The organism is Candidatus Palauibacter sp., assembly GCF_965197445.1.
In the GTDB taxonomy this organism is placed as follows: Bacteria; Gemmatimonadota; Gemmatimonadetes; order Palauibacterales; family Palauibacteraceae; genus Palauibacter.
Genome location: NZ_CBDANE010000005.1, coordinates 918,302 through 1,033,644, shown reverse-complemented (window position 1 = coordinate 1,033,644; position 115,343 = coordinate 918,302). Strand labels below are relative to the sequence as shown.

Below are 115,343 nucleotides of genomic sequence, written 5' to 3'. Positions count from 1 at the left end.
CGCGGCTGCCACTGGCGCTTTTTTCCTACGTGGCGCTACGACGCAGTCTGATCGACGGCGGCGTCGAATCCCGCCTCATGGCCGACTACGTGACGTCGATCTTCCTGCACTTCGCCACTGAAGCCCGGGCACACCGGATCGCGGACTATGAGGACCGCGAGTACCGCTACGTCGTCGACCTCGTCGCGGAGATCGCCGAGGCGGACGGCCAGCGCGGTTTCCTGCTCAGCGCCCATCTCGGCAATTTCGCGCTCTGGCTCTCTGGCCTGTTTCCCGACTGGATCAGCCATCGGGTGCGGCGGAAGGGGGGACCCGACCTTGGGTACTACGAAAACATGGGCCAGACCGGGTTCTCGCTGGCCGCCGACGCCCCGTTCGCCCGCCGCCAACAGCTCGACGGCTGCTACCGCGACGCCGCGAAGACCTTCACCGCCCTCCGCGTCGCGCTCAACCGGTTCTCGGACCGGTTCCTCACCCCGGGGGCAACCTCTCCCGTCGATCGCGTGCTTCGGCAGGTGGTGGACGACTTCGAGGCCCACTGGTTGCAGGCATGACCAGCGGATCTATCTTCTCAGCGCATTGAGAACACGAGAACTCGAAGTGACGACCGACATCCTCACACCACGACCGCCTCTTGGCTGCGCCGCCGTGATGCTCGGACTGTTCCGGGCCGCACTCCGGGAGCAGCATCTGCCCGTTACGCAGCAGCGGGAGGCCATCGCGCGGGTGCTGTTCGAATCCGGGCAACGTCTCTCCGCGGACGACGTGACCGCGAGGCTCGGGGACGAAGGTGAGCGCGTGGGGAAAGCGACAGTCTACCGGACGCTGAGCCTTCTGGTCCGTGTCGGTCTCGCGACGGAACACGACTTCGACGAGGGATTCAAGCGCTACGAGGCACAGGTGGGACAGGCTCACGACCACCTCATCTGCACCGCGTGCGGGGTCGTGTCCCGGTTTCAGCGAGATGAACTGAACCAACTCCAGGCGGAAGTCGCCCGGCAATTCGATTTCCATGTCCTTCGCCGGCAGCTGAAGCTCTACGGGTTGTGTTCCCGCTGCGACGCGGAATCCGGCCGGGTGATGGGCCAGATCAACTAGGCTAGAGGGCAAACGAGGGGAGGGTCCGCTGATTTCCTCGCACACGAAACTTCTCAACCTGCTGTCCGAGCGGTCGTTCCGGCTCGGCGATTTCGTGCTCACGTCGGGCGCGCACAGCGACTACTACATCGACTGCCGGACCACGACGATGCACGCACACGGACAGGTGCTGATCGGCCACGTCGGGCTCGCGGCGATTCGAGACGCGGGGCTGCGACCCGACGCCATCGGCGGCCTCACCATGGGCGCAGATCCGCTGGCCTACGCGATCGCCGCCGCCAGCTGGCGCAAAGGGGATCCGATACACGCATTCTCCGTACGCAAGCGCGCCAAGCGGCATGGGAAGGGTCAGCTCATCGAGGGCTGTTTCGAACCGGGGGCGCGAGTCGTCGTCGTCGAGGACGTGATCACCACGGGCGGCTCCGCGTTCAAGGCGTGCGAGGCGGTGAATCAGGCCCGCGGCGACGTGCTCGGCGTGGTGGGCCTGGTGGATCGCGAAGAAGGGGGTCGGGCCGCGCTGGAACGTGCGGGGCTGCATACTATTGTACTTTATACGGCGAGCGATCTTCGGGCGGCGGTGGCCACCGCGGATTCAGCGCGAACATAAGCAGCCCCTGGCTGCCAGAGGAGAAGAAGAGTGTCCGAGCAGGAAATTCTTGTATTCACGGAAGCCGCCTCCGAGCGGATCAGGACGTTCATTGCCGAGGACCCCGCCGAAGGCCTGGTGGTTCGGGTCAGCATCCAGAACGCGAGCCCGATCGCCCCTGAATACGAGATGGCGCTGATCGAGCCGTTCGAACGGGAGTCCGAAGACGAGTCGTTCGACGCCGCCGGCTTCGAAGTGATCGTCGATTCCCGAAGCGCCGCCCTCCTCGCCGGCACCCGGGTCGACTGGGTCGAGTCGCTTCAGGGCTCCGGGTTTCACTTCAGGAATCCGAACATCCAGCCGCTCGGTTCGGGGTCGCTCGATGGACCGCTGGTCGACCGCGTCCGCCGTGTGATCGACGAGCAGATCAACCCGGGGGTCGCGTCTCACGGCGGCACCGTACACCTCGTCGAGATCCGCGACAACGTCGTCTACGTGACCATGGGGGGTGGCTGCCAGGGCTGCGGCATGGCCTCGGTGACGCTCACGCAGGGGATCAAGCAGATGATCAAGGACGCCGCGCCCGAGATTGTCGACGTCCAGGACGTCACGGACCACGCCGCCGGCAGCAGCCCCTACTACGCCTAGTTCTTGCGATTCTTCTTCCGGGGTTTCAGGAAGATGTGCAGCACCGTCGCGACGAAGGACATCACGAGGGCGCCGAGGATCGCGGTGACCAGGCCGGCGAGTTCGAACCCCGGAATCAGCGACGCGGCCAGGTAGAACATCAGGCCGTTGAGGACGAAGTAGAACAACCCCAGCGTCAGCACCGTGATCGGGAAGGTCACGACGCGCAGGATCGGCCGCACGATCGCGTTGATGAGACCGATCGCCAGCGCGCCTCCGATCAACGCCTCCGGACTGTCGACCCGGACCCCATCCAGAAGCCGCGTGGCCGCGTAGAGCGCCACCGCGTTGATCAGCCAGCTCCTGACCAGATTCATGCTTCCGTCAGAAACCGGGCGTCAGGCTGAACTGCCAGACCCAGCCCTTGCCGGGGCGGTCGAAGGGGCGGACGAAGTTGATCTCCGCGATCATGAGACCGAAGAGGTTGACGCGTGTCAGGAAGCCGGCGCTCGACACCCAGTCGCGGTCGGCGAACGCGCAGCTCTCCGATCGGCAGTTTACGGCCGTCTTGCTCATCCAGGCCTTGCCGATATCGTAGAACAGTCCCACCTCGACCGGAGGCGCGCCGGGGGCCCGGATGACGCCGATCCCGCCGAGCAGCGGAAGTCGCAGTTCGAGATTCCCCACCGCCATGCGGCTGCCGATGAGCTGATCGAACAAGGGACAGCCGCGCGAGCTGCTGACGACGGCGGTACATTCGCGGACCTCGATCGATCGGTTCGAGTAGCCCCGGACGAGGGATGGCATCCCGAGAAAGAGCTGACCCAGCCGCCAGTCGTCCGAACCGCTACCCCACCGGCCGAAATGAAGCGCCCGACCGGCGACCGTGACCGGACCCGCGCGGACGTATCGGCGCACGTCACCGGAGACGGTGAGGAAATTGAGCGTGCCCACCGCCGGCTCCACCGCCAGCCGGTAGCGCTGTCCGACGATCGGACTCGTTCCGCCGAAGATCGAGCTGTCGTACACCAGGGCGACGCTGCCGCCCGCTGTATACAGCGATCCTGGCGCGCATGGTTCGCCACCGAAGGCCGGGACGGCATCGTCCACGCAGTCCGCGAGATCCGACTCCTCGCTCGCGAGCAACTCGCCCGTGAACGCATCGATCCCGAGCTCCTCGATCTCGCCGGAAAAGTCGATCTGCCGTGCCCTGGCGGAGAACTCGATCCTCGAGTTCCGGTTGAATGGATAGGCCGCGATCCCGGTTAGCTCCCGGTTGATCTGGAACCAGCGAAAGTCGCGAAAGACATTGACGAGCCGGCCATTCACATCTACCTGGAAGAGCTGGGGATAGCGCGTCACGTACGGCACCTGCCCCGCGATCACGCCCCAGTTCCAGCGGTGAGAGAGGTTCTCGTATCCGGCGAGGAGCGCCGTCCCCTGAATCACGTTCCCGAACGTCGTGTTCACGGAGAGGAGGGTCTGCAGCGTCCGGTTTCCGAGCAGGTCCGAGAAGAAGAGGCTCGCTCCGCCCGCGAAGAAGACACCGAAGTCGCTGGCCCCGAAGGCGATCGTGGGCTGCGAGATGAAGTCGAGTGACAGCTGGGACCGGTACTCGTCCTCCTCGAATGTGAGCGGATCGGCCAGCCCCAGCCGCGCATTGCCGAGGAGCTCCGCGTGCGTGGTCGAGATGCGCTCTCGGGGGGGAATGATCGACGCGTCGACGCCGACCAGCATCTCGGGCGCCGGCTCGCCCTCCAGGACCTCCGGATCGTCGATCACGTAGATCTCGTAGCTGAACGGTCCACCCTTGTTGACGCTGAACGCGACATCGCCCGTGCCGCGCGCCACCGATACGGCCGGGCTGATGGCCGTGAGACCGCTCACGCCGGTCCACAGGTCCGTGATCAGGTAGCGCTCGCGTGTCTCCAGATCGAGCCGGTACAGATTGGCGATCCCGTCGTGGTCCGAGATGAAGTACAGGTTCCGTCCGTCAGGGGACCACTGCGGGTTGTAGTTCCGGAACTGGTCGTCGAAGCCCGGCAGCGCCTGGATGGCGCCGCTCTCCACGTCGAGGAGGGCGACCTGATAGGGGCCGGCGACGAGCAGCTCGAGATCGGTCGTGTAGCGATCAGTCGTAAACGCGAGCGACCGGCCGTCGGGCGACCATGCGGGCTGGAGATCCGCGAACGCGTCCGCGGTGAGCCGCGTCAGCCGCTCCGTCTCGATGTCGAGGATGTACAGATCGGTGAAGCCGCCGGACTGGCCGCTGAACGCGACGCGCGAGCCGTCGGGCGACCAGTTCGGGTTGAAGATTGCACCCAGCTGGGCCCCCTCGACCCTGATCTCCTGCAGGATGTCCCCGCTCGCGACTTCCATGATCGTGAGCAGCGGCTCGCCCGTCTTGATGCCGGCGAGCACGAAATGGCGGCCGTTCGGGTGCCAGTCTCCCGCCGAATGGATGAACTGGAGGCTCTCGAAATGCGGGTCGACCGCGTTGTTCGTCAGGCGACGCTTGATCACCCCGGTACGCGCATCGGCCAGAAACATCTCGACCGAAAAGAGGTCGCTCTGCGAGATGTAGACCATCTCATCGCCATCGGGGCTGATCGCCGGGCCGAGATTGAGCTTGCCCTCCTCGGGAGGTTCGTAGATCACGCGGCGACCGTAGGCGTCGGGAGAGGTCGTCTCCTGCCGCGCGTCCACGAAGTACGTCTCGAGTTCGCCCTTCCACCGGTCGGAGAGCTCGCTGATCGGGACTTCCAGCACGGCCTCGATCGCCGCGAGCGCGTTCCCCGTGCGCGCCGCGAGGTTGAGGATCCGGCCGATCCTGTCGTCTCCGAACGTGCCGCCGATGAAGGACCAGAAGGCGTGTCCGTAGCGGTAGGGAAAGAACCGCCCGTCGCGCAGATCCGGGATCGTCGGAAACCCGTCCGCCAGGTCCAGCCCGTCCCGCATCCACATCGTGGTGAAGGGATCGATGGGTCCGATCGAGAGGTACTCGGCCATGCCTTCGATGAACCAGAGCGGCAGCCGGATCGCGCCGGGGACATCAAGGCCCGGACCCCCCGTCCCCTGCCCTGTCATGTCGAACTGGAAGGCGTGCGCCAGCTCGTGGCCCAGCAGGTGATCCGTCTCGTGGAGGGACACCATCATCGGCATGACGAGGCGTCGCTTCAGGATTTCGGTAAAGCCCTGGGTGCCTTCGTCGATGAACTGTCCGGAGGTGTTCGTCTGCTCGAAATCGGGGTGGTCGGCGTAGAGGATGATCGGCTGCCGCTCGCGGAACTCGTGATTGAGTACCCGGGAGAGTCGCGCGTACCAGCGCTCGGCCTGACGTCCGACCATCTGCGCCCCTGCGGCGCTCTCTTCGTAGTAGTAGATGTCGAAGTGCTGTGTCTTCAGGACCTCGAAATCGAAAGACCGGTACACGACCTTGTTGCGCCCGAAGTACCGCCCTGCCTGCGCCTCGAGCGCGGACACGGCGGGCCCGGCGAGGGCCGTGAGAGCCGCCAGAACGGCGAGCGTGTGACTTCTCCGAAGCATACGTCCTCCACCAGGAGCCTACCGCCATCGACCGCCCCGGGTTCCTGGGCCCCGGGAGGGCGTGCCGCGCCGCGGGCGGCGAGCAGTCGGGGGGTGTCGAAAGCTACCCGCGGCGCCGGACCTCCGCTATGCGGTTCGGCGCGTCCGGGCGCTCGAATTCCCGACCCCACTTCGCTCCAGCACGTCTAGCACGACTGCAGAGCGCCCCGGGTCACCTCGACGCTCGATCAGGCTTCACCGCGTCTCGTCAGCAGCGTCGCAGAAACCCGCCCAGTCCCTCGGCCGCCCGCCGGGCCGCGGCCTCGTCCGCAAACGGGCCGGCCACGACGCGGTACACTTCTTCGAATGGCTCGATCGCGGCCTCGAACCCAGCCTGTTCGACCTCTCGCCGCTTCGCCTCGGCGCTTGCCCGCTCACCGTACGAGGCAACCTGGATCAGGACGCAGCCGCCCCGTGCGGACACCGCGTTGGCCGATTCGACAATCGTGATGCGGACACGCGCGGTCCCCGGCCCGATCATGCCGAGTTCCTGCGCGCCGGCGCGCGACACATCAAGGATTCGGCCGCGCACGAAGGGTCCCCGGTCGTTCACCACCAGTTCGACCGAGCGGCCGTTGTCGCGGTTGTCCACACGGATGCGCGTCCCGAACGGGATCGTCTGGTGCGCGGCCGTCATGGCATCCATGTCGTAGACACCGCCGGCCGCGGCGCGACGGCCGTGGAAGGGCTCGCCGTACCACGAGGCGACCCCGGTCTGCGTCCAGCCGACCACGTAGACTGCCGGGTCGGTGGAGGGGGTGGTGTTCGGGCGCGGGTACCACACGCAGCCCTGTGCCACGGGTCCGGCCGCGAGCGCGAGCGCGAACGCAGCCCTGCGGCGCACCCGTACGGACGAGCGGCTGCCCCGGGGCCCGCTCATAGCGGCCCGCGCTCCCATGGTCCCCAGATCGCAAACGTCTGACCGAGGTTCCCCGGTCCCATCGAAATCGTATCGCCCTGGAGGTTGATGAACAGCGTCCGTCCGTTCGGGCTGAAGCAGGCGCCCGCGAACTCGCGCTGGTTGAGGATGTTCCGGGCAAAGGGGAAGATCTCGCCCAAGGGAGTCAGCCCCCGGAGATGGGTCGCCCCGGAGTTGTCTTCACAGATGAGGATGCCGCCTCGGGGGCTGACCGTGACGTTGTCCGGGCCGTTGAGGACGTCCGCCGACGGCGACTCGAATACGAGGACCAGCGCCTCCTCCGCGGGCACGTAGCGCCACACCTGACCGAGCTGCGCCTCTCCGCCGTTCGTCGCGTGAAAATAGAGGCTCCGGTCGGCGTACCAGCAGCCCTCGAGCCGGGAAAACCGAGCTCCGCCCGCCTCGAACCCTTCCGCCCACACGGTGGTTGCACTCCGCTCCGCCTCGGGTGGATCCGGATGTTCGATCGGGACCCAATCGACCTCACGCCATACACCCGGTCGCTGGCCGGTCCGGAGATCAACCTGCGGTTCGCCTCGCACCGCGAGCATCTCCAGAGCACCCCCACCAGCCAGGAAGCCCGGAGTACGGGGTCGAAAGCGGTAGAAGCCCGAGCGTCGATTGTAGTCTTCGGTCTCGTAGACGAACCCTGTGTCCGGGTCCACGGCGATGGCCTCATGCGTAAAGCGCCCCATCTCCCGTATGGGTTCGGCCCGGACCGGCTCGTCGGCGTCCGCGGGGATCTCGAACACGTATCCGTGCGGGACGGACCACCCGCGCCCCCGGCCGAATGTCGTCTCTTCGCACGACAACCAGCTGCGCCACGGCGTCGTGCCGCCCGCGCAGTTGATCGTCGTGCCGCCCGAACTCGCGAAGTCTCGCAGCAGGGTCGGCCGCCCGTCCGACTCCAGCCGAACCTCGAGCGTCGTCGTACCGCCGCCCGCCAGCGGGTCGTATGCCAGTTCCCGGGGAACCAGTGGGACTGCGACACCTGGCGGATCCTGATCTTCGTGATTGCGCACGAGGCGCACGACGCCCTCGCTCACCGGGAAGAGCCCCATGCCGTCGTGAGCCCGCGGCGTGGGCCTTCCGTCCGACATGAGGTGCCCTTCCATACTGATGACGGCGTAGGAGAACCCCTCCGGCAGCGCCAGCTCCCGACCGGCGGGACGCAGTGGTCCATACCCCCGGGCGCCCGAAGCGGCGGCTGGAGCGGACGCGCGGGCGGCGCAGGCCGCGAGACCCGACAGCGAAGGGGCCAACGCGGCAGCCCCCGCCCAGCGTCCGGCCTGACGCACGAAGTCCCGGCGTGCGATTCTGTTCAGGGCTTCCTCCGTAGCGCGTTGGGTGGCACCCAAGGCAGGTTGTGGAGTATCAACTAGAGATATGTTGGTCCGTGCTCCGTTCTCCGTCGCGGCTCGACGGCCGAAGCGCCCCGGGCAACGCAGATCGGACCCGAGGTATCCTAAATTGTCGGCAGCCCGCTCGCACCGCGATATTCCATGGGGCCCGCGTGGCAGGTTCAGAGCGTTTCAATGAGGAGAGATGTGGACATGCGGAATTTGCGGTTGCGCCTTGTGGCGCCTGCCCTGTTTTTGGTCGTTGCGGACACGGCAGCGGCGCAGACGTTCGTCGACTTCTGCCCCAGCGGGAACGAGGAGATTGAAGCGGCCGTCGTGGGCTTCGTGACCGAGGCCGAGACCGTCGTCCCCGGCGTAACCGTCGCCGCGAGTTGGGTGCGGGACAACGCCCGGCAGCGCGTCGAGGCGCCGACGAACATGGAGGGTCTGTTCGTCCTGTGCGGATTGCCGAAGGACATGGAAGTCTCGCTGCGGGCCCTCCTCGGAGACCGGCGCGGAGAAGCGGTCTCCTACACCACGGCCGTCTCGCTCGCCCAGCAGGATCTGCTCATATCCCTGACCGCGGAGCCCGACTCGCGGGCCGAGGTCGGATCGCTCGCCGACGTCGGCGGCGGCAGAGGCCGGGCGTACAGTTCGGAAGTCATCCGTGCCGAGGATCTGCTGCACCTGCCCGAGATGAGCGTGTACGAGCTGCTGCGCCAGCACCAGCTCCTCAGCTTCAGCCGCAGGAGCACGGTGGGTGAAGTCATCCTCCTCAATTCGGTGTCGTCGAGCCTCAGGAGCGGCCGGTTTCAGTCCATGGAAGTAAGGATCAACGAGCGCCGGGAAGCCGACGGCGTCTCGGCGATCCGCGATCTGTCGATCGACGAAATCAGCCGAATCGAGATCCTGTCGCGTACCGAGGCTTCCGCGCGCTACGGTGGCGACGGTTTCATCGGCGCCATCATTATCACGATGCGAAATCGCTAGCGGCTAGGGGACGAGCCGCACGAGGTTCGCCCACGTCGTCCGTTCGATCTCGTCCACCGCCGCCGTCCGCTCCTCGATGCCCGCGGCGAGCCGCGCCAGCAGATCGAGTTGCCCCTGCGTGGGCGGGCCGTCCCCCATCGAGGCGAACCCCATGAGTCGCGCCAGTTTGCTGTCGATGGCCGTGGGGTTCGCGATCAGGTCCTGGCCGGCGCGGGCCCGGTACTGCACGAGCCGCTCTTCGACGGGGTACAGTTCGCCGTTCAGGTCTGCGAGGGCTGCCTGCAGACGGTCTCCACCCCCGGCGCGCTCCACGGCCTGCTCGGCCTGCGCGCGCATGTCCCGAATCCGGCCCACGAGTTCCATGGTCTCGGTCAGGCGGTCCCTCGCCTCAAGTAGAAACTCGAACTGGGTGCGGAGTTCCACGTCGGTGACGTCGACCCGCGGGTCGCGGACGACCGGGAACGGCTGCGCGAGTGTCCGGCCGCCCAGGTTCAGCTCGACCGTGTAGTCGCCCGGCGGGACCCGGGGACCGTTCGCGCTGCCCTGAAACACGGCGTCGTCGAGCACCATGGCGGGCTCCACGCGCAGGTCCCAGACGAAGGTGTGCGCGCCCGCTTCCGCCGAGAGTCCTCCGCTGCCTCCGCTCCGTCCGAAGAAATCCGCGTCCGGCCCCGCGGTGGCCGCCTCGCTCGAGAACTCCCGAATCAGGGCTCCGTCCTGGAGGATGCGGAGGGTAACGCCCGACGGTACCGGTTCGGGCAGATGGTACGGGATCACGACGCCATCCGGCGGATTCGCCCCCGCCGGATCGCCGGCTCCCGGCCGTCCCATGGCCGAGAACAACGCCGCGGGCGAGGCGCCTGTGTTGTACCGGATGGCGGCACGCGGGCGGAACAGCCTCGGTCCGGTCGCCGCCTCCCCGGGAGTGAGCTGGTGAAGCAGCGCGACGTTGTCCAGCACCCAGAACGAGCGGCCGTGCGTGGCCGCCGCGAGATCCCCGTCCCGGAGGACAAGGTCGTGGATGGGGACCACCGGAAGGTTCAGACTCAGCGACCTCCAGCTCTCCCCCGCATCGAACGAGACGTACACGCCGCGCTCGGTGCCGGCGTACAGGAGGCCGGGCCGGACCGGATCTTCGCGGACGACGCGGGTGAAATCGTTATCGGGAATCCCCGTCGTGATACGGGACCACGTCTCCCCGTAGTCGGTCGTCCGGTAAAGGTACGGCGCGTGATCGGAGAGCTTGTATCGCGTGGCGGCGACGTACGCCGTCGCGGGGTCGTGCGCGGACGGTTCGAGGACCGAGATGAGCGCGAACTCGGGCAGGTCCGGAATCGTCACATCTTCCCAGTTGGCTCCGCCGTCGCGTGACACGTGAATGAAGCCGTCGTCGGATCCCGTCCACAGGAGCCCGGGCTGCACCGGTGACTCGGCGAACGCGAAGATGGTGGCGTACCACTCGGGACCGTACGCCTCTCGGGTAATCGGCCCCCAGTATTCTCCCGTCTCCTCGCCCTCGTACGAGGGAGTCGGCTCCAGCGTGCGAGGATCGGCTCGGGTGAGATCCGGACTGATGACTTCCCAGCTGTGTCCTTCGTCCCGCGTGCGGTGTACATGCTGTGACGTGACGTAGAGCACGTTCGGGTCGTGTGGCGACGTCATCACCGGATACGTCCACCAGAACCGGTAGTTGATGTCGGCCGAACCCCAGCCGTAGTGCGTTTCGGGATTCGGAGAGATGTCCCTGACCTGCCGGTTGCGGTGATCGTACCGGTACACCCAGTGGTGATCCCCCGCGTAGACGATGTTCGGGTCTTCGATGTTGACGGCGATGTACCCGTCCTCGCCCCCGCCGACCGTGTACCAGTCCTCGAGCGAGATGCGGCCGAAGTCGGAGCGACCTGGCACGGAGATCGACGTGTTGTCCTGCTGAGACGCGTAGAGGCGATACGGCGTCTGATTGTCCGCGACCACATGGTAGAGCTGCGCGGTCGCCTGATTCAGGAGGCTCGACCAGGAGAGGCCTCCGTCGAAGCTTACCGTACCCCCTCCGTCGCTCCCGTTGATCATCCGGCGGGGATCGTCGGGATCGATCCACAGGTCGTGATGGTCCGGGTGCGGCGTGAAGACGCGCGAAAACGTCTCTCCGCCATCCGTCGACTTCCAAAGGAAGACGTTGAGGACGAACACGGTGTTCTCATCGCCGGGGTCCGCCACGATGTGATGGTAGTACCACGGACGCTGGAGCAGGTTGGCGTCCTCGTTGACGCGCGTCCACGTCTCCCCGGCATCGTCCGATCGGAAGATGCCCTTCACGCCGCGCGCCGCGTCGATGATCGCCCACAGACGTCCGGAGTTGCGCGGCGAGACGGTGATTCCGATCCGTCCCTTGAGACCCGAAGGAAGGCCCGGATTGTCGGTCAGTTCGGTCCAGGTGTCGCCGCCATCGGTGCTCTTGAAGAGCCCGGTCCCGGGCCCCGCGCTGCGGAAGCCCCAGGGGAAGCGCCGCAATTCCAGGAGTGAGGCGTAGAGGATGTCGGGGTTGGCCGGATCCAGCACGAGGTCGATCGCGCCCGTGTTCTCGTCACGGTACAGCACCTTTTCCCAGGTAGCCCCGCCGTCTCGGGTGCGATACACACCGCGTGCCTCGCTCGGGCCCCAGGCATCGCCGAGCGCGGCCACCCAGGCGACGTCCGGATTCCGGGGATGAACGCGGACGCGGGCGATCTGGAGCGTCTCGGCCAGGCCGAGGTGCCGCCACGTCGCCCCGCCGTCGTCTGAGCGGTAGACGCCGTCGCCGTGCGACGCATTGCCGCGAACGCACGTTTCGCCCATGCCGACGTAGACGACCTCGGGGCTCGAGCGGCTGACCTCGACGGCGCCGACGGAGCCGGTGCCGAAGAAGCCGTCCGAGACGTTGCGCCAATTCGCCCCGCCGTCTTCCGTCTTCCATATCCCCCCGCCGGCGCTCCCCTGATAGAACACGAGATCGTCCGTCGGGTGGCCCGCGACGCCGAGGACCCGGCCGCCGCGCGTGGGGCCGATCGAGCGCCATTCGAGAAGATTCAGGTAGCGGTCATCGACCTGCTGCGGTGCAGCGCTCTCCGGCGCCGCGGAGTCGGATACCGCCACAATGAGAAGGATCGTCGCGATCCGTGTCGTCGCTGGAGAGTCGCGGAATCCTGCCACTTTGGCACTGCCTCCTTCGAGAGTTCTCCGGGCGAAGTCCCGTCCCGAATCTTGCGCCTGGGTCGCGCCGCGTACAGCGTAGAGATCTCGGTCAGGGTCGATGTGACCCGAAGGCGGGTGAGATCGTCCTGTTATAGGGAGGGTGTGCCTGGGCCAGGGTGGCCGGCCGGAATCCGGATCCACGGAGTCTCGATGCGACGCACGACGCCTGCTGCGGCAAACCGCGTCTCGGACAGCGCCTCTCGGCGCCGGATCCGGGCCCGTGGGCGTGTCGTGATCTCGCTCGCCGCCTCGGCACTGGTTCACGCGGCCCTGCTTGCGTGGGTCACAGTGGACATGCCCCAGAGCCGTCACGCGGCCAAGGGCCTTCCCCGCCAGGGTCAGGCAGCCGAGTCCTCGACGGAACGCGTCATTGAAGTCGTTCGGATCCAGCCACCCGGAAAGCTGCCATCGGGCGGCTCGGCGGGGTCGGCCGCCGGGGCCATTGGGCAGAGCGCTGCTGTGGCGGCCGCGGCGCCCGTCCGGCTGCCTCCGGTATCGACGCCGGGGGCGGCGGGCACGAGCGTCGGTCTCCTCACTTTCGTGGCGGCGCCGGCTTCTCCGATGGCGCTGCCGGCGCTTGGCGAGACCCCGGGCAAGACGCAACCGGCGAATCGGGGCATCCTTCGGCGCAGGCCCGAGTCCGGAGCCTTCTCGGGCCAGGGAACCGGACGGACTTCGTCAGCCTCCGGGAAGGGGTTCGGCGGAGGGGGCGTGACCGCCATCGGCGTGTGGACCGACTGCATTACCGCGGGCCTCCAGGGCCCGCGCGACCGCATCGGGCTGGGCCTGCCCGGGAAAGGGTTCGGCCGCGGGCAGGGTCTGGGAGGAATCGGTGGCCGTCGCATGGGCTGGTCCGGCCGGTAGGCTCCGCCTTTCCGTCCACTTCTTCCAATTCGCATCCTGCGGTAGTCCGGCGAACTGTCCCTGCGTACGAGGGTAGGGCATCTTCACGGTCAATCGTGGAGAATGCCCCCGATGACGAAGTCCCTGATCTCAACCCTGAAGACACCCTTGCTCGGCGTCCCGAACCGGTTCCGGCGGTCGCTGTCCAGTCGCTGGTGCCGGCCGGCACGATGGACATCGGGGACGGCGAGTGGTCGTGCGCGCCCGGTGACGTCAACGGCGACGGACTCATGGACGTCTTCATCGGCACTCGCCGCTCCGACGAGGTGGTCACGCTCGCGTCGCGAGGTGACGGTACGTTCGACAGCGGCCACTTCGTGATCTTCGAGAACGTCGATGGACGCTTTCGGCGACGTCCGGAGGAACTCGCGGCCCGGACCGCGGCTTCGTGCGCCATCCTCCACGATCGGGACAACGACGGAGACCTCGACATCACGGGCATCGACGAGATCGACGATCTTCTCCTGCTGTTCGAGAACGTGCCGAACTGACGCAGGAAAGAGTCGAGCATGAGATACAAGCTCCCTTGCCTTGGAGTCCTGCTCCTGCTGGCGATGGCACCAACTGTCGTCGAAGGACAGGGGAGTATCGCCGGCCGCGTGATCGCGGACGACGGGCGGCCGCTAGCCGGTGCACAGGTCAGCGTGGTCGGCACCGACCTTGGGTTGCTGACCTCCCGGGCGGGCCGATACCGCATTGACAATGTGCCTGCGGGGACCCAGACGGTGCGCGTACAGAGCGTCGGGTTCGCCGCCGCCGAAGCGGAGGTGCGGGTGGAGGCGGGCCAGCAGTCCCGCCAGGACTTCACGATCGGGGCCGTTGCCATCTCTGTGAGGGACCTCACCGTGACCGTCGGGTCACGGGCCATGCACACGGCCGCGGACGAACTGGCGGTTCCGGTCGACATCTATCCCGCCGCACAGATCGTCGAGAGCGCCCAGATCGAGATGGCGGCGGTGCTGAACGAACTGTCGCCCTCGATCTACTTCCCGCGCCGGCAGATCTCGGATATGACCTCGGGTGTGCGGCCGTTCCAGCTCCGGGGGCTCGCGCCGGACCACGCCCTCGTCCTCATGAACGGAAAGCGGCGCCATTCGACCGCCGTCGTGAACGTTTTCGGGGGCGGCGCCTTCCCCGGCGGGAGCGGCGTGGACATGAACGCCTTTCCGATCCAGGCGATCGGGCGCATGGAGATTCTCCGTGACGGGGCAGCGGCACAGTACGGCTCCGATGCGATCGCGGGCGTGATCAACATGCAGCTCAAGAACACGGTGTCGGCGCCCCAGTTCCTCGCGGCCATCGGGAACTACTTCCCGGACGAGTGGGAGAACGACGGACTGCGCTACGACTTCTCGGGGAACTGGGGGATCGGAATCGGCAGTCGAGGCGTACTCAACCTCACGGGGGCCTTCAGCCAGCGGGACTCGACGAACCGCGCCGGAGCCGATGCCCGTGACCAGGTCATCCCCGGGGACGCCGATTTCGTCGACCGCGGGGTCGTCATCCGGAAGAACAACGCTGTGACGCAGCCGAACCACCTCTGGGGTGATGGGGAGGCGACGAGCTACATGCTCTTCGCGAACTTCGAATTGCCCCTGTCCGATGCGGAGAACGCGACGGAGTTCTACGCGTTCGGCGGCTACAGCCAGCGCCAGGATCTGCACTCGGGCTTTTATCGCCGTTCCCTGGAAAATCGGAACTGGCCGCAGATCTACCCGCTCGGATTTCTGCCCAAGTTCGATTCCGACACGCGGGACCTCTCGGCCGTCGCCGGGATCCGCGGAGGCCGCGACGGGGGCTGGGGCTGGGATCTGAGCACGCAGTACGGGTCGAATCGCGTGAACAACGACATCTTCGACACGCACAACGCTTCGCTCGGCCCATGCCTCGACACGCCTTGCGCACCCGGTCGCGACGGCGTCCTCGGGACGGCCGACGATCCGGGGATCCCCAACGCGATGCGTTTCTACGTCGGATCCCTGGAGAACAACCAGTTCCTGCTCAACGCGGACGTGTGGCGCAGGGTCGACCTGGGACTGGCGGGAGGCGAGGCGACCCTCGCGTTGGGGGCCTCGTTCCGGAATGACATCTACAAGGTGATCCAGGGTGAGCGGGGCTCGTACATCAACGGGTTCCACCCGAACCAGAGCGGTGGTATCGCCTCATCCGGCTCGCAGGTGTTCGCGGGCTATCGGCCCGGGCAGGCGGGAAGCTGGAACCGCTCCAACATCGGGGTCTACGGGGAACTCGAGGCGCCCCTGTGGTCGGGCGTCCTGGCGTCCGTGGCCACGCGCTACGAGAACTACAGCGACTTCGGCGGCACGCTGAACGGAAAGGTCGCGTTCCGATTCGAGCCGTCGGAGGACTTCATCTTCCGTACCGGCTTTTCGACGGGCTTCCGCGCACCGGCGCTGAGCCAGTCGCACTACGGCCACGTGTCGACCAACCCGATCGGCTTCGAGGTCGGCGAGTTTCCGGTCGACGCACCGGAGGCTCGGGCGGTGGGCGCGGTACCGCTCACCGAGGAGAAGGCGCGCTCGTTCAGCGCCGGGATCGCGGTGACTCCGACGGACAATCTCCACCTCACCATGGACGGGTATCTCACCGACGTCGATGACGCCATCGTGATGTCGAACTCGCTCTCCAGCGACTTCATCAAGAACCTGCTGAGCAATTTCGCGGCGGAGTCGATCCGCTTCTTCTCGAACGCGATCGACATCCGTTCCTACGGGCTGGACGCCGCGCTCAACTGGCGAAAGATGATCGGTGAAGCGTCGCTGTTCCAGTTCATTGCTTCGGCCAACTGGAGCCAGGTCAGGGGACGCTGTCCGGGCGACGACATCACGGCGTGCGTGAAGGAGAACCCGGTTCTGGCGGGAGAAGCCTTCGACATCTACGACGAGTTCGACGTGTTCTTCCTGGAGGAGGGGCGCCCGGACTGGCGCGGTGTGTTCAAGACGCGGCTGAGCACCGGAGCGTTCCGGTTCGGCCTCGGCGCGAACTACTACGGGGCGCAGCAGGAATTGATCGCACTCGGCGTCGGCGGCGAGGACGACGATTCCCGGCTGCTGGAGCCGAAGGTCACCTTCGATGCGGAAGTGACGTACAGAATCAACGAGAGGTGGCGGCTGACGGTCGGCGGCGAGAACATCTTCGACGCCTTCCCGACCCGCTTCGACACGTTCGGCGGGATCTTCACCTACCGCACGTCTTCCGGCATGGGCTTCAACGGCCGCTATCTGTACTCGCGGCTCCAGGCTTCGATCTTCTAGCGGCCCGAGGCTTCGGCGTCCAGGTGGCGGGCACTACCGTCCGCCGCCCGGCCACGGCGCACCCTGGTTCTCGGCCGACACCGGGCCCACGCCCATGTACACGAACTTCTGGATCCGCTTCCCCTCGTAGGTCTCGGTCGTGTAGACGTTGCCCTCCGAGTCGGTCGCGATGCTGTGCACGCCGATGAAGAGGCCGGGCTGACGGCCCCCGTCCCCGAAGCTGGTCAGGACCTCGAGCGAGACACGGTCCACTACGTAGACCCGATGATTCGACCCGTCGGCGACGTACATGTACTTCTGCTCGGGATCGCGGGAGAAGGCGACGTCCCAGGTCGATCCGGCGCCCAGCGTGCGCGGCGCGATCCGGACCTCATCCACATACGTCCCGTCCGTGCGAAAGACCTGAATCCGGTCGTTGGCGCGGTCGCACACGTAGACGTGACCGTCGAGCGAGGGGTCGGCGCAGTGCACGGGCGTCCGGAACTGCTGGAGGAGCGGCGCGTCCGGATCGTAGGGCCGCGTCGGCGTGTCGTCCGGCGCGTTGCCGTAGGCGCCCCAGTAGCGCTTGAAGGTCCCCGTCGACGCGTCGAGCACCGCCACGCGGCGGCCGCCGTAGCCATCGGCAACGTAGGCCTCGTTGGCTTCGGCGTCGAAGGCCACCTTGGCGACCCGGTTGAAGCGCGTCTCGCTGTGGCTGTCGGGTTCGGGCCCCGCTTCGGGCTGTCCGTACGACGCCAGAAACTGACCGTCACGCGAGAACTTCAGGATGTGCGTGTCGTTCGGCCCGTTGCCGCCGATCCACAGGTTGTCCATGTGGTCGACGGTGATCCCGTGGTTCGAGGCGGGCCACACGTAGTCATCGGAGGGGCCGCCCCAGGAGTCGACGAGGTTGCCCTCGGGATCGAACTCGAGCACCTCGGGTGCCGCCCGGCAGCACTCGCTCGTCGGCGGATCGGCATCGGCCCCGAGTTCGGTGCCCGCATTGATTGAGGCGCGCCGGTGGATGATGAACACGTGGTCGCGGGAGTCCACCCCGACGCCGATGGTCGATCCGAGCAGCCAGTGATTCGGCAACGGCTTCGGCCAGAACGGATCCACCTCGAACATCGGCGCCTCGGACCCCTGTGCAGCGCCGGCCGAAGCTTCGTCGTCCATCGCCGCCTGACCGCACGCCAACGCGATGACGACGCCCGCGATCACAACTCCGATGAGGGTTCGCCGATTGCCGTTCATGATTGTCCCTCCGGGCTGATCTGGACGTTACCGCACCCCCCCACCGTACTCGGCATGTCCCCGCGCCGTCCAGAGATCGGGCGCGGGCAACCGTCGCTCCCTCAGTCCGAGGGGGCGGCAATAAAACGGGGCGCCTCCTGCGAGGCGCCCCCGTCCGGTGCTGACGTGGTGACAGGAAACTGGTCCTATGGCTCACCCCGCGGCCAGGGCGGACCCTGGTTCTCCGCGGACACCTGGCCCATACCCATGTACACGAACTTCTGGACCCGCTTCCCCTCGTATGTCTCGGTCGTGTAGATGTTGCCCTGCGAATCCGTCGCGATGCTGTGAACCGCGAAGAACTGGCCCGGCTGGCGCCCTCCGTCTCCAAAGCTGGTCAGGATCTCGAGCGAAGCACGGTCCATGACGTAGACCCGCATGTTCTTCCCGTCGGCCACGTACATGTACTTCTGGTCGGCGTCGCGGGAGAAGGCGATGTCCCAGGTGGATCCGTCGCCCAGCGTGCGCGGCGCGATCCGCACCTCATCCACGAACGTCCCGTCCTTCTGGAAGACCTGGATCCGGTCGTTGGGACGGTCGCACACGTACACGAAGCCGTCGGGCGTGGGTTCGGCGCAGTGCACCGGCGTCCGGAACTGCTGGATGAGCGGCGCGTCCGGATCGTAGGGAGGCGTCCGCGTGTCGTCCGGGGCGTTCCCGTAGGCGCCCCAGTAGCGCTTGAAGGCGCCGGTAGACGCGTCGAGCACCGCCACGCGGCGTCCGCCGTACCCGTCGGCGAGGTAGGCCTCGTTGGCCTCGCCGTCGAAAGCCAGTTTGGCCACCCGATTGAAGCGCGTCTCGCTGTGACTGTCGGGCTCGGGCCCCGCTTCGGGCTCCCCGTACGAAGCGAGGAACTCGCCATCGCGCGAGAACTTCAGGACGTGCGTGTCGTTCGGCCCGTTGCCGCCGATCCACAGGTTGTCCATGTGGTCGACGGTGATCCCGTGGTTCGAGGCGGGCCACACGTACTCGTCGGAGGAACCGCCCCAGGAGTTGACGAGGTTGCCCTCGGGATCGAACTCGAGCACCGGGGGCGCGGCCCGGCAGCACTCGCCGATCGGCGGATCCGCGTCGGCCCCGCCTTCGGTGCGTTCGGTGAGGTTGCCGCGGTGGACGATGAACACGTGGTCGCGGGAGTCCACTCCGACGCCGATCGCAGACCCCAGCACCCAGTGATCCGGGAGGGGTTTCGGCCAGAAGGGATCCACTTCGAACATCGGCGCCTCGACCCCCTGCCCCTCGCTGGCCCGGGCTCCGTCGTCCATGGCCGCCTGGCCGCACGCGAGCGCGATCACGACGCCGGCAACGGCACCGCAGATGAGGGTTCGCCGCTTCCCGTTCATGGTTGTCTCTCCTTGCCGATCCGGAACCGTGCCACGCTTGACCACGCTACCGATCCGTTCCGCGTTCGTCCAGAGATTCCCGGACCGGAGTCGTGTCGGAGAGACGCGGGCACGGTGAACCTTCGCTTGTGGGGCTCTCTGTCGCGTCTCGCATTTCTCGTCGATACGTTGCCGATCTCCCACGCGGCCTGCGGTACCGCACAGGACCTGGGGTCGACGGTGTCCCTTCCATTGGAACAGAGGCCGACGATGGACCGAGGCGAGAACCGGCGTGGGCGGACGATGACGGTGAGCGGTTTCGTGCTCGCCCTGTTCGCCCTGTCCGGTATCCTCGACGGGGTCCGTGCCGCGCCCGATCTCCCTGGAGACCTCGGTCCCGCCGCTGACGTTCGTGTCGTTCTGCACGAGATTCCGTCGGATGTCACGGTGCAGGCGTTCGTGGTGCCGGAGAGTCGGAGGCTCCGCTTTCTCGTCCGAGCACCGCTCGAGGCGATGCGCGACATCGAGTTCCCGCAGTACGGCCTCGGGTATCTCGACCTGGAGGCCGCAGGTCCGTTTCTGACCGATGCGGCGCAACTCTGGATCGCGGACTACGTCGCCTTTTTTGAAGAGGACCGGCGCCTGGGGACGCCCCGGATCGCGGCCACGAGGGTCTCCCTCCCCTCGGACCGTTCCTTCGCCACGTACGAGACGGCGCTGGCGCATTTCGACGACCCGCCGCTCGATCCCGCGCTACAACTGCCTTGGCGGCAGGCCCTGCTCGACGTGCTGCTCGAGTACGAGATCGAATCGGACGAGTCCCGCTTCTCGATTGATCCGGCCTTCGCGCATCTCGGTCTGCGCACCGTCACGGTGCTGCGTCTGCGCCCGCCGGACCGGCCGGAGCGCGCGTTCCAGTACGTCGGCGACCCTGGGCTCGTTCGCCTCGATCCCCGCTGGCACCAGGCGGCGCTGCGCTTCGTGTCGCTCGGCTTCACGCATATCCTCGACGGTATCGACCATCTCCTCTTCCTCCTCTGTCTCGTCATCCCGCTGCGGACGCTGTGGGGGCTGGTTCCGGTCATCACCTCATTCACGATCGCGCACTCGATCACGCTCATCGCGTCCGCCTTCGGGATCGCACCGCGGGCGCTCTGGTTTCCTCCGCTGATCGAGACGCTCATCGCGCTCTCGATCGTCTACATGGCCCTCGAGAACATCGTGGGGGCGAAGCCGCGGAGGCGGTGGCTGCTCGCATTCGGGTTCGGGCTCGTGCACGGCTTCGGATTCTCGTTCGCGCTCAGCGAGTCGCTCCAGTTCGCCGGCGGACACCTCCTCACGTCCTTGCTCTCCTTCAACGTCGGCGTGGAGTTGGGGCAACTGTTCGTAGTCGCCCTCGCTGTCCCGGCGGTCGAGTTGTTGTTCCGGAAGGTGGTGCCAGAACGGATGGGGACCATCATCGGATCGGCGCTGCTCGCGCATACGGGATGGCACTGGATGACGGACCGCGGTTCCGAGCTGATGGCCTACCGCTTCCGATGGCCGGCCTTCGACGCGGCACTGGGTACCGCGCTCATGCGTTGGGCGGCCCTCATTGTCATCATCGTGGGCGCGGCGTGGGCGATCAGCGGCCCCTTCGGCCGGCTGGCGGCCAAGGCGAAGGGCGGCGGCGCGGGCTGGGCGCGTTCCCGCGGGAACGTCTCGTAGTTCCCGGCTTCGAGGCGGGGTCGCGCTTGCCCGTCCTTTCGATGGCGTCCATCGTCACCGAACCCAACACCGGAAGGAGGGCGGATGCGAGGCGCAAGGCGAATCGGACTCGTCGCGGTATTCGCAGCAGCAGCAAGCGGCGCGGGCGCGGGCGCGCTCGGGGCGCAGTTGACGGCGCCGAACCCGTACATGGCGATGGATGGCTGGGGACAGCTTCCGGACGGTCGAAGCTGGGGCGCTACGAGCGCGGTCTACCCGGCCCCGGACGGGGAGCACATCTGGGTAGGCGAGCGCTGCGGTGCGAACCTGTGCGTCGAGAGCGATGTGGACCCCGTCCTGCTGTTCGATACCGCCGGCAACCTCGTGCGAAGCTTCGGCTCGGGCCTCATCGCCTGGCCGCACGGGATGTTCGTTGAGGACGACGGCAGCGTGTGGGTGGCCGACGCTGTGGGATACGCGCCGGTGCCGGAGGGCTGGGGACACGTGATCTACAAGTTCAGCCCCGAGGGCGACGTCCTGATGACGCTGGGCGAGAAGGGCGTCGCCGGTGACGGGCCGAACCACTTCAACAAACCCTCGGACATCCTCGTGGCGCCGGACGGTAGCATCTTCGTGGCGGACGGCCACGACGCCGGCGGCAACAACCGCATCATCAAGTTCGCGCCCGATGGCAGCTTCCTTATGGAGTGGGGCCGCATGGGCACGGCGAACGGGGAGTTCCGCGACCCGCACGCGCTCGCCATGGACTCGCAGGGGCGCCTGTTCGTGGGCGACCGGGGCAACAGCCGCGTCCAGATCTTCGACCAGGACGGGAACCACCTCGAGACCTGGTATCAGTTCGGACGTCCGAGCGGACTGTTCATCGACGAGAACGACGTGCTGTACTCGACGGACTCGGAGTCGAACGCGCGCCGCAACAAGGGATGGCTGCGCGGCATCTACATCGGCGACGCGACGACCGGGTGGGTGACGGCCTTCATCCCCGACCCCGAGCCCAATCCCGACGCCTCGGGCACGAGCGGAGCCGAGGGGATCGCGGTCGATGCACACGGCAACCTGTACGGGGCGGAAGTCGGACCCCGGCAAATGCGGAAGTACGTCCGGCGCTAGCAACAGCGGTTCGCTGGCGGCGGAAGAAGTCGCGGCGGGGGCGGGGGATGCGCGCGGGCGACGGCGCGGTCATACGGTGACAAAAACCAGTACAGGAGTTAGAGATGAAACGCACAGCAAGCCTCATGGCGATCCTGCTCGCGTTCGGCGCCAGCGCGGCGGCGGCGCAGGACGAGAACATCAGCTTCTTCATCACCAGCTCGAATCCGGGCGACGGCGCGGACCTCGGCGGCCTCGAGGGAGCGGATGCGTACTGCGAAACTCTGGCCGAGGCGGCGGGGCTGCCCGATCGGATGTGGCGGGCCTACCTGAGCACGACCGGCCCGGGCGGCGTGAACGCGCGCGACCGGATCGGCGACGGACCGTGGTACAACCACGCGGGCACGATGATCGCGAGGGACGTCGAGCACCTGCACAGCAACGGCCCCAACTTGACCAAGGCCACGATTCTCACGGAGAACGGCGGGCAGGTGAACGGGCGCGGCGACCAGCCGAACCAGCACGACATTCTCACCGGCGCCATGATGAACGGGATGGTTTCGGACGCGGACGGGGACACGACGTGCAGCAACTGGACGTCGAGCGGCGAGGGCAGCGCGCTCGTCGGACACCACGACCGTCAGGGGGGCGGCCAGAACCCGACGTCGTGGAACGATGCCCACGGTTCGCGCGGCTGCAGCCTCGAGAATCTACGCGGCACGGGTGGAGACGGACGTTTCTACTGCTTCGCCACGGACGGGCCGGCCGGCGAGGTGTTGTTGCGCCAGCGGGAGCGCTGAGCCGACCTGTCTGACAAGCTGTACGACGTTCTGGTCGTCGGTGGGGGGCCGGCCGGCTGCGCCGCCGCGGCGTCGCTCTCGCGGGTCGGCCATGACGTAGCGCTGGTCACCCGGCCGGCCCCGCCGGCGAAGTGGCTCGCCGAGTCGATCCCGGCATCGGCACGGAAGCTCCTCGAGCGCGTCGGGGCACTCGACGCCCTCGACGCGGCGGGCCTCGTGGCGAATGAAGGCAATACCGTCTGGTGGGCCGGCATGCCGCGGCGAGCGGAGCGGTTCGGCGCGGCCGAACGCGGCTTCCACGCCGATCGGTCCACGCTCGAGGCGGCATTCCTTGGCGTGGCGCGCGACGCGGGTGTGCGGCTGCGCACGGACGGGCCCGTGATCCGGACGTCCGCCGAGCCCGATGGCTGGCGGGTGGGGACCGCGACCGCGCGCTACCGGGCGCGTTGGGTGCTCGACGCTTCGGGCCGCGCAGGGGTGCTTGCCCGGCGAGGGTACCGCAGCCGGGAACGCGGGATCGCAACACTCGCCCTGGTGGGCCGCTGGACCGCGGACCCTGACCGCCCCGCGCCGGATCCGGGCTGTACGCTCATCGAGAGCTATTCGGATGGATGGGCCTGGTCGGTGCCGACCTCGCGGCGGACCCGCTGCGTCACGGCGATGGTCGACCCGCGCCGTACGGGCCTGCGCCGCGAACTGGGCCTCGAAGGCATGTGGCGCACCGAGCTGGCCAAGGCGGCGCGGCTCGGTCAGCGGCTCGCCGGGGGTCGGCTGGCGGGGCCCGTGCGGGCATGCCCCGCGTCGCTGTACGGCTCGACCTCGCACGGCCGGCCGGGCATGCTCCTCGTCGGCGACGCCGGATCCTTCATCGACCCCCTCTCCTCATACGGCGTCAAGAAGGCGCTCGCCTCCGCGTGGCTCGCAGCGATCGTGACGCACACCGGGCTCGAAGACGACGCCATGGCCATGGCGGCCTGCGAGCTGTATGACGACCGTGAGCGGGAGGTCTATCGCACCTACCGGGCGCTTTCCATTCCCTTTTTCGAGCAGGCCGCGGCCGCGGACGACCGCCCTTTCTGGCAGGTGCGCCTCGCGGCCGCGCGTAAAGCGGGCGCCGACATTGCGGAAACCGCCGCGACGCCCGGCGCCCCCGCGGTCACGGAACCCGGCGACCGTTCGCTCGCGGAGCGACGGGCCGAGGCGTTTCTGGGCAGCGCAGAGGCGGGAGCGGCGTACGAGACGATCCGATCGCTCCCCTCGGTACACCTCCGGCCGTCGCCCGCACTCGAAGCTGTGCGGCGTCCCGCAGTGGTCGACGACCGAATTGCGCTCGATCGCTACCTGGTTTCCGATCGGCTGCCGGCCGGCGCACGCTACGTTCGCAACGTCGATCTCCGGCGACTCGTGGACGTGGCACCGGCGTCCGACCAGGTCCCCGACATCTACGAGGCCTACAACCGGCTGGGGGCTCCGGCGCCTCTGCCCGACTTCCTCGCCGCCCTCGCCCTCGCCGTCGGAGCCGGTTTTCTCGACCTAAGGGACGACCCTGCCGAGAGTTGAAGACTCCCGTTTCGGACTGGCGCGACTACCTCGATTGGCGCACAATCAATCGGTTACGAATGGAGGATGGATGAAGAGCGAGGCGTCCAGGCAGGATGCACCCACCGCTCGAGAGCGGCACGGCTTCAACCGCGCACTGGTGGCGGCCGGATTGGCCATCGGCGTGGCGGTGCTCGTCGCCGCCCGTACCACTCCAGTCGCCCCGGGGATGCCGACCGCCGCTGTCTCCGGCTTTGCCGAAGCGTCGATCCATCCCGACGAGAACGACGGCTACCCGATCGACAACGAGATCATCATTCGCCGCTGCCAGCGCTGCCACGAGCGCGACGAACAGGACCGGATGTCCCGGATCTCCTACGAACGCAAGACGCCGGAAGGGTGGCAGACGTCGGTCCGGCGCATGGTCGCGCTCAACGGCGTCCCGCTCGATCCCGAGGAGGCCCGAGAGGTCGTTCGCTACCTTTCGAACCGCCAGGGACTCGCCCCGGAAGAACTGGAACCGGGCCGGTTCGAGGTCGAACGCCGGCTGATCGACCACGTCTACGAGGCGGACCGCGACGTCGAGAACACGTGCATCCAGTGCCACAGCATGGGCCGGGTCATCACCCAGCGGCGCACCCGCGAAGAGTGGGAACTGCTGATGGCGACGCACCGCGGACTCTATCCGCTCGTCGATTTCCAGGCCTTCCGGACGCAGGGTGACGGCCCGCAGCCCATGGACGAGGCGGTGGATCATCTGTCCGAGACCTTCCCCCTCGAGACGCCGGAGTGGTCGGCCTGGTCGGCGTCGATGCGCTCGCCACGCCTCGCCGGCACCTGGGCGCTATCCGGATTCGAGCCCGGGAGGGGCCAGATCTTCGGCACGGTGAAGATCGTGACCGGAGACGGGCCGGACGAGTTCCGCAGTTCGGCGTCGTACAGCTACGCCGAGTCCGGACAACAGGTGCGCCGCAGCGGACAGTCCATCGTCTACACCGGCTATCAGTGGCGGGGGCGGTCGAATCCCGGCGGCTTGGACGAGTTGCGCGAGGTGATAACGGTCGACCGCGGCTGGCAGGAGATGACGGGCCGCTGGTTCACCGGCGCATACGATGAGTTCGGCCCCGACGTGAAGCTGACCCGCGTGAGCGGCGGGCCCGTCCTTTCGGGCGTGCACCCCCGGGCGCTCCGCACCGGCGCGGCGTCCGCGGAGGTCCGCGTCCACGGCGTGAACCTTCCCCCGAACCCGGAACCGGGAGACTTCGACTTCGGACCCGGGGTCCGCGTCGAGGCCGTCGTGAGCGGCGATACCAGCCGGGTGACGCTCCGCCTCGCGGTCGACGCCGATGCGTCGGTCGGCGGGCGCGACCTCTTCGTGGGCGGCGTGAGCCTGCCCGGCGCACTCCAGGTCCACGATGGGGTGGACCGCATCGAGGTGTTGCCGCGCGCGGGCATGGCCCGGATCGGCGGCGCCAACTTCCCCAAGGGGTTCCAGCCCTTCGACGCCATCGGGTGGGACGACGGCCCGGATGCCGAGCCGGATACGGAGGACGATCTCCGGCTCGGGCGCGTGCCGGTGAGCTGGAGCATGGAGGAGTACACCGCCACGTTCGACGACGACGACATCGACTACGTCGGGGCGCTCGGCCCGGACGGAACGTTCACACCCGCCATCGACGGCCCGAACAACGACCGCCGGGGTAACCGCAACAACGTCGGCGATGTGTGGGTGGTCGCGACCTACGCGGGCGCCGATGCAGATCCCGATGCGGGCCCGGGGAGGCCGCTCCGCGCCCGAGCCAATCTCATCGTTACAGTGCCGCTCTACCTCAAATTCGACCCTTGGCAGGGCGTACCCACGGGCAGGCTGATCCCATGATCCGACCCCCCAATCAACTGGCGCTCCGCGAGTTTCACACCTTCGAGGCGGCAGGCGAAAAATTCCTCTACCTCGTCCCATCGGCCGGCATTTTCCGGCTCGACGCGGCGTCCTCGGGGATCCTGGATCTGCTGAGCTACGGTCCGCGCGCGCCGGGCGAGATCGTGAACTCCCTCTCCGACCGCTATCCCGTCGACCGGGTACAGGAGGGGCTGACCGAACTCCGGCACATCCGCGCCGTCGGGGAGGCCGGAGCGCCCGCCGAGCAGGTGGTGAATGATCTGCCGCCGGAGGGGTTTCCGCTCACCACGATGGTCCTCAACGTCACGAACAAGTGCAATCTCGCCTGCACCTACTGTTACGAGTACGGCGAGGACAAGATCGTCGACACGACGTGCACGGATGACCCCAAGTTCATGGCGGACGAGACGGCGCGGGACGGCGTCGAGTTCCTGCTCAAGGAGTCGGGACCGCTCGAAGTCGCCCACCTCACCTTCTTCGGCGGCGAGACGCTGCTCAACTTCCCGACACTCCAGGAAACAGTGGCCTATGCCCGCCGCCGCGCCGAGGAAGAGGGGAAACGGATCGAGTTCAGTCTCACGACGAACGCCACGCTTCTCCGCCCCGACATCATCGAGTGGTTGGCGGACAACGAGATCGGCGTGACCGTCTCCATCGACGGACCGCAGGAGATGCAGGACCGGATGCGGGTCTTCCACAGCGGGAAGGGCTCCTACGAGACCGTCCGCCCGCGGATCAAGGAACTGCTCCGCCGGCACAAGACGCGCCCGATCGGGGCCCGCGTCACCCTCACGCGCGAGAACCTCGACATCCACCGCATCTACCGTCACCTCATCGACGAGATGGGGTTCTGGGAGGTGGGATTCGCCCCCGTCACGACCTCCTCGGGCCGCGACTGGGAGATCACCGACGACGGATACGTCGGCATGCTGCGGCAGTTCGACGAACTGGCGCGGGATTGGCTGGAGCACGCGGTGCAGAACCGGCACCACGGCTTTTCCAACGTGAAGGACACGCTGGAAGAGATCCACAAGGGCGTGAGCAAGGCGTACCCGTGCGGGGCCGGGCTCGGGCTCATGGGAGTGACGACGGGAGGCGACGTTTCGCTCTGCCACCGCTTCGCCTATTCCGACGACCACAGCTTCGGGACAGTCCGGGACGGGATCGACCGCGAGCGCCAGCGGGAGTTCCTCGAGGATCACCACGTCAAGAACAAGACCGACTGCCATACGTGCTGGGCTCGCCCTATTTGCTCGGGCGGCTGCTATCACGAGGCATACACGCGGACCGGTGAGACGACCGCACCCAACCTGCATTTCTGCACCTGGGTGCGGACCTGGACGCACACGTGTCTGGAGATTTACGGAGAGCTGTCGGAGCGGAACCCGGAGTACCTGGCCCGCTTCGACCATTGACCGGGGGAGAGCCGTGAAACACTTGAAGCCGATCAACCAGAAGGCTGGCCGGATCGAGGCGCAGGTGGCGCGCGAACAACTCGACGTGGTGGGTCTGGAGAGCCGCCCGCCGGAGGGGCCGCACATTCCCCTCGGCTGCTCGCTCGTCTTCTCGCCCGGCTGGGAGGTGGATTCGAGCGGGGGGACGGCCGGGCTCTGCCAGCCGGTCGAGCGGGACCTGTTCGACTGCCATCTCGCCTGCTTCTGGCCCGCGCACGTGCCCGACCAGCTCAATCACTCACCGGACTGGACATCGCAGTGCGCCTCGGCGCAGAAGGACTGGCGCAAGCTCGACCTGGTCTTCCCGTGATCCGACGCAGGCGCTTCAGGGGCCGGATGGCCCCGATCGTGGCGTCCGCTTGCGGGCTCCTCTTCGCCACGGCGCTGGCGGCACAGGAGAACGGCGGCGGCGCGGCGAACGGCCGCAACGCCCATTGGTACATGGGCAACTACAGCAACGAAGTGCTGGTGTGGGACGAGGCGACGGAGCAGGTCGTGGACCGGATTCAGGTCAAGCGTCCGATCTCGCTTCGCCTCACCCTCTCCGACGATCGATCGCGGCTCTACGTTCTGGATCCGTTCTTCGAGACGGTGGAAATCATCGCCCTCCCCTCGAAGGAATCCGTCGGCGAGTTCACGTTGAGCGAGGGTTCGACGCGGACGTGGATCCGGTCGTTTCAGGTCCATCCGAACCTGGAGTGGGCCGCCATTCTCGTGCAGAGCCGGACGAAGCTGGCGGACCGCTACCAGATCGACGAACCGACGATCCTCCGCTTCGACCTCACGAGCTACGAGGTGACGGACACGATCCCGTGGCCCGGCGAGGAGCTGCGACAGAACGCCAATTTCCGTTTTTCCCCCGACGGGGACCTCCTGTACATGTTCTCGGACGATCTGATCGCGGTCGACTCGGAGACGTTCGAGGAAGTGGACCGCTGGGCGATCTCCGAGCCGTTCGAGACAGGGTTGGGCGCGATGACGCTCCCCTTCGGAGAGAGTCCGTACCAGGAGGAGGAAGGTGTCTACACTGGTCTCTTCCGCGTGATGGATCCGGTCCAGAACCGGCGGCTGATGGGCTTCGCGACCGTGGACCTGGCGGAGCAGGCGGTGGAGTTCCACCCCATCGGGCCCTCCGAGCGCGTGTCGTTCGCGCTCTCCCCGGACGGGACGAAGGGGTACGGGCTCAAGTCGCAGATCGGTCACTACGAGATGTGGAAGTTCGACCTCGCGGGGCGGCGGGTCTCGGACCGCATCACGTTCGCGGGGCGCCCGCGGATGGCGCTGATGCCGAGCGCCGACGGGCAACGGCTCTACATCTACAATGCCGGAAGCACGATCGACGTCTACGACGAGGAAACGTTCGAGCTCCTGCGCACGGTCACGCTGGACGCCGACATGACGAGCGTCGTCGTGGTACCCGACCCCTAGCGGGGTGATTCGCGACCCGCACCTTCGCCGAGCCCTCGCCTACGTTCGACCGTACGCGGGGGCTTTGCTTCCGGTGGTGCTGCTCTCCACGGCGGGCACCGCCCTGGGCCTGGCGCTTCCGTACCTCTCCAAGGCGATGATCGACGATGCGATCCTCGGGCAGGACTTCCCCCTGCTGCTGCGGATCGTAGGTCTGTTCGTCGGGATCACGATGCTCAGTTTCGTCGCGAACGTGGCGAGCGGGATGCGATACACGCGGGTCTCGGCCGGCATCCTGTTCGACATGCGGCTGGCCCTGTACCGCCACCTCCAGAGACTCTCGCCGCGCTTCTACGCCCGGACGCCGCTCGGCGACATCGTCTCCCGCATCAACAACGACATCGGCGAGATCCAGCGGGTGACCGCGGATGCGGCGCTCGGCCTGTTCGGCAACGTCCTATTCCTGGTGGGGACGGTGGCGATGCTGGTGTGGCTCGACGCGCGGCTCTTCCTGGTGGGGCTGGTCGCGTTGCCGCCGAGTCTGTGGGCGCTGGTCCGATACCGGCGGCAGCTCGAGGGACGTGTGACCCAGCTGCGCGAGCGGAGCGCGAACATCGGGAGCTTCCTCATCGAGACCATGCAGGGGATGAGAACGGTGGTCGCGGCCAATGCGCAGGAGCGCGAGGCGGACCGGTTCGGGCGTCACAACGACCGCTTTGTGCGCGCGCTGCTGTCGATGCGCTGGTTCACGTACCTGGCGGGAGGGCTGCCCGGGCTCCTGCTGCAGACGGGGACGGCTGCCGTGTTTCTGTATGGCGGCTACCGGGTGATCACGGAGGCGACGACGCTGGGGACGTTCGTCGCCTTCATGGCGTACCAGATGCGGCTGCTCTTCCCGGTACAGGCACTCATGGGGCTCTACGCCAACCTCGCGAGCGCCCGGGCGTCGCTGGTGCGGGTGCACGAGCTCTTCGACACCCCGCCCGAGGTCGCGGAGGCGGAGGGGGCCGCGCGGCTGGAGCGGGCGGAGGGGGCGTTGGTCCTCGACGACGTACGGCTCGGGTTCGGCCGCGGGGGCGAAGTTCTGGAGGGCGTGTCGCTCGAGATTCCCGCCGGGCAGGTGGTGGCGCTGGTCGGCGCGAGCGGGAGCGGGAAGTCGACGATCGCGGATCTGCTCTCCCGGCAGCTCGACCCCGACGGCGGGCGCGTACTGCTCGACGGGCGGGACCTGCGAACGCTCGCGCTGGCCGACATCCGCCGGCATGTCGCCGTCGTGGAGCAGGACCCCTTCATCTTCCACGCGTCGATCGCGGAGAACGTACGCTACGCGGAGCCCGGGGCGTCGGACTCCGAGGTGCTCGGCGCACTGGGCGCCGCCGCGCTGGACGGACTGCTGGCGTCGCTGCCCGAGGGCGCCGGGACCGTCGTCGGGGAACGCGGCCGGCAGCTCTCCGCCGGGGAGCGGCAGCGGGTGGCGGTGGCGCGCGCCTTTCTTACCGATCCGGCCGTGCTGGTGCTGGACGAAGCCACGGGCGCGCTCGACCCGGCTTCGGAGGCGCGGCTGCTGGAGGGCTACGCGGCGCTGATGCGGGAGCGCACCACCGTGCTCATCACGCACCGGCCCGAGTTGGCGAGGCGCGCGGACCGGGCGGTCGTGATCCGCGACGGGCGCGTCGCACAGGACGGGCGACCGGCGGATCTGGACGGCCGGCCCGGGCCGTTCCGAGCCCTGTTCGCGACCGACCCCACGTGACGCGTCCGCTTATGGTCCGCCTGGGAGCGGCGGCGCTGCGTGGGCGGACGGGCCGGGGGGTCTCGATCGCGGTCATCGACAGCGGTGCGCATCCGGGCCACCGGCACCTCGGCCTGATCGCCGGCGGGATCGCGCTTACTCCCGACGGGACCGCACACGACGACCTCGTGGACCGGCTCGGCCACGGGACCGCCGTCACGGCGGCCATCCAGGAGAAGGCGCCGGGCGCGCGGGTCCACGTCGCTCGCGTCTTTCACGCCGAGCTGGCGACGAGTGCCCCGACGCTGGCGAAGGCGATCGACTGGGCCGGAGAGCAGGGCTGCCGGGTGGCGAATTTGAGCCTCGGGACGCCGCGCCAGAGCCGCATCGAGGTGCTGCAGCCCGCGGTCGATCGAGCCGTGCAGCGCGGGACGCTCGTCATCGCAGCCTACTCGCACGAGGGTGAGCGCTGGCTCCCGGGCAGCCTCCCCGGCGCACTCGGCGTCTGCCTCGACTGGGACCTCCCCCGGGACACCATCTGCAGCGGCCGACGCGACGGCCGGCGAGTGCTCTACGCCTCCGGCTATCCCCGCCCGATCCCGAACGTTCCTCCAGAGCGCAACTTGAACGGGATCAGCTTCGCAGTGGCGAACGCGACCGGCATGGTCGCCCTGGCGCTCGAGCCCTTCCCGGAAGCGCGCGGCCGAGCCGAAACCCTCGCCGCGCTGGAGTCGCTGGCCGCGGTCTGACGTCCCGGGGGACTCGTACAGCACTGTGGGCGTTGCTATTCTCCTGGGGTAGCAGACATACGCCGTCTCGCCAGCCGTCCTTCGAGGGTGCAACGCCGAAGAGGCCCGCGCTCGAGCGGGACGGAGACCAGCGCGAGTCTACGTACGGCGGTGGTGCCAGGAGCGCCCGCGTTTCTCAAGTAGAGGACTGAAGATGAAAAAACTCACATCCGTTCTCTTGGTCTCCGCGCTGTCTGCCGGCTGTTCAATCCTGTTCATGGAAAAACCGCCGCCCGGCGACAGCCCGGTTGCGCGAGGCTACTGCACGCGAAGCATCGTCGCGCCGGTCGCCGATGTCGTCTACGGAGTGGTGGCGCCGCTCGGGTTTCTGGCATGGGTAGCCGATGATTCCGATGGTCTCAGCTCTGAGGACTCCGGCGGCGTCGTTGTCATTGCCGCTTGGGCTGCGGCAGGATCGTACTCTGCCGTCCGCGGGTTCGGGTGGAGCGGCGAGTGCAAGCGGCGTAACGCGCTCAGCGAGCAGGCGATAGCCGACTATCTCCGCAAGGTTGCGGACCGTATGGAGAGGGAACCGTAATCCTCTCTCCGAATCTGCGTCAAAGGGAACCGTCGGCCGGGTCGCCATCTCGGGCAGAAACAGGAGGATGACGCAATGAAGCCTCTGGCATGTGTGGTCGCCGTCGCGGCTCTGGCACTCACCGCCTGGTGCGGTCCGTGGATGGGCGCTCCGGAGGAATCCGCTTCCGCGGAGGAAGGCGTCGTCGCCACCATCGCCCCGTTCCGCAGTTACGGCCACGTACACGACGCCGACAACGTCGAGGCCATGCGGCCGCGCGTCATGGGCACGCACGGGGTGATCTCCTCCGGGCACTACCTGGCCACGCAGGCCGGGTACGACGTGCTCAAGGCCGGAGGCAACGCCTTCGACGCCGGAGTGACTGCAGGGATGGCGCTCAAGGCGCTCAAGATGGACTACGCGGGATGGACCGGGGTTGCGCCGCTCATCCTCTACAGCGCCGCCGAGGACCACGTGATCACTCGGGTCGGGGCGGGGACCTCACCCGCGCTCGCCACCCTCGACTACTTCCTCGCACACGGCAAGTCGCCCATCAACAACGCGCTGATTCCCGCGGACGTGGATGTCTGGCTCGCCGCGCTCGACCGTTTCGGCACCTTCAGCTTCAGCGAGGCCGCGCAGCCGACGCTGCGCATCGTGGAGGAGGGCTATCACCTCTACAAGATGCAGAAATGGATGATCGAGGATCAGATGGAGGGGATCCTCACTTTTCCCTACAATCGCGGCTTCTGGTTCCCCAACGGGGTCGGCGAGCAGCGTCTGGGCGATCTCATGGTGAATACCGATCTGGGGAGGCTCATCCGCTACATGATGGAGGCCGAGCGGCAGGCGCTGGCGGCGGGAGGAATCCGTTCCGAAGGGATTCGCGCCGCTCGGGACGCCTTCTACCGGGGCGACCCGGCGCGCGACGTGGACCGATTCTTCCGGGAGCATGACGGCATCGTCCGTTACGAGGACATGGCCGGATACGAGGGTCGCTGGGAGGAGCCTCTGGGAACCGGTTTCAACGGCTACGACGTCTACACCGGCGATGGATGGAGCCAGGGCCCGCGCATCATTCTGATGCTCAACATGCTGGAGAACTACGACCTGCGCGCCCTCGGCTACAACACGCCGGAGTATATCCACGTCGTCTCACAGGTGATCAACCTGGCGATGGCGGACGCCCACAGGTACGTCGGGGATCCGGATTTCGCCCCTGCTCCGGAGGGACTGTACGGGAAGGCGTACGCGCGCAAACGCATCGGGCTCATCGACGAGAAGAGCGCATTTCAGGATATGCCTCCGTGGGGCGATCCGGAACGGATGGCGGCGGTGGCGGACGGCGCGCCCGTGAGCTTCGTGGCGCCGGGAGGTCGGCCCTCCGGTGAAGTCCCCTCCACCGACACATCCTCCCTCAATGTCATGGACGGGGAGGGCAACATGTTTTCCCTCACCGAGAGCGACGGTCACACCTTCACCCCGATGATCCCGGGATGGGGATTCGGGCTGGGCAACCGCATGGGTCAGTTCAACCTGGACCCCGAGCTGGCCAACGTGATGGCGCCCGGCAAGCGCCCGCGTAACACGAACTCCCCCCTTCTGGTGATGAAGGATGGCCGGCCGTTCATGGGGCTCTCCACCCCCGGCGGCGACCAGCAGATGCAGGCTCTCCTGCAGGTCTTTCTGAACGTGACGCTGTGGGGGATGTCCCCCGAGCAGGCCGTAGACCAGCCCCGTTTCGGCAGCTACAACTTCCCGGCCACCGGGAGCGAGGTGAACCGCAATCCCGCCGTCCTCTACATGGAGGACCGGATCCCGGCGGAGACGGCCGAGGCGTTGCGCGCCCTGGGCCACGACGTGCGCTCGTGGGGCCTGTGGAACTGGCGCGCGGGCGCTCCCACGGTGACTTGGCGCGATCCGGAAACCGGGGTGATGACTGCGGCGGGGGACGTGAGGCGGGAGACTGCGTCGCTCGGATTCTGAACGGCCGGCATTCTCGACCTGCGTTACCGCCTACTCTCGCGCGGGGCGCTCGAAGTCGACGATGTTCTCCCACTCGCGCGCATCGGAGCGGGCGACCACGGCCACCACCGGCTCCGTATCGCTCAAATTGAACACCTCGTGCGGGACCCCGGGCTCGATGAAGATGAAGTCACCCGCTTCGTTATCGAGCGTCTTCTCGAGCCGCGGGCCGAACTCATGTCGCACGTGTCCCTCGAGGATATAGAGCATCACCTCGAAGTCCACGTGGATGTGCGCCTTGGCGACGCCGCCGGGCGGGATCATCGCCACGTTCATGGAGAGCGCGCCCGAGCCGACGTTCTCCGCCCACATCCCCGTCTTGTATTCGATCCCGTTCCACGCGCGGTGCCGGCCACCGCCCCGCACCGTGATGATCCCTTCGTGGCGCTCCACGCGCCCCGGCGTTTGTCTGTTTCGGGTCATCTCGGCCTCCGGGCTACACACCTCCACGTCCCCGAAGCGTTTGGTCGGAATTCCTGATCGTCGCGCCACCCAGTGCGGGCTTCAGTCGGTATCCACCTACCTTGATGCCCACATCGGCGAGCCGCTTGGCCGCCTCCTGACTGCGTTCCACGGCGGCCCTGTCGATCTTCGGATTCTTCTCGACAATGTCGGCTACCCGGTCCTTCTCCATCGTTAGCCTCCGCTAGAAGAAGTAGGGATTGTGGACAAACGACACGAGACCGTTTCGAGCCATGTGGTCTCGCAAGAACCAGAAGTAGTCCCAGACGGCCTTCTTCAAGTCGGAATCGTCACCGAAATCCGTGATCTTGAGCTTAAGCTCGTCCCGGAGAGTTTGCATATCGATTCCCCTCCCGTGGGTGAGCCAACGCTCGTGGTCGTTCAATTGAAGCGCGATCCAAGCGGCGCGTTCCTCCTTCATCTCCTCCGTGACGGTCTCTCCCTGCGTCTCGGTTACGATCCAGTCCTTGAACTTGTACCGCGTCAACCAGCCCTTCAGCAGAGCGATCGAAAGATCGCGTGCAAGCTCGAACTGATGGAGTTCTGCAAGATCCAGCTTTTGCAACAACTATCCGATTCTCGCTAAAGCTGCATCGGCTCTCAGTTGCCGAGGCTGGCGGCGATGGCGGCCAGCCCTTCCTGAATCTCTCCCTCGGACTTCCACACGCCGCGCACCATGACGCCGGCGCGGTCGGCGATGTTCGCCACGTCACCGAGCGGGTTGGAGTTCGTGAGGATGAGATCCGCCCGGCGGCCCGCGGCCACCGTCCCGAAGGAGTCGTATCGCTGAAAGTAGTCCCCGACGTTGCGGGTGCCGGTGACGAGGATCTCGTAGGGGGACATCCCGGCCTCGGCCATCGCCGCGAGTTCGCGGTGGATCGAAAAGCCGGGAACGCTGAACATCTGCGGCGAATCGGTGCCCATCAGGATCCCCACGCCGACCTCGTTCATCATCCCGAGCAGCTGTGTCCGGTTGCTCGCGTGCAGGCGGGCGCGCTCCACGTCCCAGCCGCCCGACGCCTGGATGCCAGAGAGGCGGTTCCTCCAGCCCTCAACGCCCTGCGGCGGCCAGTAGCGCATCTCGGGATAGGCCGCCAGCGCTTCGGGGTCGCCGAGGCCGATCACGCCGACCTCCCACAGGACCATGGTGGGAACGACCCACGCCCGGGCGGCGATGGTCAGGTTGAAGAGTTCCTCCATCTTCGCCTGGTCCATGGGGCCGCGCAGCCCACCGGCGTCCTCCATGTAGCCGTCGAGGTGGTCGAAGGTCTCCTGGCCCATGAGGATCGCGTGCCGGATTCCGACGTCGGCAGGGACGTGGCCCGCGAAGCGGATCCCGGCCTGGGCGGCCGACGCAGCCACGGCATCGTACTCCGCCCTGCTCAGCCCCGGGTGGATCTTCAAGTGGTCCCAGCCCTCCCGCTTCTGCGTCCACACCCGCTCTGTGGCCTGCTCCGGCGAATCGATGGAGCCGCCGCTGAAGCTGGGGCCGGCGAGGTAGAGCGTGGGCCCCCAGATCTCGCCGGTATTCGTCTTCGCCTTCAGGTCGAGGTCGCCGGGAAGGCCCAGCATCCCGCGCACCGTCGTCACCCCGTTCGCGGCGTAGAGGAACATCACCTGTTCCCGGAACTCCTCGCTTGCGTTCCCGCCGGGCGTGTGGCCGTGCATCTCGGACAGCCCCGGCATGAGGTACTTCCCGGACCCGTCGATCCGGTCCGCATCGGCCGGCACCTCGACCGAACCCGCCGGTCCGACTTCGACGATCCGGTCGCCCCGCACGAGAACCGTGTGCCCAGGCAGGATCCGCTCCGAATCCATCGGGATGAGGTTGACGTCGACAAACGCGGTGACCCCGGCCCCCGAGCCCTGCTGGCAGGCGGCGACGAAGGGGGCCACGGCGCACGCGGCGAGGGCGAACCCCAGGGACAGACGATTGGATTTCATGTGACCTCCTCGGCGGGGTTCGTTTCTGACCGCGCCAACCTTGACCGCGATAGCGATTATCAGTATTGACAGAGCTTCGTGACCCGTTGTCAGATTGCCTCCTCGGGTCCAGGATCGGACCCCCACCGGAGGAGCCGCGGATTGCCCGCAGCCGACGCTGAACCAACCCGCCGTCCGGCCGCTCTTCTCTTCATCGTGTCGGCGATGCTGCCGGTTCCGCAATCGCTGGAGGCCGCCCAGGCCCCGCAGGCCGTTCCGGACGGAATGGCGCTCTACGAGGCCGGCTGCGCGAGCTGTCACGGGTCGGATGGGCGCGGCGCGGCGTCGGACCGCATCGCGTTCGACGACCCCCTCCCGGACCTCACCGACTGCAGCTTCGCCTCGCGCGAGCCGGACGCCGACTGGATCATCGTCTCCAAGGCCGGCGGTCCGATCCGCGGCTTCAGCGACGTCATGCCCGCGTTCGGCGAGGCGTTCGACGACGACCAGCTGCAGGCCGTCATGGACCATATCCGGACCTTCTGCACGGACCGCGCCTGGCCGCGCGGCGAACTCAACCTCCCCCGGCCTCTCTTCACGGAGAAGGCATACCCGGAGGACGAGTGGGTGTGGACGGCGGGGGTGAACGCGGAGGGCCCCGGCGCGGTCATCAACGAACTCCTGTACGAGAAGCGTTTCGGCTCCCGGAACCAGATCGAGATCGCGCTCCCCTTCGGCTTCGCGGAGTCCGCCGCCGCTCCGGCCGGACGTGACGCGGTCCCGGCTTCGGATTGGGGCATCGGGCTCGGCGACATCGAGGTCGGCTACAAGCGCGCGCTGGCGCACAGTCTGCAGACGATCTTCAGCTTCGGAACCGAACTCAAGCTCCCGACCGGCGACGAAGCGAGGGGTATCGGAGAAGGCGAACTGCGGCTCGAACCGTTTCTGGCGCTGGGCCAGATCCTCCCGGGGGACGGTTTCTTCCACCTGCAGGCGGGCGCGGAATTCCTCGGCGAGACGACCGAAGGGTTCTGGCGGGCGGTTCTCGGACGCACGTTCACGAGCGGGGAGTTCGGCCGCTCGTGGTCCCCGATGGTCGAAGTGCTGGGGAGCGCGGACCTGGCCGAGGGTTCAAGGTCGCAGTGGGATCTCGTCCCTCAGATGCAGGTGACGCTCAACACGCGGCAGCATGTGATGCTAAACGTCGGGGTGCGGCTCCCGCTGACCGATTCCGACGCGAGGGGCACGCAGTTCCTCGTCTATCTCCTATGGGACTGGTTCGATGGGGGTCTGTTCGATGGCTGGTAGCTGGCGGAAGGGTCGGGTCCTGGCGTGCTCGCTCGCGATCGTCACCGTCGGGGCAGGCTCGACGGTGGGTGAACGGGACACCTCACCGGCGACGGAGCCCGCGATGATCACGGGCCGCATCCTGCTGGCCGAGGGCCAGGTGCGCTTCAGCGGGGAACCGCCTGCCGGAGCGGAGATCGACATGTCCGCCGACGCCTACTGCCGAGATCAGTACGACGAGGTCGTGATGGACCGGCCCGTGCGGGTCGGCTCGGGCGGTGGCTTGGCGGATGTCCTCGTGCGGGTCGTCAACGCGCCCGCGTCGGGTACGGCGCCGGAGGCCGAGGCGCTCCTCGACCAGGCCGGGTGCGTGTATACGCCGGGGTCGGTGGCTGTGCGCGTGGGCCAGCCTCTCGTCATCCGCAACAGCGACGCCACGCTGCACAACGTCCGGGTCGTTCCCGCCTCCAATGACGGATTCAACCTCGGGCAGCCCATGGCCGGCATCCAGAGCACGCGCTCGTTCGAGACTCCCGAGATCGGCATTCCGGTGCGCTGCGACATCCACGGCTGGATGATGGCTTCGATCCACGTCCTGGAGCACGAGTACTTCGAGATCACAGGCGAGGACGGGACGTTCATGCTTCCGGCTCTTCCGGCGGGCGACTACGAGATCGAAGCCTGGCATCCCACGCTGGGAATCGTTAGCGGACGCGTGACCGTGACGGCCGGGGGGGCGCCCCCGCTGACGCTGGAGTTCCGGGCGGCCTAGCGGGCCGCGCGCTACTCGTCCCGGAATCGGCTCCACAGGCTGAGCGACGCCTCGCTGCCGCGGGCGCCGTGGCTGCCTTCCAGGCTCAGCGTGAACCCTCCGGTCTCGAGACCTGCGACTAGGCGCATGGCGCGCCGGCCATATCCGTCGAGCCCCTCGAACCTGATGTCGAAGAGCGACGCGGCTCGCAGTCCCAGACCCACGCGCCGGGCCTCGCCCATCAGGCCACCGAAGGGCATCGCGACGAGACCGCCAAGGAGCGGTACCCCGTAACCGACCTCAGCCTCCATTTGCCCGGTCTGGTGCATTCCCGGGCCGTGTCCCGAGGCGATCCCGCTCATGTCGCGGCGGTCGAAGAGTCTGGCTGCTCCACCTTCCGCATAGCCCCATGCAGGCGCGACGCGGAGCGAAAGGCCCTCTCCCGAGGCGTTCGGCTGGACGCGGAGGACGGCCGACCCGCCCCATTCCTCGTACGTGCCGTCTTCGTGCGCTACGAGCCCCCGCGCGCGGCCCTGCAGGGTCAGCCCCAGCGACGGCACCGTGACTCTCAGGCCGCCGCCCATTTCCATGCCCGCGCCCGTCTCCGCATCGCCGGCATCTCGCCGCACACCGACCTCGGCAAGCGGCTCCAGAGTCGCGTCCCCGATCTGGAAGTTGTGCGACCCCTCCACGAGGAGGCGGGCCCGGCTCGCGGCGCCGTCCTGCTCGCCGATGGCCGCGTCACCGGGGGTGCTGGCCCGCGATACCATCGCGTCCGAGGTCACCGCCAGCGAGAAGCCTTCCTCGCCGCTGGTCCCGACCACGTCCCCCCGCCAGCCGAAGGCCGCCATGGCGAGGCTGGCGCTCGGATCGGAATCGGACCCGGCGTCCAGAGACAGGCTGCCGCCCGCATAGCCCAGCATTCCCCACACGGAGAATTGATCCGACAGCGCATACCGGGCCCACGGATATGCGCCGGTCAGGTTCGTACCGACATCGCGCTCTCGTAGGCCCGATCCCAGGGTGCCGTCGGCACGGTTGTGCGATACCACGACGCCCCCCTGCCATCGTCCGCGCGCGAGGTCGAAGCCGGCCATGAAGCCGTTCAGTTCGCCGTCGACCGAGGCGTCGCCTTCCCCACCGCTGAAGCGAGTCCTGGCGCCGCGACCCCATACGGACCAGTAGCCGTCACCGCCCAACTCGCCGGACCGGGCGATAGAGCTCCGTGCGAACAGGTCGTAGACGTCCTTCCCGGCGTTCGACTGGTCGCCGACCGACCACATCGCCAGCCGGTCGGAGGGCCTGATGGCGTAGTGGGACTGCAGCCCCTCGACGTCCCAGCCGCCGATTACGACCCGGTTCCCGCCCGGACCCCTGGTCATGCGATCGCGGACGGTCTCCACGACCTGGTCGGACGCGGTGCGGCCAACTCTTGCCAGCCAGCCGCTCAGGTCTGTGATCGGCCCTTCGTCATCGTCCAGGACCGTCACGTCCGCTGTGCCGGGCACGCCAACTTCGTATGCCGAGCCGGCGAGCACTGCCGCCATCACGATACCGGCCACCTCGCCCTCGTCGACTTCGTCGTTCTCGGTGTGCACGGTGAGGACGGTGCTGTCCTGTCCAACTGCGACCGTCACAGTAGAGACGGGCACGCCGGCAATCACGTCGTTCGTTCCGCTGATCCGGACGTTTACGGTGAGTGCCCGCTCCGGCGCCGGCACGGCGGAGATCGTGAAGAGCGCGGCCTCGCCTTCAGTCACCGTCGTCATGTCGGACTCGATCGTCACGACCGGGATGACCGGGGCCGGCTTGACCTCGTCGGTCGGGGCGCTCGTCAGGCTCTCCGGGTTGCCGGCATCGTCCGCGAAGTCCACTCGCACCTTGAGCCGGCTCCCGACGTCCGTCTCCTGCACCAGGTAGGTCTGTTCCGTAGCGCCCGGAATCTCGGTCTCCGAGCCGCCCGGGACGCGCAGCCACTGGTATCGGTAGGTGACGGAGGTCAGGCCGTCCGCATCGCTGATCCCGTCCGTATGCGCCGTCAGCGCCTCGCCGACCTGCGGGATGCCGCTGATCGTCGGGGCGCCCTCCGCCGGTGAGTTGTCGTTGTCGGTGACGCGAACGGTCAGTGTTCCGCCGGAGATGCGATCGTCGTCGCTGACTGCCGCGGTGAACACTACAAGACGGTCACTCGTCACCTCGTCATCGTCGTCCGTGTCGAAGCTGAAGGTGGCCGCGCTTTCGCAGGCCGGAATCATCACCACGGTCGGGACCGAGGACGAGACCGTCCCGCCGCTGTCCTCGAAGCTGATCGACGGCATGATGTCGAACGGCACGATGCAGCCGGCATCGGTCGGTTCGACGATGACCGACACCGTGACGGAACTGCCTTCCACGACGGTCGGCGTCTCGGTCACAAGCGAGACCATCGCCCGATCTTCGTCGAGGATCTCAAGCGACCCCGAGGCCGCCTCACTGCCGTCCACGCGGGCGCGTACCGTCACCGACTCGGGATCCTCGAGCTGTCGGTCGTCGAGGATCGACATCGTCCCCGTCGCCTCCGTTGCCCCCGCGGCGAGCGTGATGGTGGCGGTCTCGAGCTGCCAGTCGGATCCGTCGACGGCAGAACCGCCGCCCGATAGCGTGATCTCCTTCGCCTCCGAGAAGGCTGCCCCGCGCGACACCGCAATTTCCACGCTGCTGTCGGTCCCTTCGGTGACGGTCGTGACCGCGGAGCCGGCCGAGCGGAAGATCAGCGTCCACGCGCCCTCATCATCCTTTTCGACGGCGGTGACACTGGTGCGGACATCGTTCGCCCCATAGTCGCTTCCCGAGGTCGTGTGCGTGATCGTCGCGGTACCGTCCTCGTCGTCTTCATCCTGTGCCGCGCTCAGCGTAACCGCCTGCGGTAGATACCAGTCCTCCCGTGTGAAGGTCAGTGAATCACCGCCGGTCACGGTGACGTCTTCGTCACCGGTTCGCGTCGCCCGGACCGTCACCGTGGCCGTCGGCTCGTCCGGACTCAAGCTCAGTGAATCACCGCCGGTCACGGTGACGTCTTCGTCACCGGTTCGCGTCGCCCGGACCGTCACCGTCGACTCCAGCACCAGCGTGTACTCCGCCGTCTCGCCCTCGGGAACGGTCACGAGGCTCCGGCTCGCCAACAGACCGCGCCCATCGTCATCGACGATCGTCAGCGTGGCGCCGTCCACAGCCAGCCCCGTAACGGTCCCCGATACCGTCACCGACTCGTCCTCTTCATCCAGGTCGTCGTCGGTCGGGGTAACCGTGAACGTTCCGCTTCCGCTGGTCGCGCCCGCGGCGATGTCGAACGTGAACGCGGACACCGCCCCGTAGTCGGTCCCGGCCGTAGCGCCGTCGCCAGGCGCTCCCACGCTCACCGTCACCGTCGTCGGCGACGCCAGCGCCACCCCGTCGAGGCGACCCGTCACCGTGACGGTCGTTTGCCCGTCTCCCTCGCCAACCTCGTCCGGACTCACGCTCAGCGTCACCCGGGACGACGCGCCCCTCTTGTCCTGCTCGATCGCGGTGACCGTCGTCGTTACGCCGTCGTAGTCGCCGCCGGTGGCCGTGTGCGTGATCGTCGCGGTCCCGTCCTGATCATCGTCATCGTATGCCGCGCTCAGCGTGACCGTCTGCGGGAGATACCAGTCGTTCGCAGTGAATGTCAGCGACGCTCCCCCGGTCACCGTGATGTCCGTGTCGCCGGTTCGCGTCGCCCGGACCGTCACCGTCGCCGTCGGCTCCGACTCCAGCACCAGCGTGTAGGTCGCTGTCTCGCCCTCGGGAACGGTCACGAGGCTCCGGCTCGCCAACAGACCGCGCCCATCGTCATCGACGATCGTCAGCGTGGCGCCGTCCACAGCCAGCCCCGTAACGGTCCCCGATACCGTCACCGACTCGTCCTCTTCATCCAGGTCGTCGTCGGTCGGGGTAATCGTGAACGTTCCGCTTCCGCTGGTCACACCCGCGGCGATGTCGAACGTGAACGCGGACACCGCCCCGTAGTCGGTCCCGGCCGTAGCGCCATCGCCAGGCGCTCCCACGCTCACCGTCACCGTCGTCGGCGACGCCAGCGCCACCCCGTCGAGGTGACCCGTCACCGTGACGGTCGTTTGCCCGTCTCCCTCGCCAACCTCGTCCGGACTCACGCTCAGCGTCACCCGGGACGACGCGCCCCTCTTGTCCTGCTCGATCGCGGTGACCGTCGTCGTTACGCCGTCGTAGTCGCCGCCGGTGGCCGTGTGCGTGATCGTCGCGGTCCCGTCCTGATCATCGTCATCGTATGCCGCGCTCAGCGTGACCGTCTGCGGGAGATACCAGTCGTTCGCAGTGAATGTCAGCGACGCTCCCCCGGTCACCGTGATGTCCGTGTCGCCGGTTCGCGTCGCCCGGACCGTCACCGTCGCCGTCGGCTCCGACTCCAGCACCAGCGTGTACTCCGCCGTCTCGCCCTCGGGAACGGTCACGAGGCTCCGGCTCGCCAACAGACCGCGCCCATCGTCATCGACGATCGTCAGCGTGGCGCCGTCCACAGCCAGCCCCGTAACGGTCCCCGATACCGTCACCGACTCGTCCTCTTCATCCAGGTCGTCGTCGGTCGGGGCAATCGTGAACGTTCCGCTTCCGCTGGTCACACCCGCGGCGATGTCGAACGTGAACGCGGACACCGCCCCGTAGTCGGTCCCGGCCGTAGCGCCATCGCCAGGCGCTCCCACGCTCACCGTCACCGTCGTCGGCGACGCCAGCGCCACCCCGTCGAGGTGACCCGTCACCGTGACGGTCGTTTGCCCGTCTCCCTCGCCAACCTCGTCCGGACTCACGCTCAGCGTCACCCGGGACGACGCGCCCCTCTTGTCCTGCTCGATCGCGGTGACCGTCGTCGTTACGCCGTCGTAGTCGCCGCCGGTGGCCGTGTGCGTGATCGTCGCGGTCCCGTCCTGATCATCGTCATCGTATGCCGCGCTCAGCGTGACCGTCTGCGGGAGATACCAGTCCTCCCGTGTGAAGGTCAGTGAACCTCCGCCGGTCACGGCGATGTCCTCGTCGCCGGTTCGCGTCGCCCGGACCGTCACCGTCGCCGTCGGCTCCGACTCCAGCACCAGCGTGTACTCCGCCGTCTCGCCCTCGGGAACGGTCACGAGGCTCCGGCTCGCCAACAGACCGCGCCCATCGTCATCGACGATCGTCAGCGTGGCGCCGTCCACAGCCAGCCCCGTAACGGTCCCCGATACCGTCACCGACTCGTCCTCTTCATCCAGGTCGTCGTCGGTCGGGGTAATCGTGAACGTTCCGCTTCCGCTGGTCACACCCGCGGCGATGTCGAACGTGAACGCGGACACCGCCCCGTAGTCGGTCCCGGCCGTAGCGCCATCGCCAGGCGCGCCCACGCTCACCGTCACCGTCGTCGGCGACGCCAGCGCCACCCCGTCGAGGTGACCCGTCACCGTGACGGTCGTTTGCCCGTCTCCCTCGCCAACCTCGTCCGGACTCAAGCTGAGCGTCACGTTCGACGACGCGCCTATCTTGTCTTGCTCGATCGCGGTGACCGTCGTCGTTACGCCGTCGTAGTCAGCGCCAGTGGCCGTGTGTGCGATCCGCGCCGTACCGTCCTCATCATCTTCATCGTGTGCCGCGCTCAGCGTGACCGTCTGCGGGAGATACCAGTCGTTCGCAGTGAATGTCAGCGACGCTCCCCCGGTCACCGTGATGTCCGTGTCGCCGGTTCGCGTCGCCCGGACCGTCACCGTCGCCGTCGGCTCCGACTCCAGCACCAGCGTGTACGTCGCGGTACCGCCTTCCGGCACCTCCACCGTGCTCCGGCTCGCGAGCAGCCCCCGCGCGTCATTGTCGACGATCACAAGCGTGGTTGGCTTGACCCTCAGCCCCGTGGCGGTTCCCCACACCCTGATCGTTTCGATGCGTTCAATGAGGCCGTCGTCGGTCGGGGTGATCGTGAACGTCCCGCTGGCGCTCGCCTCCCCCGCCGGGATCTCGAACGTGAAGTCGTCCACCGCCGCATAGTCGGCCCCCGGGGTCGCGCCATCTCCGTTCGCGCCCACTCTCACCGTGACCGTCGTCACTGAATTGCGGGCCCCGTCGTCGAGGTCTCCCGTCACCGTAACGGTGGTCTCGCCGTCCCCTTCCCCCACGCGGTACGGACTCAGGCTCAGTGTCAAGACGGACGAGGTCGACCCGCCACCACCGCCACCACCTCCGCCTCCGCCTCCGCCGCCTTCTCCTCCGCCCTCGTCGTCGTCCTGTTCCGTCGCCGCGACGCTTGCGGTGACGTTGCCGGCGCCGTAGTCGCCGCCCGATGTCGAATGGGTGATCGTCGCCGTTCCGTTCTGGTTGTCTGCGTCATCCGCGGCGCTCAGGGTCACCGTCTGCGGGATATACCAGTCGTCCTCCGTGAAGGTCAGTGACGCACCACCGGTCACCGTGACGTCCGAGTCCCCGGTACGCGTCGCCGTCACCGTCACCGTCGCCGTCGGCTTCGACTCGAGCACCAGCGTGTACGTCTCCGTATCGCCCTCGGGGACTTCCACCGTGCCGGGGCTCGCGAACAGGCCGCGCGTGTCGTCGTCGACGATCGTGAGCGTGGCCGGCGAGACCGTGAGCCCCGCCACCGATCCCGACACTGTCACCGACTCATTCCCTTCGTCGACGTCGTCGTCGGTCGGCGTGATCGTGAATGTCCCGCTCCCGCTCGTCGCCTGCGCCGCGATTTCGAACGTGAAGCCGCCCGACGTCGCGTAATCCGTACCTGCCGCCGCGCCATCGCCCGCCGCGCCCACGCTGACGGTCACCGTCTTCGGCGACCCCATCGCATCTCCGTTGAGCCGGCCCGTCACTGTGACCGTCGTCTGGCCGTCCGATTCCCCCACCTGGTCGGTGCTCAGGCTCAGGGTCACCCCCGTCGACACCGTCTCGCCTTCGCCGCCGTTGTTGTCGTCACCCTCGTCGCTGTTGTCCACCTCGTTCGCCGTGACGCTCGCGCTGACGCTGTTGGCTCCGTAATCGCCGCCCGAGGTCGCGTGCGAAATCGTCGCCGTACCGTTGGCGTTGTCCGCATCCTCGGCGGCGCTCAGCTCAACCGTCTGCGGCTGGAACCAGTTGTCCGCCGTGAATGTGAGCGACGCGCCGTCCGTCACCGTGATGTCCGCGTCGCCGGTGCGCGTTGCCGTCACAGTCACGGAGGCGGTCGGCTTCGACTCCAGCACCAGCGTATACGTCGCCGTCCCATCTTCCGGGACGTCTACGGTGCGGGGGCTGGGGAACAGACCGCGGGTATCGTCATCGACGATCGTCACGACGGTCTCGTCGTTCCCGATGGTCGCGTTCGACGACGCGCTGCTCAGAACGAGGCTGAAGGTCTCATTCCCCTCGTCGATGTCGTCATCGGAGATCGTGATGGTGTGGGTGCCGGACGATGTCTGGCCGGCAGTGATCGTCAGTGTGCCCGCGGCGACTTCATAGTCGCCACTCTGCCCGGCCGTCGCCGTACCGGCCTGGGCGGAGACGATGACGGTCACGTTCTGGTTTATGGCCCGGGACAGCGTCACGCTGAAGGCGTGCGTCCCGACGCCTTCAGCCAGGCTGAGGGTCGCCGGGGCATCGATTACGGGCGCCGGCGCCGGCGTGTTGTTCGTGACGGGGTGGTTCGTCAGGTCCCCCGCCTTGTTGTCGTAGTTGTCCTCGATTCCACCGCTAGTGGGCGCCGTGTAGCTCACCGTCACGTCGTCGCCATACGCGACGGCGGTCCCGAGTGTCAGCGTCACGGTCGTGCCGCTCAGGTCCACACCGGTGGGGCTTGTGCCACTTCCGCCGTTGATCCGGACGCTGTAGTCACCGGTCCCCGGTGCCGACCCCGGACCCAGGGATTCATCGTAGGTGATGACGAGCGTCGCTCCGTCAACCGTGGCGCGATCGACGTCCGGAGGGGTCACATCGGTGGGCCGGGAACCCGCCGGCACCACTACGACCGAGGTCGCCGACGTATCGCCGACCGCATGGCTCTCGAATATGCCACGCACGACCGCGAAGACCATCCGGCCCTCTGTATGCGCACCGTTGGGCTCGGGTTCTACCTCGATGCTCCATGTACGCGTCCTGATCTGGTTCCGGAACACGACGGCGTACAGATTCCAGGCGGTGATATCGGTCTCGTGGCCCTGGACGTTGATGTCGCCCCGGATCTCCTTGGTCATCTCGCCGGTGCGAGTGATCGTGAACAGGATCCTCTCGCCCACCTCCACGGTGTCGCGGTCAGCGGTAATCGAGAGGACTGCATGCTCGGTCGGTGTCATCGGATCCACGACGCCCGAAACACTGCTCACCATTCGTTCGCCGTGGCCTTCATCGTCCAGGAAGGAGACGCGGACCTTCAGGCGATGACCGATGTCGTCCTCACTTACCCAGTACCACGAGCGGATCGCCTCTGGGATATCGACCTCCCCGCCTCCGCTCAGCACGCGCACCCACTGGTATTCGAACTCTACGTTATCGAGTCCGTCGGCATCCTTGATGCTGTCGGTATGGGCCGTTGCAGATGCCCCCACTCGGACGGAATCTTCCCAGCTGCCTGTGCCGTAGGCGGTGGCGTAGAGTCTCCCCGTCGCGGGAGGGTTCGATGCCGGTGTGTGGCTCGGCCTCTCGCTGGCCGGTTCCGCGCGCCTGGAGCTCTCAACGTCGGCATCGACGGGCAGGACTGCGGAGACGGCCTCGAAGGCAAGTCCGTTCGAGCCTGGGCGTTGGGGCGCTTCCTGGGCTGCGGCGGCGGTGGGAGCGCCAGACACGAGGCCCACGAATGCCAGAAGAGTAGCGGCGAGCCGGGAAGAGACGCGAAGCACGGGGCCGGGGGAGGTGGCCCTCGTGCGCGTGGCGCCGATTGCGCTGTCCGCGGAATCCGCGGAGTGGATGGTATGTCCCGCCGTCAACAGACCCCGAGAGGAGCCAGTCTCCGAACCCGCCATGCCCGTTTCCGCTTCCCCATGGCGCGGCGACCATGACGCTGACCAGCCGCGCGCTTCCACCCCTCCGCCCCGGTACATGCCGGTTGAGGGACCCCGCATCACCTCTGCCGGACGACTACTTCAGAGATCGATGCGGCTGTATCCTAGCGCCGAAGCGCCGCCCGTTCAAGTTGGAAACACCCAGGGGCGCTGGAAGGTCCCCCGGCGCTGGCGGATTGGGTCCAGAGACCGGTCAGCGGATCTCCACGTAACGCGCCAGCCTCTCCACCTCATCCTCGTCGACGTATTTCCCGATTTCGCGGCGAAACTGCGCCATCGACGAGTAGGGTCGGTACTCCTCGAACTCGTGCTGCATCCGGCCACCGACGCCGGGGATGCTCAGGATGGCCTCTTCCGACGCCGTGTTGAGATCGATGCGCACATAGACGTACTGAGCGAGCCTCCCGAGTTCGTCGTCGTCCACATACTTCCCGATCTCGCGGTGGAACTGGGCGAGGGCGACATACGGTCGATATTCCTCGAACTCGTGCAGCATGCGGTTCCCGACCCCCGGGATCAGAAGGATCTCCTCATCTGTCACGTCGTTGAGGTCGATGGGCACGAACATCGCGCGATAGACGGCTTCGTGCCCCTCCGCCGGAACGTGCTCGGCCACCACGGCGTGCAGGTCCGACATCCGCAGGAAGGGCCGGGCATCCGTGATGGCGGCGACCCCGTCGGCATCCAACCCCGGTACGCCCGCAAGTTGCTCTGCGGTCGCGAGATTCGGGTTCAGCAGGCCGAGGTTCTCCCCTACCTGCGCGCGGGCGGGATCCGGGGCCAACAGCTGAGCGAGGAGCGTGGCGCACGCAGCGCCGACGTAGACACGTGATTTCATTTCTATTCCTTCTTGTCCGGTAGCATCGAATTCCTGGGCGCCGGGTATCCCAGGACGACGAGGAAGCCCAGCAGGCCAAGCTGGACCATGTGCCCGGGCGCCAGAGCCGGCATGGCTCCCATCAGGACCTTCATAACGAGTTCGCCACCCGCGACCGCGGGGTTGATCTCCTTCTCGAACTCCACATTGGACTTAAGGTGCAGGTACAGGCCGAGGCCGCCCGCGAGCATGTACAGCCACATCAGTAAACGGAACACGCGAAAGCTGCCGGACGTGGCACGAAGCGCGAGGGTGGCGCCAGCCGCGAGACCCAGCCCCAGAAGCGCGATCGGCGTCCACTGCCACGGATCCTCGAAGTGTTCGAGCAGCAGCAGCTCGACGATCGTGCCGCCGCATCCGAGCAGAAAGAGTCCCAGCGCCAGCCGGCGCCACAGCGGGGACAGCCCGCGATGGTCGACGAGACTATTCATTGTCACCTGATTCATGTACCGGCCGGCGCCCTCTCGGCCGCACGATGTCGCAGGTCAGCCTCCGCTGCCAAGGCTCGGACCCCCGGTGAGGGCTCGACCCGGTATACAGTGCGGGCCGGTTCGAGCGAGCGAAGTCCATCCGGCAGCGATCCGCATGATCGCCGCACCCGATCACGAATCTCGTCGAGCCCGGGATCTGGAGACAGCCGCACGCCCGCCCGCATCACGGGCTTCAGCAGCGACTCTCCGCCCGGATCTTCATCCTCGAGCCCCAGCACATCACCTGAGAGTCGGCCACCGGCATAGGTCCGAAAAACCTGCTTCCGCCCAGGCCACGTAGCCTTCCCCTCGGAACGCTTCCGCCGCGGCCGACCCGCGTACTCCTGGAGTTTGTATACGCTGTCGAGCGTCGGCGTGTCCGTGGATACCGTAAGCGCACTCCCCACGCCGAAGCCGTCGATCGGGGCCCGGGAGAGCCGAGCCACGTCGTGCTCGTCGAGCGCACTGCTCGCGAAGATACGGACATTGGGGCAGCCGCCCTCGTCCAGGATCCGGCGTATCCGGCAGGCGTGCGCGGCGAGGTCGCCGGAGTCGAGACGCACCGCGCGGATCTCGATGCCCTCGGCGCGAAGCTGCGGTGCGATGCGGACAACCTTCGAGGCCCCGGCCTCCGTGTCGTAGGTGTCGATGAGGAGTACCGCATTGTCCGGATGGGCGCGGGCGAAGCGAAGGAAGGCCTCGGATTCGCCGTCGTGCGCCTGAACGAACGAGTGGGCCATGGTTCCGTAGGTCGGAATACCCCAGCGCTTCCCGGCCAGTACGGTCGCGGTGCCGTCGAAGCCCGCAAGGTATGCCGCGCGGGCTGCAAGCAGCCCGGCCTCCGCTCCGTGCGCGCGTCGCAGACCGAAATCCACCAGCTGCACCCCAGGGGCAGCCAGCACGAAGCGAACCGCCCTCGACGCGATGAGCGAGGAATAGTTGAGGAGGGAGATCAGGCGGGTTTCGACCAGTTGCGCCTGCGGGAGCGGCGCGGTCACGCGCAGCACGGGCTCGTCGGGGAAGAAGACCGTACCCTCGGGCATCGCATCGACATCGCCTGTGAAGCGGAACTCGGTGAGCCCTTCGACGAACGCTGCCGGAAATCCGGGCTGCCCGCTGAGCCATTCGAGCTCGTCGGGTTCGAAGCGCAGTCCCTCCAGGTGGTCGAGCGCCGGGGCCAGCCCGGCGGCGATGAGGAAGTTCCGCTTGGGAGGAAGTCGCCGGACGAAGAACTCGAACACGGCGAGTTCGTTCATTCCGTACTCCCAGTAGGCCCTCAGCATGGTGAGCTGATAGAGGTCTGTGAGGAGGGCGCTCCCGCCCGGGGCCCGGCCCGGCGCACCGTCGACTTTGTCCACGCGTCCTATCCTCCGCCGCGGGCTCGGTCCCCGGGTTGAACTTCCACCGCCCGCACCGCGTCCTCGAATACGCCGCCGGGGAGGATGTCGTTCTACTGCCGCCCCACTCTAACATGCGTTGCAACTCGGTGCGAAGACGTGTTACAAGTGGCGGCCGGAGGCCGGCGGCGGGGCGTTCCCGTCACGTTCAGGAGGTGGTTGATGGGCAGACGAGCCGTGGTCCTTCTCAGCGGTGGACTGGACTCGGCGACCACGCTGGCGATCGCGGCCGAGCGGGGATACTCGCCCTACGCGCTAACCCTCCGGTACGGGCAGCGGCACGAGATCGAGGTCGAGGCGGCCTGTCGCGTGGCGGAAGCCTTGGGAGTGGCCGAACACGTGATCATGGAAATCGATCTGCGCAGATTCGGCGGCTCGGCGCTCACCGGCGACATGGATGTGCCCAAGGGTTCCAGCGCGGCCGCGGATCCCGAGGGGATACCGGTCACATACGTCCCGGCACGGAACACGATCTTCCTGTCGATCGCCCTCGCCTGGGCTGAAGTACTGGCCGTCGCCGATATCTTCATCGGGGTCAACGCCGTCGACTATAGCGGGTATCCCGACTGTCGGCCGGAGTTCATCGATGCCTTCGAGCGACTCGCGCGCGTCGGCACCAGGGCGGGAGTCGAAGGGAGCCGTCCGTTCCGGATCCATGCGCCCCTCATCGATCTTGCCAAGGCAGAGATCATCCGCCGCGGGCTCGAACTGGGCGTCGACTACGGCCTCACGCGGAGTTGCTACGATCCGGAGCCATCAGGCGCGGCTTGCGGCAGGTGCGAGTCCTGCCAGCTACGGCTGACGGGGTTTGCGGCGGCGGGGGTCCGGGATCCGCTTCCATACCACATCGCCTAAACGGAGAGGGCGTCCGATGCCGCGTAAGTGTGAGGAGCCGGGCTGCGGCGCGCGGTACCTAGCGCGCGGTCGCTGCAACCGGCTCATACGGAAGGCGGGCCACGACGGCGGCCTGTGGACGGGATGAGGGGCTGTGGACGCCGGAGGAGGACGCGGGCCTGCAACCTGCGGCGGCGGGACCAGCGAGGCGGGGCGCTGGAGTTGGCCGGCTTCTAGGCTCCCCCCGGGAGGGTCAGGCGGGAACCAGTCGCGACGTGGCGGGAGGCGACGTAGTGAGGTGGCTCTCGGGGATCGAAAAGGCGCACGTGACCTTCGTCACGGTGGCCTCCGAAGTGTACGCAGGTTCCGGGATAGGAACGTGGCTTTCGAGCATGGCTTCGATGAAAAGGGCCTGAGCGTCGCGCAGTTCTCGAACCGCCTCGTTATGGCTTCTACCTTGAGCTATGCAACCAGGCAATTCCAGAATCCTGGCCACGTAGGGAGGAGCCTTACCGGATTTCTCGTACACGACATCGATCGTGTACGGCAGTGTCATGTAATAATTTAGTTTCTTCAACATTGTTCCTCCTCGCCCTCCAACGTATCCAGCAGGTCCAGCAGCTTCAAGGCGTCGGTGACGTAAAATCGGTGCAGGTGGCGATGTCGTGCAACGATCCCTATGAGATGAGGGTAGCTCGGATGCTTGAAGATCGTATGCCTTCCTCCCTCCTTCTTCTCGAATCCGTAGCTCGTATACAGGCGGTGGAGCTCGCGCTCGCGGCAGCCCTGGGTGGTACGCGCCAGCTTGCTACGCAGTTTCTTATCACCCATCAAGACGCAGGAAGTTGCGGAGGCTCAGGGGGCTGCACCCGCATGAAGTTGAACGAGATTTCCTTCTTGAGGTCGTTGTTGACGATGATGGAGATCGAATAGTCTCCAAATCTCGGCAGTTGGATATGCGGGCCGAGCTGCATCACATGGTTTGCGCGTATTGCGTTCCCGGTGGTCACGTTCGACGCCACAAACTTCCCGGTCGCATCGAACACCGGCGCTCCATCGGCATCCATGCACCGAATCTCGACCTCGTGCTCCCGGTTTGCTTCGACAGCCGCAAGCTCCATTACGATGACGATGAAGCAGTTGGGAAACGTTCCAGGAGCTTGGCGGCCGTTGATGTTATTGAAGATTCCGAGGATGCTCAGCTTCTGGTCGTGCGAGACGACGACGTAGTCGGCAAGCACGGCGAGAGAAACTTCCATGATGTTCGGCCCCTGTAGTGTGGGACACCGCGTAGGACATTACGGGTGAGCCCTATACGTAATGCGTTGCTGTCAAAGATCTTACGGTGTAATCTGTAACGGAGAGGGGGGGATTCGAACCCCCAAGCCCGTGAGGGCGCCGGTTTTCGAGACCGGTGCATTGCCGTTCTGCCACCTCTCCAGGTACCGCACACCGTTGCCCTGCTCGGTAGCGCGGCCGGTGAAGGTGTTCTGCGAAGGTGGCTCATGTCAAACTTTTTTTGGGAGCTCGCGAGCACGGCTCCCGGCTTCGACACTTCGTACTGATTGTCGCGCAGGATCGAAGAGGGCCAGGCTTTCGGCACCGAGCAGCGGGCGACCATGCCGAGGGGGACATGTGGACGACGTTTGAGATCATGATCGCGGTGTTCTTCTCCGCTGCGCGGGACTCGCCGAGCTCGCTCCCTTGCGGTCGCTCGGTTCGAACCCGCGAGGCAGTACGCTGCGCGACTGCCTCCAAACGGAGGGTGTCCGTTTTCATTTACCACGTAACACGTTGATATACAACGGGGTCAGGGGGACATACCGATCCCGTTATCACTTATGGTATGCTCCGCAGGAACGAGGCGCGGCGCTTGCGCTCGCGGGCGCAACTCACCGAACAGGTGAGCCGACAGGCTGAATCCCAGCGTGAGATCGGATCGCCGCAGAGCACACACCAACGCGGCTTCGCCTCGGCCTTGGCCTTCCGGCGGGCGTACATGAAGTACCGGCGACGGTGATCCTCGCGCCGGCAGGCGTCCGAACAGAACTTCCGCAGTCCCCGGTATTCGCGCTCCTCGACCGGCCGCCCACAGATGGCGCACGGCCAGTCCGCGAACCCCGGGGCGTTCCGGTCGACGCCGGCGAACGGTCGGAGATGACCCACGGGTCAGCCGAGCTTGACCCTTATCGTTCTCGGGAGGTCGCCGAGCAGCCGCCGCTCGAAGTACGCCTGTCCCTCGCGGGAACGGCCCCAGCGTCCGAACGCGCGGGCGATCCGCCTCTCAATGTCAGGCACGGTGCGCTCGACGGCGCGCATCACCTCGTGAGCGTATTCGCCGCGGTTCACGAACCCGGCGTACTCGACGCGGCTGAGAACGCGGCCGCCGGTTCGCGTCCGCTCGGCTTCCCAGGAGCGCCGCAGACGCCCGGTGAGCACCGGCATGATCCGCTGAATCGTCGGGACGGTCTCGTCTTTGAGCGCGTCCACCAGTTCATCGTACAGAAACGCCTGGAGCCCGGCCGGGAGGCGCGGCATCTAGTACGGCTTGCGCGAGTCGGCCACGTCGGGATCGCGCCTGAGCGTGATACGCTGGAAACGGCGGTCCAGGTCGATGACGTCGGCCAGCGCCCACGCTTTCCCATCGTATTCGACCGTGAAGCCGTAGTCCGCCACATCGTCGGAGAACAGCACGTCGGGTAGAGACCGGACACGGAACACGGCTTGCTCGACCGAGACTCCGGAATATGTCGTCCGGCCCTGCGTCAGCGGCGCAAACCGCGTCGAGCCCACGAGGTCGAACGCCGGTTCTCCCCACACGTCGATGATCTCGTCCAGAGCGGCTGGCGGTCGGCTGGACGTCCACACCTTGAAAACAAGCTTCGCGGTGAGCGCCACGATCAGCCCTCGAAGCCCGGGAGACGGGAGGCCCGCCCCGTGTCCATGCCCGCGCCCACGAGGCTCTGATATGCGCGTGCGCGGCCCGTGAGGTCCGAAGCCCGGAGCCGGTCCCACCCGAGCCGAATCCGGCCGAATCCCTTGTCCCGGGCCTCGCGCTCGAGGATGTACCCGTAGGGCGCGAGCGTGCCGTGCAGGAACCGTCTCCACCCCTCGCGCCCTGCCGTCCCCTCGCCACCGCCCAAGAGTTCCGGAGGGACGCCACAGGCGACCAGGACGGCCCTTCTGTGCTCGACGAACAGTTTGACGAGGCCGTCGGGAGGATTCGCGCCGAGCCGCTGCGGGCGCCAGTCGTCCGACCGAGCGCCCCCCGCCTCGGCGTCGTTCCAGTTCCGGCGCTGCGATTCGGCCACGAGCACCCGGCCCGCGAGATCCTTGATCGCCGCCTTCAGGTCGCCGAGGGCGTCCTCGTCCGGGTTGGTCGGGACTGGTACGACCTGCCCGTGCGGTCCGCCCGTCTCGTTCGCGAGCGCCGCCTCGAGGTTCGAGATGAGGAGCGCACCGGAGTCGGCCACCTCGAGCGGACCGCGGCCGCGCCACGGCGCGTCCCTCGAGGTCTGGGCCCGGAAGTGAAGCACGCGGGATCCGGCCGTCGCGAGCGTGTTCTGCGCGTCGGGCTCGGCGATCGTCGCCTCGTACTGCCACGGCCCGCCAGAGCCCTTCGCGTTCCACGACGATGCCGGCGAGAAGTACCCGCCCCGGCGCGGCACGAGCAGACACTCGCCGCGACGAATGAACGAGCGCCCGATCATCTCGAGATGCGGTTCCAGTTCGGGACCGATTCCGCCCGTGACCGTCGCGGCTGCGAACGCACGGCCCACCGTCCCGGCCGCCGCCTCCAGCGCCAGCGTGTGGAGGTGGTCGGCCAGCGCGCCGGGCTGCGCCCGCGCCAGGAGGAGCCGCGCAACCTCGTCTCCGTAGTCGGCCGCCCGTTTCTCCCGCCTGCCCCACGGCCAGCGCATCAGCCCGCTCCCACGACCAGGGCGCCACGACGCACCCACGGCCGCAGCAGGAGTTCCGCGCCGGAGTTCCGGCAGGCGTTCGCCGTCCCGACCGTGCCCGCCACCGGCGCGTCGTACATGTATGCGGCGACCCGGATCTTCGCCTCGTCCCGGATCGACTCCGGAGCCGACCGCGCCAGTTTCTCGATCAGAGCGTCAGCGGCCCCGAGAATCCTGGTCAACCGCGTGTCGTCGTCGCCGCCGGACACCTTCAGGGCGTCCTTCAGCGCCGCGAGATCTACAGCCATATCGGCACCTCCCGCGCCCGGCGGACCGTCTCGGCCGCTCTGCGCTCCACCTCCGTATCGGGATAGGCCGGGCGGTTCACCAGCGAGAGTTCGGCAAGCACCGCCGCCTCGATCTCGCGGATCATCACGTCCTCGGTCCCTTCCTCCGGCACGAGGCGTTCGGCGTCGGGGACCGTCTCGGGAGGCGGGACGCTGAACCCCGGAGAGATGCCGCCGATCAGCCCCGCACCGAGCGCCAGAACGGCGTCCCGGACCCACGTAGGCTGTTCGGATTCGGCCGGGAGGATCGCCCGGAACGCCAGCTCCTCGGCCGTGTCCCGGAGCGTGAGAGAGCCCGACAGCTTCGTCGCGATCGGCCGGTTGAACGAATGGCCGTACAGGAGGGAGATCTCCCGCTTCGGATCCTCGACCGCGAACGAGAACGCACGCGGCATGATCCGTTCCTTCCGCACGCGGCCCCGGTCCCGGACTGTGGCCGTGGAGCCATAGCGGAAGGCGCCGCGAATCTCGCGACCCCTCCCGCCACGCTGCCGGATCTCGAGGTCAGCGAGCGGCCAGACCGCCCGCCGGTCCATCAGCTGTGCTGCGCCTGGATGCGCTTGAATCCGTCGGCCCGCGTCACCTTCACGTTGTAGAGCATGATCGCATGGATCTTGACCTGCCCCTTCGCGGCCTCGGTCACCTCGTCCGGGATGATGGAGATGCCGTCCCAGACCGGAGCCTGCGCGTCCATTCGCATGCCGAGCCGAGCGATGACGTCCTGCTTGTTGCCGCTGGCGGCCGCGATGTGGGGTGACACCCGGACCCCGGACGTGATCCGCCGGATCGAGTCCACGGCCGCATCGTCCGCGTTGTTGCCCCGGTAGAGTTCCGACCAGTCCGCGAGCGTGTCCCCGCCCACGAGCAGCTTGATGTCGCCCTCGCGGCTCGCAAACCGTCCGTCGATGGCCGAGTAGCAGAACCGCTTCCGCACCGAGGCGAACGTGTCGGCCGCCGACGCGGCCGTCCGGGTCACGTCGCTCACCAGCTGGTCGATGATCGCCTTGTCCAGGCCCTCGGAGAGACCCGACGTGAGCGCCTGCCGTAGCGCCGCGCTCATGCCCCGGAACCGCGCCGCCTCCGTCCGGCGGTACGAAAACCGCGCCTGGAGCCGCTTCGGGGAGAGCGATTCGGCCGTGAACGCGCCGGTCGTCTCGGCGGCCGCCGTGTCGGTCGTGGTGTCGTAGCTCGAAACCGTCGGCCGCGTGGTCAGGATCGGGAACACCGCGTCGCCGGACGGGACGCGCGGCATGGAGACGCCCAGGAACGCCGCGTCTCCTGCGTGGAAGATCGGCTGCACGATCGGCCGCTGGCTCGCCCCCGTGTCCGTCGGCGCCGGGCGTCACCGTCCTCGTTTCGAGGTCACGCAGCATCGCGATCGGTACCTGATTCGTCCGGAGCCCGAAGTGCTTCTGCAGCTCGTCCTCCGCGCCGTCGGTCGAACGCTGCTCGAGCGCCGCCTCGAAGATCGCGCCGAGTTTGGCACGGTCGAGGATGGCGCGGATCTCGCGGCCCTCGCCGTCGTCACGCGTCTCGATGGGCTCCACGCCCTCGGCTGCGCCCTCGATGGCCAGGAGCGCCGCCCGGCGCGTCTCCAGCGCCTCGTACTCGGCCCGCTTCTCCCGGACCGCGTCCAGGTCCGCATCCTCGGCCGACGCGAGCTTGTTGATCTCGACCCGGAGATCCGCCGCCCGCTTCGTCAGTTCCTTCAGCTTGTCCATTGACTTCCCCCGTTCAGAAACCGCTTGCCCGCGTGAGGCATGGCTCATCGTCAGGGCACCGTCAACGAGGCGTTGTCTCGCAGTATGTCACAGGGTTTCAGGGGGGTGCGCGCCAGCGCCGATGGCCTACAGCGCGTCGACTAGCCGCCGCCACGCCTCACGCGCCGGATCCCGAGGCCTGCGGTGAGCCCGGAGGTGACAATCCCGGCAGACGCTCGCGAGGTTCGCCGGGTCGGTGGGGTGGCCGCCCTTGTGGAGCGGGCGGCGGTGGTGGACCTCGAGTCTCCCGGCGCAGCCGCACCTAGTGCAGCGCCACCCGTCCCGCTCGAGGATCCGAAGCCGGATCCGCCGCCAACCCCGAATCCGGTTCGCCCTCATGCGACCGCGAATCCCTTCCGCGGCCCCGCGGAGGCCGACTGCCGCCGGTCCGCTTCACCGGTCGCGATGACGAGCGCGACGGCCGCGTCGTTCTTCTGTTTCGGCCCGTGCCGGGCGATCTTGCAGTTCCCGGCCGGGTCCGTCATCAGCTGGCAGTGATTCAGCGCCGCCCGGAGCAGGAGCGACTTCGGAGCGCAGAGCCACCCGTCGGCCACGGCCCGCTGAAACCGCCTCACATCCTCCGACTGGTCGCGGTAGCCGGACCCCCGGACGATGAGGTCCACGTGCGGAAAACTCGCGGACGCGAGCGCCTGGCGCAGTTCGCCCTCCCTCCACCTGTCGCAGATGATCGCCCGCGGGACACCCCACCGCCGGACCGCCTCAGCCAGTAGCGCCGGGACATCCACCGTGAGATGGCCGAGCGTGAGCAATTCGCCCCGGCCATGCATCCGGACGTAGAGGTCGCCGCAATGATCCACGCGGCCGCGCTCGGCGAGGTCGGGATGCTCCGGGACCACCCCGAACGCGTCGCACCGGCCAGACGGCCAGACGACGGCCGCACCGGCCATCTGCGTATGCGCGAGGTCGAGCCCGAGAACCGGAGCGCCCGTCGGGAGCGCCGTGCGTCCCTCAGCTTGCTCCCACAGGCCCGCCGCGAGGATGTCCACGGTCGCCACGCCGGATCCGCCGAGATTCAGTCTGAGCGCCCGGAAACTCGCCTCGATGGCCGGGTCACGCTTCGCCAGTTCCGCCTCGTCCTCGAGCGCCCGCCGGAGCGACGGGAGATAGCGGAGCGCCGGGTTTGCCTTGTGCCACGTCGAGACCTTCCAGGGATCGTCCTCCGGGTCCGCCGCGTACACCAGCGCGTTCTCCCGCTCGAGCTCGGCGTCGAAGAAGTGGCCCGCGCCGGCCGCCGGCCTGGTCCCGAGCCATACGAACCGCGCCGACGCGCTCTTGCCCTTCGCCGTCCGGAGCGCCGCCACCATCGCGTCCGCCTTACCCGGCTCCCACATCGCGGGCTCGTCACAGAGAATCACACCGCCCGGCCGGAGACCGTGCGCCCGCCGGTAGTCCGATCCGCGCGCCAGTACCCGCGTCCCCGTCGCGACGTGGCGGATCTCCGAGTTGTTCACCGTGTCCGACACCCGCCACCGCGACCGGGACGTCAGGTCGTGCCGCTGGCCCAGGAACGCGAGCACGTCAGAGAACGCGATCCGGCCCTGCCGGTGACTCGAAGCCACGACCAGAATGTCCGTCCCGGGCTCCGACAACCCCACGTCCGGATCGACGAACGCCGCCGCGATCGCCGCCACCGTCGCCGTCTTCGCGTTCCCCCGGGACATGCTCACCGCGATGTCCCCCTCGGCGTCGAACAACCCCAGGAGCCGCCTCTGCCACGCCATGAGCCGCAGAGGCTCCCCGGCGTGAGCCCCGGACGTGAGCCGGAGCCCCGTCAGGTAGCGCGTCAACCTGGTGCTGAGCTTAGGCCTCATTGTGGATTGGTGACTCCGACGACGCTCGCGGCTACTGAGAAGGGTCGCCGGGCAGGGGATCCCCATGCTCGTCGTCATCGGGCGGGATCAGTTCGACACGCGACCCGTCCTCGAGCACGCGACCGACGCCTCCGCAGCGCCAGCACGAATCGCCCTCGCACTTCTCGCAGGGCTTGGTCAGCCGGCCACGCGCGTCGGTGATCACACGCACCGTCGTGCTCGCCATCCAGAACTGCTCCCCGTCGCTCTCGCGCTCCACCTCGTGGACCTCGCGGCCCTTGTCCGTCACCTGCACCTCGCCCGTCAGCTTCCAACCATCAGGCAGTTTCATTGCTCACTCCCGTCTTCGCGCCCGCACGACCAGCCCGCATCGCTCCTTCAGCCACCGAGCAGCCCCCCGTTCGCCGCGTAGTGCGGCCGCCACTATCGTCGTCATCAGGTCCTCCGCGCTGATGTCTGGATCAGCGAAGACCTCCTCCACCGTGCCCCCACGCTCCGCCGCCCTGCGTTCCAGCCACTCCCGCACCACGCGCCGCGCTTCCGTGTCCGATTCTGTCACCACGTTCGCCTCCTTCGGTCCCGTTTCTGTATCTGTATCGAACCCCTAGTTCCGTACAGAATACAGAAACGGGCTACCCCTGCGGCCGTCTCCGCTCAGTGCGACCAAACCCAGCTTCACGAGTTGTCCGAGCGCCTGCGAGATCGCGTTCCGTGAACCGGACACCGCATCGTTGATGTCAGCCTGCGTTAGCGTGCCTTCACCGCCCCGCAGGTAGTCGAGGATCTCGGAGGCCTTGTCCGCCGCCCGCGTTTCCTCGAGGTCCCCGACGGCGGTGACCCGACCCGTCGTTTCGTCGAAGGCCAGCACGACCTCTCGGAGCTTCACGTCGTCGCGCCCCTCAGCGTACGCGGAGCGCGAGTCGGACCTCGGGTCGCGACGCAGGGAGATGAGGACATCGACTGCACCCAGAATCCCCGCGCTCCCGAGCGCCTCGTGGCCGTGCTGTCCGCCGGATTTCCGCGCGTGATGGACGAGCAATGACGTGCGTCTCGGCCTCATGGGCCAGGTCGGTGAAGGGCGCCAGCGCCCGCACCATCTTCGCGTAGTCGTTCCCGTCGTCCGCGTCGACGAATCTGATCGCCGTGTCCACGATCAAGAGCGCCGGCTTGATGTCGCACACCGACTCCGTGAGCCGGTCCATGCGGTCCTCCACCGGCGCGGATTCGTTTAGCACGAGCAGCCCGTCGTCCGGCGTCTCCAGTTGGTCGTAGTGCCGGACGACGCTCCAGCGGCGCTCCTCGAGAGCTAGGTGGACGACCGTCCCGGCGTCGCCGATGTCGCGGCCCAAGAATTCGCCCGACCCGGTGACAACGCAGTGAGCGAGGCACCTCGCGAGCGTGGATTTGCCGGCCTTCGGATCGCCGACCAACAGGCTCACCCCATCGGCCGGCAGGAGGCCGCGGACGAGCCAGGCCGGCGGGTTCTCGGTCTGGAGTCGCTGGCGCAGCTCGCCGAGCGTGACGAGCGGCAAGCCCCTCGGCCCCACGCGCTCGACCGCCTCCGGGACGCCCGCGGCGGCATACCGTCGGTCGGTCTCGGGGAGGCCCGCGTCGAGCTTGGCGTTGAACTCCCGGAGTTCGTCCTGCGACATGCGCGCGATCGTCGCGCCCACTTCCCAAGAGCCGCCGTTCACGCGGGACGTCACGCGCGCTTACCGGCCTGCTCGGCGATCCACTGATCGATTTCGGTCGAGAGCCAGCCGACAGCGCGCGCCCCGAGCGGGACGGACTTCGGAAACGACCCGGCCTCGATCCGCCTGTACAACGTCGGCTTGCTCAATCCGACGCGGCGCTCAACCTCGCGCCGGCGCAGGATTCGGGGGGGTGACTGTTGAGTCTGCATGACGCCTCCTTTGGTTGAAGGAGGCTAGGACGGTCGCATGCGCGGATCATTGTAGACCGGTCCACGATTCGCCTACATCGGGATCATGGCAAGGGTTCGGCGAAGGGGTCGAGGTCGTGCAGGATACCGGCGGGATTGCTCAGGTGCTCCCTGTTAGTCTGCCAGATGCGTACCGTGTTCTCATAGGTGTACCCCTTCAGCCGCTCGGCCACGAGGTGGCACCCGGAGCGGGCATCCAGTGCCCCCGAGTTCTGGTTACGAAGGTCAGGCTTGCTCGATGTCGGTTTGTAACCGAGCCTCTTGAGGCTTTGCACCGCGCCGGCGATCGTCACATTGCGATGGCGGTAGAGCCACGGATCGCCCCCCTTCGGTCGCGGCGGCTTTTCCTTGCCTAGGTTCTCAAGAATCCACGTGGACAAGGGCTCGGTCGCCAAGGCTTCGGGGTCTTGCTCCAGAAGATCCTTCACCATCCGTCGAAGGATCTCCCACACAAACAGACTGTCTCGAGATGCCTCCATGTGGTCGCCCCACTTTTCGGGACTCCTCTTCAAGAGTCCGGACAAGAGCTCCACGTAGATCCCCATCCCGCGATCCTTGCCCTGGAAGATCGTCAGACTGCGCTCCATCCCGCCGAGCACCTTTTCCACCGTGGCCCGCTTCTGCTCATCCATCGTCGCCTCCGACGTAGCGGGCCCACGACTCCATGAGATCGCGCCGGCGCTCGAACAGGTCGCTTCTCTGGTAGCTCGCTTCGATGGCGGGGAGGGTGTGCGCCAAGGCTGCTTCGGCCACCTCGCGATCCGCTCCGACCTCGGCCGCCCACGACCGGAAACTCGCGCGGAATCCGTGCGCCACGGCCGGGATCCCGAGATCCCTGAGCAACTTCGAGCCGGTCGCGATGCTGATCGCCTTCCCGCTGATCGGACTTGCGAAGACCAGTCCCCCGGGGCCCGAGAGCTTCGAGGCCTCGGCGAGCACGGCGCCCGCGGCGCTGGAGAGCGGCACCCGAAACTCGCGTGCGCCCTTCGTCCGTTGCGGCGGGATGGCCCAGAGCCGGCCCTCGATGTCGAACTCCGGCCACGCCGCCAGCCTCGCCTCCGACGGCCGGACGGCGGTCAAGACCTGGAGCTCGAGGCAGTGCCGCGTCGCCGGCCATGCTCCCGATGCCCGGATCTTCGCCAGCGCGGCGCCGACCTGGTCGTGGGGGAGCGATGCGAAGTGTCTCTTCTCGCCGTTGTGTTTCGGGAGGGCCTCCGTGACCCCGGCAACGGGATCGGCCGCCGTGCGATAGCCGGCAACGATCGACCACCGCATGATCGCGCTGAGGCGCTGCTTTAGCCGTCGCGCCGTCTCCGGACGCTCGAACCAGACCGGCCCCAGGACCTTGAGGATGTGCGCGCTGTCAATCTGATCGACCGGCGTCGAGCCGATCAGCGGGAAGACGTGCTTTTGGAGGGATTGCCTCCACTGGGTCTCGGATCGGGGACCGCGCCAGCTGGGCCGGCGGATCTCGATCACCTTCTCGGCCGCCTGCTCGAACGTCGGAACGCCACCGCCACGCGGGTCGCGGCCCTGCTCGATTGCCCGGCGGTTCTCCAGCACCGCCTCGCGTGCCTCCTTGAGCGAGACGATCGGCCACGAGCCGAGCCCGACGTTGACCGGCTTGCCGTGGATCCGCAGCCGCTGCGCCCAAGTCTTCGACAGGCGCCCTGACTTCGTTTCCCGGACGAGCAGGCTGAGCCCGAAGCCGCCGCGCCCGTCGCCGTACCTGCCGGGCCGCGTGACGGAGCGGACGAACGAAGCGCTCAGCTGCTTCGGTCGTTTCATTTCCCTCGCGTTATCACTTAAGGGTCAAATCCCGTTATCACTTCCGATTGACCACTTGTCGTATCACTTTATGAGTGATACTAGGCGATACCGTAAGGAGCGTCAAGAATCCGCGGGGGGGCAGATATCCAGTGTTTCCATGGCCTCCGCGATACTTTTGGAGACCTACGGAAACTCTGGAATGACGGACGGGGTGGGATTCGAACCCACGAGGCAGGGTTGCTGCCCACACGCTCTCCAGGCGTGCGCCTTAGTCCTCTCGGCCACCCGTCCAAAAAAAGCCTCCGGGTGTGAGCCCGGAGGTCTGAGGCGAGGCGGAGGGGGTGGGATTGGTGAGCCTGTTCCACAGGCTCACCGAGCTCGCTCCCTTCGGTCGCTCGGTTCGAACCCACGAGACTCTTCGAGTCACGACCTCGGCAGGAGTACCGCCCCACTCACTCTCCAGTGCTTCAGGCGGAGGGGGTGGGATTCGAACCCACGAGACTCTTTCGAGTCAACGCCTTAGCAGGGCGCCGCCTTAAGCCACTCGGCCACCCCTCCGCATGCTTCGTGCCGCTGATTGGCCCGCCAGGACTCGAACCTGGAATCTTCTGGTCCAGAGCCAGACGTGTTGCCAATTCCACCACGGGCCAATGTCCATGTCTTCCCCGGAGATTCGGGATCCACCTGTCCGGGTTGTGTCATGGGCCGTCGATAATACTTGAGCCGCTACGGCGGTTCAACCTCCGTGAGGCGCCTCAGCGGCTGGCGGGGTCGGCGGGAGTCGTGCCGGACATTGAAGCCTCACCACCCGAGCCGAGGTTTTCCGCTTCCTTCGCGGCTTCGGCCATCGTCTTGAAGCCGGAGCCGGCGCGAGGGGCGTCCGTCGAGGCCAGGGGGACGACGTACCACCGGTCTGCGCGATCGTCCGGGCGATCCATGTAGTGTCCACGCTCGAGCCGGTATCCGGCCATCTCCGCCTTGAAGCGCAACGCTCTGATAATCACGCCGGGGTCGATGTCGCCTGCAGTCACTTTAATGCCTCGGACTCTGATTCCTCTGAACACATTCTTATGCGGACGTCGCAGGACTTCCACGCAAACGGAACACCTCGGCAGACAGTCGTTGTCACGCGTGCGTGCCTTTCGGAATAGTCCCGTGGATAGTGCGTTCGAGTAGTTGTGAAGACAGCCGGGAAACCGGGGAATCCGGTGAGGCCGTCGAGCACTAGCAGGGCCAGAATGATCAGCCAGATCCGCTTCTTCTTCATGATCCCCAATACCTCCGGCCGGGGTGGGACGACCCCCGTGGTTTCAACCTAGGGACGGAGGGCGACACGGGCTACGGGCGCCGGTGCTTTGGGGCGATCCCGACGCCGTCGCGGCGCCTCTGTCCGCTTTCGACAAATATCGGCGGAGTCGTTCGGTCTCTCGGGGTGAGATGAGGGTAATGGGTATTCCCGGAGCTGATCTCGACGTCGTCTGAGGCATGGTGGTCAGGCGGTCGTGGAAGACGATTGCAGCCGCATTCACCGCGCGCCTTGTCGCCTTCCGGTCACGGTCCGGGTCGAGGGCCGCGAAGCTGATGCCCCGACCGAAATCGCGCGCCGCGAGTTCCGCCGCAAAGACGCGTACGGTCTCGCTACGGGAGAGCAGGACCACCAGCCCACGCTTCACCCGGCGCCGGACCAGATTCCGTTCTCGGGTACCGCCGGCCAGTGCGACGGGTACGCACTCCACGATCCCCGATCGGCGGATTCGCGGAAGAAGTTCGCGGCGAACGATCACCGGAGAGTCGGCGGGGAGGACGCGCGTCGAGCCGACCGCCCGGACGACGATGCGGCAGGCCGCTTGCAGCTCCGCGGCGAGTACCGATCGGAGGCCCGCGCGAGGTTCGCATAGCGTAACGCGGCGTGGATCCGCGCTACGTGCGCCCACGACGATGCTCTGCAGTTCCTCGAGCACCTCCCAGCGCGAGAGCCCTCCGGCGTGCGCCTCCCGGAGCAGCGTGAGCGCGGCCCCTCTCGCCGTCCGGGAGGGTGCGAGCCATTCCGGGTGGGGGCGGATCGCCGCGCGGGGACGGCGTCCGCTCGCGAGTTCAATGAGATTCCGCTCGCGAAGCCGGGCCAGCGCCGCTCCGACCGTGCCGCGATCGACGCCCAGGTGGCGTGCCAGATCTCGTGACGACGGGAGATGAGCTCCGGGCCTCACCTGTCCGTCCCGGATGCCGGCCTCCAGATCGGCGGCCAGCTGTTGGCGCAGCGGGATATAGTGGCCCCGCGAGAGCGGATGTCGTCCGCGTGTGTCGATCATGTTGCGATCCTCCGTAGTCGATGTCTCCCGTCCCTGCCGGTTTCTCCGCCGGCAATATCGAAACGGGTCTCAACGGGTAATCAACCGATGAACGGATTGAGACTCGGTTTCGCGGAAGGAAGAGACTGAGGAGAGGATCCGAGAGGGGAAGCGGCCGGTAGAGCAGGAGACGTGCGGCGGTGGACGACGGCAGAGGGATGAGTCCGGAGACGGGAGCGACACGGACGGCGAAGCGCGCGGCGGGGTGGCTGCTCCTGATCGTTCCGTTCCTTCCGTTGCGGCGCCTCTTCAGCGACCCCCCGGGCACTTCGTGGCTGCCCGGTCCCGGTGAATGGATGCTCGGCCTGGTCGTCTTCGGGGGACTCGCGTGGCTCGCGAGCCGCCTGTATCCGCAGGGGGTCGAACGAGCGGCCGCCACCATCGCCGCGACGGTCCATCGACCGTCGGACGCGGTGTTCCGACTGGCCACGCTCGGCGTCCTCGCAGCCTTGCTGGCCGCAGCTTCCGTCGGCGCCTTTTCAAGCCGGCCCCTCCTGATCGATTCGATGGTTCAGCTCTTCCAGGCGAAGATCTTCGCAACGGGGAACGTGTGGGTTCCCGCCCCCGACCTCGACGCGTTCTTCGCGACGCAGCACATGGTCTCCGACGCCGGTCGATGGTACTCGCAGTACCCGCCGGGGCACCCGGCAGCGCTCGCGCTCGGAGTCTGGCTCGGCATACCCTGGCTCGTCCCCATTCTCTTCTCGCTGGTTTCCGCCTGGCTCGTGATCGACACCGCCCGCCGCGTCTTCGGCGAGGCGGTTGCGCGCGTGACGGGGGTGCTGCTCGTGTGCGCGCCGTTCTTCTGGTTCATGGGTGCGAGTTACATGAACCACGTTTCCTCGCACCTGTACATCGCACTCTTCCTCTGGTGCTTCGTGCGCTGGGTGGGGGCCGGGACGCGGGCATCGCGTGCGGACGCGACTCGACGGGTGTGGATTCTCGCGGCCGGGGTGGCGCTGGGGGCGGCATTCGTCACCCGTCCGTTGACGGCCCTGGCCGTGGGTGGCGCCCTGACGGTTCCGGCGCTCCGGGTAGCGGGTTCAAGCTGGCGGTCGGCGGCCCTGCTCGGGGGGGTCGGCTTCCTCTCCATCGCGTCCCTCTATCTGGCCTTCAACGCCGCCACAACCGGCGACGCGTTCATGACCGGCTATGTCAGGCTCTGGGGGGAAGCGCATGGTCTCGGCTTCCACGCGTCCCCCGGGGGCGATGCCCATACGCCGCTCACGGGTCTCCACAACGAGATCATCGACCTCCGGCTCCTGCATGCGTTTCTTCTCGAGTGGCCGATCCCGGCACTCGCTCCGCTTGGTATCTTCCTCGCGGCCGGCTGGTCGACTGAGCGCCGGGACGGGTGGCTCCTGGGGGGACTCCTCGCGATCCCCGCAGCGTACTTCTTCTATTGGCACCGCGACGCGTTCCTGGGGCCGCGCTATCTGTACGAGGGCCTCCCCTTCCTTCTTCCCTTGCTGGCAAAGTCGCTTCTGGGGCTCCGCCGAAATCTTCGAGGGCGGCGGCCCGCCTGGCTCGGGCGCGTAGACGCCGGGACCCTCACCGCCGCACTCGTCGGGGCCTCCTTTATCTATTCCCTCGGCTACGGAGTCCCGCAGCGGTTTCGGGTCTACGCGACCAGTCTGGACAGCCTGAAACGGGATCTCGTTGTGGAGGCTCGGCAGGCGGGGATCGAGCGAGGTCTGATCTTCGTCAAGGTGAGCTGGGGGAACCGGCTTATCGCACGCACGCGAGGGGCGGGGGCGAGCGCGTCCGCGGTCGAGCGCGCATACCGGCGATCGGACCACTGCGAACTTGAACTCATGGTTCGGACGGCGGAGAGCGAAGGCTGGAGCAGGGACCGTCTAGACCGTGAGTTGCCGTCGATCTTCCGCTCCGCGGACAAACTGAGAGGGTTCCCGCTCAACGGGGACCCGACGCTTCGGTTCGCCCCGGGGCTCCCGCTGGCTGCGGTCTGTGTTGAAGAGATCATCTACGACCGTGACGGCCGGGATGTGATGCCGGCAACGCCGTCCTATTCCAACTATTCGCCTCACCTCGCGGCGAATACCCCCACTCTGGAGCGACCGTTCGTCTTCGCCCGGGACCTGCGGGAGCAGAACGACCGGCTGCGAGAGCGGTATCCCGATCTTCCGGCCTGGCTGTACCGGGGCGGGATGTTCGTCCCCCTCCCCTGACAGCCCGCGTCAGCCGGGCTTAGCCGAGGCCCGCGAGGAAGTCGTCGACGCCGCGCGTGTTCAGGACGTGGTCGGGGGTGAGCCACGCACGGCGCGCCTGTTCGATTCCGTAGCGCGCGAGGTCGAGTTCGTCCGGGCGGTGAGCGTCGGTGGTCACGACAACCGGCACGCCCAACTCGCGGGCACGCCACAGGTGAGTGTCCTTGAGGTCCAGGCGGTTCGGATGCGAGTTGACCTCCACCGCCACCCGGAACTCCGCGCAGGCCTGCAGGATCTCGTCGATGTCGACGTCGATCGGCCCTCTTCGATTGAGGATCCGCCCAGTCGGGTGGCCGAAGATCATCGCGCGTGGGTGGGACAGAGCCTTCAGCACGCGGGCCGTCTGCTCGGCGCGGTCGAGTCCAAAGAAGGAGTGAACCGAGATGATCACGACATCCAGCCCCTCCAGCATCTCGTCCTCGAGATCCAGCGAACCGTCCCTGAGGATGTCCACTTCCATCCCCCTGAGAATCCGGATCTCGGGGTGCGCGGCCTGCACCTGCTGGATCTCCTCCCACTGGCGGCGGAGCTTGGCGGCGTCCAGCCCCTCGACCATCGCGAGCGCCTTGGAATGGTCCGTGATCGCCATATACTCGTACCCGCGCCCGACGCAGGCGGCGACCATCTCTTCAAGCGGGACGCGGCCGTCGGACCACGTGCTGTGCATGTGCACGTCCCCGCGCAGATCCGACCGCTCGACGAGCCGAGGTAACGTCCCGGCGTCGGAGGCGGTGAACTCCCCCCGGTCGGTGCGGATCTCGGGGGGAAGCCAGTCGAGATCCAGGGCCCGGTACACTTCTTCCTCGGTCTCCCCGGCGACCATCTCACCCTCCGAGGCGACGCCGCGCTCCCCCAGCCGGTCGCCGACCGACTCGTCCGGGATCCCGAACACACCGTACTCGGACACGCGCAGCTTCCGTTCGAGCGCCCGGCGCCGGAGCCTGATGTTGTGCTCCTTCGAGCCCGTATAATAGACGAGCGCGGCGCCCCAGCTCTCCGGCGGCACGACGCGCAGGTCGACCTGCAGGCCGCTGCGGAGCCGGACCGAGGTCTTGGTCCCGCCGGCCCCGATCACGCTCTCCACGCCGGAGAATCCAACGAGGGCGTCCGACGCGGCACGCGCGTCGTCGGCCAGTACGAGCACGTCGATGTCGCCCACCGTCTCCTTGCGGCGGCGATAGCTCCCGGCGACCTGCAGCCGGGTGATACCGGCGGTCGCCTGAAGGTGCTCGATGAGCGGTGGCAGCAGCTTGTCCACCTCACCCAGGCGGAAACGGGCCGTGTTGGCCCGATAGTTGCGAATGCCGCGGAGGATCCGATCCTGCGTCTTGATGCCGAAGCCGGGGAGTTCGGCGACGCGACCCTCGCTCGCGACCTCCTCCAGATCCTCAATCGACTCCACGCCCAACTCGTCCCACAGCTTGCGCGCCTTCTTGGGTCCGACGCCCGGGAGGCGCATGAGATCCACCAGGCCTTCCGGGATTTCCTCGCGCAATTGATCCAGAACGCCGAGTCGCCCGCTCTCCACGAGTTCCCGGACGTTGTCGGCCATCCCCTTTCCGATCGACGGCAGCTCGGTCAGGTCGGCGCCCTGTTCGATCAGCTTCCGCATGGGGGTCGCGTGCGCGTTGATGGTGCGTACCGCGTTTCGGTAGGCCCGAACCCGGAAGGGATTCGCCTGCTGGATCTCCAGGAGGTCGGCCACCTCGTCGAGGGTGCGGACGATCTCGATGTTCTCCATCAGGATTCGTCGGACTGTTCGGACTCGGCCGGTCGGCCGCCGCGCAGGAGTTCGAGGAGGCCCGCTTCGTCGAGAATCTCGACGCCGAGAGTCTGGGCGCGCTCGAGCTTGCGGCCCGGGTTCTCGCCCGCAACGACGTAGCTCGTCTGCTTGCTCAGGGAGGACGCGACCTTCGCACCCTGAGCCTCCAGCCGTTTTCCGGCCTCGGCGCGGCTCATCGATTCGAGACCCCCGGTGAGGACGATGCGGAGGCCGGCGAGGGCGTCCCCGCTCCGGGGCGGAGGCACCGGGTCGATGAATCCGCGGAGTTCGTCAACGATCGCCGATACCCTCGGGCGTGCAAGGAAGGCCGTGATCTGTTCCGCCATCTTGGGTCCGATCCCGTCCACGGTCTGGAGCGTCTCGTCGTCCGCGGCCCGGAACGCCTCGAACGACGGGAAGTGCGACGCGAGTTCCCGCGCCACCGTCACCCCAACCTCCGGGATTCCGAGACCGTAGATGAAGCGCGCGAGTTCCGTGCCGCGAACGTCGCCGATCGCCTTGACCAGGTTAGTGGCGGACTTCTCCGCGAAACCCTCCAGCATCACCAGCGTCTCCGCCTGCAGTTCGAACAGCTGGGGCACGCGTTTGATCACGCCCTGCCGGACGAGGAGGTTCGCGGTCTCCTCTCCGAGGCCCTCGATGTCGAGCGCGTGGCGGGAGCCGAGGTGCTGGATGCGGCCCGCCAGCTGCGCGGGACAGGCGAACAGGTTGGGGCAGAAGGTGTACGGGCCGCGCGGCTCCAGCCCGGTCCGGCAGGACGGACACTCGGGCGGCATCACCCAGGGTTCGGCCCGGTCCCGCCCCGGCTCCTCGATCCGCTCCACCACCTGAGGGATCACGTCGCCGGCGCGCTGCACCCGCACACGGTCACCCTCCCGGATGTCCTTGCGGGCGACCTCCTCCCGGTTGTGCAGGTTCGCCCGGCTCACGGTCACGCCGCCCAGCTCCACCGGCCGCATGAAGGCGATCGGCGTCACAACGCCGGTCCGCCCCACGCTGGGGACGATGCGGTCGAGCCGCGTCACCTCCTTGCGAGGCGGGAACTTGAGGGCGAACGCCCAGCGGGGGTGGTGCGACGTCTCGCCGAGTTCGTCGCGGTCGGCCACATCGTCGAGTTTGATGACGATCCCGTCGATCTCGTACTCGAGGTCGTCGCGGTCCTCTTCAAGCTCCGCATGGAAGGCGAGAATGTCGCCGACTCCGGCTGCGGGCCGGGAGCGGTCGTTGACGGGCAGCCCCCAATCGCGGAGCGCCTCGAGCGTCTCCCATTGCGTGGGCGGCGGACGGCCGTCGATCGCGAGGATGTCGTAGACGTAGATGTCGAGCGGGCGGGCGGCCGTGGTCTGCGGGTCGAGCTGCCGCAGCGAGCCGGCCGCCGCGTTGCGCGGGTTCGCGAACGGAGGGCGATCGCTCTCCAGCAGCCGGGCGTTCAGGGCCTCGAACGCCCCCACCCTCATGATGACTTCGGCCCGCAGCGCCAGGAACCCCGGCATCGTGCGGTCCGCTTCCCGAAGCCGGAGCGGCACCGACTGGATCGTGCGGGCGTTCTCGGTCACGCCCTCGCCGCGGACCCCATCCCCCCGCGTGACCGCCCGCGACAGCCTGCCACCCTCGTACACGAGTTCGATCGAGGCGCCATCCAGCTTGGGTTCGACGACGTAGGTCACGTCGTCCCCCAGCGCCTTCCGCATGCGCTCGTCGAAGCGCTGGAGCGGCTCGAGATCGGCCGACGAATCGAGGCTCAGCATGGGCGCGGCGTGCTCGATCGTCTCGAACGCGTCGAGCGGCTCGGCCCCCACGCGCTGGGTCGGCGAGTCGGGGGCGACGAGTTCCGGGTGCGCCTCCTCCAGCGCCCTGAGTTCGCGGAACAGCTCGTCGAACCGCTCGTCCGAGATCTCGGGCTCATTGCGGACGTAGTAGAGATACGAGTGGTGTCGAAGCGCCTCGCGCAGGTCGCGGGACCGCCTCTCGGGACCGCCGGGACTCGAATCGCTCATGGCGCGGAAGCTACCCCCGCCACCGGTCGCGAAACAGCACGGTCGCGGGGCTCAGAAGCTGATGCCGATGAGGGCTCCTGCCAGCAGGTAGCTGTCGTCGGCGGTCGTAAGCCCGGCGTACGGCCGAACGAGGATCCTGCCGATCTCGACCGTGATGCCGCCCCGGATCACAGCGCTGACTTCCCTGCCCCCTTCTACGATGTCGTCGTAGAGCCGATCAACCGCATAGTTTTCGACGCTCACGATCAGCGAAGGGATGATCGCGAGGCCGGAGCCCGGTGCACTGAAGCGCTGCCCCACGGCCACGCCGCCTCCGTATACGGTTTCGCTCTTGTAGGGGAGGTCGGAGAAGTTTCTCGACAGGACGCCTCCGGTACCTACGGTGACGACCGGGCACACCGACAGGAGGGGGATCGGTAGCTTCAAGGCGAAGTTCGCCCGCGAATCCGCGAAGTCGAACTCCTGGTCGAACTCATCCGCGCCGGAGAACTTCAGGTAGCGACCCGTCGCGGCCACCGGACCCAGATCGAGCCCGACGGCTCCCCCGATTCCCCGCGTGTCATCGGACGATTCGCGCCACACGGCTCCCGAGGCGCTCAAGAACCCATTGCCGCTGAATCCGAGGCAGGCCTGTGCCTCGAGCACCGCCGGAGTCGTGGCTCCCAGCAGGGCCAGCCATGTCAACAGGCGCAGCGCGGGCTCCGGAAGCGACCCGCGGGTCTGTATCTCTTTCTCCGGCTTGTTGTCCATCCTCTTCTCCCTGGCGTTCGGGGCACACGCAGCGGAGAACGGGCACGAGACCAGCGGTCGCTGCGCCATCTGAACGGTTTACCCTGCTAGCCGGACCGCGTTCAGTTGTGGCGAACGGGTTCGAGGAAAGGGCGCGGAAGGTGCTGTTTAGCCCTCTCCGTAGGCCGTAGTCTCCCCCGCCTCGAGTAGCGCGTCGAGTTCCGGTGCTGTTTCCGCCAGCGCGGCGTCCAGCCGGGCGGACGCGGCCTCGGCCTCGGCGCGGATTTGCTGCAGCCTTCGCCGCTGGTCGTCGGACGGGCCCGTCAGCGAGCCGGTAGTGGAAGGGCCTCCGTCGAACTTGCCGCGCAGGCCAGTCCACCAGCTGCGGATGTCGCCGTTGATCGAGCGCCACTCGTCGGCGACTCCCTCGATCTCGGCCACGAGTTCGCGCGCGCGTTCGAGATCCTCGGCAGCCACGTCCTCGGCGCCCTCCAGCGCCTCGAGCGACTCGGAAGCTCGGCGCTCCAGGCCGTAGGCCGTGATACCCCGCTCATAGGCCGTCCTCTGCAGGTCGAAGAGGGCCATGGTGAACTCGTAGCGGGCCAGTCTCTCCTGCGCGGATATCGGCAATTCGGGATCGGGACGTACCTCCAACGACTGCTCGCGCGTCTCGCCTCCCACGGTCAGGCGCACCGTGAATGTCCCCGACAGGACGAACGGACCCTCGGGGCCCGCGTCCAGGTTGGGCACTGCATACTCCGTGGTGTCGTGCGGCAGCGGATCGTGCCGCAGGTCCCACGTTACCCGGTTGAGGCCGGAGGCACCCGGGCCGTCGAGCGTGCGGACATCTTGACCAGCACCATCCAGCACTTCGATTGAGACGCCGCCAGCGCTCGACTCCGCCAGGCGGTAGTCGAGGTTGGCGCCGAACGCGGGGTTCGCCGCGCGGAAGGACCCCTGGCCCATCGAAGGCACGTCGTTTCGGTACAGGAAGAGGGTCGCCGGGCGCGGGGCGAACAGCTGCACGGCGTCTCCGGCCGCCGCCGAACCCTGCGAGAGCGGCGAGATGTCGTCGAGGCTCCAGATGGCGCGGCCGTGCGTGCCGAGGACGACGTCGTTCTCGCGAGGATGGAGCTCGATGTCGTCGACCGGGACCGCCGGCAGCCCTGAGCCGAGCGGGGCCCATGTCGCCCCCTGGTCCAGCGAGGCGAAGGCGCCGTTCTCCGCCCCGACGAGAAGCAGATCCGGGTTGTCGGGATGCTCGCGGATCACGTTCACGCTCGCCATCCCGCCGCCCGTCGGCCGATCGGTGGCCGTCACCGCTGCCGCACCGTTCAGCCCCTCCGCGAGCGAGCGCCACGTGGCGCCGTAGTCCTCCGTCACCACCACGTGCGGGCCGTAGTCGTTGTCCCAGTGGCCGTCCAGGCTCACGTAGGCGCGGCCCGCCTCCGCATGCGAGGCCTCGACCCAGCTCGCGTAGTACGGGAACGGGAGCCCCGCCGCCGCGGCCACCCGGTCGGTCAGGTCCGCCCAGCTCGCCCCGTCGTCCCGGCTCAGCCGCACCGAGCCGTCGTCCGCGCCGACCCACAGTACCCCCGCCTCGACCGGCGACTCCGCCACCGCCGTGATCTCCCCGTACCCCGACGCCCCGTCGTGCTTGGAGAGCGTAGTCGAGTCCGGCCGAGCCCCCATGATCTCCAGACTGTCCTGATGCAGCTGCCGCGTTAGGTCCTCGGTCACGCGCCAGCTCTCCCCGCGGTCGTCCGAGATGAAGAGCCGGTTCCCGCCCAGGTACACCCGCGCCGCGTCGTGCGGCGACACCAGGATCGGCGACTTCCAGTCGAAGCGGTACTGGACCGTCGTGTCCGGCGGGAACGGCTTGAGCGCCTTGCGGTCGCCCGTCGCCAGGTTCACCCGCACGATCCCCGCGTTCTGCGACGTCACGTACACGGTCCTCAAGTCCCCCCAGTCCGTCTCCGCGTACATCCCGTCGCCATAGTCGAGGACCTGCCAGTCACGGTTCATGATCCCCTGATAGCGGCGCGTGCGGCTCGGACCCCGGTAGGAGTTGTTGTCCTGCAGCCCGCCATAGACGTAGTACGGGTCCGCCAGATCCAGATCGATGTCGTAGAACTGGGCGATGGGGATATTCCCGATGAAGGTCCAGTTGTCCCCGTCGTCCCACGTCGAATAGAGCCCGCCGTCGTTCCCCAGAATCATGTGGCGGGAATCCTCGGGGTCGATCCACAGGTCGTGGTGATCCACGTGGACGCCGGTGTTGTATTCGATCTCCATGGGGAGGGCTTCGAAGCTGTCGCCGCCGTCCTCGGAGCGGTGCAGGCTCCCCGCCACGAGCCAGACCCGTTCCTCGTCGTTGGGGTCGATGCGTAGCTGGCTGTAGTACATCGGACGCTGGTTCAGTTCGTTCACCCGCGCCCACGTCTCGCCGTAGTCGCGGGAGGTGAAGATGCCGCCCTCCTCGGCCTCCACCACGGCCATGACGAGGGCGGGATCCCGCCGCGAGACGGCGAACCCGATCCGCCCCTTGTCCCCCTCGGGCAACCCCTCGCTCACCTCCGCCCACGAGTCGCCGCCGTCCGTCGACTTGTAGATCCCGCTCCCCGGCCCACTGCCCGCGAACCCCCACGCGCGCCGCCGCCTCTGGTACGCGGCCGCGTAGAGCATCGACGGGTCCGCCGGGTTGAGCGCGAGGTCCACGAAACCGGTGTCGTCGTCGATGTGGAGGACCTTCTCCCACGTCTCGCCGCGGTCCGCGGTCCGGTACACGCCGCGCTCGGGGTTGGGGCCGAAGAGGTGCCCCAGCGCTGCGACCCACACGATGTCCGGGTTCGTGGGGTGGACGACGATCCGGCCAATGTGGCGGGTCTCCTCGAGCCCGGTGAGCCGCCACGTCTTGCCGCCGTCCGACGAGTGATACACGCCCTGCCCCCACGGCGAACTGTTGCGGTTGTTCGCCTCGCCCGTTCCGACCCAGATCTCCAGCGGGTCCGATGGAGCGAGTGCGATGTCGCCGATCGAGAGGTTCGCCGCGTCGTCGAAGACGGGCTCCCATGTCGTCCCGTGATTGACGGTCTTCCACACGCCGCCCGAGGCCGCCCCCACGTAGATGTGCGACTGCGTCCCGGGCACGATCTCCACGTCCGCGATGCGCCCGCCCGAGATCGCCGGGCCGATGGACCGCCAGGTGAACCCCGCCGCGATTCGCCCCGAAGACTGGGCCTCCGCGTGGGGAGGGGCCGCGAGGAGTGCGAGTTGTAGCGCCGCCAGCGACACCACCGCGCGGAACGAGACCGCGAAGAGAAGGGCCGGAGCCCGCATGGGGTGGAAAGTCATGGTCAGCTCACCTTCTTCTTCTTCTTGAGACCGTCCTTCTGCTCCAGATAGGGGACGCCGCTTGTGATCCACTCCGGCGCCGGCTCGCCCTTCAGATAGTGGGCGAACCACTGCAGGATGCGGCTCTGATAGTCGCGCTGGTTCGGTTCCTTCGCCAGTCCGTGGTTCTCGCCCTCATAGACCAGCATCACCATCTGCTTCCCGGCGCGGCGCGCGGCGTTGTAGAACTCGACGCCCTGGTTGAACTCGACCGCCCCGTCCTCCGTCCCGAACTCGATCAGAAGCGGCGTATTCAGATTCTCGATATGGTGGAGCGGGGAATTGGCGTGGTAGGAGTCCCAGTCTTCCCACCACGGGACCTGCATGCGGCCCTGGCTGATCTCGAAGATCCGCGCGTCCGTCCCGCCGCTGTTCCAGTAGAAGGACAGATACATGCTCATGAGGTTCGTGAGCGGGGCCCCGGCCACCGCGCCGGCGAAGAGATCGTCCTGGGTCACGAAGAAAGTAGTCTGGTACCCGCCCCACGAGTGGCCGATCAGGCCCACCCGCTCGGGATCGATCATCCCCGTCTCAACCGCGGCGGCGACGGCCGGCCGCAGTGTCTCCACGTTGGACTGTCCGGGCCGCCGGTCACGATAGACGATGTCCGGCATGAGGACGAAATAGCCTTCCTGGCTCCAGATCTGGACATTGTAGTACCGCGTGGGGTCGGGTACCTGGTACTGGTGCAGCGTCTGTGAAAGTAGTTCATAGTGATAGACGATCATGGGATACGTCTCGTCCGGATCGTAGTTCGCGGGATAGACGAGCGACCCCTGCAGGCGGCGTCCCCATTCGTTCTCGTATTCGATGAGTTGCGTCGTGCCCCAGGCGTGGTCGTCCTGGAACGGATTGGTGCGGGTGACCTGCCGCGCTTCGTCCAGCCGAGGTCCGGCGACGTAGTAGTCGGGGGAGTTGTCGAACTGCTCCTGACGGAAGGCGTAGACATCCGCGTCTTCGGCCTTGAGCAGCCCTCGGGAGAAACTCGCATCCGCCCAGATCAGCGGCTCCGGCATTTCACCCCGCGGCGAGAGAGAGAACCCGGCCTGCTTCGTCCACTCCCCGTAGGTGGAATAATAGAGGGGCTCGTCCGGGTCGAACGCGTCGGCGTCGGGGTCGAGGGTGACCACCCGGTGCCGCACCTCGCCCTCCGCTCCGGCCGTGAGCCGTCGGCCTCCCGCACCGTCCGGACTCACTTCCCACACGTCGAAGCGGTCGTTGACGAGGAGGGCCGCGTCGTCCTCCAGCCAGCCGGCGATGCCGAACGGGCCCATCTGCTCGCGGGTAGGCGTCCGGTCGAGATCCACGAACGTGCCCCCGAGTCCGGTGGTCACATTGCGCGTCTCTCCGGTGGTCAGGTCGTGCGTCCAGTAGTCCGCCCCCTCGAACCACACTGCGTAACGCCCGCCGGGGCTGGCGCCCATGTCGATCGTCACCCGTTCCCGGACGAGTTCCCGGCCGCCGGTCCTCGCGTCGACGGCGTAGACATCGTGGAACTGCTGGCGGAACATGGCGTCCATGTCGTAGGGGGTCTCGTCGCGGGCCAGCACGTGACGCCCGCCCCCGGCGATCTCCGTCCGGTCGGCGTGATCACCGCCCAGGAAGAGGAACTCGCCCTCGCCCGGATGCCACGCGCCGATGTCGTGTTCGCGGCGAAGCTGGTCCTCGCGGACCCGCTGCTGCGGCACCGGATCGACGTCGAGCGAGTGCCAGATCTCGACGCCGGGGCTCTCCTCGTCGCCTCCGTCTTCGCCGTCATCTCCGCTCGCCGCGTCTCCTTCTTCTTCTTCTTCCGAATCACCGGCGGCAACCTCGACGGGAACCCGTTCCTTGACGCCGAGGAAGAGGGTGGAGCCGTCGTCCGACCAGGTGGGCGCGCGGTGCTCGACGATGCGGGTGCCCGCGGGCAGGTCGGACGACTCGCGAGGATCGAGGCGGAACGCGCGGGGGGAATCCGTGTCCAGATCGCGCCACGCCAAGGCCACATGCGCCGTGTCTTCGTGCGCCTCGTCCTCGTACGTCTTGAGGACGGCGAGGTCCGGGGCGTCCTCGCGCCACGACAGCTCCCGGTACGTCGCCTCGTCCGCGTCGAGCGACCGGATACGGCCTGATTCGGCGTCGTACAGCCGCACCCCGTTCCCCACCCGATCGGACGCGTCGACAAGCATGGCCAGCAGGTTCCCGCCCTCCTGCCACGCGAGCGCGGAGACGTTGCCGAAGCTCATGGAGCCGCCCCCGGCCAGCTGCCGCACGATCACGTCTGTGCCGTCGCTCTCGCTGTCGGGTGCTCCGTAGCGGCGGAGCGCGACATGTCGGCCGTCGTCGGAGAAGGAGAACGACTGCACCGCCTCGATCTCTTCCCGGTCACCTGTCCGGAGGTCGAGAAGTCCCACTCCGTTGCGGACCGGATCTCCCTTCTCCTCGAGGTCGTCGCGCTCGTCGGGAGACACACCGATGGCGTAAGCCAGCCAGCCTCCATCCGCTCCGAACTCGGGGCGCGATCCCTCCGGGACGATCACGACCGAGTCCGAGTCCGTGCGGTGAACCCGAAGCTCCGAACTCTCATCCACGCGCCGGACCACGACCGCGAGCCAGAGTCCGTCCGGCGAAAGCGTCGCCGAGCCCAGACTCTCCCACTGGTCGTAGTCGTCCGCCCCGAGCGTCGGTTTGTCCTGGGCGGCCGCGCCCGGGGGGGCCGAGGCGACGACGGCGAAGAGGGTGAAGGCGAGGACGGATCCGACTCCCCGGGTGGCGTTCCTCATGTCTCGATTCTCCTGATCTGCGGCGGCCTCCCCGGCGGCGCCCGGCCGGCGGCGAAGATTTTCCGCGACCCCCCAACATGCGCAGGCAGCCGCCACTCCGTGCAAGGGCCCGGGTCGCAGCCGCTCGGAGGCGGCGCCGACTTGGCCGATTCATTGCGATAACTAAGCAGAAACATAAAGTTATGAGCATGACATTTGCGGAACTTCTCTGGATCGTGGGAGACGAACCGGTCTTCGAGACGGGCCTTCTCATGGCGGGCGCCGACCGTGAACCGAGCCTGTACGGACAGCTCGGCCGCTGGCGCCGGGCGGGACGCATCCTGCAGCTTCGGCGTGGAGCGTACGCCCTCGCCCCGCCGTACCGGAAGACGATCCCGCACCCGTTTCTGGTCGCCAATCGTCTCGTGCCCGGGTCCTACGTGAGCGGCCTGTCGGCCCTCGCCTTCGCGGGGATGATTCCGGAGTTCGTGGCCGAGGTCACGAGTTGTGGCCCCGGGCGGCCGCACATCCGGTCGACCCCGCTCGGCCGCTACTCCTTCCGCTACCTGAAACCGGCGATGCGGTGGGGCTACCGGCTCGCTGAAATGGGCGGCGAACAGACGGCGTTCGTGGCGACCCCGGCCAAGGCGTTTCTGGATCTGGTGCATCTGCAGCCGAGGGGTGACGACCCGGCGTGGATTGACGGGCTCCGGCTCGACGCGCACGCGCTTGGTGACGCGATCCTGGAAGAGGCAGCGGCCGCCACGGGCAGCCGGAAGCTGATGCGTGCCGCCCGCTACGTTCGCTCGCTGGCCGACGATCCGGCGCTGGCCTGGGAGGAACTGTGAGGGACCACCTGCGAAGCCTCGTCCGCGACGTCGACCCTCTCCGCGGCCGCAACATCCTGCGCGAGTATCTGCAGGCCCGGATTCTGGAGGGACTGCAGCGCGCCGGGGCTTTCGTCACGCTCGCGTTTCAGGGCGGGACCGCGCTGCGCTTTCTTTACGGGCTGCCGCGCTACTCCGAAGACCTCGACTTCGCGCTCGAGGGCGACCGCGTCCGCTACGATCTCCGGGCATGGCTGAACTCGGTCGGCCGCCAGTTTCAGCGCGAGGCGTATGACGTGAAGACGGCGATCCGTGACCGCGGGACCGTCCACACCGCCTCGCTGCGGTTCCCCGGCCTCCTGCACGAGAACGGACTCTCTCCGCACGCGCACGAGGTCATCACCATCAAGATCGACGTGGACTCGAACCCTCCCGCGGGGGCCGCAGCCGCGACCCGCCTCGTACGCCGGCATGTGACGTTGCGGTTGTGGCACCACGATCGCGCTTCGCTCCTCGCGGGGAAGCTTCACGCGGTCCTGCAACGGCCCTTCTTCAAGGGGCGGGATGTCTACGACCTCGCATGGTATCTCAGCGATCCGAGTTGGCCATCGCCCAATCTCGTGCTCCTCAACGCGGCGCTGGGTCAGGGTGACCCGGACGCGCCCGCGCTCACGTCCGTCACCTGGCGAGCCGCGGTGGCCCGCCGCCTCGAGACGATGCCCTGGGACCAGCTGGCCGCCGATGTGCGCCCCTTCCTGGAGCGCGGAAACGAATTGCCCGGACGGGAGGAGGTCGTGGGACTGATGAGCAGCTGGGACCGCAGTTGAGCGGGCCGTTCCGTCCAAGTGCCACGCGGCTCCGCGTGGTCCCCCGATCCGTGGACCTCGGGAGCAGGATCCGCGCCGGTCACCGCGCCAACTTGGCGGCGCGGACCCAGACGGCGTCGAACATGGGCTCGGTGAGCGTGCCCGTGAAGGTGTTCTGTTGGCTCGGGTGGTAGGAGCCGATCATCAGGCGGGTCCCGATCTCGACTTCCACGCCGTGGGCGAAGCGCGGCGCGGGGCGCGGCACCGCTTCGCCCCGCTCGCGGAAGATCCTCAGTAGCGCGGAGAAGGAGAATCCACCGAGCGCGACGATGACAGGGGCGTCGGCGAAGAAATCCAGCTCGCGCTCCAGGTAGCCCCTACACCGTTCGCGCTCCCCGGCGGTCGGCTTGTTGCCGGGTGGGGCGCAGCGCACGGCGGCGGTCACCCAGGCGGCCCGGAGTACCAGCCCGTCGTCGCGTCCGGTCGAGTCGGGCTGCGAGGCGAACCCGGCTCGGTGCAGGGCCCGGTAGAGCCAGTCGCCCGACCGGTCGCCGGTGAACATGCGCCCCGTTCGGTTGGCGCCGTGCGCGGCCGGGGCGAGCCCTACGATGAGGAGCCGCGCGGCGGGGTCCCCGAAGCCCGGCACGGGACGCCCCCAGTACGTCTCGTTGCGGAAGGCGGCCCGGCGTTCCCGCGCCACCCGTTCACGCCATTCGACGAGCCGCGGACACTTCCGACACGCCGTGACCTCGCACTCGAGCGCGGCGAGGGTCGGATCGCTCAAGCGAGCCCGCGCCCGGGAAGGCCGTACTTCAGCCGGTACAGCAGCCCCTCGAGCCGCTGCGACACCCGCACCGGAGACGGGAAGCTCGCCCGGTGCAGGGTCGTGACCTTCACGGAGCGGATCCCCGCCAGGCTGGCCGACGCGATGTCCGTGAAGTACTGGTCTCCGACCATGAGTGCGGCCTCCGGGCGATCCGCGAAGTCGAGGACGTCAAGCGCGGCCCGCACGAGACGGAGACTCGGCTTCCGAATCGGCCGCAGCGCTCGTCGGCCCGAGGCTCCCGGCCCGCGCCATTCCTCCACGGCACCGCGACGGACTCGGAACGCCGCCCCCGCCTCCGTCTCGTAGCCGAGCACGACCGGCATGCCGGGGAAGATGCGGCCCAATTCGGCGAAGCGTTCCTCCTGGCAGTTGGAGACGATCGCGTGCCGCAGCCCCGGCGCGGCGAGCAGGGCCTCGAACGCCGACGTCAGCGCCGGATCGACCCGGTCGGCGTGGTGCGCCATCAGCGTCCCGTCCACGTCCCAGAGCACGGCTTCGACCCCCAACTCCTGGAGATCCCCGGGGCTCAACTCGCTCACCGAACCGAGATGGAAGGTGGGCCGGATCTCGCGGGTCAGCCTCGCGAGCCGCGGGAGGAGCCGCCGCGACGTCTGAACCCAGGTCGCGCTCATGCCGTGGCTGGCCCGGCCCGCACGCGTCAGCTCGCCTCCAGGATGGCGTCCTTCTGGCCCGTCATCTCCCAGCGCGTGAGGACGATGGGGATGACGCCCGCCTCCTGGAAGGCGTCGAAGAAACGCTTCACGCTGTAGTCCTCGCCTTCCTCGATGGCATACTCCGCCAGCAGCTCCTCGATCTGCACCTTGCCGGTCACGTAGCTGGTGCCGTAGCCCGGCTGCCGCAGGTAGAGGCTCTGCTCGCCTCGCACGAGGTCGCCATCGGGGAGCCAGCCCCGCGGCGTCCATTTCATCGCGTGGGCCACCGCCTCCTCCATGTCGACCACGTCTCCGTGCAGGTAGAGACCGCTGAGCGCACGCGCGGCTCTTTGGGCCAGCATGATCCAGGTGAGTTCACGCGAGCGGGGCGACCCCTCGAGCAGACCCAGATGCATGAACATCTCCTCGACACCGGTGGCGAGCCCTTCGGAGCGCGAGTCGAAGATGTTGTAGAGCGAGGGCGTGGCCCGGATCGGGCTCGGGTGCGGGTCCACGCGCATGCGGGCGAGTTCGATCCAGTGGTGCATGTGCGGCCGGAAGGAATCCGGGTCGCGGTAGTTGACCTCCGAGAAGAAGTTCCGAATCTCACCGGGCTCCGCCGGGGTGAAGCTTCCGTTCACCGCCCGTACGGCCGGATCCATCCACTCCGCCGTCGTCTGGACCTCCTCCTGTTCGAGGAATCGCATGTAGCGGTCGACCGACTGGTTCAGGCGCCGGTCGAACTCCTCCGCCGAAGCGATGCGTTCAAGTTCCGGAAGCTCGCGGTTGCGGTTCTCCTCCAGCCGCATGGAAGCATGGGCGCGGGCCAGTTCCCGGCGCATGATCGTCACCTGCTCTTCCCAGGAATACGGGACGAGATGGACGTTGCGCATGTACCAGGTGTAGTTCTCCCTCCCCACCCCGGAGGGGCCCGTTCGGGAGGGCGCCTCATCCTCCAGCCACGCGACGAAAGCCTCCGAGGCGGCGCGCGCGTCGGCGATGGCCTGATCAAGATCGGCACTGGTGCCCGCGACCCGGGCCGCGAAGTTGTCCAGATCTCTCACCTGCCCCCGGAAAGCCCGGACCCCGCCTAGCCAGAGATCGCGGGCGTTGGAGTCCGCGAGGTTCTCCCGCGCCTGCTCCAGCAATGCCGGGATGGCGCCGACGCTCCCGGCGAGTTCCGCAGCGTCGGCCTCCGACAGCGGATAGTCGTACGTCCACAGATCGATCCAGCCGTGGATGACGGGGCCCTCGTGCGCGGGCACGTCGCTCTCTGCCGCGAAGATCGTCACGTAGAAGGCCGGGTCGCGGGCCCACGGACGACGCACGCGGTGGTCGAAGTCGAGCCCGTTCATCTCGGCGCGCGCGAGGTGCCAGTCGATCTGTTCCGCGACCGGCCAGTCCGCCGGGGCGAGACCGCGCAGCCGCATCTGCCACTGCGGCAGTTCCCGTTGCTGGCGTGCCATGGCGTCGGCCGAGTAGTCGGGCACGCCGTCCACGAACTCCGGTCGCTCGAAATCGCGCCATGCGTCAAACAGTTCGACGAGATCTTCGTGCGTCCCGGGACTCCCCACCGTAGAGTCCATGGGGTCGTTGGCCACCTCCACGAAGAGATAGCCGAGGACGAATACCGCGATCGCCACGAGGATGAAGGATGGACGGAGTCGGCTGCGAGCCATGGCGCCTCCCGGACGCGGTACGTTCCGCTCCCACTGCGGGGTCGTGCGTGGATCGGCGGAATTCCGCATAATCATACCCTGAACGTGACAACCTGCCGAGGGGCGATCGCCATGAGTTTGCCCGTTTCGTCGTGCGTAGAGAACGCCGCAGTGCCTCTCTTGACATGGAAACCACTCGCTACTGTTGGCAGAACGGAGTGATCATGAAGGCTTCTTCATTCCTCGCCCCGGCGGTCCTCGCAACCCTTGCTTCGACCGGCTCGACATCGGCCCAGGAACGGCCGGACACGGTCTTCGTGGTCGAGGAACTCGATGTCGTGGTGGGTTCACGGGCAGGTGTCGCGGATCCCGCAACGCTTCCCGTCCCCGTGGACATCTACAGCGCCGAGGAAATCGCACGCCTGGGGAAAGTCGACCTTGCCGAGGTGCTGGGAAGCATCGCTCCGTCCTTCAATTCCACGCGGTTGTCCGCCGGTGATGGCGCGGCCCTCCACGTAGCTACGTTGCGCGGCATGAACGGCGACCAGGTGCTCGTCCTGGTCAATGGCAAGCGACGGCACGGAGTCGCATTTGCGAAGCTGCTCGCGGCGGCCGGGCAGGGGACGACTGGTACGGACCTGCGTGCCATTCCGGTCCACGCCATCAAACGGATCGAAGTCCTGCGCGAGGGTGCGGCTTCGCAGTACGGCTCGGATGCCATCGCCGGCGTGATCAACATCGTGCTCAAGGACGACGCCAGCGGTGTCAGCGCGGCCACCTTGCTCGGCCGAACATCGCGTGGTGACGGAATGAGGCTGTTCACCTCGGCCAACGCCGGGGTTCCGCTCGGAGACGGCTTCTTCAACATCACGATGGAGGTCGCGCGGCAGGAGGTCACGAACCGGGCGGGCGCCGCACCCACCTGCTTCGGTCCCGACCCGTCCTACGGCCCCTGTGCGGATGGTGGAAAGGTCATCCAGCTGCAACGAAACGGCGAGCCCGACTACAAGGGCGCGGCTTTCATGGCCAATGCCGCTGTCCCTGTCGGCGAATCGGCCGAGTTCTATGCCTTCGGGGGATACTCCGGGCGCGAAGCGGTCTCGGACGGCCTGTACCGCAAGGCGGACTGGGTGCCTCGGTCGGTCAGCTACGTCTATCCGGATGGCTTCTTCCCCGTCGAGGAGTCGGACCTCATGGACAAGTCCGCCGTAGCGGGACTGCGCGGCGACATGGGCGAGTGGTCGGGAGATCTCAGTCTCGGGTTCGGACACGGCCGGTTCGCCTTTAACGCTGCGAATTCGATCAACCCGTCCTACGCGGCCGAGTTCCTGGCAAGGAACCCCGGGGCCGACGGAGCCTCCATCGCTGCCAACGCCGGACCCAGGAGCACGTTCAGCGGCGGGCTCAACGTGCGCCAGTGGACGCTGAACGCCGACGTGACGCGGGAGGTTGAGGTGGGTTCGACCCCGGCGTTTCTGGCTGTTGGCGGAGCTTTCCGGAGGGACTCGTACTGGATGGAAGCTGGCGACCGGGCCTCGTGGGCGTGTGGACCGAGCGATACGCCCGGCAGCTTTCCGGCGGCCCATCACCAGAACGACGGGACGGCCTACGCAAGCTGCGGGATTCAGGGCTACCCTGGCTACAGCCCGACCTCGGCTTCACTGAGTGGACAGGACCGTAACAGCTTCGGAGCGTATGCGGACATGGAGTTGCGCTCGCCGAGCGGGCGCACCCTGGGTGGCGCCCTTCGTTTCGAGAACTATACCGACGCCGGAAGTTCGCTGACCGGCAAGCTGGCTGGACGCGTGGAGTTGGGCGAATCGGGCGCCGCGCTCCGCGCCGCAGTCTCCACCGGCTTCCGGGCACCGCGACTTCCGCAGCGGGGCTTCAACACCATCGGTTTCGTGGGCGGCAGCGAGGGTCTGGTGAGCGCCGGATTCCTGCCCGAGGGCGATCCGATAGCGTGCTCCGACTTCGGGGCCTGTTCGCTGAGCCACGAGACGTCGCTCAGCTTTACGGGCGGGCTCGTCTATTCCAACGATGCCGGGCTGCTGGTGACGGCGGACTACTACCGTGTCGCTGTCAAAGACGCGATTGCCCTGACCCAGAGCCTCAATCCGAGCCACGGGCTTCGGCCCGGCGCGCAGTTTCAGGGTCGGCCGGTGGACGCCGTGGCGTTCTGGACCAACGCGATCGACACGCGCACACAGGGCTTCGACGTGGCAGCGAGCTGGCGCTTCCGCGGCATGGACTGGGGGGCTGCGGACCTGTCGGCCAGCCTGCACCAGAACAGCACCAGGATCACCGCCAACCGCAACGACAACTTCATCGGAGACACCCAGCAGACCCTGATCGAGGACGCCCAACCCGGACGGCGGATCGGCGTCAGCGCCGACGTACGTTTCGCACAGGGTCTCGGTGCGAGGTTCAGCTTGAACCATATCGGTTCCGTCACCACCCCGTTCATCTTCGAGGAGAACGTCACGATCGACGCGGCGGCCATCGCCGACCTGGAGGTCAGGTTCCAGGTGGGCGACCGCATCCAGGTGGGCGTCGGGGCCAACAACCTGCTTGACCGTCTGCCAAACCGGCTCCCGGACGAGGCCGTGGCTCAACTCTGGACGATGGAGTACCCCTCGGAGTCACCCTACGGTGTTGCGGGACGAATCTGGTACATGCGGGTTAACGTGGTTGGAAACTGAGCGCGGCCGTGGTAGGCTGTGACACCACTGGATCGACATGCGGCGATACGGGCGGCTGAGCGAGCTGCCGCTCGACCTCCCGACCCACACGGTGGCCGAGCGCTATCCGATTCCGATCGAGGAGACATCCGCCGGCGGCGGCTGAGAATGACCCCGGCTGGACTCGAACCAGCGGCCTCGGGATTAGGAATCCCGCGCTCTATCCACCTGAGCTACGGGGCCGGAGCGGAAGCGAACGGTTACGCACTATAGCCACACGCGGAATCTAGCGGACGGGTCAGAGCGTGGCCAAGCAAGAGCCGCCTCGAGATCCCCGTGAGTTTGAAATCCCCGTGAGCGGCGGCGAGATTGCGCCGACCCGCGCGGCAGAGACGTCAGCTCGCCGCGCCAGCGACGGTGCCCGCTCCCGTCTTCATCGAACGGTCAATCTCGCGGAACGCTTATGCAAGCTGTGGACACACTCATACTCGGCCCGCTCGTCGTCACCATGGACGTCGGCGACCGGATCCTCGACGTCGGCGGCGTGGCGGTGCGCGACGGCGAGATCGTGGCCGTGGGGACGCGCGAGGAGCTCGAGGGGCTTCCCGCCGCCGAGACGATCGACGCCACGGGACAGCTCCTCATGCCCGGGCTCGTGAACGCGCATACGCATCTGGGCGACTCGCTCTTCCGCAGCCTGGTCGAGGAGCTGCCGCTGGAAGCCTGGCTCGAGCGCCTCTGGATTTCCGAGCGGGAGTTCGTCAGCCGGGAGAGCGTCGAACTGGGGGCGCGGCTGTCCATCGCCGAGATGATCCGGGGTGGCACGACGTGCGCGCTCGACATGTTCTGGTATCCGGAAGCGGCCGCCGACGCGGCGATCGGTGCGGGCTTCCGGCTCGTGACCGGCCCGATCTTCTTCGATTTCGAGGGACCCGACGGGGTCCCGGTCGAGAGCCGGATCGCCATCGGAGAACGCTGGCTGGAACGCTACGCGGATGAGCCGCTGATCACGCCGTGCGTGCAGCCGCACAACCAGCTCACCGTGTCGCCGGAGGGTCTCCGGGCGGCGCGCGACCTCGCGGATCGGGCCGGGGCGCTGTTCCATACGCACTGCTCGGAGACGGCGACCGAGGCGCGGCAGACGATCGAGCGCTTCGGGCGCACGCCGGCGGCCCACCTCGATGAACTCGGCATCCTCGACGGGCCGACAGCGCTCGCGCACTGCGTCCATCTGACGGACGATGATTTCGCCCGCATACGGCGGAAGGGGGCGGCGATCCTCCACAACCCGCTCTCCAACCTCAAGCTCGGGTCGGGGATCGCGCCGGTCGCGCGCATGCTGGACGAGGGCATCCCGGTGCTCATCGGTACGGATGGTCCGGTGAGCTCCAACGATCTCGACATGTGGACCGCGATGCGTTTCGCGGGGCTGCTGCAGCGCGGCGTCCACCAGGACCCGGTACTCACGCCCGCGCAGGAAATCGTGCGCATGTCGACAACGGTGGGAGCCGAGGGGCTGGGCCTCGGAGATAGGGTGGGTCGGCTGGCGGAGGGTTTCCGGGCCGACCTCATGCTTATCGACCTCGCCCGTCCACACCTGACGCCGATGTTCGACGTCTACGCGCATCTTGTCTACGCGGTAGGGCGGGACGATGTCCGTTCGGTCATGGTCGATGGCCGCTGGGTCATGCGCGGCCGGACGCTGGAGACGATCGACGAGGCCGCCGTCCTCGCCGACATGGGAGAACTAGGCCGCAGAATCGAGCATCACGCCGCGACGCTTGGACCGGCCTGAGTCGAACTCAGAGAGAGAACACGAGGCCCGCGAGTATCGAGAAGACGCGGTTCGTCGTACCCTCGCTCAGATCCTGCAGACCCAGATCGTAGAGGGCCTCAAGCGTCGCTCTCACACCGCTCGAGACGCCCACTTCGACGCCGACGCCACCCGAGACTCCGAAGTCGACCGTTGACAGATCGCTTTCCGCTTCGTCGCAGTCGACATCGATGCTCACACCCGACGCCGCGATCGACGTGGAACAGGCCGTCCTGAACCCGACGAACGGTCCAGCCAGGAGGTAGACGGCCACCCGACGGCCTTCCGTGGGCCCCCCGGCCCGTGCCATGGCCGAGAGACGCAAATAGTCGAGATTGATCAGGGCTTTGGCGCGATCATCAGCCCCGACATTCGTCGCAGCCGGCGGAGCGACGTGGTCGAAGCTGGGCGAGAAGTCGAACAGGTTTGGCACGGAGAAGCCCGTGCCCGCCTGGACGTAGTTCCCTTCGAATCGGAGACCGAGGCTTCGAGAGACCGGGACGGTCGCGGACACACCGAAGCGAACCCCCGTGCGCGAGCTCCCTTCTACTGTCTCGTTGAAATCGGAAAGCGCGTTGAGATCGGAAAACTTTGCACGCGTGAGGCCGCCGTGGATCCCCACGGTCATCTGCCCGGCCAATGCGGGGACTGGCGAAACACAGACGATCACGACGAGAGCTGCCAGGAAACGAGGTCTGGGTCTCATGGTATGCTCCGGACGAAGAGAACCAGAACTCAGAGAGAGAATACGAGCCCCGCCACAATCGAGAAGACACGGGTCTTCGCGCCCTCCAGATCCTTCAGACCCAGGTCGTACAAGGCCTCGAGCGCCACTCCCATGCTGTTCGACACGCTGACTTCGACGCCAGCCCCACCCGAGAGCCCGAAGTCGGTGGTCGACAATTCGACATCGGCTTCGTCGCAGTCAGCGCTGATGCTCACTCCCTGCTCGGCGATCGACATGGAGCAGGCCGTCCTGAATCCTGCGAACGGTCCGGCCAGGAAATAGATGGCCACACTGCTGCTCTCCAGAGGTAACGCGGCCCTCGCCTGAGCCGAGAAACGGAAGTAGTCGAGGTTGAGCCCGGCGGTGACACGACGGGCGACCGCGGCAACGGTGCCATCCGGCGAATCGACCGGGGCGATGCTCGGCGCGAACTCGAAGATGTTCGGGAGGGCGAAGCCGCCGCCGGCCTGCACGTAGCTCCCTGCGAATCGGAAGCCCAGGCTGCCCGAGACCGGGACGGTCGCGGACACGCCGAAGCGGATCCCGGACCGAGCTTCCTGTTCTACCGGCGCATCGAGATCGGAGAACGTCGCCCGGGTCAGCCCGCCATGCAGGCCGACCGTGGTCTGTCCAGCGAGGATCGGAACAGGTGAAACGCAAGCGGCCACGAGAAGCACTCTCAGCAGACGGCGGGGGAGTTTCACGGCATCCTCCGAGGTGGGCGAGCGGGGGGTGATCCACGAATCGTGCCCGAAGCTGCCTTCGCGTCGTGGGGGCGGCAACAGCTAAGGAAGATCGCCCCCTGCAGGAGGAAGACCTCCGGGGTTTCCTGACCATGCCTTTGGATGTGCAGATTGTCATTCCGATTGACAATCTGCACCACGATTCCGAGGATTGTCTTGATCACCCGCCTGTCATCTCCAACTGGAGGACGGGAAACGGCGCCCCTTATCCATCGCCACCTTGCGGACTCGCTTTGCCGACGATTGCGGCACTACCCGGTGGTCATGGTCACGGGCCCGCGGCAGTCCGGCAAGACTACACTCTGCCGCACCCTGCTCCCCGACCGGCCCTACGTCTCGCTCCGGGGGCTTGACGCGCGCGCCTATGTGCGGGAAGACCCCGTCGGTTTTCTGCGCGAGTATCGCCACGGTGCAGTGATCGAGGAGGTCCAGTGGGCTCCGGAGTTGGTTCCCCATCTGCAGGAAGTCGTCGACGAGGACCGAACTCCAGGGCGCTTTGTGCTGACTGGGTCGCGACACTTCGGCTTGAGTCCGGTGATGAGGCAGTGGCTTGCGGGTCGCGTGGGCATCCTGCACCTGCTGCCCCCCGGACTCGACGAGTTGGCACGGCGGTCTCAAGCGGTGAACGCAACATCTTGGCAGCGGCTGTTCAACTGCCGGGAGGTATGCGATGCGCCAACGGGAGAAGTACGGGAGGCTGAGCGAAGCGGACCGGGTCGAGATCGGGGACCGGATCAAGAACGGGCAAACACACGCCGAGATCGCCGCGGCGGTCGGGTGTTCGACCAAGTCGATCCAACGGCTGTTGATACGCACCGGCGGACTCGCGCCCCGGGGTCGAAATCGTTCGCCGCACCACCTTACGGTTGCCGAGCGAGAGGAGATCTCGCGGGGCCTGACGGCGGGAGACTCGTACCGGGCGATCGCCAGGCGTCTGGGCAGGGCGCCGTCGACGATCTCGCGCGAAGTTGCCGCCAACGGCTCGAGAAAACGATACCGGGCCTGGAGGGCGGAGCGACGGGCGTCCGGGAAGGCCCGGCGCCCGAAGGTGGCGAAGCTCGCCCGGTGCCCCCGGTTGCGGCGGAAGGTGGAGCGTCTGCTCGCCGAGCGCTGGTCTCCGCAGCAGATTGCCCATCGCCTTCGGCTCGATCATCCCTCGGATCCCGAGATGCGCGTGTCTCACGAGACGATCTACCAGTCGCTGTACGTGCAGACGCGGGGAGCGCTCAGAACTCACGGCCTGCCTGCGCACCGGCCGGACGCGACGACGATCCCCGAGGCACAGGCCCGGAGAGGGGCGGCTGAAGGACCTCCATCTCCGAGCGGCCCGCCGAGGCCGCGGACCGGGCCGTCCGGGCCACTGGGCGATCCTTGGGACGATCCGTGCCTCGTCGAGCGCCGCAGCCGCTACGTGCTCCTTCTGCACCTCCCGGCGGACGGACGGCCCCGCATGTGCGCCGCGCGCTTGAGCGGATGGTCACGGCCGGACCAGCTCAGATGAGGGCAAGGAGATGGCCGAGCACGTCCGCTTCGGCATCGAGAGCGGCGTCGGTCTACTTCTGCGATCCGGGAGCCCCTGGCAGCGCGGGACCAGCGAGAACACCAACGGCCTGCTCCGCCAATACTTCCCCAAGGGCACCGATCTCTCCACGCACTGCAGGCCGACCTCGGAGCTCAACGGCCGCCCTCGACAAACCCTCCACTGGCTGAAACCATGTGAAGTCTTCGCCAGGACCGTTGCGTTCACCGGTTGAGACGCCCACGGTTCGGAGGACCGCCCCCGAGTCTGCTCGGTGTCCTGTGGACCGGCGCCTACCCGAGGATTCACCACCGTAGCATCCCGCCCGACGTCTGGCTCAGGGACTATCTCGCGACGTATGTGGAGCGCGATGTCCGGCGGCTGCGAAACATAACGAACCTTGAGGCGTTTTCTGCCTTCGTGAGGTTTGCCGCGGGACGGACCGGGACGGAGGTGAACCTTTCGGCGCTGGCGGCCGATGCCGGTATCCGACACAACACGGCCAGGGCCTGGCTGTCGGTCCTGGAGGCCAGCTTCCTCATCTTTCAGATCCCCGCGTACCGCCCGAACGTGCGCACACGCCAGATCAAGGCGCCCAAGTTCCACTTTCTGGACTCAGGGCTCGCCTGCCACCTGCTCGGCATCCGTTCGCCGGAGGAACTCCGTCATCACCCCCTGCGAGGACAGATCTTCGAGAGCTGGGTGGCGTCGGAGGTCTTCAAGGCGACGGTGCATCGCGACGAAGAGCCCCGTCTGCGGCACTATCGCGCCGCGGGTACCGAAGTGGACCTCATCGTCGATCGGGGATCACGGCTCATACTGGCCGAGGCGAAGTCCGGCGGCACGGTCACCCCGCGCTTCTTCTCCGGCATGCGCACGCTCGGGGAGGCGCTGGAGAAGGCGGGGCTGGCCGTCGACCGGCGGCTCATCTACGGCGGCGACCTTCTCCACCGGCGCGGCGCCGCCGAGGTCCTCCCATGGAACCGCATGCTGGAGAGGGCCTGGAACTGAACGACAGCTTCGGTCAGCGGAGGGCGGCGGCCACGTTGCCGCCGTCGACCGTGAGGACGGCGCCGGTCGTCACCCGGGCGACGGCCAGGGAGACGAACGCCTGGCCGACATCCTCCGCCTGAACTTCGCGGCCGAGCAGGTTGCCGCGCATGTAGCCCTCCTCGGACACGCCGCGCGCCTCGGACCGAGCCGCGATCATCTCGTCGGTGAGCACGCCGCTCCGGATGCGGTCGGCGTTGATGCCGTTCGACCGGATCCCTTCGCGGCCGTGTTCGATGGCGTACTGGCGAACGAGTCCGAGGGTCGCGGCCTTCGGGAGTCCGTAGGGGCCGAACTCGGGGCCCGGGTTGACGGCCTGCTTCGACACGTTGAAGAGGAGGCAGCCGCCCGTGCCCTGGGCGCGCATGATGCGGACGGCAGCGCGGGTCACCCGCTGGTGCGCGAAGAAGTTCAGCTCGAAGCTCTCCCGAAGCACCTTGTCGGGCACGTCCGCCATCGAACCGCGCCAGGCAGCGCCCGCGTTCGAGACGAGGATGTCGACGCCGCCGAAGCGGGCGGCGACCGTGGCGAACGCGCGGTCGACGGACGCGTCGTCGGTCACGTCGCAAGGGACGGCGAGCCCCGCTCCGGCCTCGGCGGCGGCGTCCAGCGAGGGGCCGGGCAGGTCGAACAGCGCGACCTGGGCGCCGGCGGCCCGGAACGCGTCGGCCGTGGCTCGGCCGATGGCGCCCGCGCCGCCCGTCACGACGACGATGTGACGGGCCAGCGCCTTCTCCGTCGCGCCGGCCAGCTTCGCCTGTTCGAGCGACCAGTACTCGATGTCGAACAACTCGGCTTCGGTGATGCTCTCGAAGCGGTTCATGCTCTCGGCGTCCGTGATGACCTCGACGGTCGTCTCGGCCAGGTCGGCGGCGGCCGACGCGGCCCGGGCATCGCGGCCGCTCGCAAACAGCCCCACTCCGGGCACCAGCACGACGCGCGGACTCGGGTCGAGCATGCGCTTCGTCCCGCCGTAGCGTGGATTGTGGCGCTCGAAGTAGGCCGTGTAGGCCTCCCGGTAGGCGTCCACGGCGGCCCGGGCCTGCCCGGTCCAGGTGGCGAGATCGCCGGCGGGCGGCGCGGGGAGCACCAGGGGCAACGGCTTCGTGCGGATCGCGTGGTCGGGCGTCACCGTGCCGACCTGGCTGTACCGGGACAGTTCGGCGCCGCTGACATAGGCCAGAATGGCGGGGCTGGCCCGGTGCTCGAGGACGAAGCGCTCGGCGTCGTCGCGTTCGTTGCCCGGGCGGTTGGCGAGCATTCCGCGAATGGCAGGTGCGATCTCGCTCGCGGAAGCCACGGACCCCGGCAGTTCGGCGGCGGCGAAGACTCCGCGGCGCCCGCGCTCGATCCGCGCTTCCGCGAGACTCACGAATTCGATCATCCGCTCGTACGCCTCGCGCGCGGTATCCCCGAAGGTGAACAGCCCGTGCTTGAGGAGCACCAGCCCCTCGGCGTCGGGATGCGCGTCCGCCGCCACCTTCGCGGCCTTCGCGAGGTCGAATCCGGGCATGATGTACGGCACGATCGCGGCACGATCGCCGTAGACCTCGCGGCAGATCTCCTCGCCGTGAGGCTGGTCTGTCAGCACCAGGGCGGCGTTGGCGTGCGTGTGGTCGATGAACGTGCGCGGCACCCACGCGTGCAGCAGCGTTTCGACCGAAGGGTTCGGTGCCTTGCTGTCGAGGAGGTTGCGACGCTGGAGGTTGACCATGCCCTCGTCGGAAAGGGCGTCGATCCCGGCCAGCCCCAGGAGCGGGTCGAGCTGGACGGCCGGAAGCCCGGCCGGCTCGATCGTCCCCATGTCCCACCCGCTCCCCTTCACGTACAGGACATCCAGGTCGGCACCCGTCACGTCACGGGCTCTCGACTTGACCGAGGTGTTCCCTCCCCCGTGCAGCACGAGTCGCGGCTCGGAGCCCAGGAGTCGAGTCGTGTAGACGCGGAGCGCGAGATCCCTGCCGACGCCTTCGGCCGCGTACCGTTCGACGAGTCCGGCGGCCTCCTGGTCGTTCCACGCGCTCTTCATCTCGCTCTCTCCAACGTCGAGTATCTGTCCTGCGGCCGGCGGAGACGGTACGGATGTCGGCGAAACGCGTCCAGCGCGACGGGTGCGGTCGCGGTGCGGTGTCCCGATTCGCACCGTAGGATTGTGTGGTCCCGGCGCCTGACCGGGCCGTCCGCGGAGATCCGATGACCTGCCGTCGCAGCCCCGTCGTCCGTGTCGTGTTCACAGCGTCGTTTCTGGCCATCCCCCTGGCGGCCCAGGACCCGCCGGGCCGCGAGGGGGCCGCGACCGGCGTGGCGGCTCTCCCCCGCCCCACCCTGGTCGCACGGCCGCTCACGACGCCCATCCGGCTGGATGGAGTTCTGGACGAGCCCGCGTGGCAGGCGGAACCCGCCACCGGCTTCATCCAGGCGGAACCGGACGAGGGACTGCCGGCGACGCAGCACACTCATGTCTGGGTGGCACACGGCGACGGCAACCTGTACGTGGCCGCCCGGTTGCACGACGAGCAGCCCGATCGTCTCGTCGTCAACGACATCCGCAAGGACTTCGACAACCGCGTACAGGATGCGTTCGCCGTCATCCTCGACACCTTCCACGACCGGCGGAACGGCTACGTGTTCGTGACGAATCCCGCCGGAGCCCGGGCCGACCGCCAGATCGCCAACGAGGGCCGCGAGATCAACGCGAGCTGGGACGCCATCTGGCGCGTCGAGACGGCCCGCGTGGACGACGGCTGGACCGTGGAGATGGAGATCCCCTTCCGGTCGATCCGCTCCGCGGCCACCGGCGACGTGTGGGGGATCAACTTCAGCCGCCGCATCCGGCGCAACAACGAGATCGCCTTCTGGGCGCCGGTGCCGCGGGCCTACGGCCTCACCCGGCTCTCGCTGGCGGGCACCCTGTCCGGCCTGCCGGGCACGCGTACCGCGGGCCGCGACCTTCGATTCACCCCGTACGCGCTTGCCAATACCGTCCGCGGCACCGGCGGCCCCTCGTTCGACAGCGAACTGCAGGGAGGCTTCGATCTGAAGTGGGGTCTGACACGCGGGCTCGCCCTGGACCTGACGGCGAACCCGGACTTCGCCCAGGTCGAAGCGGACGAGCAGCGCGTGAACCTCACCCAGTTCAGCCTCTTCTTCCCGGAGAAACGGCGGTTCTTCCTCGAGAACTCGGGGCTCTTCTTCGTGGGCGACCAGGCACGGAACACCCGCGGCAACCTCCTGCCCCGCGTGGACGAGGATCTCCTCCCCTTCTTCAGCCGGCGCATCGGCCTCACGGAGGATGGGAGGACCCAGCCGATCCGTGGCGGCGTCCGCCTCACGGGCAACGCGGCCGGATTTCAGCTCGGCGCGATGGCGATGCGCACCGGCGATGTGGAGGGGGTACCCGGCAGCGATTTCGGCGTCTTCCGGGCACGCAGGAATCTGTTCCGGTCGTCCGACATCGGCGGAATCTTCATGTTCCGGCGCGCGACCGACGGGGGCGGGGAGAACTTCAACCGGATCTACGGCGGCGACACCAACATCCGCTTCCCGCGCGAGATCGATCTCAGCGTCTACTATCTCGCCTCGGACGCGAAGGGGCCGGGGGGACAGGAGGGGGTCACCCCATCGCCCGCCGACGAGCGAGGCGGCCACACCGTCCGAGCGTCACTGGGCCACGACGGCAACTTCCTGCACTTCAAGCTCGCGTACATGGAGATGTCCCCGGACTTCCAGAACGATCTCGGCTTCCTCCGGCGCACGGGGTTCCGGAAGTATTTCGTCGACTGGGGCGTCCGGCCCCGCTTCCAGTTCATGCGGCGGCTGGGCGTGCGGGAGACCCACCCCCACCTCGAGTGGCACTATTACGATGATCTCGACGGCCGGATGCTCGCCAAGTGGCTGCACACCGGCGTCACATTCTTCATGAACAGCGGGGGCAACGTCCAGATCCAGGTGGACCCGCGCTTCGAGCGCATCGACCGGCCGTTCAGGCTCGACCGCCGGATCGACCCCATCCCGCCGGGATCCTACAGCTGGGCCCCGTGGTCGCTGACGGGGGGGACGGACGCGAGCCGGATGTTCTCGTTCCGCTGGCGGGGCACGCTGGGTGAACTGTGGAGCGGGACGCAAAAGACGGTGTCGCTGACGATGAACTTCAAGCCATCCTATGCCTTCCGGGCCTCGGCCGGGATGACGCGGACTCACGCGACGCTCGACCTGCCCGACGCCAGCTTCGTGCGGACGCTGTGGACGGTGCGGACGAACTACTCGTTCAATCCCGACATGTTCATCGACGCGCTGGTTCAGTACGACGCGGCGCACAACGTGTTCAACTCCAACGTCCGCTTCAACCTGATCCACGCGCCGCTCAGTGACCTGTTCCTCGTCTGGAACGAGCAGCGGATCACGACCGGCGACGGCACTCCGCCGGGCCGCAGCCTGACCCTCAAACTCACCCGCATGCTGGCTTTCTGAGACGGATCCCCGGTGAGACCGTCACCAAAGGACGGGCGCGGGATATGCGGAGATCGCCTCGTCCGGAGTAACGATCGTCAGTCCGTTCAGAATCGCCTGCGAGACGAGCCCGCGGTCAAACGGATCGGTGTGCAGAGACGGCAGGAGTACATCGTGGGCCGCCGAAGCCTCGTCGAAAGCGAGCGGCTCCAGCCCCAGCCACTCTCGCCGACTCGGTACGTAGCGGACGGGCGGCTCGGGGAGCGGCAACCGGCCGAGCCGATGCTTGATCGCGATTTCCCAGCCCGAGAGTGCGCTCAGGTAGACCGTGTTGTCCGGGTTCGCGCAGGCAGACCGCGCTCTCGCCGTCAACTGCGGGTCCGCCGCGGCCAGCCACAAGAACGTGCACGTGTCTACGAGCAGTTTCACGGCTCGTCGCCGACGCCTCCGAACGCGCGCAACAAATCATCGGGGAGAGGCTCGAAGAAACTCGCCGGCACCGTCATGCCGCGGTCGATCCCGATCGGTCGTTCCTTCGCGGGCGCGGCGCGCACCGGACGGATTTCTGCGATGGGCACGTTCCGACGGCACAACGTGACCGTCTCGCCACGCTCGACCCGGGCCAGGTAGCGAGACAGATCGGCTCTCGCCTCGGCAATGTTGACCTTGATCATGTACAAGAAGCTATACAACTACCTGTACATATGCAAACGTAGCCGCCAGGGTCGAGGTGCCCCCGCTGGGCTCACCCGCCGGCCGTGGTGACGGCCTCCTTCTTGTCGGGGTGGACGGGAGAGGCCTCCCACTCGTACTCCTCGCCCAGCACCCACTGGTAGTACCAGTCCAATTCCACGTTCGCCTTGAACAGCCGTTGCTGGAGTTCGACCCAGCCGTGGCCCTGTTCCGGCGCGACATAGAGGTGCGTGGGCACGCCGTTGTGCTTGAGGCCCTGGTACAGTTCGACGGACTGCGGCATGGGCACGCGCTCGTCGTTCTCGCCTACCAGAACCAGGGTCGGCGTCACGACCTTGTGGAGGTCGAACAGCGGAGAGTCGGCCATGTACTGCTCGATCGGGGCGTCCTCGGACCAGGGCGTGCCCCCGAACCACGGCGTGCGGTAGATGCGGACGTCGGACTGCGCGTACATCGACATCCAGTTCACGGCCCCGGCGCCGGATGAAGCGGCTTTGAAGCGGTCCGTATAGGTGATGATCTTGTTCGTCATGTGACCACCGGCGCTCCAGCCCATTTTCGCCATGCGGTCGCCGTCCACGAGCCCGCGATCGATCAGATAGTCGACTCCGGCCATCACATCCTTGTGCGCCTGGTCGAAATAGTTGCCGATCATATTGCGCAGGAAGGCGTCGCCGTACCCGGTCGACCCGCGGTAGTTGGGCTTGAACACGAACCAGCCGCGCGCCGCGAGCACGGCTTCATAGTTGCTCGAGCGCGAGAAGCGGAACTTGTCGGACGACGGCGGCCCGCCGTGCGTCTGGACGACGAGCGGGTAGCGGACGCCTTCCTGATAGTCGATGGGAAAGAAGATCAGGCCCTCCACCTCGACCCCGTCCTCGCCGGTGTACTGGACCGCCTCGATCCGGGGCAGGAGGAACTCATCGGCCAGATAGTCGAAGAGATGGGTCACTTGTTGCAGCGACCCGGACCCGGCCATCGCCCGCAGGTCTCCGGCGTTGGTGGAACTGCTGACCGAAACGAGGTGCGTGCCGGAGCCGGGGTGATAGTCCCAGGCGCCGACGGAATGATCCCCCTCGGTGATCGGCTCGGCTCTTCCCGCGTCGGTGGCATCGGCTGGGACGGAATAGAGTTGCTGGCGAACCCCCGTGTTCGCGCGGAAGTAGATGGAGCGGCCGTCCCGCGACCACATCGCCGCGTTCACGTCGAAGCTCCCTCCCGGGAGGACGGAGACGGGGTCCCCGCCGTCTGTCGGGACGACGAACAGGCGCTGGTTGAAGTAGAAGTCGCTCAGTTCGTCATTGGTATTGGAGATGAAGAGCGCATGGCCGTTGTCGGGTGAGAGAGCGGCGTTGACCTCGCCGACGCCGTTGTCCGTGATCTGACGGGCGCCCGTCCCATCCGGAGCCATCGTCCACAGTTCCGACGTGAGCAGGTCGTCGTACAGGGCGGTCGGCGCCAGCTGCGCGAGGAGCATCGTCCCGTCGCGGGAGAGGGAGTATCCGCGCACCATCATCCCGGCCTCGGTTACGCGCTCGGCCGGGCCGCCCGCGCTCGAGACCCGCCACAGTCCGGTGGGGCGTTTGTCTTCCTCGTAGCGGAAGACATTGTCGTTCACGGCCTCCCTCGCCTTCTCCGCCTCGGACTTCTCATCCACGGCCATGAAATAGATCCACGCGCCATCGGCGGACCACGAGATCGAACTGACGGGCATGGGGTGCTCGCTCACGGCCCACGCCTCGCCCCCGCCGGTGGGCATCACGAAGACCTGGTCATGCTCGGTGTCGTGCCGGTCCGCCACGAACGCGATGCGTGTGCCATCCGGCGACCAGCGGGGGTTCGACTCGCCGCCCTCTCCGTTGGTCATGCGTGCAGTGCCGGAGCCGTCCAGGGCGACGCGCCAGATATGCGATATGGTCCCGTTGGCTTCCCAGTCGGTATCCGTCCTCGCATACAGCACCTCCGATCCATCCGGCGAAATGCGTGGATCGGCGAGGCCCGGGATGTCCATGAGGTCGACGATCGTCATCGCACGGCGTTGTGCCGTGAGAGAGGTGGCAAGGGGGAAGACAGTGAGGACGGCGAGGATTCCGAATCCGAGGATGCGGCGAGACATGGCAGACTCCTTCGGTTCGCGGTGGCCCAGCGCAGCCCATCGATGTTGGTGGACCTGTCCCCGAGGGACAAGAGGGCGACCGTGCTCTTGCTGCGAACTGCTTAGACTGTCGCGTCTCTCAGGGCCGCGAGGTGTGCGTCGGTGAGGCCTTCCATCTCGAACATGGACACCCCCGACGCGCCCGCGGCCCGGGCGGTAGCCACGGCTTCGGCGAGCTGGCCGGGATCGAGGGACGGCAGGTAGAGTCCGGCGTTCAGAGGCCGCACCTTCCCGGCGCCGCGGCCTCCCCCCAAGTCAGCGGCCCCGAGCGCAGCGACGCCCTCGCGCACGCCGGCGCCGATCCAGTCGATGTCCTCCAGATAGAACCCCTGGTAGAGCATCGGGAAGAAGCGGTCGAGCGGCCAGCGATCCCAGTCCTGCCGGACCAGCCTTCGCGCGATGGAGGGCGTGGGGAAGACGGCCGCGGAGATCGGCTTGCCGTTCTCGTGCGCCGCGTCCGCGAGTTCCCTGACGACGCGGGTCACGCCGTCCCAGCGGAAGCGTCGCCAGGCTTCGTCGGCCGGAGGGTCGGGAATGTCGAGCGGATCTCTGCCGTCCAGGGCGGTGAACTGCTCGCGGCAGACATCGCAGTAGCAGTAGTCGAACTCCGGGTGCTCGACATCCTGCACGAGGTCGTACGTCTCCCACAGGGCGCGCGGGAGGATGACGTCGCAGTGGCGCACATAGTCGAGATGCACGCCGTCCACCGCCGGGTTGGCGGCCAGTTTCGCGATCCTCCCGCCCAGATACTCGCGCACGGGTCCGCGCGAGGGGCAGACCCACCGGTAGTATCCGACGTAGGGCGGCCGATCGAGCGAACTCGCGAGGTTCCGGCTCACGGTGAACCACTCGGGATGGTTCTCCCGCACCCAGGCGTCGCCGTTGCGGTTGAGCGTCCAGAACCAGTGATGATACTCGAGTCCCGCAGAGCGGGCGGCCCCCGAGATCCTGTCGATGTCGCCCCCGCCCACGAGGACCGCGTGGAAACCGGCCTCCCGCAGACGGGCGAAGCGACGGCCCCACTCGCCGGCGTCATGGTCCCGGTTCCCGTGCACCCACGCCCACACTGTGAAGGACGGTTCCTCACCTTCGCGGGGCGCGCAGGCGGGGAGCGTCCCCAGAAGCACCGCACTCCCGGCGGTCCGGACGAAGTCCCTGCGTCTCATCGGGGCTCCACGAAGCGCAGCAGGCCCCACCTCTCCGGAATGTGCATGTCGATCTCGCCCTGTGGAGACCAGACCCAGTTGTGTTCCGGATGGTCGCTCCAGTCCACGGGTTCACGCTCCTTGCGGTATTCTCCGTCCACGACCACCAGGGGCCATTGCACGCGCGAGAAGTTCACGCGCCAGACCTCTCCCGGCCGAGGCGCGCCGGCCGCGGCATGCCGCGGGGCTTCGGGAGGGCGGAACGCGGACCAGGGGATCGCGATCTCGACGGACCAGCCGGCGTCCCCGTCGGACGGGTCGTTCAGCGTGCCCTCGAGACGAACCGCCGTACGCAGGCCTTCCATGTCCCACCCGACGTTCGCCTTGCCCTTGCGTCGATACGGCTTGTCGAGAAAGAGATCGAATTCGGTGCCGAGGGCGTTGATCTCGAGTTCGTAATAGGCGAGGCCATCACCGTCGGGATCGAGGAAGACCTCGAAGTCGTTCTCGCGGTACACGATCGCGTCGCGGTCGGCCAATGTGGCCCACAGGTGGGGCTCCTCGAGTTCGGCGCCCACGTACAGGCCGTGCTCGTCCCATGTGATCTTCACGCGCGTCGTCCGGCTCGGATCGGGCCAGCCTTCGCCGCGAATATCGACGAAAGACTGCGTCCACGGCGCGACCCGCCATGCCGGGTCGTCCAGGGCTCCGTCGAGGACGACGGGCGTAACGGTTCGTGGCGCCTCGTATTCCCGCACCTGCACCGGGGTCTGGGCCGCCAGGACCGCCACCGTCGGGATCGCGGCCGTCGCGAAGGCCGCCAACGTCGCGGAGAGCCTCAACGTCACGAGCCAGTCGATTCCGGTCCGAACGCTGCGTGTGGCCCGGCGGGCGGCGCGGGTCATGACAGCTATTGGGCCGAGGGGAATACTTCGAAGATCCCGCTGGGCGCCGGAGTTTCGGCCACGAGACGGCCTTCCGCGTCCAGGATCCACACATGCGCGCGATAGTAGCCCTGGAAGGCGAACGACTGGAGCGTCAGGGCCTCCTCGAACGACGCTCCGGGCCCGATCTCGACCATCCGCTCCGCGATGTCCGCCAATGTGACCCCGGCGCCGCAATGTAGCCGCGGATCATAGAACTCCTCAAAGTCCACCTCCAGGTTCGTCACGCCGACGAGTCTGGTCGCGCACACGTCCTTGAAGATCGGGTCGCCCGAGACGTTGCGCGTGGTGATGGTGACGGACTGGGTGGGCCGGTACTGGGGTCGGTCGACACACACTTCGGCCCCGTGCCGGGTGGCGCACAGGGCGGCCAGGGGTCCGGTGGCCTCCGCGCCGCAGGACACGGCGAGCGCGGCCGCCAGTATCGTCGCCGTGAAACCTCTTGCCATCATTCGTCTCCGCGTTACTCCAGAGTTCGGTGAGAGCGGAATATACGTCGGTACACGCGCGCGTGGGACGGTTGCCGCCCGGCGCGTCGCGACGGAGTGTAGGCGTTGGCGGGAGGAGCCGCAGCGGGCCGAGTGGGAGTCACATCTGTCTCACGGAGTGGAACGGATGAACCGAAGCAACAGGCATGCCGGTTGGTTCACGGGTCTGGTCCTGCTGTGCGTGGGGCTGCCGGGTGATCCGCATCCGGTGGCGGCGCAGGCTGGCGCCCAGGACGGAGAATGGACGTACTGGGCCGGAGACGCCGGGTCCACGCGCTATGCGCCGCTCGACCAGATCGACGCCTCGAACGTCGAGGACCTCGAGATCGCGTGGCACTGGCAGGCGCGGAACTTCGGCCCGACGCCCGAAGCCTACTACCGGGTGACGCCGCTGTACGCGAATGGTACGGTCTACGCGACGGCGGGATTTCGGCGCGCGGCGGTGGCGCTCGACCCGGAGACCGGCGAGACGCTCTGGATGTATCGGCTCGACGAGGGGGAGCGTGGCCGCAACGCGCCGCGCGGCAACTCCGGCCGCGGCGTCGGCTACTGGACCGATGGCGTCGAGGAGCGGGTGCTTCTCATCACACCGGCCTACCACATGGTCTCGCTGGACGCGAAGACCGGCGTCCCCGACCCGGCCTTCGGCGAGGGTGGCATCGTCGACCTCAAGCTGGGACTCGGACGGGAGATCGATCTCGTGAACGACCGCATCGGGTCAAGCTCGCCGCCCGTGGTCGTCGGGGACGTGATTGTCGTCGGGGCAGCGCTTCCGCAGGGGGGACGGCCTCCGACGAAGGAGATGCCGCCGGGCCATGTGCGAGGGTTCGACGCGCGGACGGGCGAGCAACTCTGGACGTTCCACACCATCCCGCAGCCCGGCGATCCGGGGCACGAGACGTGGGAGGAAGGGTCCTGGGACTACACGGGGAACACCGCGGTCTGGACGCCGTTCACGGCCGATCTCGATCTGGGCTACGTCTATCTGCCCGTCGAGTCGGGGACCGGCGACTACTACGGAGGGCACCGACCCGGAAACAACCTCTACTCGCAGAGCCTCGTGTGCGTGGACGCAAGGAACGGCGAGGTAGTCTGGTACTTCCAGACGGTGCACCACGGGATCTGGGACTTCGATCCACCGGCCGCGCCGATTCTGATGGACATCACGGTGGACGGGCGCGAGATCCCGGCCGTGGCGCAGGTGACCAAACAGTCCTTCACCTACGTCTTCGACCGCGTGACGGGCGAGCCGGTATGGCCGATCGAAGAGCGGCCGGTGCCGGCGGGCGATGTCCCCGGCGAGTGGTACGCGCCCACCCAACCGTTCCCGACGCTGCCCGTGCCGTTCGACGTGCAGGGCGCCACGGAGGACGACCTCATCGATCTCACGCCGGAACTCAAGGCGCAGGCGGTCGAGATCGCGAAGAACCTCACGCTCGGAGAGTTGTTCACGCCTCCCACCGTGCTCGTGGAGGGAGGCAAGCAGGGCACGCTGATCACGCCCGGCAGCCTCGGTGGGGCAAACTGGCCGGGCGCCGCGTACGACCCGGAGACGCAGCGGTTGTTCGTGGGGTCCGCGACGCGGCCCACGGTGATCGGTCTCGTGAACGATCCCGAATCGTCGAACATGCAGTATATCGCAGGACGCCCGCGCGGCGTGGGCGGGCCGCAGGGACTCCCGCTCATGAAGCCGCCCTGGGGCAGAATCACCGCGCTCGACATGACGACGGGACAGAAGGTGTGGGCGATCGCGAACGACCACACGCCCTCGTTCGTGGAAGAGCACCCGGCGCTCGAGGGGGTCGAGATCCCCAGGACGGGACGACCGAGCCGGGCCGGGCTCCTCGCGACGCGCACGCTTCTGTTTGCGGGCACGGGCGGCGGGACGATGTCCGCAGACCTCACCGGGCTCCTGCGCGCTCACGACAAGGCCACGGGCGAGATCCGGGCCGAGATCGAGCTTCCGTCGCACCAGACGGGCGTGCCGATGACCTACATGCACGACGGGAAGCAGTACATCGTTGTCGCGGTGGGGGGACGTGGCGTGCCGGGGGAACTGGTCGCGCTGCGGCTCCCGGGCTGAGGGCGTCCGCAGCGGGGGTCCTTCGCAGGACTCCCTTCCACGAGCGGACCGGCCCGCTCTGCCAGGCGGGGAACTGGCGGCGCTGGGCCGGGCACCTTGCCGCCGGTTCGTACGAGCCCACGCACGAGCACGAGTATCACGCCATCAGGTCGGCGGCCGCGCTCATCGATGTCTCCCCGCTCTACAAGTACCGGCTCTCGGGTCCGGGGGCGGCGGCGCTCGCCGACCGCGTCGTGACGCGGGATGTAGGCCGGCAGGCCGTGGGGCAGGTGTACTACACGGCCTGGTGCGACGGGGCGGGCAAGGTCCGGGACGACGGAACCCTCCACCGGCTCGGTGAGACGGACTTCCGGCTCACTTCGGCGGAACCCACGCTCGGGTGGCTGCACGAGAACTCCCGAGGGCTCGACGTCGAACTCGTGGAGGAGACAGAGCGCCTGGGCGCACTCGCGCTGCAGGGGCCGCTCTCGCGGGAGCTCCTCCAGCGGATCACGGACGGGGACGTGGAGGGATTGCGCTATTTTGGCGTGATGTCGGCGCGGATCGCCGGGTTCCGTGCGGAGATCTCCCGCACCGGGTACACGGGCGACCTCGGGTACGAGATCTGGGTGGACGCCGGGGACGCGATCCCGCTGTGGGACGCGCTCACGGCGGCGGGCGAGCCGTTCGGCCTTGCCCCGGCGGGCATGCTGGCGCTCGACATGGCGCGGATCGAGGCCGGCCTGCTCCTCGTCGACGTGGACTACGTGCCCGCGCAGCGGGCGATCATCGCGGACCAGAAGTCGTCGCCGTATGAGCTCGGCCTCGGCTGGACCGTGTCGCTGGACGCGTCGAACTACGTGGGCCGGGCAGCCCTCCGCGCGGAGTCGGCCCGCCCCGCCGAGTGGCGCTTCCGCGGGATCACCCTCGACTGGGAGTCGCTGGAGGAGGCGTATGCGGAGGTCAACCTGCCGCCCCAGCTGCCCGGGACGACGCTACGAGACAGCGTGCCCCTCTACTCCGGCTCTCGTCAGGTCGGGTACGCCACGAGCCAGGGCTGGTCGCCGACCCTCAAGACCTACCTGGGGCTGGCGCATCTACGAGCGGACTTTGCCTTGGTCGGGACCGAAGTCGAGATCGAGGTGACGGTCGAGCACCAGAGGCGTCGGGCGCGGGCCACCGTAGTGCCGACGCCGTTCTTCGACCCCGACCGCAAGCGCGCCACCCGGCGTTCGACCGCATGACCGCAACCAATACGTACGATGTCATCGTCGTCGGCGGCGGGCACAACGGACTCATCAACGCGGCCTATCTGGCCCGGGCCGGGTTGCGGGTCGTCGTACTCGAGCGCCGGCACCTGGTCGGCGGGGCCGCCGTGACGGAAGAGATCTTCGCGGGCTTCAAGTACTCGGTGGCGTCCTACGTGGTCAGCCTGCTCCGGCCCGAAATCATCCGCGACCTCCAGCTCGCGCGACACGGGCTCGAGATCCTGCCGCTTGGGAGCACGGTCACGCCGCTCCCGAACGGCGACTACCTGGGGCGCTGGGCCGATCACGACCAGACGCGACGCGAACTGTACCGCCATTCGCCGAGAGACGCTGAAGCTTACGACGACTTCGCGACGCTCATGTACCAACTCGCGTGGGCGGTGAAGCCCCTCCTCGGGATCGTACCGCCCGACCCGCTCTCTCCGGGCGTGCGGGACCTGCGGACGCTGCTCGAGTTGGGCAGACACGTACGGGGCCTGGATGAGCGGCAGTTCCACGCGCTCTTCAAGCTCGGCACGATGAGCGCGGCCGATTACCTCGATGAGTGGTTCGAGTCGGATGTGCTCAAGGCGACGATGTCGGCGAGCGGGATCATCGGAACCTTCCTCGGCCCGCGATCACCAGGGACGGCATACGTCCTCCTCCATCATTACATGGGGGAGATCGACGGCGTATTCCGGGCCTGGGGGTTCGCGAAGGGCGGGAACGGGATGGTGAGCGAATCCATCGCCTCCGCGGCGCGAGCCCACGGGGCCGAGATCCGGACTCGGGCTACCGTCGATCGAGTCCTCACGCGCCATGGACGTGCGGCGGGCGTCGTTCTCGAGGACGGCGAGGAACTGCGGGCGACGACCGTCGTCTCCGGGGTGGATCCGAAGCGGACATTCCTCGACCTCCTGGACCCTGAAGAGTTGCCGCGGGAGCTGGTGGACGCGATTCGGCGCTTCCGCATCCGCGGGTCCTCGGGCAAGGTCAACCTCTCGCTGGCGGAGCGGCCGGAGTTCGCCTGCCTGCCGGGCGACGGGCCCCACCTGCGGGGCGCGTTCTCGATCAGCCCGAGCGTCGACTACCTGGAACGAGCCTACGACGACGCCAAGTACGGCGGATTCTCGCGGCGGCCCTACATGGACATCGTGATCCCGTCGATGATCGACCCCGGGATGGCGCCGCCGGGGCGGCACGTGATGTCGATCTTCGTACAGTATGCGGCGTTCGATATCGCAGGAGGCTGGGACAACGCGAAGAGGGAGGCGTTCGGGGACGCCGTCGTGGACACGCTGGCGGAGTATGTGCCGAATCTGAGGGACTCCATCCTCCACCGGCAGGTGCTCACGCCGCTGGACATGCAGGAGCAACTCGGCCTCACCGAGGGGAACATCTTCCACGGCGAGCTGACGCCCCAGCAGCTCTTCTTCTTCCGTCCCTCTCCGGCGTGGGCCGACTACCGGACGCCCGTGCGCGGATTCTACCAATGCGGCTCGGGCACCCACCCGGGCGGCGGCGTGTGCGGCGCGTCGGGGCGGCTCGCGGCGCTCGAGATCCTGAGAGACCGGCGGCGGGGGCGCCGGTGAGCCGCTACGACGCCATCGTCATCGGGGCCGGGCACAACGGGCTCATCGCGGCCACATATCTGGCGCGCGCCGGGCTGCGAGTCGTCATCGTCGAACGGCGCGAGGCGGCGGGCGGGTGTGCCGCGACCGAGGAGCTGTGGCCCGGCTATCGGGTGGACACGGGCGCTCACAGCCTGACCGGGCTCGATCCGCGAGTCGTAGAGGATCTCGACCTCGCGGGCGCCGGGCTGCAGATCCTGTCCCCCGACCCGTGCGTCGTGTCGCCGCAACCGGAGGGCGAGGCGCTCATTCTGGAGGCGGATCCGGCGCCCACGGCCGACCGGATTCGGCGCTTTTCGGCGCGCGACGCGGCGCGCTGGCCCGACTTCGTGGCGGCGATGTCGCGGGTGAGCCAGGTGCTCGCGTTGCTCTACCGGACGCTGCCGCCGCGGATTGCCGGCGCGGACCGCGCGGACCTTTGGGAACTTCTCCGCCTGGGCGCGAGGCTGGGCCGCGTAGGCCGGCGCGACGCCCTGGAGCTCATGCGGCTCATCCCCATGACGGTCGAGGAGTTGCTGTACGAATGGTTCGAGAGCGAGGCGCTCAAGGGCGCGCTCGCGGCGGACGGGGTACGGGGGATGTGTCAGGGGCCGCTGGCTTCGGGCACGGGGTACATGTTCCTGCACGGAGTGGGCGCGGACGGCGTCGTTCGGCGCCGGCGGCAGGTGCGCGGCGGGATGGGCGAACTGGGCAGTGTCCTTCAGCGGGTCGCGGCCGCTGCGGGCGCGGAGATCCGCCTCGGTCACGGGGTGGCCTCGATTTGCGTGGAAGATGGGCGCGCGACGGGCATCGAACTCGCCGGGGGCGAGCGGATCTCGGCGCCGTGCATCGTATCGAACGCGGATCCGGGCCGAACCCTGCTCGGCCTCGTCGACCCCGGCGAACTGGCACCCGAGTTCGTCCGCGCGCTGGACAACATCAAGTACCGGGGCGTCTGTGCGAAGGTGCACCTCGCCCTCGGCGAGCCGCCAAGCTTCCGAACCGGCGACAGCGCAGCCCGGGCCGCCGTGCTGGCCGGCTCGTCGATCACCATCGCACCAAGCGTCGAGTACATCGAACGTGCCTACGACGATGCGAAGTACGGACGAACGTCGTCACGTCCGGTCGTCGATGCCGTCCTGACGAGCGCGCTGGATCCCGGCCTGGCTCCGGAAGGCCGTCACGTCCTGTCCGCGGTGGCTCAGTACGCGCCCTTCGACCTGGCCGACGGACCATGGGACGCGACTCGGCGTGAAGCGCTGGGCGACGCGGTCATCGCGACGCTGGCCGCGCACGCGCCCAATCTCGAGGCGGCGATCCTCCACCGGCACGTACTCACGTCCGCAGACCTCGCCGACCGCTTCGCGCTGCCCGAGGGGAACATCTACCACGGCGAGATGACGCTCGACCAGGTCTTCTTCGGTCGACCGGTCGGAGGCTGGGCACGTTACCGCACGCCCATCGCGGGCCTCTACCTGTGCGGCGCCGGCACGCACCCCGGGGGCGGGCTCAACGGACGCCCCGGCGCCGCGGCCGCGGCGCGGATTCTCCGCCACCGAAAGCGCCGCCGATAGCCAAGCCACCGTACGACCGTCAAGTTGCGGGGAACCGAGGCGGCGACCACCTCCGCAGGCACGCACGCAACATGCACCGTTTCGAGAACTTCAAGAGCTTCCGGGACGCCCGGATCGACTTGTTGCGGCGGCCTCTTACCATCCTCATCGGCCCGAACGGCTCCGGGAAGACGAACGCGCTCGATGCGATCGAGGTGCTCTCGACCATCGCGTCCGGACGACACCTGCACGAGATCGCGGACCTCGGCCGGAGGGCTGCCCTCAACGTTCGCGGCGGCCTCCAGGCCTGCGTTCGACACGGCAGCGAGACGTTTGGTCACGCTCGACTCCCTGAGATGATCCGGGTGTTCCCGCCACGCGGCGTGTGGGCGATAACGACCAGCCGGCCCTGCAGAACCACCGCCGATGACATGAACGTGCCGCCGTAATAACTACAAACGTAGCTACATTGCCGATCATGTCGAGGAGGAACGGTCGTGGTGGCGACCTGCCCGTACCGGGCGCGGCGGCCAAGGCCCGCACCTTACTCGAGGTCAATGCCGCGGCTGATGCGGAACACATGCCCATCGGGGTGCCGGACGTGCATTTCGCGCACTCCCCAGGGCATATCCGTCGCGGGCCATGTGATCTCCAGGCCCTGTTCGACACAGCGTTGCTGGACGGCATCGACATCTTCCACCCAGACCGACATCCACACGCCCTTGTCGGCGGCGTCATCGCCCCCCGGCCCGAACGTGCTCTCCAGGGCACTTCGGCCTCTACCGCCCTGACAGCCCTGACACAGGAAGATCTGGTGGTCGCCGGAAGTGACGCCTCCGAAGTCGGGTGGACTGCCCCACTCCCATCTCTTGTTCCATCCCAACCGTTCGAACCACGCGAAGCTCTTCTGGAGGTCGGAGACGTTCAGGATGGGGGTCAGCCCCTTGGCGACCATCCCGGGGGCCGTCACCCGAGAAGGTTCGCGACCGCCTCGCGCTCCTGCCGCAACTCGGCGTCGGTGACGCTCATGCGCTCGCGGCTGAAGTCGCTCAGCTCCAGACCCTCGACGACGGAGTAGTCACCGCCCGCGCAGCTCACCGGGTGTGAGTAGACCACGCCGTCGGCCACGCCGTACCGGCCGTCCGCGTGGATGGCCATGCTGGCCCAGTCGCCCTCCGGCGTGCCGTGCGCCCAGGTCCGCATGTGGTCGATGGCAGCCGAAGCCGCCGAGGCAGCGGACGAGGCGCCGCGTGCCTGGATGATCTCGGCGCCGCGCTTCTGCACCTTCGGGATGAAGGTGTCGCGATACCAGGCCTCCTCGACGAGGTCCCCGGCCGCGGAACCGGCCACCGAGCAGTGGCTGATGTCCGGGTACTGCGTGGCCGAGTGATTGCCCCAGATCGTCATGCGCCGGATGTCCGTAGCGTGCGCTCCCGTCTTCTCGGCCAACTGGCTGATCGCCCGGTTGTGGTCGAGCCGCGTCATGGCCGTGAACTGGCGCCGGTCGAGCCTGGGGGCGTTCGCCGCCGCGATGAGGCAGTTCGTGTTCGCCGGGTTCCCGACTACGAGGACGCGCACGTCGGGTGATGCGTGGTCGCTCAGCGCCCGGCCCTGCGGACCGAAGATCCTCCCGTTGTCGGCCAGCAGATCGCCCCGCTCCATCCCGGGCCCCCGCGGCTTTGCGCCCACAAGCAGGGCGTAGTCGACGCCCTCCAGGCCTTCGTTCACGTCCGCGGTGCCCGCGACCCCGTGCAGTAGCGGAAACGCGCAGTCGTTGAGTTCCATCTGGACGCCCCGCAGCGCGTCGAGCGCGGGCGCGATCTCCAGCAGTTGCAGGGCGACGGGCTGGTCGGGCCCGAGCATGTCGCCCGCCGCAATCCTGAAGGCGAGGGCGTATCCGATATTGCCTGCGGCCCCCGTGATGGCGACCCGCGCTGGTGCAGTCATGGCGTCTCCACGCGATTCTCTGGTTGTGCTGGGCTGAGCGTCGGCCCCGCCGCCCGGCGGTCGGGGAGCGGCAAACTCACAGCACCGACCCGTCAAGTCCAGCGCGAAGCGGTCTCGCGCCACGGCTCACGGCGTGGCAACTTCGGCGCTTCACACACCGAGGGGGGATCCGGATCCGCGATACGGCTCGCATGAACCGCCTGATGGCGCTGCTTCTCGCGCTGTGCTCGGTCCTGCTCGGGCTGCTTGTGATCGCGGTCGCGGCGGGAGCCGGGCGGGACACACCGCTCCCTCACCCCGAGTTCGGCCCCATGCAGGTGGGGATCGACGCGGGCGAACTGGGCGCCCCCGTTTGGGCCGCGTACGTCGCCGGCATCGTCATGCTCGGCACCATGTGGGTCACGATGCTGATCGGGTTCCGGGCGGGACACTGGATTCACCGGGCGGTATCCGCGTGGACGGTGGGCTACGTCCTCGTCTTCGTCATCCTCATGTGGAGCTTCGGCGCCTACGTCACCGGCGACACGACGATCGTTCTGGGTTTCACGGCATCAACGTCTGTGCTGGTGTACGGGCTCTCGCTGGCGCCGTGGATCCCGCTCATCGCGATCACGTGGAAGTTCGAGGACGCCTACTTCGGCCCCGAGGAGCAGGCCCGCTTCGACGAGATCGTGTCCGAGGCGAAGAGCCGGCGTCACCCCCCCCGCGACGGCGAGGCCTAGCGGTCCGTGGAGGCGAATCGCGCCCTGATCACGCTGATCGCCGTGATCGCATACATGGCGCTCTGCGTCGCCATCGGGCTCTGGTCGCTCCGTCGCACCACGTCTGCGCAGGACTTCTTCGTGGCGGGGCGCAGGCTGGGGACGTTCGTCACCGCATTCGCAATCTTCTCGAGCACCATGAGCGGGTTCGGGTTCGTGGGAGGACCCGGGCTCATGTACTCGATGGGAACGAGTTCAATCTGGATTCTCGGTACGATCGTCATCTCCAACATCATTGTGCTCAACCTGGTGGCGAAGCGCATTCGACTGGTGGCGGAGCTTCGCGAATGCGTATCGCTCCCGGACGTGGCCGCGGCGCGCTATGGCGCACAGTCGGTGCGCGCCTCCGTGGCCGTCGTGATCCTGCTCGGCGTGCTGGGCTACCTCGCGACGCAGATCCTGGCCATGTCGATCGTGCTGCAGGGCGTGTTGGCCGAGGCCGGCGTGCTCCGGGAGCCGAGCCTCGCGCTCTGCGTCGCCATCTCCTGCTCCGTCCTCATCTTCTACTCGGTCACCGGGGGCATCGTGGCCTCGGTCTATACCGACGTGATCCAGGGCGCGATCATGATCGTCGCTTCCACGCTCGTCTTCGTCACGGTGCTCGGGACGTTCGACGGCGGACTGGCCGAGATCAGCCGGATCGTGGCGGCGGACGACCGGGCGGCAGGCGGGCCCTGGGGAACGATCGGCATCATGGGTGCGCTCGCCTGGTTCTTCGTGTTCGGTATCGGCGTGGCCGGGCAGCCTCACATCATCACCAAGTTCATGATGCTCCGGCGCATGAAGGAACTGCGGTACGTGATACCGCTCGGTGTCCTCGCCTACAGCGTCGCGGCGCTGCTCTGGATCGGGATCGGCTTCGCGATGCGCACACTGGTGATTACCGGGGGACACCCGGCGCTCGCGACCCCGGACGCGGCCTCGCCGGAGTTCCTGCAGACCTTTACGCACCCGCTTCTTGCCGGCGTCGTCTTCGCCGCGCTACTTGCCGCGATCATGTCCACCGCGGACGCGTTCCTGAACATCGGCGCCGCCGCCGTCATGCACGACCTCCCCATCGCGATCCGGGGACGCTCGCTCGGGAACGAACTCGCCTGGGCCCGCATCATCACCGGCCTGCTCGCGGTCGCGGCCGCCCTCGTCGCGCTCTCTTCGGGTGACCTCGTGGCCCTGCTGGGCGCATTCGGCTGGGGGACATTCGCGGCGGGACTCGTCCCGGTCATCGCGATCGGACTCAACTGGAAACGGGCCAACGCCCTGGCGGCGAACGTCGCCATCGCCAGCAGTCTGTTCGTCAACTTCGGACTCCGGCTCGGCGGGATCCGTCTTCCCTACGGGGTGGATCACGGAGCGGCGGCGCTTCTGGTCTCGCTCGTCCTCTTCCTCTCGATTTCCCTCCTCACGAGACCGGAGCCCGTTCCGATGGACATCGAGGGGGTCATGGACCTCTGATTCTTGAGTCCTGACCCTCCCCTTGAGGAACGGTAAGAATCGCCAATTTCATCGTTTGCGAACGATCCGAGGCGAGACGCATATTTTGGACATATCGATGGACACATCTCGGTACGTAATCGTCTTGACATCGGCCCGTGGACATGATGATGGATGAACGCGCGTACGAGCGGAGTCACCCGTGGATCCGTTTCCGCCCAGGCCTCGCGAGGGCCACGCCGCAGCTGTGGTCCTTGCTCGGTCAGACGACGGCTCGCTGCGAGCAGGTCGCCCGGGCCGTCCTGCCTCCTGCCGCTGCGGCGGAGATGCACAAGCTCTACCTGATCAAGGGTGCCCGGGCCACCACGGCGATCGAGGGTAACACGCTGAGCCAAGAGCAGGTTCGGGACAGACTCGAGGGTCAACTCGAACTTCCGATATCACAGGAGTATCTGGGCCGGGAAGTCGACAACATCCTGCGAGCCTGCGAAGACATCTTCGAGCGGGTCATAGCCGGCGAACCTCTACGCCTTACCCCGGACCGGATTCGCGAGGCCAACCGCCTCGTCCTCGCGGGATTGGAGGAGCACCTGGAGGAAGGCGTTGTCCCGGGGGAGGTGCCCACGTTCTCCGTCGGGGTCGCAAGATACTCGGGAGCTCCGCGAGAGGACTGCCGGTTTCTGCTCGAACGGCTGTGCGAATGGTTGGAGGAAGACGCGGCCTGGCCGGACCTTGAGGAGCACCTGGGGAGTGCGGTCGCCGTGGCGCTCCTGCGTGCGATCCTCGCACACCTGTACATTGCCTGGATCCATCCCTTCGGCGATGGGAACGGCCGTACGGCGAGACTCGCGGAGTTCCTCATCCTGGCGCGCGCCGGCGTGCCCTCTCCCGCCACCCATCTCCTCAGCAATCACTACAGTCTCACGCGCGCCGACTACTACCGGCAGTTGGACCGTTCGAGCCGCGCCAACGGCGGCCGTGGGAACGCACTCGGGTTCATCGTCTATTCGCTGCAGGGTTTTCTGGACGGCCTCGAGGAACAGTGCCGTTACGTGGAAGGGGTGCAGTCATGGCTGGCATGGGAACACTACGTCTACTGGAGGTTCCGGCTCCATCCTCGTTCACCCGCCATGAATCGGCGCCGGGAGGTGGTCCTCGTCCTGGGACGGCACGCGGAGCCGGCGAGGAAGCGCGACATTCCCGATCTCGCTCCCGTCCTGGCGCGTCTTTATTCCACGAAGACCGCGAAGACGCTCACCCGAGATCTTAACTGGCTCCTGGCCGACGACCCTGCTCGAAAAGGACGGCGACGAATACCGCGCTCCCGTCCACATGATGCAGCAGTTCCTTCCCGTTCGAGCTTAGCATCCCGGGTCCCGAAACCTCCGGCCGAGGCGTTCGTAAGCTCTGCGGAAGGCCCGGTCCCCGCCGGGTCGTCCAGGACGAAGAGGATCTGCGAAGGATGTCTGAAGAACCCATCGCCCGTCTTTCGGGCGTGACCCATCGATACGGATCCGTGGTCGCGTTGGAGGAGGTGGATCTCGAGGTCCGGCGCGGCGAGGTGCTGGCGGTGCTGGGTCCCAACGGGGCGGGCAAGACGACCGCGATCCATCTGCTGCTCGGGAGCCTGCCCGTGCAGACCGGAAGAGCGACCGTCTTCGGGCAGCGACCCGACGCTCCCGAGGTTCGAGCCTGCCGAGGCGCGATGCTCCAGATCTCCGGCGTACCCGATACGCTCACGGTAGGCGAACACATCGACCTTTTCCGCGCCTACTACCCCGCTCCGGTGCCGGCTTCCCGTCTGCTCGCCATGGCGGGGATCGAGGGACTCGCGGGACGCAGGTTCGGCAAGCTCTCCGGGGGACAGAAGCAACGGGTCATGTTCGCGCTCGCCCTCTGTGGCGACCCGCAGCTTGTATTCCTCGATGAACCTACCGCGGGCCTCGACGTGGAAGTCCGGCGCGGGCTGTGGGAGGAGATTCGTCGCCACCGCGAGTCCGGGCGGACCACGGTTCTGACGACGCACTATCTTGAAGAGGCGGACGCGCTCGCGGATCGAATCGTCGTCCTCCATCGCGGGCGCGTCATCGCGGAAGGCGCGCCGTCGACGATTAAGTCCCGCACCGCCGCGCGCCTGGTCCGCTGCGTGACCCGCGTTACGGGAGACAGCGTGACGTCCGTGCCCGGTGTCGTCAGGTCCGAGACCAGAGGCCAACACCTCGAGGTCCTGACCTCCCGCCCCGAGGCGCTGGTCCGCGAACTCTTCGACCGGGATCCCGACCTCCGCGACCTGACCGTGGTCGGCGCCGGACTGGAAGAGGCCTTCCTCGCTCTTACGCGAGCGCCGGACGCTTCGGAGCCTGTTTCGTGACGGTGGCGACGCTCGCGCGACGTGGGCGCATCTACGTGCTGGAGGCCCGGTACCAGTTCCTGATGGTGCTGCGGGAGCCCGCCTTCGCGATCCCGACGCTGCTCTTCCCCCTGATCTTTTACCTGTTCTTCGGCGTGCTCATGGGGGCGGGGAGCTTTTCCGCCGCCGCGCCCACGTACATGCTGGCGACGTACAGCGTCTTCGGAGTCATGGGCCCTTCGTTGTTCGGTTTCGGTGCCGGGCTCGCCATGGAACGCGACTCGGGCGTCCTCCTCCTCAAACGGACCACGCCGATGCCGGCGGCAGCCTATCTGCTCGCCAAGGTGGCGATGGCGATCGCCTTCGGAGCGGCTGTCGTGCTGGGGATCTTCCTTCTCGGCGCCTATGGGGCCGGCGTGATGCTGTACCGCTGGCAATGGTTCGCCCTCGCCGGAGTCGTGCTCGCCGGAGTGATCCCCTTCTGCGCTCTGGGGCTTGCCGTCGGAGCGTGGTCGAGGGGGCGTGCCGCAGTGGCCATCACCAACCTCGTGTTCCTTCCCATGGCCATGCTGTCCGGACTCTGGATCCCGATCACGATCTTCCCGGCGGCCCTGCAGGATGTCGCCAACGTGCTGCCAGCCTATCACCAGGCGCAGCTTGCGCTCAAGATCATCGCCATGGATGGGGGACAGACCACGCTACTGCACGTCTCGGTGCTCGGTGTTCAATCGCTCGCCTTTCTCGCCGTCGCCGCTTTCGGGTTCCGGCGGGCGGGGACCGGCGCCGTCTCGATTCGCCCGGGAGGCATGTCATGAATGCGGGGAACCGATCCGGTATCCGAAGCCTGTGGATTCTTGTAGCCGCGGCCGGGGGATTCGTCGCCGCATTGGCAACGCTCCCGGTTCCGGGTGACGCGGCCGCCCCGGGACAGGAGCTGCCGGAGGAGAGCTTCGCGATTGTGGACGTGACGCTGTTCGACGGCGAATCGTTCGGACGGAATCAGGATGTCTGGATCGAGGACGGTCGGGTGCGCGCGCTCGGACCGAGGCTCCGGCTGCCGGACGACCTGCCCCGCGTCGACGGGCGCGGCCACACACTGCTCCCCGGCCTCGTAGACGGCCACGTCCACACGTTCGGCGGGACGCTGGGGGACGCGCTCCGCTTCGGCGTGACCTCCGTACTCGATCAGTTCACCGACCCTGCCCTCCTGGCCGGTGCGAGAGCGGCCCGAGACGAAATCGCGCGTACAGACGAAGCCGACCTCTTCTCGGCGGGGATGCTGGCGACGGCGCCCGGCGGT

96 protein-coding genes, 5 tRNA genes and 2 pseudogenes (2 of these 103 running past the window's edge) are annotated in these 115,343 nt (G+C 67.7%); 44 read left to right on the top strand and 59 right to left on the bottom strand.

The annotated features are described in order from the left end of the window. The 4 genes in view from ACN9M6_RS11860 to ACN9M6_RS11845 are tightly spaced (at most 46 nt apart) and all read left to right on the top strand, a layout consistent with a single transcriptional unit that may run on beyond the window. On the top strand, positions 1-554 hold the 3' portion of the coding sequence (locus tag ACN9M6_RS11860) for a hypothetical protein (RefSeq protein WP_419163108.1). It extends 181 nt beyond the left edge of the window; the window shows 554 of its 735 coding nt (coding positions 182-735); its start codon lies beyond the left edge, outside the window; it ends in the stop codon at positions 552-554. A 46-nt stretch (positions 555-600) separates the two neighbouring features. Continuing rightward, positions 601-1,098 (top strand): Fur family transcriptional regulator, encoded by a 498-nt coding sequence (locus ACN9M6_RS11855; protein ID WP_419163107.1) that lies wholly within the window; start codon positions 601-603, stop codon positions 1,096-1,098. A 28-nt stretch (positions 1,099-1,126) separates the two neighbouring features. After that, positions 1,127-1,705: an orotate phosphoribosyltransferase gene (gene pyrE / locus ACN9M6_RS11850; protein WP_419163752.1), complete on the top strand. Its 579-nt coding sequence runs from the start codon at positions 1,127-1,129 to the stop codon at positions 1,703-1,705. A gap of 30 nt (positions 1,706-1,735) precedes the next feature. Next, positions 1,736-2,332, top strand: coding sequence for an iron-sulfur cluster assembly accessory protein (locus ACN9M6_RS11845; protein WP_419163106.1), 597 nt, complete (start codon positions 1,736-1,738; stop codon positions 2,330-2,332). Here the strand turns inward: ACN9M6_RS11845 and ACN9M6_RS11840 are convergent. The 4 genes from ACN9M6_RS11840 to ACN9M6_RS11825 form a co-directional block, all read right to left on the bottom strand. Then, positions 2,329-2,688 carry a phage holin family protein gene (locus ACN9M6_RS11840; protein WP_419163105.1) on the bottom strand — a complete coding sequence of 120 codons (360 nt, stop codon included), beginning with the start codon at positions 2,686-2,688 and terminating at the stop codon, positions 2,329-2,331. The two genes, ACN9M6_RS11845 and ACN9M6_RS11840, sit on opposite strands and share 4 nt — an antisense overlap. A gap of 7 nt (positions 2,689-2,695) precedes the next feature. Next, positions 2,696-5,857 carry a BamA/TamA family outer membrane protein gene (locus ACN9M6_RS11835; RefSeq protein WP_419163104.1) on the bottom strand — a complete coding sequence of 1,054 codons (3,162 nt, stop codon included), beginning with the start codon at positions 5,855-5,857 and terminating at the stop codon, positions 2,696-2,698. Between the two features lie 247 nt (positions 5,858-6,104). Next, positions 6,105-6,776, bottom strand: coding sequence for a septal ring lytic transglycosylase RlpA family protein (locus ACN9M6_RS11830; RefSeq protein WP_419163103.1), 672 nt, complete (start codon positions 6,774-6,776; stop codon positions 6,105-6,107). Then, positions 6,773-8,077 carry an alkaline phosphatase PhoX gene (locus ACN9M6_RS11825; RefSeq protein ID WP_419163102.1) on the bottom strand — a complete coding sequence of 435 codons (1,305 nt, stop codon included), beginning with the start codon at positions 8,075-8,077 and terminating at the stop codon, positions 6,773-6,775. Before ACN9M6_RS11825 ends, ACN9M6_RS11830 begins: the two co-directional genes overlap by 4 nt. Positions 8,078-8,368: 291 nt before the next feature. On the opposite strand from ACN9M6_RS11825, the gene ACN9M6_RS11820 reads away from it, so the two are divergent. After that, positions 8,369-9,145, top strand: a complete 777-nt coding sequence (locus ACN9M6_RS11820) for a TonB-dependent receptor (protein ID WP_419163101.1) — start codon at positions 8,369-8,371, stop codon at positions 9,143-9,145. 3 nt (positions 9,146-9,148) lie between these two features. On the opposite strand, the gene ACN9M6_RS11815 is transcribed toward ACN9M6_RS11820, so the two are convergent. Beyond that, complete coding sequence (locus tag ACN9M6_RS11815; RefSeq protein WP_419163100.1) at positions 9,149-12,334, bottom strand: WD40/YVTN/BNR-like repeat-containing protein; 3,186 nt, start codon at positions 12,332-12,334, stop codon at positions 9,149-9,151. A 192-nt stretch (positions 12,335-12,526) separates the two neighbouring features. Here ACN9M6_RS11815 and ACN9M6_RS11810 point away from each other — a divergent pair, with 192 nt between their 5' ends. From ACN9M6_RS11810 to ACN9M6_RS11800, 3 genes are all read left to right on the top strand, one after another. Next, a complete protein-coding gene (locus ACN9M6_RS11810; protein WP_419163099.1) occupies positions 12,527-13,240 on the top strand; it encodes a hypothetical protein in 714 nt (237 codons plus the stop codon). A 95-nt stretch (positions 13,241-13,335) separates the two neighbouring features. Next, the gene (locus ACN9M6_RS11805; RefSeq protein WP_419163098.1) at positions 13,336-13,770 is read left to right on the top strand and encodes an FG-GAP-like repeat-containing protein; all 435 of its coding nucleotides are present in this window, start codon (positions 13,336-13,338) and stop codon (positions 13,768-13,770) included. Positions 13,771-13,788: 18 nt separating this feature from the next. Beyond that, the gene (locus ACN9M6_RS11800) at positions 13,789-16,551 is read left to right on the top strand and encodes a TonB-dependent receptor (protein ID WP_419163097.1); all 2,763 of its coding nucleotides are present in this window, start codon (positions 13,789-13,791) and stop codon (positions 16,549-16,551) included. A 33-nt stretch (positions 16,552-16,584) separates the two neighbouring features. On the opposite strand, the gene ACN9M6_RS11795 is transcribed toward ACN9M6_RS11800, so the two are convergent. Continuing rightward, positions 16,585-17,784 carry a hypothetical protein gene (locus ACN9M6_RS11795; RefSeq protein ID WP_419163096.1) on the bottom strand — a complete coding sequence of 400 codons (1,200 nt, stop codon included), beginning with the start codon at positions 17,782-17,784 and terminating at the stop codon, positions 16,585-16,587. Positions 17,785-17,969: 185 nt separating this feature from the next. Then, positions 17,970-19,166: a hypothetical protein gene (locus ACN9M6_RS11790; RefSeq protein ID WP_419163095.1), complete on the bottom strand. Its 1,197-nt coding sequence runs from the start codon at positions 19,164-19,166 to the stop codon at positions 17,970-17,972. Between the two features lie 249 nt (positions 19,167-19,415). On the opposite strand from ACN9M6_RS11790, the gene ACN9M6_RS11785 reads away from it, so the two are divergent. The 12 genes from ACN9M6_RS11785 to ACN9M6_RS11730 all read left to right on the top strand — a co-directional run bounded on the left by ACN9M6_RS11785 (position 19,416) and on the right by ACN9M6_RS11730 (position 34,064). Then, a complete protein-coding gene (locus tag ACN9M6_RS11785; protein WP_419163094.1) occupies positions 19,416-20,852 on the top strand; it encodes a HupE/UreJ family protein in 1,437 nt (478 codons plus the stop codon). Positions 20,853-20,936: 84 nt separating this feature from the next. After that, positions 20,937-21,962, top strand: a complete 1,026-nt coding sequence (locus tag ACN9M6_RS11780; RefSeq protein ID WP_419163093.1) for a peptidyl-alpha-hydroxyglycine alpha-amidating lyase family protein — start codon at positions 20,937-20,939, stop codon at positions 21,960-21,962. A gap of 104 nt (positions 21,963-22,066) precedes the next feature. After that, complete coding sequence (locus ACN9M6_RS11775) at positions 22,067-22,741, top strand: hypothetical protein (protein ID WP_419163092.1); 675 nt, start codon at positions 22,067-22,069, stop codon at positions 22,739-22,741. Positions 22,742-22,747: 6 nt separating this feature from the next. After that, complete coding sequence (locus tag ACN9M6_RS11770) at positions 22,748-24,301, top strand: NAD(P)/FAD-dependent oxidoreductase (RefSeq protein WP_419163751.1); 1,554 nt, start codon at positions 22,748-22,750, stop codon at positions 24,299-24,301. Between the two features lie 70 nt (positions 24,302-24,371). Beyond that, complete coding sequence (peaA, locus tag ACN9M6_RS11765) at positions 24,372-26,159, top strand: quinohemoprotein amine dehydrogenase subunit alpha (protein ID WP_419163091.1); 1,788 nt, start codon at positions 24,372-24,374, stop codon at positions 26,157-26,159. Beyond that, the gene (gene peaB / locus ACN9M6_RS11760; RefSeq protein ID WP_419163090.1) at positions 26,156-27,595 is read left to right on the top strand and encodes a quinohemoprotein amine dehydrogenase maturation protein; all 1,440 of its coding nucleotides are present in this window, start codon (positions 26,156-26,158) and stop codon (positions 27,593-27,595) included. Before peaA ends, peaB begins: the two co-directional genes overlap by 4 nt. Positions 27,596-27,608: 13 nt before the next feature. Beyond that, complete coding sequence (gene qhpC, locus ACN9M6_RS11755) at positions 27,609-27,944, top strand: quinohemoprotein amine dehydrogenase subunit gamma (protein ID WP_419163089.1); 336 nt, start codon at positions 27,609-27,611, stop codon at positions 27,942-27,944. 38 nt (positions 27,945-27,982) lie between these two features. Next, the gene (locus ACN9M6_RS11750) at positions 27,983-29,062 is read left to right on the top strand and encodes a YncE family protein (protein WP_419163088.1); all 1,080 of its coding nucleotides are present in this window, start codon (positions 27,983-27,985) and stop codon (positions 29,060-29,062) included. 4 nt (positions 29,063-29,066) lie between these two features. Further along, positions 29,067-30,794 (top strand): ABC transporter ATP-binding protein, encoded by a 1,728-nt coding sequence (locus ACN9M6_RS11745; RefSeq protein WP_419163087.1) that lies wholly within the window; start codon positions 29,067-29,069, stop codon positions 30,792-30,794. Next, a complete protein-coding gene (locus ACN9M6_RS11740) occupies positions 30,791-31,522 on the top strand; it encodes a S8 family serine peptidase (protein WP_419163086.1) in 732 nt (243 codons plus the stop codon). Before ACN9M6_RS11745 ends, ACN9M6_RS11740 begins: the two co-directional genes overlap by 4 nt. A 193-nt stretch (positions 31,523-31,715) precedes the next feature. Further along, positions 31,716-32,099 (top strand): hypothetical protein, encoded by a 384-nt coding sequence (locus tag ACN9M6_RS11735; RefSeq protein ID WP_419163085.1) that lies wholly within the window; start codon positions 31,716-31,718, stop codon positions 32,097-32,099. Positions 32,100-32,174: 75 nt separating this feature from the next. Further along, a complete protein-coding gene (locus ACN9M6_RS11730) occupies positions 32,175-34,064 on the top strand; it encodes a gamma-glutamyltransferase family protein (RefSeq protein WP_419163084.1) in 1,890 nt (629 codons plus the stop codon). A 30-nt stretch (positions 34,065-34,094) separates the two neighbouring features. On the opposite strand, the gene ACN9M6_RS11725 is transcribed toward ACN9M6_RS11730, so the two are convergent. From ACN9M6_RS11725 to ACN9M6_RS11710, 4 genes are read right to left on the bottom strand one after another with little or no spacing between them, the layout of a single operon-like run. Then, positions 34,095-34,526, bottom strand: a complete 432-nt coding sequence (locus tag ACN9M6_RS11725) for a cupin domain-containing protein (protein WP_419163083.1) — start codon at positions 34,524-34,526, stop codon at positions 34,095-34,097. 13 nt (positions 34,527-34,539) lie between these two features. Continuing rightward, positions 34,540-34,737, bottom strand: a complete 198-nt coding sequence (locus ACN9M6_RS11720) for a hypothetical protein (RefSeq protein WP_419163082.1) — start codon at positions 34,735-34,737, stop codon at positions 34,540-34,542. Between the two features lie 12 nt (positions 34,738-34,749). Next, positions 34,750-35,130, bottom strand: a complete 381-nt coding sequence (locus ACN9M6_RS11715) for a hypothetical protein (RefSeq protein WP_419163081.1) — start codon at positions 35,128-35,130, stop codon at positions 34,750-34,752. Positions 35,131-35,165: 35 nt separating this feature from the next. After that, positions 35,166-36,509, bottom strand: a complete 1,344-nt coding sequence (locus ACN9M6_RS11710) for an amidohydrolase family protein (protein WP_419163080.1) — start codon at positions 36,507-36,509, stop codon at positions 35,166-35,168. Between the two features lie 141 nt (positions 36,510-36,650). Here ACN9M6_RS11710 and ACN9M6_RS11705 point away from each other — a divergent pair, with 141 nt between their 5' ends. After that, positions 36,651-37,796, top strand: a complete 1,146-nt coding sequence (locus ACN9M6_RS11705; RefSeq protein WP_419163079.1) for a c-type cytochrome — start codon at positions 36,651-36,653, stop codon at positions 37,794-37,796. Beyond that, positions 37,786-38,547 carry a carboxypeptidase regulatory-like domain-containing protein gene (locus ACN9M6_RS11700; RefSeq protein ID WP_419163078.1) on the top strand — a complete coding sequence of 254 codons (762 nt, stop codon included), beginning with the start codon at positions 37,786-37,788 and terminating at the stop codon, positions 38,545-38,547. The genes ACN9M6_RS11705 and ACN9M6_RS11700 overlap by 11 nt, the downstream gene beginning before the upstream one ends. 11 nt (positions 38,548-38,558) lie before the next feature. On the opposite strand, the gene ACN9M6_RS11695 is transcribed toward ACN9M6_RS11700, so the two are convergent. The 4 genes from ACN9M6_RS11695 to ACN9M6_RS11680 form a co-directional block, all read right to left on the bottom strand. Next, complete coding sequence (locus ACN9M6_RS11695; protein WP_419163077.1) at positions 38,559-47,105, bottom strand: Calx-beta domain-containing protein; 8,547 nt, start codon at positions 47,103-47,105, stop codon at positions 38,559-38,561. Positions 47,106-47,751: 646 nt separating this feature from the next. Further along, the gene (locus ACN9M6_RS11690; protein WP_419163076.1) at positions 47,752-48,396 is read right to left on the bottom strand and encodes a hypothetical protein; all 645 of its coding nucleotides are present in this window, start codon (positions 48,394-48,396) and stop codon (positions 47,752-47,754) included. A 2-nt stretch (positions 48,397-48,398) separates the two neighbouring features. Next, a complete protein-coding gene (locus tag ACN9M6_RS11685; protein ID WP_419163075.1) occupies positions 48,399-48,866 on the bottom strand; it encodes a hypothetical protein in 468 nt (155 codons plus the stop codon). 11 nt (positions 48,867-48,877) lie between these two features. Next, on the bottom strand, positions 48,878-50,263 hold the full coding sequence (locus tag ACN9M6_RS11680) for a nicotinate phosphoribosyltransferase (RefSeq protein ID WP_419163074.1): 1,386 nt from the start codon (positions 50,261-50,263) through the stop codon (positions 48,878-48,880). 201 nt (positions 50,264-50,464) lie between these two features. Between ACN9M6_RS11680 and queC the strand changes: the two genes are divergently transcribed. Next, positions 50,465-51,157 carry a 7-cyano-7-deazaguanine synthase QueC gene (gene queC / locus ACN9M6_RS11675; RefSeq protein WP_419163073.1) on the top strand — a complete coding sequence of 231 codons (693 nt, stop codon included), beginning with the start codon at positions 50,465-50,467 and terminating at the stop codon, positions 51,155-51,157. A 232-nt stretch (positions 51,158-51,389) separates the two neighbouring features. Here queC and ACN9M6_RS11670 read toward each other — a convergent pair whose 3' ends face one another. The 10 genes from ACN9M6_RS11670 to ACN9M6_RS11625 form a co-directional block, all read right to left on the bottom strand. Next, on the bottom strand, positions 51,390-51,713 hold the full coding sequence (locus ACN9M6_RS11670) for a type II toxin-antitoxin system HicB family antitoxin (RefSeq protein WP_419163072.1): 324 nt from the start codon (positions 51,711-51,713) through the stop codon (positions 51,390-51,392). Further along, positions 51,710-51,967, bottom strand: coding sequence for a hypothetical protein (locus tag ACN9M6_RS11665; protein WP_419163071.1), 258 nt, complete (start codon positions 51,965-51,967; stop codon positions 51,710-51,712). The genes ACN9M6_RS11670 and ACN9M6_RS11665 overlap by 4 nt, the downstream gene beginning before the upstream one ends. Continuing rightward, positions 51,967-52,395 (bottom strand): DUF6941 family protein, encoded by a 429-nt coding sequence (locus ACN9M6_RS11660; protein ID WP_419163070.1) that lies wholly within the window; start codon positions 52,393-52,395, stop codon positions 51,967-51,969. Before ACN9M6_RS11660 ends, ACN9M6_RS11665 begins: the two co-directional genes overlap by 1 nt. Before the next feature lie 99 nt (positions 52,396-52,494). Further along, positions 52,495-52,576: transfer RNA gene (locus tag ACN9M6_RS11655), tRNA-Ser, on the bottom strand. A gap of 729 nt (positions 52,577-53,305) precedes the next feature. Then, positions 53,306-53,674 (bottom strand): hypothetical protein, encoded by a 369-nt coding sequence (locus ACN9M6_RS11650; protein ID WP_419163069.1) that lies wholly within the window; start codon positions 53,672-53,674, stop codon positions 53,306-53,308. After that, positions 53,675-54,034, bottom strand: a complete 360-nt coding sequence (locus tag ACN9M6_RS11645; protein ID WP_419163068.1) for a hypothetical protein — start codon at positions 54,032-54,034, stop codon at positions 53,675-53,677. A 2-nt stretch (positions 54,035-54,036) separates the two neighbouring features. Next, positions 54,037-55,056: a hypothetical protein gene (locus ACN9M6_RS11640; RefSeq protein WP_419163067.1), complete on the bottom strand. Its 1,020-nt coding sequence runs from the start codon at positions 55,054-55,056 to the stop codon at positions 54,037-54,039. Then, positions 55,056-55,343 (bottom strand): hypothetical protein, encoded by a 288-nt coding sequence (locus ACN9M6_RS11635; RefSeq protein ID WP_419163066.1) that lies wholly within the window; start codon positions 55,341-55,343, stop codon positions 55,056-55,058. Before ACN9M6_RS11635 ends, ACN9M6_RS11640 begins: the two co-directional genes overlap by 1 nt. Next, positions 55,334-55,918, bottom strand: a complete 585-nt coding sequence (locus ACN9M6_RS11630) for an HK97 family phage prohead protease (protein ID WP_419163065.1) — start codon at positions 55,916-55,918, stop codon at positions 55,334-55,336. The genes ACN9M6_RS11635 and ACN9M6_RS11630 overlap by 10 nt, the downstream gene beginning before the upstream one ends. Continuing rightward, positions 55,918-56,634: a hypothetical protein gene (locus tag ACN9M6_RS11625; protein ID WP_419163064.1), complete on the bottom strand. Its 717-nt coding sequence runs from the start codon at positions 56,632-56,634 to the stop codon at positions 55,918-55,920. The genes ACN9M6_RS11630 and ACN9M6_RS11625 overlap by 1 nt, the downstream gene beginning before the upstream one ends. Between ACN9M6_RS11625 and ACN9M6_RS11620 the strand changes: the two genes are divergently transcribed. Beyond that, the gene (locus ACN9M6_RS11620) at positions 56,633-57,106 is read left to right on the top strand and encodes a hypothetical protein (RefSeq protein ID WP_419163063.1); all 474 of its coding nucleotides are present in this window, start codon (positions 56,633-56,635) and stop codon (positions 57,104-57,106) included. The two genes, ACN9M6_RS11625 and ACN9M6_RS11620, sit on opposite strands and share 2 nt — an antisense overlap. Before the next feature lie 123 nt (positions 57,107-57,229). Here the strand turns inward: ACN9M6_RS11620 and ACN9M6_RS11615 are convergent, their stop codons facing one another. The 14 genes from ACN9M6_RS11615 to ACN9M6_RS11550 form a co-directional block, all read right to left on the bottom strand. Beyond that, positions 57,230-57,481, bottom strand: coding sequence for an HNH endonuclease signature motif containing protein (locus tag ACN9M6_RS11615; RefSeq protein WP_419163062.1), 252 nt, complete (start codon positions 57,479-57,481; stop codon positions 57,230-57,232). Further along, a complete protein-coding gene (locus ACN9M6_RS11610; protein ID WP_419163061.1) occupies positions 57,478-58,974 on the bottom strand; it encodes a hypothetical protein in 1,497 nt (498 codons plus the stop codon). The genes ACN9M6_RS11615 and ACN9M6_RS11610 overlap by 4 nt, the downstream gene beginning before the upstream one ends. 31 nt (positions 58,975-59,005) lie before the next feature. Further along, positions 59,006-59,305, bottom strand: a complete 300-nt coding sequence (locus tag ACN9M6_RS11605) for a hypothetical protein (protein ID WP_419163060.1) — start codon at positions 59,303-59,305, stop codon at positions 59,006-59,008. Between the two features lie 3 nt (positions 59,306-59,308). Next, positions 59,309-59,536, bottom strand: a complete 228-nt coding sequence (locus ACN9M6_RS11600) for a hypothetical protein (RefSeq protein WP_419163059.1) — start codon at positions 59,534-59,536, stop codon at positions 59,309-59,311. A gap of 42 nt (positions 59,537-59,578) precedes the next feature. Beyond that, on the bottom strand, positions 59,579-59,860 hold the full coding sequence (locus tag ACN9M6_RS11595) for a helix-turn-helix domain-containing protein (protein WP_419163058.1): 282 nt from the start codon (positions 59,858-59,860) through the stop codon (positions 59,579-59,581). A gap of 13 nt (positions 59,861-59,873) precedes the next feature. Then, positions 59,874-60,668 carry an AAA family ATPase gene (locus tag ACN9M6_RS11590; RefSeq protein WP_419163057.1) on the bottom strand — a complete coding sequence of 265 codons (795 nt, stop codon included), beginning with the start codon at positions 60,666-60,668 and terminating at the stop codon, positions 59,874-59,876. Between the two features lie 8 nt (positions 60,669-60,676). Continuing rightward, positions 60,677-60,877, bottom strand: coding sequence for a helix-turn-helix transcriptional regulator (locus ACN9M6_RS11585; protein WP_419163056.1), 201 nt, complete (start codon positions 60,875-60,877; stop codon positions 60,677-60,679). An 83-nt stretch (positions 60,878-60,960) separates the two neighbouring features. Beyond that, entirely contained in the window at positions 60,961-61,548 is a 588-nt protein-coding gene (locus ACN9M6_RS11580) for a hypothetical protein (protein ID WP_419163055.1), read from the bottom strand. Continuing rightward, positions 61,541-62,704 (bottom strand): tyrosine-type recombinase/integrase, encoded by a 1,164-nt coding sequence (locus ACN9M6_RS11575; protein WP_419163054.1) that lies wholly within the window; start codon positions 62,702-62,704, stop codon positions 61,541-61,543. The genes ACN9M6_RS11580 and ACN9M6_RS11575 overlap by 8 nt, the downstream gene beginning before the upstream one ends. A gap of 185 nt (positions 62,705-62,889) precedes the next feature. Next, positions 62,890-62,977, bottom strand: a tRNA-Ser gene (locus ACN9M6_RS11570). A gap of 181 nt (positions 62,978-63,158) precedes the next feature. Continuing rightward, a tRNA-Ser gene (locus tag ACN9M6_RS11565) sits at positions 63,159-63,244 on the bottom strand. 19 nt (positions 63,245-63,263) lie between these two features. Then, positions 63,264-63,336: transfer RNA gene (locus ACN9M6_RS11560), tRNA-Gln, on the bottom strand. A gap of 105 nt (positions 63,337-63,441) precedes the next feature. Then, the gene (locus ACN9M6_RS11555) at positions 63,442-63,717 is read right to left on the bottom strand and encodes a hypothetical protein (protein WP_419163053.1); all 276 of its coding nucleotides are present in this window, start codon (positions 63,715-63,717) and stop codon (positions 63,442-63,444) included. A 279-nt stretch (positions 63,718-63,996) separates the two neighbouring features. Beyond that, on the bottom strand, positions 63,997-64,995 hold the full coding sequence (locus ACN9M6_RS11550) for a GntR family transcriptional regulator (protein WP_419163052.1): 999 nt from the start codon (positions 64,993-64,995) through the stop codon (positions 63,997-63,999). Positions 64,996-65,174: 179 nt separating this feature from the next. On the opposite strand from ACN9M6_RS11550, the gene ACN9M6_RS11545 reads away from it, so the two are divergent. Next, the gene (locus ACN9M6_RS11545) at positions 65,175-67,223 is read left to right on the top strand and encodes an ArnT family glycosyltransferase (RefSeq protein WP_419163051.1); all 2,049 of its coding nucleotides are present in this window, start codon (positions 65,175-65,177) and stop codon (positions 67,221-67,223) included. 19 nt (positions 67,224-67,242) lie between these two features. Here the strand turns inward: ACN9M6_RS11545 and polX are convergent, their stop codons facing one another. From polX to ACN9M6_RS11520, 5 genes are all read right to left on the bottom strand, one after another. Continuing rightward, the gene (gene polX, locus ACN9M6_RS11540; protein WP_419163050.1) at positions 67,243-69,003 is read right to left on the bottom strand and encodes a DNA polymerase/3'-5' exonuclease PolX; all 1,761 of its coding nucleotides are present in this window, start codon (positions 69,001-69,003) and stop codon (positions 67,243-67,245) included. Beyond that, a complete protein-coding gene (gene ligA, locus ACN9M6_RS11535) occupies positions 69,003-71,042 on the bottom strand; it encodes an NAD-dependent DNA ligase LigA (protein ID WP_419163049.1) in 2,040 nt (679 codons plus the stop codon). The genes polX and ligA overlap by 1 nt, the downstream gene beginning before the upstream one ends. Positions 71,043-71,093: 51 nt before the next feature. Continuing rightward, positions 71,094-71,792: a hypothetical protein gene (locus ACN9M6_RS11530; RefSeq protein ID WP_419163048.1), complete on the bottom strand. Its 699-nt coding sequence runs from the start codon at positions 71,790-71,792 to the stop codon at positions 71,094-71,096. A 147-nt stretch (positions 71,793-71,939) separates the two neighbouring features. After that, positions 71,940-75,125 (bottom strand): VPS10 domain-containing protein, encoded by a 3,186-nt coding sequence (locus tag ACN9M6_RS11525; RefSeq protein ID WP_419163047.1) that lies wholly within the window; start codon positions 75,123-75,125, stop codon positions 71,940-71,942. A gap of 2 nt (positions 75,126-75,127) precedes the next feature. Continuing rightward, positions 75,128-77,926 carry a prolyl oligopeptidase family serine peptidase gene (locus ACN9M6_RS11520; protein ID WP_419163046.1) on the bottom strand — a complete coding sequence of 933 codons (2,799 nt, stop codon included), beginning with the start codon at positions 77,924-77,926 and terminating at the stop codon, positions 75,128-75,130. Between the two features lie 182 nt (positions 77,927-78,108). Here ACN9M6_RS11520 and ACN9M6_RS11515 point away from each other — a divergent pair, with 182 nt between their 5' ends. Beyond that, positions 78,109-78,753: a type IV toxin-antitoxin system AbiEi family antitoxin domain-containing protein gene (locus tag ACN9M6_RS11515; protein WP_419163045.1), complete on the top strand. Its 645-nt coding sequence runs from the start codon at positions 78,109-78,111 to the stop codon at positions 78,751-78,753. Continuing rightward, complete coding sequence (locus ACN9M6_RS11510; RefSeq protein WP_419163044.1) at positions 78,750-79,559, top strand: nucleotidyl transferase AbiEii/AbiGii toxin family protein; 810 nt, start codon at positions 78,750-78,752, stop codon at positions 79,557-79,559. The genes ACN9M6_RS11515 and ACN9M6_RS11510 overlap by 4 nt, the downstream gene beginning before the upstream one ends. Before the next feature lie 79 nt (positions 79,560-79,638). Here the strand turns inward: ACN9M6_RS11510 and ACN9M6_RS11505 are convergent, their stop codons facing one another. Genes ACN9M6_RS11505 through ACN9M6_RS11495 form a run of 3 tightly spaced genes read right to left on the bottom strand, consistent with a single transcriptional unit; the run spans position 79,639 to position 82,696 of the window. Then, entirely contained in the window at positions 79,639-80,322 is a 684-nt protein-coding gene (locus ACN9M6_RS11505) for a uracil-DNA glycosylase (protein WP_419163043.1), read from the bottom strand. After that, positions 80,319-80,996, bottom strand: a complete 678-nt coding sequence (locus ACN9M6_RS11500) for an HAD hydrolase-like protein (RefSeq protein WP_419163042.1) — start codon at positions 80,994-80,996, stop codon at positions 80,319-80,321. The genes ACN9M6_RS11505 and ACN9M6_RS11500 overlap by 4 nt, the downstream gene beginning before the upstream one ends. Before the next feature lie 26 nt (positions 80,997-81,022). Then, complete coding sequence (locus tag ACN9M6_RS11495; protein WP_419163041.1) at positions 81,023-82,696, bottom strand: DUF885 family protein; 1,674 nt, start codon at positions 82,694-82,696, stop codon at positions 81,023-81,025. 203 nt (positions 82,697-82,899) lie between these two features. Here ACN9M6_RS11495 and ACN9M6_RS11490 point away from each other — a divergent pair, with 203 nt between their 5' ends. After that, positions 82,900-85,377 (top strand): TonB-dependent receptor plug domain-containing protein, encoded by a 2,478-nt coding sequence (locus ACN9M6_RS11490; protein ID WP_419163040.1) that lies wholly within the window; start codon positions 82,900-82,902, stop codon positions 85,375-85,377. A 148-nt stretch (positions 85,378-85,525) separates the two neighbouring features. Here the strand turns inward: ACN9M6_RS11490 and ACN9M6_RS11485 are convergent. Continuing rightward, positions 85,526-85,599 (bottom strand) — tRNA-Arg (locus ACN9M6_RS11485). Positions 85,600-85,828: 229 nt separating this feature from the next. On the opposite strand from ACN9M6_RS11485, the gene ACN9M6_RS11480 reads away from it, so the two are divergent. Further along, on the top strand, positions 85,829-87,151 hold the full coding sequence (locus ACN9M6_RS11480; protein WP_419163039.1) for an amidohydrolase: 1,323 nt from the start codon (positions 85,829-85,831) through the stop codon (positions 87,149-87,151). Positions 87,152-87,158: 7 nt separating this feature from the next. Here the strand turns inward: ACN9M6_RS11480 and ACN9M6_RS11475 are convergent, their stop codons facing one another. Continuing rightward, entirely contained in the window at positions 87,159-87,875 is a 717-nt protein-coding gene (locus ACN9M6_RS11475) for an outer membrane beta-barrel protein (protein WP_419163038.1), read from the bottom strand. Between the two features lie 29 nt (positions 87,876-87,904). Then, positions 87,905-88,600 carry an outer membrane beta-barrel protein gene (locus ACN9M6_RS11470; RefSeq protein WP_419163037.1) on the bottom strand — a complete coding sequence of 232 codons (696 nt, stop codon included), beginning with the start codon at positions 88,598-88,600 and terminating at the stop codon, positions 87,905-87,907. A 141-nt stretch (positions 88,601-88,741) separates the two neighbouring features. On the opposite strand from ACN9M6_RS11470, the pseudogene ACN9M6_RS11465 reads away from it, so the two are divergent. The 3 genes and pseudogenes from ACN9M6_RS11465 to ACN9M6_RS11455 all read left to right on the top strand — a co-directional run. After that, a pseudogene (locus tag ACN9M6_RS11465) lies at positions 88,742-89,227 on the top strand (AAA family ATPase); the annotation flags it as partial. A gap of 82 nt (positions 89,228-89,309) precedes the next feature. Then, positions 89,310-90,393: pseudogene (locus tag ACN9M6_RS11460) on the top strand (IS30 family transposase). Beyond that, a complete protein-coding gene (locus tag ACN9M6_RS11455) occupies positions 90,390-91,169 on the top strand; it encodes an ATP-binding protein (protein WP_419163036.1) in 780 nt (259 codons plus the stop codon). Before ACN9M6_RS11460 ends, ACN9M6_RS11455 begins: the two are co-directional and overlap by 4 nt. Before the next feature lie 13 nt (positions 91,170-91,182). Here the strand turns inward: ACN9M6_RS11455 and ACN9M6_RS11450 are convergent, their stop codons facing one another. Next, on the bottom strand, positions 91,183-93,237 hold the full coding sequence (locus tag ACN9M6_RS11450) for a bifunctional aldolase/short-chain dehydrogenase (protein WP_419163035.1): 2,055 nt from the start codon (positions 93,235-93,237) through the stop codon (positions 91,183-91,185). A gap of 164 nt (positions 93,238-93,401) precedes the next feature. On the opposite strand from ACN9M6_RS11450, the gene ACN9M6_RS11445 reads away from it, so the two are divergent. Further along, positions 93,402-95,678: a DUF5916 domain-containing protein gene (locus ACN9M6_RS11445; protein ID WP_419163034.1), complete on the top strand. Its 2,277-nt coding sequence runs from the start codon at positions 93,402-93,404 to the stop codon at positions 95,676-95,678. A gap of 21 nt (positions 95,679-95,699) precedes the next feature. On the opposite strand, the gene ACN9M6_RS11440 is transcribed toward ACN9M6_RS11445, so the two are convergent. The 6 genes from ACN9M6_RS11440 to ACN9M6_RS11415 all read right to left on the bottom strand — a co-directional run bounded on the left by ACN9M6_RS11440 (position 95,700) and on the right by ACN9M6_RS11415 (position 101,046). Then, positions 95,700-96,086 (bottom strand): type II toxin-antitoxin system VapC family toxin, encoded by a 387-nt coding sequence (locus tag ACN9M6_RS11440; protein WP_419163033.1) that lies wholly within the window; start codon positions 96,084-96,086, stop codon positions 95,700-95,702. Further along, the gene (locus tag ACN9M6_RS11435) at positions 96,083-96,349 is read right to left on the bottom strand and encodes a type II toxin-antitoxin system Phd/YefM family antitoxin (RefSeq protein WP_419163032.1); all 267 of its coding nucleotides are present in this window, start codon (positions 96,347-96,349) and stop codon (positions 96,083-96,085) included. The genes ACN9M6_RS11440 and ACN9M6_RS11435 overlap by 4 nt, the downstream gene beginning before the upstream one ends. Positions 96,350-96,402: 53 nt before the next feature. Beyond that, positions 96,403-98,466 (bottom strand): prolyl oligopeptidase family serine peptidase, encoded by a 2,064-nt coding sequence (locus ACN9M6_RS11430; protein WP_419163031.1) that lies wholly within the window; start codon positions 98,464-98,466, stop codon positions 96,403-96,405. Between the two features lie 101 nt (positions 98,467-98,567). Next, the gene (locus tag ACN9M6_RS11425; protein WP_419163030.1) at positions 98,568-99,671 is read right to left on the bottom strand and encodes a hypothetical protein; all 1,104 of its coding nucleotides are present in this window, start codon (positions 99,669-99,671) and stop codon (positions 98,568-98,570) included. After that, positions 99,668-100,555, bottom strand: coding sequence for a carbohydrate-binding family 9-like protein (locus ACN9M6_RS11420; protein ID WP_419163029.1), 888 nt, complete (start codon positions 100,553-100,555; stop codon positions 99,668-99,670). Before ACN9M6_RS11420 ends, ACN9M6_RS11425 begins: the two co-directional genes overlap by 4 nt. Positions 100,556-100,560: 5 nt before the next feature. Beyond that, a complete protein-coding gene (locus ACN9M6_RS11415; protein ID WP_419163028.1) occupies positions 100,561-101,046 on the bottom strand; it encodes a hypothetical protein in 486 nt (161 codons plus the stop codon). 163 nt (positions 101,047-101,209) lie between these two features. Here ACN9M6_RS11415 and ACN9M6_RS11410 point away from each other — a divergent pair, with 163 nt between their 5' ends. From ACN9M6_RS11410 to ACN9M6_RS11390, 5 genes are all read left to right on the top strand, one after another. Beyond that, entirely contained in the window at positions 101,210-103,165 is a 1,956-nt protein-coding gene (locus ACN9M6_RS11410) for a PQQ-binding-like beta-propeller repeat protein (RefSeq protein WP_419163027.1), read from the top strand. Continuing rightward, positions 103,162-104,388, top strand: a complete 1,227-nt coding sequence (locus tag ACN9M6_RS11405; RefSeq protein WP_419163750.1) for an aminomethyltransferase family protein — start codon at positions 103,162-103,164, stop codon at positions 104,386-104,388. Before ACN9M6_RS11410 ends, ACN9M6_RS11405 begins: the two co-directional genes overlap by 4 nt. Further along, complete coding sequence (locus ACN9M6_RS11400) at positions 104,385-105,983, top strand: phytoene desaturase family protein (protein WP_419163026.1); 1,599 nt, start codon at positions 104,385-104,387, stop codon at positions 105,981-105,983. The genes ACN9M6_RS11405 and ACN9M6_RS11400 overlap by 4 nt, the downstream gene beginning before the upstream one ends. Continuing rightward, a complete protein-coding gene (locus ACN9M6_RS11395) occupies positions 105,980-107,575 on the top strand; it encodes a phytoene desaturase family protein (protein ID WP_419163025.1) in 1,596 nt (531 codons plus the stop codon). The genes ACN9M6_RS11400 and ACN9M6_RS11395 overlap by 4 nt, the downstream gene beginning before the upstream one ends. 71 nt (positions 107,576-107,646) lie before the next feature. Further along, positions 107,647-108,003 carry an AAA family ATPase gene (locus tag ACN9M6_RS11390; protein ID WP_419163024.1) on the top strand — a complete coding sequence of 119 codons (357 nt, stop codon included), beginning with the start codon at positions 107,647-107,649 and terminating at the stop codon, positions 108,001-108,003. A gap of 95 nt (positions 108,004-108,098) precedes the next feature. Here ACN9M6_RS11390 and ACN9M6_RS11385 read toward each other — a convergent pair whose 3' ends face one another. Together ACN9M6_RS11385 and ACN9M6_RS11380 are read right to left on the bottom strand one after the other, a co-directional pair. After that, entirely contained in the window at positions 108,099-108,524 is a 426-nt protein-coding gene (locus ACN9M6_RS11385; RefSeq protein ID WP_419163023.1) for a bleomycin resistance family protein, read from the bottom strand. After that, on the bottom strand, positions 108,521-109,501 hold the full coding sequence (locus ACN9M6_RS11380; protein WP_419163022.1) for a malate dehydrogenase: 981 nt from the start codon (positions 109,499-109,501) through the stop codon (positions 108,521-108,523). Before ACN9M6_RS11380 ends, ACN9M6_RS11385 begins: the two co-directional genes overlap by 4 nt. Positions 109,502-109,692: 191 nt before the next feature. Between ACN9M6_RS11380 and ACN9M6_RS11375 the strand changes: the two genes are divergently transcribed. The 6 genes from ACN9M6_RS11375 to ACN9M6_RS11350 all read left to right on the top strand — a co-directional run. Further along, a complete protein-coding gene (locus tag ACN9M6_RS11375; protein ID WP_419163021.1) occupies positions 109,693-110,223 on the top strand; it encodes a hypothetical protein in 531 nt (176 codons plus the stop codon). 6 nt (positions 110,224-110,229) lie between these two features. Beyond that, positions 110,230-111,714 carry a sodium:solute symporter family transporter gene (locus ACN9M6_RS11370; protein WP_419163020.1) on the top strand — a complete coding sequence of 495 codons (1,485 nt, stop codon included), beginning with the start codon at positions 110,230-110,232 and terminating at the stop codon, positions 111,712-111,714. A gap of 149 nt (positions 111,715-111,863) precedes the next feature. Then, complete coding sequence (locus ACN9M6_RS11365) at positions 111,864-113,192, top strand: Fic family protein (protein ID WP_419163019.1); 1,329 nt, start codon at positions 111,864-111,866, stop codon at positions 113,190-113,192. Beyond that, positions 113,156-114,064, top strand: a complete 909-nt coding sequence (locus ACN9M6_RS11360) for an ABC transporter ATP-binding protein (RefSeq protein WP_419163018.1) — start codon at positions 113,156-113,158, stop codon at positions 114,062-114,064. Before ACN9M6_RS11365 ends, ACN9M6_RS11360 begins: the two co-directional genes overlap by 37 nt. Continuing rightward, positions 114,061-114,858, top strand: coding sequence for an ABC transporter permease (locus ACN9M6_RS11355; RefSeq protein WP_419163017.1), 798 nt, complete (start codon positions 114,061-114,063; stop codon positions 114,856-114,858). The genes ACN9M6_RS11360 and ACN9M6_RS11355 overlap by 4 nt, the downstream gene beginning before the upstream one ends. Then, positions 114,855-115,343 carry the start of a CIA30 family protein gene (locus ACN9M6_RS11350; RefSeq protein ID WP_419163016.1) on the top strand. 1,332 nt of this gene lie beyond the right edge of the window, so 489 of the gene's 1,821 nt are visible here — the first part of the coding sequence; the start codon lies at positions 114,855-114,857; its stop codon lies beyond the right edge, outside the window. Before ACN9M6_RS11355 ends, ACN9M6_RS11350 begins: the two co-directional genes overlap by 4 nt.

What these genes read in the sequence shown, in the direction of transcription:
- ACN9M6_RS11630 (WP_419163065.1), bottom strand. Translation starts at nt 55,918, where the DNA reads ATGGACCGGCGGGCGGTCTGGCCGCTCGCTGACCTCGAGATCCGGCAG.
- ACN9M6_RS11580 (WP_419163055.1), bottom strand. Translation starts at nt 61,548, where the DNA reads ATGGATGAGCAGAAGCGGGCCACGGTGGAAAAGGTGCTCGGCGGGATG.
- ACN9M6_RS11410 (WP_419163027.1), top strand. Translation starts at nt 101,210, where the DNA reads ATGAACCGAAGCAACAGGCATGCCGGTTGGTTCACGGGTCTGGTCCTG.
- ACN9M6_RS11610 (WP_419163061.1), bottom strand. Translation starts at nt 58,974, where the DNA reads ATGAGGCCTAAGCTCAGCACCAGGTTGACGCGCTACCTGACGGGGCTC.
- ACN9M6_RS11615 (WP_419163062.1), bottom strand. Translation starts at nt 57,481, where the DNA reads ATGAGGGCGAACCGGATTCGGGGTTGGCGGCGGATCCGGCTTCGGATC.
- ACN9M6_RS11530 (WP_419163048.1), bottom strand. Translation starts at nt 71,792, where the DNA reads ATGGACAACAAGCCGGAGAAAGAGATACAGACCCGCGGGTCGCTTCCG.
- ACN9M6_RS11780 (WP_419163093.1), top strand. Translation starts at nt 20,937, where the DNA reads ATGCGAGGCGCAAGGCGAATCGGACTCGTCGCGGTATTCGCAGCAGCA.
- queC (WP_419163073.1), top strand. Translation starts at nt 50,465, where the DNA reads ATGGGCAGACGAGCCGTGGTCCTTCTCAGCGGTGGACTGGACTCGGCG.
- ACN9M6_RS11725 (WP_419163083.1), bottom strand. Translation starts at nt 34,526, where the DNA reads ATGACCCGAAACAGACAAACGCCGGGGCGCGTGGAGCGCCACGAAGGG.
- ACN9M6_RS11720 (WP_419163082.1), bottom strand. Translation starts at nt 34,737, where the DNA reads ATGGAGAAGGACCGGGTAGCCGACATTGTCGAGAAGAATCCGAAGATC.
- ACN9M6_RS11450 (WP_419163035.1), bottom strand. Translation starts at nt 93,237, where the DNA reads ATGAAGAGCGCGTGGAACGACCAGGAGGCCGCCGGACTCGTCGAACGG.
- ACN9M6_RS11575 (WP_419163054.1), bottom strand. Translation starts at nt 62,704, where the DNA reads ATGAAACGACCGAAGCAGCTGAGCGCTTCGTTCGTCCGCTCCGTCACG.
- ACN9M6_RS11360 (WP_419163018.1), top strand. Translation starts at nt 113,156, where the DNA reads ATGTCTGAAGAACCCATCGCCCGTCTTTCGGGCGTGACCCATCGATAC.
- ACN9M6_RS11700 (WP_419163078.1), top strand. Translation starts at nt 37,786, where the DNA reads ATGGCTGGTAGCTGGCGGAAGGGTCGGGTCCTGGCGTGCTCGCTCGCG.
- ACN9M6_RS11785 (WP_419163094.1), top strand. Translation starts at nt 19,416, where the DNA reads ATGGACCGAGGCGAGAACCGGCGTGGGCGGACGATGACGGTGAGCGGT.
- ACN9M6_RS11520 (WP_419163046.1), bottom strand. Translation starts at nt 77,926, where the DNA reads ATGAGGAACGCCACCCGGGGAGTCGGATCCGTCCTCGCCTTCACCCTC.
- ACN9M6_RS11620 (WP_419163063.1), top strand. Translation starts at nt 56,633, where the DNA reads ATGGAGACGCCCAGGAACGCCGCGTCTCCTGCGTGGAAGATCGGCTGC.
- ACN9M6_RS11735 (WP_419163085.1), top strand. Translation starts at nt 31,716, where the DNA reads ATGAAAAAACTCACATCCGTTCTCTTGGTCTCCGCGCTGTCTGCCGGC.
- ACN9M6_RS11550 (WP_419163052.1), bottom strand. Translation starts at nt 64,995, where the DNA reads ATGATCGACACACGCGGACGACATCCGCTCTCGCGGGGCCACTATATC.
- ACN9M6_RS11635 (WP_419163066.1), bottom strand. Translation starts at nt 55,343, where the DNA reads ATGGCTGTAGATCTCGCGGCGCTGAAGGACGCCCTGAAGGTGTCCGGC.
- ACN9M6_RS11840 (WP_419163105.1), bottom strand. Translation starts at nt 2,688, where the DNA reads ATGAATCTGGTCAGGAGCTGGCTGATCAACGCGGTGGCGCTCTACGCG.
- ACN9M6_RS11710 (WP_419163080.1), bottom strand. Translation starts at nt 36,509, where the DNA reads ATGAAATCCAATCGTCTGTCCCTGGGGTTCGCCCTCGCCGCGTGCGCC.
- ACN9M6_RS11430 (WP_419163031.1), bottom strand. Translation starts at nt 98,466, where the DNA reads ATGTCTCGCCGCATCCTCGGATTCGGAATCCTCGCCGTCCTCACTGTC.
- ACN9M6_RS11800 (WP_419163097.1), top strand. Translation starts at nt 13,789, where the DNA reads ATGAGATACAAGCTCCCTTGCCTTGGAGTCCTGCTCCTGCTGGCGATG.
- ACN9M6_RS11515 (WP_419163045.1), top strand. Translation starts at nt 78,109, where the DNA reads ATGAGCATGACATTTGCGGAACTTCTCTGGATCGTGGGAGACGAACCG.
- ACN9M6_RS11625 (WP_419163064.1), bottom strand. Translation starts at nt 56,634, where the DNA reads ATGCCGCGCGTCCCGTCCGGCGACGCGGTGTTCCCGATCCTGACCACG.
- ACN9M6_RS11795 (WP_419163096.1), bottom strand. Translation starts at nt 17,784, where the DNA reads ATGAACGGCAATCGGCGAACCCTCATCGGAGTTGTGATCGCGGGCGTC.
- ACN9M6_RS11490 (WP_419163040.1), top strand. Translation starts at nt 82,900, where the DNA reads ATGAAGGCTTCTTCATTCCTCGCCCCGGCGGTCCTCGCAACCCTTGCT.
- ACN9M6_RS11665 (WP_419163071.1), bottom strand. Translation starts at nt 51,967, where the DNA reads ATGGGTGATAAGAAACTGCGTAGCAAGCTGGCGCGTACCACCCAGGGC.
- ACN9M6_RS11525 (WP_419163047.1), bottom strand. Translation starts at nt 75,125, where the DNA reads ATGACTTTCCACCCCATGCGGGCTCCGGCCCTTCTCTTCGCGGTCTCG.
- ACN9M6_RS11685 (WP_419163075.1), bottom strand. Translation starts at nt 48,866, where the DNA reads ATGAATAGTCTCGTCGACCATCGCGGGCTGTCCCCGCTGTGGCGCCGG.
- ACN9M6_RS11820 (WP_419163101.1), top strand. Translation starts at nt 8,369, where the DNA reads ATGCGGAATTTGCGGTTGCGCCTTGTGGCGCCTGCCCTGTTTTTGGTC.
- ACN9M6_RS11400 (WP_419163026.1), top strand. Translation starts at nt 104,385, where the DNA reads ATGACCGCAACCAATACGTACGATGTCATCGTCGTCGGCGGCGGGCAC.
- ACN9M6_RS11660 (WP_419163070.1), bottom strand. Translation starts at nt 52,395, where the DNA reads ATGGAAGTTTCTCTCGCCGTGCTTGCCGACTACGTCGTCGTCTCGCAC.
- ACN9M6_RS11425 (WP_419163030.1), bottom strand. Translation starts at nt 99,671, where the DNA reads ATGAGACGCAGGGACTTCGTCCGGACCGCCGGGAGTGCGGTGCTTCTG.
- ACN9M6_RS11835 (WP_419163104.1), bottom strand. Translation starts at nt 5,857, where the DNA reads ATGCTTCGGAGAAGTCACACGCTCGCCGTTCTGGCGGCTCTCACGGCC.
- ACN9M6_RS11420 (WP_419163029.1), bottom strand. Translation starts at nt 100,555, where the DNA reads ATGACCCGCGCCGCCCGCCGGGCCACACGCAGCGTTCGGACCGGAATC.
- ACN9M6_RS11790 (WP_419163095.1), bottom strand. Translation starts at nt 19,166, where the DNA reads ATGAACGGGAAGCGGCGAACCCTCATCTGCGGTGCCGTTGCCGGCGTC.
- ACN9M6_RS11390 (WP_419163024.1), top strand. Translation starts at nt 107,647, where the DNA reads ATGCACCGTTTCGAGAACTTCAAGAGCTTCCGGGACGCCCGGATCGAC.
- ACN9M6_RS11810 (WP_419163099.1), top strand. Translation starts at nt 12,527, where the DNA reads ATGCGACGCACGACGCCTGCTGCGGCAAACCGCGTCTCGGACAGCGCC.
- polX (WP_419163050.1), bottom strand. Translation starts at nt 69,003, where the DNA reads ATGGAGAACATCGAGATCGTCCGCACCCTCGACGAGGTGGCCGACCTC.
- ACN9M6_RS11640 (WP_419163067.1), bottom strand. Translation starts at nt 55,056, where the DNA reads ATGCGCTGGCCGTGGGGCAGGCGGGAGAAACGGGCGGCCGACTACGGA.
- ACN9M6_RS11375 (WP_419163021.1), top strand. Translation starts at nt 109,693, where the DNA reads ATGAACCGCCTGATGGCGCTGCTTCTCGCGCTGTGCTCGGTCCTGCTC.
- ACN9M6_RS11650 (WP_419163069.1), bottom strand. Translation starts at nt 53,674, where the DNA reads ATGCCGCGCCTCCCGGCCGGGCTCCAGGCGTTTCTGTACGATGAACTG.
- ACN9M6_RS11690 (WP_419163076.1), bottom strand. Translation starts at nt 48,396, where the DNA reads ATGAAATCACGTGTCTACGTCGGCGCTGCGTGCGCCACGCTCCTCGCT.
- ACN9M6_RS11830 (WP_419163103.1), bottom strand. Translation starts at nt 6,776, where the DNA reads ATGAGCGGGCCCCGGGGCAGCCGCTCGTCCGTACGGGTGCGCCGCAGG.
- peaA (WP_419163091.1), top strand. Translation starts at nt 24,372, where the DNA reads ATGAAGAGCGAGGCGTCCAGGCAGGATGCACCCACCGCTCGAGAGCGG.
- ACN9M6_RS11380 (WP_419163022.1), bottom strand. Translation starts at nt 109,501, where the DNA reads ATGACTGCACCAGCGCGGGTCGCCATCACGGGGGCCGCAGGCAATATC.
- ACN9M6_RS11415 (WP_419163028.1), bottom strand. Translation starts at nt 101,046, where the DNA reads ATGATGGCAAGAGGTTTCACGGCGACGATACTGGCGGCCGCGCTCGCC.
- peaB (WP_419163090.1), top strand. Translation starts at nt 26,156, where the DNA reads ATGATCCGACCCCCCAATCAACTGGCGCTCCGCGAGTTTCACACCTTC.
- ACN9M6_RS11775 (WP_419163092.1), top strand. Translation starts at nt 22,067, where the DNA reads ATGAAACGCACAGCAAGCCTCATGGCGATCCTGCTCGCGTTCGGCGCC.
- ACN9M6_RS11445 (WP_419163034.1), top strand. Translation starts at nt 93,402, where the DNA reads ATGACCTGCCGTCGCAGCCCCGTCGTCCGTGTCGTGTTCACAGCGTCG.
- ACN9M6_RS11500 (WP_419163042.1), bottom strand. Translation starts at nt 80,996, where the DNA reads ATGAGCGCGACCTGGGTTCAGACGTCGCGGCGGCTCCTCCCGCGGCTC.
- ligA (WP_419163049.1), bottom strand. Translation starts at nt 71,042, where the DNA reads ATGAGCGATTCGAGTCCCGGCGGTCCCGAGAGGCGGTCCCGCGACCTG.
- ACN9M6_RS11365 (WP_419163019.1), top strand. Translation starts at nt 111,864, where the DNA reads ATGGATGAACGCGCGTACGAGCGGAGTCACCCGTGGATCCGTTTCCGC.
- ACN9M6_RS11495 (WP_419163041.1), bottom strand. Translation starts at nt 82,696, where the DNA reads ATGGCTCGCAGCCGACTCCGTCCATCCTTCATCCTCGTGGCGATCGCG.
- ACN9M6_RS11730 (WP_419163084.1), top strand. Translation starts at nt 32,175, where the DNA reads ATGAAGCCTCTGGCATGTGTGGTCGCCGTCGCGGCTCTGGCACTCACC.
- ACN9M6_RS11475 (WP_419163038.1), bottom strand. Translation starts at nt 87,875, where the DNA reads ATGAGACCCAGACCTCGTTTCCTGGCAGCTCTCGTCGTGATCGTCTGT.
- ACN9M6_RS11585 (WP_419163056.1), bottom strand. Translation starts at nt 60,877, where the DNA reads ATGCAGACTCAACAGTCACCCCCCCGAATCCTGCGCCGGCGCGAGGTT.
- ACN9M6_RS11605 (WP_419163060.1), bottom strand. Translation starts at nt 59,305, where the DNA reads ATGAAACTGCCTGATGGTTGGAAGCTGACGGGCGAGGTGCAGGTGACG.